This window comes from Hymenobacter segetis, assembly GCF_038448715.1.
Taxonomy (GTDB): Bacteria; Bacteroidota; Bacteroidia; order Cytophagales; family Hymenobacteraceae; genus Hymenobacter; species Hymenobacter segetis.
In genome coordinates, this window is record NZ_JBCEVZ010000016.1 from 1 (window position 1) to 93,103 (window position 93,103).

At 60.7% G+C, this 93,103-nt stretch carries 69 protein-coding genes; 34 read left to right on the forward strand and 35 right to left on the reverse strand.

Annotation, left to right across the window (positions count from 1 at the left end):
* The 4 genes from AAFH49_RS08645 to priA all read left to right on the forward strand — a co-directional run.
* The coding region (locus AAFH49_RS08645) for a 50S ribosomal L9 C-terminal domain-containing protein (protein ID WP_342297349.1) at positions 1–220 on the forward strand (220 nt) is incomplete at its 5' end.
* 171 nt (positions 221–391) lie between these two features.
* Positions 392–3,118, forward strand: a complete 2,727-nt coding sequence (locus tag AAFH49_RS08650) for a GSCFA domain-containing protein (RefSeq protein ID WP_342297350.1) — start codon at positions 392–394, stop codon at positions 3,116–3,118.
* Positions 3,119–3,226: 108 nt separating this feature from the next.
* Positions 3,227–5,323 carry a thioredoxin domain-containing protein gene (locus AAFH49_RS08655; RefSeq protein WP_342297352.1) on the forward strand — a complete coding sequence of 699 codons (2,097 nt, stop codon included), beginning with the start codon at positions 3,227–3,229 and terminating at the stop codon, positions 5,321–5,323.
* Between the two features lie 66 nt (positions 5,324–5,389).
* The gene (gene priA, locus AAFH49_RS08660; protein ID WP_342297354.1) at positions 5,390–7,933 is read left to right on the forward strand and encodes a replication restart helicase PriA; all 2,544 of its coding nucleotides are present in this window, start codon (positions 5,390–5,392) and stop codon (positions 7,931–7,933) included.
* Positions 7,934–8,011: 78 nt separating this feature from the next.
* Here the strand turns inward: priA and AAFH49_RS08665 are convergent, their stop codons facing one another.
* Complete coding sequence (locus AAFH49_RS08665; RefSeq protein WP_342297356.1) at positions 8,012–8,593, reverse strand: hypothetical protein; 582 nt, start codon at positions 8,591–8,593, stop codon at positions 8,012–8,014.
* A 216-nt stretch (positions 8,594–8,809) separates the two neighbouring features.
* Between AAFH49_RS08665 and AAFH49_RS08670 the strand changes: the two genes are divergently transcribed.
* From AAFH49_RS08670 to AAFH49_RS08680, 3 genes are all read left to right on the forward strand, one after another.
* On the forward strand, positions 8,810–9,610 hold the full coding sequence (locus tag AAFH49_RS08670; RefSeq protein WP_342297358.1) for a class I SAM-dependent methyltransferase: 801 nt from the start codon (positions 8,810–8,812) through the stop codon (positions 9,608–9,610).
* A gap of 103 nt (positions 9,611–9,713) precedes the next feature.
* On the forward strand, positions 9,714–10,964 hold the full coding sequence (locus AAFH49_RS08675) for an S-adenosylmethionine:tRNA ribosyltransferase-isomerase (RefSeq protein ID WP_342297360.1): 1,251 nt from the start codon (positions 9,714–9,716) through the stop codon (positions 10,962–10,964).
* Positions 10,965–11,080: 116 nt separating this feature from the next.
* Positions 11,081–11,389, forward strand: coding sequence for a hypothetical protein (locus AAFH49_RS08680; RefSeq protein WP_342297362.1), 309 nt, complete (start codon positions 11,081–11,083; stop codon positions 11,387–11,389).
* 94 nt (positions 11,390–11,483) lie between these two features.
* Here the strand turns inward: AAFH49_RS08680 and AAFH49_RS08685 are convergent, their stop codons facing one another.
* Positions 11,484–11,720, reverse strand: a complete 237-nt coding sequence (locus tag AAFH49_RS08685) for a hypothetical protein (protein WP_342297364.1) — start codon at positions 11,718–11,720, stop codon at positions 11,484–11,486.
* Positions 11,721–11,857: 137 nt separating this feature from the next.
* Between AAFH49_RS08685 and AAFH49_RS08690 the strand changes: the two genes are divergently transcribed.
* From AAFH49_RS08690 to AAFH49_RS08700, 3 genes are all read left to right on the forward strand, one after another.
* Positions 11,858–12,322 carry a hypothetical protein gene (locus AAFH49_RS08690; RefSeq protein WP_342297366.1) on the forward strand — a complete coding sequence of 155 codons (465 nt, stop codon included), beginning with the start codon at positions 11,858–11,860 and terminating at the stop codon, positions 12,320–12,322.
* Positions 12,323–12,408: 86 nt separating this feature from the next.
* Positions 12,409–13,320: a prohibitin family protein gene (locus tag AAFH49_RS08695; protein WP_342297368.1), complete on the forward strand. Its 912-nt coding sequence runs from the start codon at positions 12,409–12,411 to the stop codon at positions 13,318–13,320.
* 150 nt (positions 13,321–13,470) lie between these two features.
* On the forward strand, positions 13,471–14,637 hold the full coding sequence (locus tag AAFH49_RS08700) for a ribonuclease D (protein ID WP_342297369.1): 1,167 nt from the start codon (positions 13,471–13,473) through the stop codon (positions 14,635–14,637).
* A gap of 148 nt (positions 14,638–14,785) precedes the next feature.
* Here AAFH49_RS08700 and aceA read toward each other — a convergent pair whose 3' ends face one another.
* Positions 14,786–16,069 (reverse strand): isocitrate lyase, encoded by a 1,284-nt coding sequence (gene aceA / locus AAFH49_RS08705; RefSeq protein WP_342297371.1) that lies wholly within the window; start codon positions 16,067–16,069, stop codon positions 14,786–14,788.
* 120 nt (positions 16,070–16,189) lie between these two features.
* Positions 16,190–17,815 carry a malate synthase A gene (aceB, locus tag AAFH49_RS08710; protein ID WP_342297373.1) on the reverse strand — a complete coding sequence of 542 codons (1,626 nt, stop codon included), beginning with the start codon at positions 17,813–17,815 and terminating at the stop codon, positions 16,190–16,192.
* A gap of 280 nt (positions 17,816–18,095) precedes the next feature.
* On the opposite strand from aceB, the gene AAFH49_RS08715 reads away from it, so the two are divergent.
* The 4 genes from AAFH49_RS08715 (at position 18,096) to AAFH49_RS08730 (ending at position 23,770) form a co-directional block, all read left to right on the forward strand.
* Positions 18,096–19,601, forward strand: a complete 1,506-nt coding sequence (locus AAFH49_RS08715) for a helix-turn-helix domain-containing protein (RefSeq protein WP_342297375.1) — start codon at positions 18,096–18,098, stop codon at positions 19,599–19,601.
* On the forward strand, positions 19,601–20,635 hold the full coding sequence (gene mltG, locus AAFH49_RS08720) for an endolytic transglycosylase MltG (protein WP_342297377.1): 1,035 nt from the start codon (positions 19,601–19,603) through the stop codon (positions 20,633–20,635). Before AAFH49_RS08715 ends, mltG begins: the two co-directional genes overlap by 1 nt.
* A 414-nt stretch (positions 20,636–21,049) precedes the next feature.
* Positions 21,050–22,282, forward strand: coding sequence for an OmpP1/FadL family transporter (locus AAFH49_RS08725; RefSeq protein ID WP_342297379.1), 1,233 nt, complete (start codon positions 21,050–21,052; stop codon positions 22,280–22,282).
* 48 nt (positions 22,283–22,330) lie between these two features.
* On the forward strand, positions 22,331–23,770 hold the full coding sequence (locus AAFH49_RS08730) for a hypothetical protein (RefSeq protein ID WP_342297381.1): 1,440 nt from the start codon (positions 22,331–22,333) through the stop codon (positions 23,768–23,770).
* Between the two features lie 107 nt (positions 23,771–23,877).
* Here the strand turns inward: AAFH49_RS08730 and AAFH49_RS08735 are convergent, their stop codons facing one another.
* Positions 23,878–25,398, reverse strand: a complete 1,521-nt coding sequence (locus tag AAFH49_RS08735) for a hypothetical protein (protein ID WP_342297384.1) — start codon at positions 25,396–25,398, stop codon at positions 23,878–23,880.
* Positions 25,399–25,487: 89 nt separating this feature from the next.
* Between AAFH49_RS08735 and dtd the strand changes: the two genes are divergently transcribed.
* Together dtd and AAFH49_RS08745 are read left to right on the forward strand one after the other, a co-directional pair.
* The gene (gene dtd, locus AAFH49_RS08740) at positions 25,488–25,934 is read left to right on the forward strand and encodes a D-aminoacyl-tRNA deacylase (RefSeq protein ID WP_342297385.1); all 447 of its coding nucleotides are present in this window, start codon (positions 25,488–25,490) and stop codon (positions 25,932–25,934) included.
* 25 nt (positions 25,935–25,959) lie between these two features.
* Positions 25,960–26,286, forward strand: a complete 327-nt coding sequence (locus tag AAFH49_RS08745; RefSeq protein WP_342297388.1) for a nucleotide pyrophosphohydrolase — start codon at positions 25,960–25,962, stop codon at positions 26,284–26,286.
* A gap of 118 nt (positions 26,287–26,404) precedes the next feature.
* On the opposite strand, the gene AAFH49_RS08750 is transcribed toward AAFH49_RS08745, so the two are convergent.
* The 9 genes from AAFH49_RS08750 to AAFH49_RS08790 all read right to left on the reverse strand — a co-directional run bounded on the left by AAFH49_RS08750 (position 26,405) and on the right by AAFH49_RS08790 (position 35,612).
* Entirely contained in the window at positions 26,405–27,124 is a 720-nt protein-coding gene (locus AAFH49_RS08750) for a 2-phosphosulfolactate phosphatase (protein ID WP_342297390.1), read from the reverse strand.
* 19 nt (positions 27,125–27,143) lie between these two features.
* The gene (gene gcvT, locus AAFH49_RS08755) at positions 27,144–28,247 is read right to left on the reverse strand and encodes a glycine cleavage system aminomethyltransferase GcvT (protein ID WP_342297391.1); all 1,104 of its coding nucleotides are present in this window, start codon (positions 28,245–28,247) and stop codon (positions 27,144–27,146) included.
* A 177-nt stretch (positions 28,248–28,424) separates the two neighbouring features.
* Positions 28,425–29,489, reverse strand: a complete 1,065-nt coding sequence (locus AAFH49_RS08760; protein WP_342297393.1) for a branched-chain amino acid aminotransferase — start codon at positions 29,487–29,489, stop codon at positions 28,425–28,427.
* Positions 29,490–29,673: 184 nt separating this feature from the next.
* Complete coding sequence (locus AAFH49_RS08765; protein WP_342297395.1) at positions 29,674–30,222, reverse strand: cob(I)yrinic acid a,c-diamide adenosyltransferase; 549 nt, start codon at positions 30,220–30,222, stop codon at positions 29,674–29,676.
* A gap of 40 nt (positions 30,223–30,262) precedes the next feature.
* Positions 30,263–30,982: an ABC transporter ATP-binding protein gene (locus AAFH49_RS08770; protein WP_342297397.1), complete on the reverse strand. Its 720-nt coding sequence runs from the start codon at positions 30,980–30,982 to the stop codon at positions 30,263–30,265.
* 13 nt (positions 30,983–30,995) lie between these two features.
* Positions 30,996–33,785, reverse strand: coding sequence for a tetratricopeptide repeat protein (locus AAFH49_RS08775; RefSeq protein ID WP_342297399.1), 2,790 nt, complete (start codon positions 33,783–33,785; stop codon positions 30,996–30,998).
* 3 nt (positions 33,786–33,788) lie between these two features.
* Positions 33,789–34,076 carry an Asp-tRNA(Asn)/Glu-tRNA(Gln) amidotransferase subunit GatC gene (gatC, locus tag AAFH49_RS08780; protein ID WP_168671800.1) on the reverse strand — a complete coding sequence of 96 codons (288 nt, stop codon included), beginning with the start codon at positions 34,074–34,076 and terminating at the stop codon, positions 33,789–33,791.
* A gap of 26 nt (positions 34,077–34,102) precedes the next feature.
* Complete coding sequence (locus AAFH49_RS08785; protein ID WP_342297402.1) at positions 34,103–34,930, reverse strand: lysophospholipid acyltransferase family protein; 828 nt, start codon at positions 34,928–34,930, stop codon at positions 34,103–34,105.
* A 103-nt stretch (positions 34,931–35,033) separates the two neighbouring features.
* Complete coding sequence (locus tag AAFH49_RS08790) at positions 35,034–35,612, reverse strand: NUDIX domain-containing protein (RefSeq protein WP_342297404.1); 579 nt, start codon at positions 35,610–35,612, stop codon at positions 35,034–35,036.
* Between the two features lie 452 nt (positions 35,613–36,064).
* Here AAFH49_RS08790 and AAFH49_RS08795 point away from each other — a divergent pair, with 452 nt between their 5' ends.
* Together AAFH49_RS08795 and AAFH49_RS08800 are read left to right on the forward strand one after the other, a co-directional pair.
* On the forward strand, positions 36,065–36,313 hold the full coding sequence (locus AAFH49_RS08795; protein ID WP_342297406.1) for a hypothetical protein: 249 nt from the start codon (positions 36,065–36,067) through the stop codon (positions 36,311–36,313).
* Positions 36,314–36,395: 82 nt separating this feature from the next.
* On the forward strand, positions 36,396–36,971 hold the full coding sequence (locus AAFH49_RS08800) for a ribonuclease HII (protein ID WP_342297407.1): 576 nt from the start codon (positions 36,396–36,398) through the stop codon (positions 36,969–36,971).
* Between the two features lie 23 nt (positions 36,972–36,994).
* Here AAFH49_RS08800 and AAFH49_RS08805 read toward each other — a convergent pair whose 3' ends face one another.
* Genes AAFH49_RS08805 through AAFH49_RS08815 form a run of 3 tightly spaced genes read right to left on the reverse strand, consistent with a single transcriptional unit; the run spans position 36,995 to position 39,460 of the window.
* Positions 36,995–37,438 (reverse strand): response regulator, encoded by a 444-nt coding sequence (locus AAFH49_RS08805; RefSeq protein ID WP_342297408.1) that lies wholly within the window; start codon positions 37,436–37,438, stop codon positions 36,995–36,997.
* A gap of 55 nt (positions 37,439–37,493) precedes the next feature.
* Positions 37,494–39,053 (reverse strand): sensor histidine kinase, encoded by a 1,560-nt coding sequence (locus tag AAFH49_RS08810; RefSeq protein ID WP_342297410.1) that lies wholly within the window; start codon positions 39,051–39,053, stop codon positions 37,494–37,496.
* A gap of 29 nt (positions 39,054–39,082) precedes the next feature.
* Positions 39,083–39,460 (reverse strand): CZB domain-containing protein, encoded by a 378-nt coding sequence (locus tag AAFH49_RS08815; RefSeq protein WP_342297411.1) that lies wholly within the window; start codon positions 39,458–39,460, stop codon positions 39,083–39,085.
* A 230-nt stretch (positions 39,461–39,690) separates the two neighbouring features.
* Between AAFH49_RS08815 and prfB the strand changes: the two genes are divergently transcribed.
* Positions 39,691–40,768, forward strand: a protein-coding gene (gene prfB / locus AAFH49_RS08820) for a peptide chain release factor 2 (protein ID WP_342297413.1) whose coding sequence is annotated in 2 segments (ribosomal slippage) — positions 39,691–39,750 and positions 39,752–40,768 — 1,077 coding nt in all. Because the reading frame shifts where the segments join, the coding sequence is not laid out codon by codon here.
* Between the two features lie 103 nt (positions 40,769–40,871).
* Here prfB and AAFH49_RS08825 read toward each other — a convergent pair.
* The 4 genes from AAFH49_RS08825 to AAFH49_RS08840 form a co-directional block, all read right to left on the reverse strand.
* A complete protein-coding gene (locus tag AAFH49_RS08825) occupies positions 40,872–42,308 on the reverse strand; it encodes a SusD/RagB family nutrient-binding outer membrane lipoprotein (RefSeq protein ID WP_342297415.1) in 1,437 nt (478 codons plus the stop codon).
* A gap of 27 nt (positions 42,309–42,335) precedes the next feature.
* Positions 42,336–45,650, reverse strand: a complete 3,315-nt coding sequence (locus AAFH49_RS08830; protein ID WP_342297418.1) for a SusC/RagA family TonB-linked outer membrane protein — start codon at positions 45,648–45,650, stop codon at positions 42,336–42,338.
* A 395-nt stretch (positions 45,651–46,045) separates the two neighbouring features.
* Positions 46,046–47,656, reverse strand: a complete 1,611-nt coding sequence (locus AAFH49_RS08835; protein ID WP_342297420.1) for a SusD/RagB family nutrient-binding outer membrane lipoprotein — start codon at positions 47,654–47,656, stop codon at positions 46,046–46,048.
* A 12-nt stretch (positions 47,657–47,668) separates the two neighbouring features.
* Entirely contained in the window at positions 47,669–50,959 is a 3,291-nt protein-coding gene (locus AAFH49_RS08840) for a SusC/RagA family TonB-linked outer membrane protein (protein WP_342297421.1), read from the reverse strand.
* Between the two features lie 390 nt (positions 50,960–51,349).
* Here AAFH49_RS08840 and AAFH49_RS08845 point away from each other — a divergent pair, with 390 nt between their 5' ends.
* The 5 genes from AAFH49_RS08845 to AAFH49_RS08865 all read left to right on the forward strand — a co-directional run bounded on the left by AAFH49_RS08845 (position 51,350) and on the right by AAFH49_RS08865 (position 62,015).
* Positions 51,350–54,589 carry a SusC/RagA family TonB-linked outer membrane protein gene (locus AAFH49_RS08845; protein ID WP_342297423.1) on the forward strand — a complete coding sequence of 1,080 codons (3,240 nt, stop codon included), beginning with the start codon at positions 51,350–51,352 and terminating at the stop codon, positions 54,587–54,589.
* A 26-nt stretch (positions 54,590–54,615) separates the two neighbouring features.
* A complete protein-coding gene (locus AAFH49_RS08850; RefSeq protein ID WP_342297425.1) occupies positions 54,616–56,256 on the forward strand; it encodes a SusD/RagB family nutrient-binding outer membrane lipoprotein in 1,641 nt (546 codons plus the stop codon).
* Positions 56,257–56,293: 37 nt separating this feature from the next.
* Positions 56,294–56,914 (forward strand): hypothetical protein, encoded by a 621-nt coding sequence (locus AAFH49_RS08855; RefSeq protein ID WP_342297426.1) that lies wholly within the window; start codon positions 56,294–56,296, stop codon positions 56,912–56,914.
* Positions 56,915–57,362: 448 nt separating this feature from the next.
* Positions 57,363–60,563 (forward strand): SusC/RagA family TonB-linked outer membrane protein, encoded by a 3,201-nt coding sequence (locus tag AAFH49_RS08860; protein WP_342297428.1) that lies wholly within the window; start codon positions 57,363–57,365, stop codon positions 60,561–60,563.
* 21 nt (positions 60,564–60,584) lie between these two features.
* The gene (locus AAFH49_RS08865; RefSeq protein WP_342297429.1) at positions 60,585–62,015 is read left to right on the forward strand and encodes a RagB/SusD family nutrient uptake outer membrane protein; all 1,431 of its coding nucleotides are present in this window, start codon (positions 60,585–60,587) and stop codon (positions 62,013–62,015) included.
* Between the two features lie 65 nt (positions 62,016–62,080).
* Here the strand turns inward: AAFH49_RS08865 and hslU are convergent, their stop codons facing one another.
* The 3 genes from hslU to lon form a co-directional block, all read right to left on the reverse strand.
* Positions 62,081–63,487: an ATP-dependent protease ATPase subunit HslU gene (gene hslU, locus AAFH49_RS08870; protein WP_342297430.1), complete on the reverse strand. Its 1,407-nt coding sequence runs from the start codon at positions 63,485–63,487 to the stop codon at positions 62,081–62,083.
* A 156-nt stretch (positions 63,488–63,643) separates the two neighbouring features.
* On the reverse strand, positions 63,644–64,705 hold the full coding sequence (gene porQ, locus AAFH49_RS08875) for a type IX secretion system protein PorQ (RefSeq protein WP_342297431.1): 1,062 nt from the start codon (positions 64,703–64,705) through the stop codon (positions 63,644–63,646).
* 281 nt (positions 64,706–64,986) lie between these two features.
* The gene (lon, locus tag AAFH49_RS08880) at positions 64,987–67,494 is read right to left on the reverse strand and encodes an endopeptidase La (RefSeq protein ID WP_425293326.1); all 2,508 of its coding nucleotides are present in this window, start codon (positions 67,492–67,494) and stop codon (positions 64,987–64,989) included.
* Positions 67,495–67,706: 212 nt separating this feature from the next.
* Here lon and AAFH49_RS08885 point away from each other — a divergent pair, with 212 nt between their 5' ends.
* Complete coding sequence (locus tag AAFH49_RS08885; protein ID WP_342297433.1) at positions 67,707–69,863, forward strand: OmpA family protein; 2,157 nt, start codon at positions 67,707–67,709, stop codon at positions 69,861–69,863.
* A 52-nt stretch (positions 69,864–69,915) separates the two neighbouring features.
* On the opposite strand, the gene AAFH49_RS08890 is transcribed toward AAFH49_RS08885, so the two are convergent.
* Genes AAFH49_RS08890 through AAFH49_RS08900 form a run of 3 tightly spaced genes read right to left on the reverse strand, consistent with a single transcriptional unit; the run spans position 69,916 to position 72,434 of the window.
* Positions 69,916–70,356, reverse strand: coding sequence for a 3-oxoacyl-ACP synthase (locus AAFH49_RS08890; RefSeq protein WP_342297435.1), 441 nt, complete (start codon positions 70,354–70,356; stop codon positions 69,916–69,918).
* On the reverse strand, positions 70,356–70,931 hold the full coding sequence (locus AAFH49_RS08895) for a hypothetical protein (protein WP_342297436.1): 576 nt from the start codon (positions 70,929–70,931) through the stop codon (positions 70,356–70,358). The genes AAFH49_RS08890 and AAFH49_RS08895 overlap by 1 nt, the downstream gene beginning before the upstream one ends.
* Positions 70,932–70,940: 9 nt before the next feature.
* Positions 70,941–72,434, reverse strand: a complete 1,494-nt coding sequence (locus AAFH49_RS08900; RefSeq protein WP_342297438.1) for a GH3 family acyl-acid amido synthetase — start codon at positions 72,432–72,434, stop codon at positions 70,941–70,943.
* A gap of 171 nt (positions 72,435–72,605) precedes the next feature.
* Between AAFH49_RS08900 and AAFH49_RS08905 the strand changes: the two genes are divergently transcribed.
* A complete protein-coding gene (locus AAFH49_RS08905) occupies positions 72,606–73,040 on the forward strand; it encodes an OsmC family peroxiredoxin (RefSeq protein ID WP_342297439.1) in 435 nt (144 codons plus the stop codon).
* Between the two features lie 197 nt (positions 73,041–73,237).
* Entirely contained in the window at positions 73,238–73,732 is a 495-nt protein-coding gene (locus AAFH49_RS08910) for a hypothetical protein (protein ID WP_342297441.1), read from the forward strand.
* Between the two features lie 83 nt (positions 73,733–73,815).
* Here AAFH49_RS08910 and dnaA read toward each other — a convergent pair whose 3' ends face one another.
* The 3 genes from dnaA to AAFH49_RS08925 all read right to left on the reverse strand — a co-directional run bounded on the left by dnaA (position 73,816) and on the right by AAFH49_RS08925 (position 77,338).
* Positions 73,816–75,375, reverse strand: coding sequence for a chromosomal replication initiator protein DnaA (gene dnaA / locus AAFH49_RS08915; RefSeq protein ID WP_342297443.1), 1,560 nt, complete (start codon positions 75,373–75,375; stop codon positions 73,816–73,818).
* A gap of 152 nt (positions 75,376–75,527) precedes the next feature.
* Entirely contained in the window at positions 75,528–76,466 is a 939-nt protein-coding gene (locus AAFH49_RS08920; RefSeq protein ID WP_342297444.1) for a bifunctional metallophosphatase/5'-nucleotidase, read from the reverse strand.
* 104 nt (positions 76,467–76,570) lie between these two features.
* Positions 76,571–77,338, reverse strand: coding sequence for a 5'-nucleotidase C-terminal domain-containing protein (locus AAFH49_RS08925; RefSeq protein WP_342297445.1), 768 nt, complete (start codon positions 77,336–77,338; stop codon positions 76,571–76,573).
* A 201-nt stretch (positions 77,339–77,539) separates the two neighbouring features.
* On the opposite strand from AAFH49_RS08925, the gene AAFH49_RS08930 reads away from it, so the two are divergent.
* From AAFH49_RS08930 to AAFH49_RS08945, 4 genes are all read left to right on the forward strand, one after another.
* On the forward strand, positions 77,540–79,324 hold the full coding sequence (locus AAFH49_RS08930; RefSeq protein WP_342297447.1) for a methylmalonyl-CoA mutase family protein: 1,785 nt from the start codon (positions 77,540–77,542) through the stop codon (positions 79,322–79,324).
* 95 nt (positions 79,325–79,419) lie between these two features.
* Positions 79,420–81,630, forward strand: a complete 2,211-nt coding sequence (gene scpA / locus AAFH49_RS08935; protein ID WP_342297449.1) for a methylmalonyl-CoA mutase — start codon at positions 79,420–79,422, stop codon at positions 81,628–81,630.
* A gap of 114 nt (positions 81,631–81,744) precedes the next feature.
* The gene (locus AAFH49_RS08940) at positions 81,745–83,160 is read left to right on the forward strand and encodes a Fic family protein (RefSeq protein WP_342297450.1); all 1,416 of its coding nucleotides are present in this window, start codon (positions 81,745–81,747) and stop codon (positions 83,158–83,160) included.
* Between the two features lie 286 nt (positions 83,161–83,446).
* A complete protein-coding gene (locus AAFH49_RS08945) occupies positions 83,447–84,421 on the forward strand; it encodes a hypothetical protein (RefSeq protein ID WP_342297452.1) in 975 nt (324 codons plus the stop codon).
* Positions 84,422–84,498: 77 nt separating this feature from the next.
* Here AAFH49_RS08945 and AAFH49_RS08950 read toward each other — a convergent pair whose 3' ends face one another.
* Positions 84,499–86,196, reverse strand: a complete 1,698-nt coding sequence (locus AAFH49_RS08950; RefSeq protein WP_342297453.1) for a hypothetical protein — start codon at positions 86,194–86,196, stop codon at positions 84,499–84,501.
* 309 nt (positions 86,197–86,505) lie between these two features.
* Between AAFH49_RS08950 and AAFH49_RS08955 the strand changes: the two genes are divergently transcribed.
* Together AAFH49_RS08955 and AAFH49_RS08960 are read left to right on the forward strand one after the other, a co-directional pair.
* Positions 86,506–88,101, forward strand: a complete 1,596-nt coding sequence (locus AAFH49_RS08955; protein ID WP_342297455.1) for a T9SS type A sorting domain-containing protein — start codon at positions 86,506–86,508, stop codon at positions 88,099–88,101.
* A gap of 76 nt (positions 88,102–88,177) precedes the next feature.
* Positions 88,178–88,540, forward strand: a complete 363-nt coding sequence (locus AAFH49_RS08960) for a DUF1304 domain-containing protein (protein ID WP_198067815.1) — start codon at positions 88,178–88,180, stop codon at positions 88,538–88,540.
* 14 nt (positions 88,541–88,554) lie between these two features.
* Here the strand turns inward: AAFH49_RS08960 and AAFH49_RS08965 are convergent, their stop codons facing one another.
* The 3 genes from AAFH49_RS08965 to AAFH49_RS08975 all read right to left on the reverse strand — a co-directional run bounded on the left by AAFH49_RS08965 (position 88,555) and on the right by AAFH49_RS08975 (position 91,184).
* Positions 88,555–89,277, reverse strand: coding sequence for a TonB family protein (locus AAFH49_RS08965; RefSeq protein ID WP_342297456.1), 723 nt, complete (start codon positions 89,275–89,277; stop codon positions 88,555–88,557).
* Between the two features lie 533 nt (positions 89,278–89,810).
* Positions 89,811–90,314 carry an ankyrin repeat domain-containing protein gene (locus AAFH49_RS08970; RefSeq protein WP_342297458.1) on the reverse strand — a complete coding sequence of 168 codons (504 nt, stop codon included), beginning with the start codon at positions 90,312–90,314 and terminating at the stop codon, positions 89,811–89,813.
* A 120-nt stretch (positions 90,315–90,434) separates the two neighbouring features.
* Positions 90,435–91,184 carry a J domain-containing protein gene (locus tag AAFH49_RS08975; RefSeq protein WP_342297459.1) on the reverse strand — a complete coding sequence of 250 codons (750 nt, stop codon included), beginning with the start codon at positions 91,182–91,184 and terminating at the stop codon, positions 90,435–90,437.
* A gap of 162 nt (positions 91,185–91,346) precedes the next feature.
* On the opposite strand from AAFH49_RS08975, the gene AAFH49_RS08980 reads away from it, so the two are divergent.
* Complete coding sequence (locus AAFH49_RS08980) at positions 91,347–92,249, forward strand: urease accessory protein UreD (protein WP_342297461.1); 903 nt, start codon at positions 91,347–91,349, stop codon at positions 92,247–92,249.
* On the opposite strand, the gene ureG is transcribed toward AAFH49_RS08980, so the two are convergent.
* Positions 92,246–92,998: an urease accessory protein UreG gene (gene ureG, locus AAFH49_RS08985; RefSeq protein WP_342297463.1), complete on the reverse strand. Its 753-nt coding sequence runs from the start codon at positions 92,996–92,998 to the stop codon at positions 92,246–92,248. The two genes, AAFH49_RS08980 and ureG, sit on opposite strands and share 4 nt — an antisense overlap.
* Positions 92,999–93,103: the final 105 nt, after the last annotated feature.

Consider the following 93,103-nt stretch of genomic DNA (forward strand, 5'->3'; position numbering starts at 1 on the left):
GGTGCTGGACATCCCCGCTAAGGTGGGTGAGAGCGGCAAAATCTTCGGTCGCGTAACCACCCTGCAATTGGCCGACGCGCTGAAAGCCAAGGGTGTGGACATCGACCGCAAGCGTTTGTCGTTCGACCAGGAGCCTGCTTCGGCTGGCGACTACACCGCTACGGCTAACCTGCACAAGGAAGTGAAGCACACGATTAACTTCCGCGTAGTAGCCGAGTAGTCTCGGTTTCTATTGCTAGTTTGAAAAAGCCCTGCCTGCTGGCGGGGCTTTTTTTATTCCGGTTCTCGGGCCATAGCCCGGTTACGGGCTATTTTTGCTTTAATGTTTAGAACTGAATTGACAATTGCCCCGGCCACTGGCCAGCTGGCGCGCACGGCGCGGGTGCTCACCATGGGCTCGTGCTTCGCCGACAGCATTGGCTCGCGGCTGGTGGCCAACAAGGTAGAGGCGCGGGTGAACCCGTTTGGCACGGTGTTTCAGCCGTTGGCGCTGGTTCGGCTGCTGCGTGCTGCCGCTGGCGAAGACATGGACTGGCAGCGGCACCTTGTGCAGGCCCGCGGGCGCTGGCAGAGCTACGACCTGCACGGCAGCGTCGGGGCCGATTCGCCGGTGGAACTGCTCCAGTACATCCAGGAAGTGGTGCGGCAAACGGGCGAGTTTCTGCGCAATACGGACGTGGTGATGCTAACGCTGGGCACGGCCTGGGCCTACCGCCTGCGCGAAACCGGTGAGCTGGTGAACAATTGCCACAAGCAACCGAGCGACTTGTTCGTGCGCGAATTGCTGACGCCGGATGAAATCATTAATGCGCTGGCGGAAACGCATGCTTACCTGCGTCGCATCAACCCTGATTTGCGCTTTGTGCTGACGGTGAGCCCGGTGCGGCATTTGAAGGATACCTTGCAGCTGAATGCGGTGAGCAAGTCGGTGCTGCGGCTGGCTACGCACATTGTGAGCGACTTGCTACCGGGCGTGGCGTATTTTCCGGCTTACGAGCTGCTGGTGGATGATTTGCGTGACTACCGCTTTTATGCGTCGGATATGCTGCATCCGTCGGAAGTGGCGGAGGATTATATCTGGGAGAAATTTGCCCGGGCGTATTTCGATGCTGATTTTGGGCGTTTCCGCAAGGAATGGGCGGCAGTGCGGCAGTCGCTGGGCCACCGGCCTCTGCACGAGGGTGCGCCTGAGCATCGACAATTCCTGGAAAGCACCCGCGAAAAGCTTGAGCAGCTGAGTTTGCGTAAGGTGGATGTGGCTGATGAATTGCGCACGGTGCGGGCGCGTATTGCGGCGCTGCCGGAGCCAATTCAACTTCCGCTAGTGGCCGAAGAATTGGAGGACGATGAAGAACGGATTGACATTGGCGAAGGCGCTGAAGTTTCGGCAGTGATGCGTGTTGCACAGGTTAATGCGGCGGTATCAGTTGAGCAACCAAGCAGCAGCGCTGATACCAGCCGGCAGCCACGCTTGTCGCCCGAAGAGTTCCGGGCGCAGCGCTCAGGCCGTTCGGGACGGCCTGAGCGCGGGCGGCGCGATGGCCGGGGCAAAGGTCAGGTGGCTGCTCCTACCGAAACGGAGGCATTTCAGGCTGCAAGTTTTGGAGAAGCAGATGAATTTGCGCAGCAACCATTTATAGATGATGATGCTTCACAAACTGAGCTAATTCCTGTTGCCGCTGCTCCCGAAGCAACTATTGGCGCACCAGTTTCGGCGCAGGACGCAGAGGCTGCGGAACAAGAGCAAGGTCGTAAGAAAAAGCGCCGTTCACGGGGCGGAGCCAAGCGTACAGCGCGCAAGCACGCGTTGCGCCTCGCCGCCGAATTGGGCATGGATGAAAGCCAGTTGCCGGCATCGGAAGCAGCTTTGGAAGTAGCGGCTAGCGCATTGCCTGCTGAACAGGGTGGCCGTCCGGAAACGCAGAAATCCAGCGTTATCACCAAATCGCAGCCGGTGAAGCGGGTTGGGCGGCGCAACGAGCCGGGCCGGGTGCCGCGCGTGGAGCTGTTTGCAGCTCCGGCAGCTACCGAAGGCTCTGCTCCAGAAGTATCAATGGTTGATGCGGAAGCATTTGCCCCCGGTGATTTTGAAGCAGTAGTCGCATTGTCGGATTCGGGGACAATCAGTGCCGAATTTGATTCCAACATTGCGGCCACCCCTTCCCGCAGTAGCCGCAATCGGAAAAAGAAAAAGGCCAAGAAACTAGCTGCTAATATTGATGAAGCCGGTACTGCAATCCCAGAAAATCCAGTAACTGATGCGCATCAAACCCTGCCGATAGCCAGCGCAGAGCAGCTTTCTGGGCCATCAGAACCAGTTGATGAGAACCGACGCGGAAATACACGCCGGCCACAGGAACCGGTGGCGGCGCTTCCGGTAGGCGGGCAAGCTACAGCTGTCGTTTCGACGACAGTAGTAGCTAATGCGGTGGATGCCGCCGTAGCAAATCCAGTTCCAGTCAAACAAGGTGGACGTAAGCGACGGGCCGCAGTTGGTGGCCGGGCGGTGAAGCCGGACATCGATACGCCGGTAATTCCAGTGGTTGACACTTCGGTTGTTCGTACGCAAGTGGCTGCCGGGCGCATGATGGGCACATCGGCCACGCTGGTGGCTCCTACTTCCGAGCCGAAAGCGGCCGTTACCAAAGCAGTGACGGCGAAGATTGCCGTTGTTAATAAAGCCGCTCCGAAAGCTAAAACGGCTAAAGCGCCTGTAATACCGGCAGTTCCATCACCAAGCGCACCAGTGGTGACGGAAACCTCGCCTGCTGACACGCCCCCAACGCCGAAGCGCAAGGTAGCAGCGAAAAGGAAGGCCGTAGCTGCTCCGGCCCTGCCTGAAGCTCAGGTTCCGGTTGCTACTACGGAAACAACCCCGGCAGCTGTGATGAAGCCGGCACCGACTAAAAAGGCCGCTAAAGCTGTTCAAAAGCCTGCGGCCCCGGTTGCAGAGACGCAAGTAACGGCAACAGCTAAGGCGGCTCCCAAGAAAGCTGCTCCGAAAGCGGCAGCCCCGAAGCCAGCAGTCCCGAAAAAACCGGTAGCTAAATCTGATAAACCAGCGAAAGCGGCCACTAAGCCAGCGGCCAAACCTAAAACGCCGAAAAAGTCAGCTTAGCTTTTAGCTAAAGCCTGCTGAAATTCGGCGAGTTGCGTTATTTATTTCCCAAGCCCGGCCTTTTTCGCCGGGTTTGGTGTTTCAGCACCTCCCCTACTCTGCTTCCCCATGGCCCACGCTGCTTCGCACACCAACCGCCTCGCTCAAGAAACTAGCCCTTACCTACAACAGCACGCCCAAAACCCCGTGGACTGGTACCCGTGGGGACCGGAGGCGCTGAACCGCGCTAAGGCTGAGCAAAAGCCTATTCTGGTGAGCATTGGATATGCGGCCTGCCACTGGTGCCACGTGATGGAGCGGGAATCGTTTGAGAACGAGGCGGTGGCGGCGGTAATGAACGCGCACTTTGTGTGCATCAAAGTTGACCGCGAGGAGCGGCCCGATGTGGACCAGATTTACATGGATGCGCTGCACGCCATGGGCTTGCAGGGTGGCTGGCCGCTGAACGTGTTTCTGACGGCTGACGCCAAGCCTTTTTACGGTGGCACTTATTTCCCGCAGGGCAACTGGACCAAGTTGCTGACCAATATAGGCCAGGCCTATGCTGGTGAGCACCGCGCCGAGTTGGAGCAGTCGGCTGAGCGCTTTATGGAGGTGATTGGCAAGAGCGAGCTGGCCAAGTACGGTAGGCACAACCGCAATGCGGCCCAGGAAGCCGATTACGCGGCGCTGGAAGCCATTGGTGTTGCGCCGGAAACCGGCCCGGCCGGCGTTTCCGATGATGAATTCAAGCTACTGGTGTACAATCTGAGCACGAATTTCGACCGCGAGCGCGGTGGCATGAACCGCGCCCCGAAGTTCCCGATGCCTAGCATCTGGCGGTTTTTGCTGCGGGCACACGCTATCAGTGGCAGCCGGGCAGTCCTGGACCAAGCCGTGCTGACCTTGCGCGAAATGGCCTGGGGCGGCATCTATGACCAGGTGCACGGTGGTTTCGCCCGCTACTCGGTGGATGGCGAGTGGCTGGCTCCGCACTTCGAGAAAATGCTTTATGATAATGGGCAGCTGGTGAGCCTTTACAGTGAGGCCTTTCAGCTGACTCAGGACGAGCTTTTCCGAGAAACGGTGTATGATACCATCGAGTTTATCCGGCTGGAACTGACGAATGATGAGGGCGGGTTTTACTCTTCGCTCGATGCGGACAGCGAGGGCGAGGAAGGCAAATTTTACGTCTTCACCAAAGAGGAATTGCGCACAATTCTGGGCGACGAGGAGCCGCTGTTTTCCGACTACTACAACTGCACGGCCGTGGGCAACTGGGAGCACGGCCGCAACATCCTGCACCGCCGCGAAACCGATGAAGCCTTTGCCGCCGCCCACCAGCTGGCCCCCGGTGTGCTGCCGGAAATTGTGACGGGCTGGAAGCAGAAAATCATGGCCGTACGCGCCACCCGCGTGCGCCCCGGCCTCGACGACAAAGTCCTCACCGGCTGGAATGCACTCATGCTGCAAGGCCTCACGGATGCCTACCGGGCCTTCGGCGAGCCCGAGTTCCTAGTGATGGCCGAGCACAACGCCCGCTTCATTGAAGCCAACCTGCGCGACGGCATGGGCCTATTTCGGACTTGCAAAAACGGCCGCGCCAGCATCAGCGGCTTCTTGGAAGACTATGCGCTGGTTATTCAGGCTTATATCAGTCTCTACGAAGTGACCTTTGCCGAGAAGTGGTTACGCGAGGCCGAAGTGCTGACAGAGTACGTGCTGGCCAATTTCTTCGACCCGACCGAAACGCTGTTTTTCTACACCGATAGCCGCGCTGAGCCACTAATCGCCCGTAAAAAAGAGCTGTTTGATAACGTCATTCCGGCCTCAAACTCCATCATGGCGCATAACCTGCGCCGCCTGGGCCGCCACCTCGAAAAGGCCCAATACTCCAATCTTGCGGCTGATATGCTGGCCCAGATACGCCACCTCGTGGTGAAGGAGCCCCAGCACCTCACTAACTGGGCCTCGCTCTACGCCGCGCTGCTCCGGCCGGGGGCCGAAATTGCCATTCAAGGCCCGGCGACGGAGGAATTCCGCGAAGAACTTAGCCGACATTTTTTGTTTGATACCGTGCTGACCGGCACCGATGCCACTTCAGAACTGCCGCTACTGAAGCTGCTGCCCACGCCAACGGACGGCCGCACCGCGCTGCATGTATGCCGCGATTACGCCTGCCAGGCCCCGGTGTATAACGTGACGGACGCGCTGGCAGCGCTGTAACGGCGGCGCGATGGTTCGCGTCACTGCCCTGCTATCTTTACTATCCGCCCCTACGCTATACCTGTTTTGAGTCTCACGCTTGATTTTATTGCTCCCGTGGCAGCGCCCGCAGCCGACCGGGTGACGCTGTTTGCTGACGTTATTCTGCCGCTGCCGCTGCCCCGGCTCTACACCTACCGGGTGCCGTATGAGCTGAACGACAACGTGGTAGTTGGCGGGCGCGTCATCGTGCAGTTTGGGGCCAAAAAGACGCTCAGCTGCATTGTGGCGGCCGTGCACGAGACTGCGCCCAAGGATTATCAGGCCAAGTACATTCTCGAATTTATTGACGACGCGCCGGTAGTCACGCAGGCACAGCTCAAGCTGTTTCGCTGGATGGCCGACTACTACATGTGCACCATCGGCGAGGTGATAAACGCCGCGCTGCCCTCGGCGCTGAAGCTCAGCTCGGAGTCACGCATTCAGCTGCACCCGGGCTTTTCGCGGGAGGAAAACGAGTACCCGCTTTCCACTCAGGAAGAACTGATTGTGGACGCGCTGGGCGTGGTGGAAGATGGCAAAGCTCTGACCTTTACCGAAGTCGGCGACCTGCTCGGCATCACGTCCTTCCACAAAGTCATCAAGTCATTGATGCACAAGGACGTCATCTTCCTTTTCGAGCACACGGCCGACAAGTACGCGCCCAAGGTGGTGAAGAAGGTGCGGCTGGCACATCATTTCGTGGCTGAAGCCTCGCTGGAGCAGCTGTTCGAAACCCTCGCCACCAAGCCCAAGCAGCTCGATGTGCTGCTGAAGTACCTCCAGCGCGTACCCGTGCACCAGAACGAGCACGCCAACCAAAACGGCATCGAGAAACCTTACCTCACCAGCAGCCCGCATCTCTCGGCCTCGGCGGTGAATACGCTCATTAAGAACGGCGTACTTGAGCAGTTCGATGTAATTGTGAGCCGCTTCCCGCTCGAAAACGAAGGGGCCATTCACCTGAATTTTGCCCTCACCGAGGCCCAGACGGCAGCGCGGGATGAAATCATGGCGCACTTCGGCGAGAAGGAAATTGTGTTGCTACACGGCGTGACGGGCGCGGGCAAAACCGAGATTTACATCGACCTCATCCGCAAGGCCATGGAGGGCGGCGGGCAGGTGCTGTACCTGCTGCCCGAAATTGCCCTCACCGCCCAGATTGTGACGCGCCTCATGCGTGTGTTTGGCTCGCGACTGGGGGTTTATCATTCTAAATTCTCCGACAACGAGCGGGTGGAAGTGTGGAATGGCGTGCTCTCGGGCCGTTTCCAGGTGGTGGTGGGCGTGCGCTCGGCGGTGTTTTTGCCGTTTGATAATTTGTCGCTGATAATTGTCGACGAGGAGCACGAATCGAGCTACAAGCAGTACGACCCCGCCCCACGCTACAACGCCCGCGAAGTGGCTTTAATGATGGCCAATTTCCAGGGGGCCAAAACCCTGCTGGGTTCGGCCACGCCGGCCGTGGAAACCTACTACCAAGCCAAACAGGGGCGCTACGGGCTGGTGAGCCTCACCAAACGCTTTGGCGAAGCCGGGATGCCGGATATTGTGTTGGTAGACACCCGCAAAGCTCGTGAGCAGAAAACCATGCATAACCACTTCACCGCCGATTTACTGGGTGAAGTGGAGCGCACCCTGGGCCGCCAAGAGCAGGTGATTCTGTTCCAGAACCGGCGCGGCTACGCGCCCGTGGTGGCCTGCCAGGACTGCGGCTGGATACCGAAATGCACCAACTGCGCCGTGAGCCTAAGCTACCACAAGCACAGCCACGAGCTGCGCTGCCACTACTGCGGCTACCACGACAGCATGGTGACCAAGTGCCCCGCCTGCGGCTCCCGCGCCGTGAAAACCCAAGGTTTCGGCACCGAGAAGATTGAGGACGACCTGAAAATCATGCTCCCGCAGGCCAACATCCAGCGGATGGATTTGGACACTACCCGCGCCAAAAACAGCTACCAGCAAATCATCGGCGACTTTGAAAAGCAGACCACCAACGTGCTGGTAGGCACCCAGATGGTGACCAAAGGCCTGGACTTTGCCAATGTGAGCCTCGTGGGCATCATCAACGCCGACAGCATTATTCACTATCCCGATTTTCGAGCGCACGAGCGGGCCTACCAGATGTTTGTGCAGGTGAGCGGCCGGGCCGGGCGCAAGGGCAAAAAGGGCAAGGTCATCATCCAGACCTCGGACCCTACGCAGGTGATTTTCGACAAGGTCATTCGCAATGATTACATCGAGTTTTACAACTACGAAATCGTGCAGCGGCACGAGCACGGCTACCCGCCCTTCATGCGCGTCATCAAAATGACAGTGAAGCACATCGACCAGAACGTGGGCGAAGCCGCCGCCATCCTGCTGACGCAGGAGCTGGTGGACCGCCTAGGCCGCGCCGCCGTGCTGGGGCCGGAAGCGCCCTACATCTTCCGCATTCGCAATTTCTATTTGCAGGAAATCACCATCAAGCTCGACCGTGCCCACACCGTACTCAAGCAGGCCAAGCAGATGATTTGCGAAGCCATGGACATTGTGAAGGACCAGAAGGAATTCAAGCAGGTTCGCCTCGTGGCCGATGTCGACCCGATGTAACAGCCAGACCAGGTAACAACAAAAAAGGCCCGCTCAATATTGAGCGGGCCTTTTTTATGGCCAGAAATCGGGCCGAAATTACATCTGGTCGAGCAACCAGAGGATAATGAAAATCAAGCCGATGATGGCGATGATGGTACCAATCAGACCATTCAGCAGACCCACGAGCAAGCCCACGAGCAGCAGGATAATACCGATGCGCAGGTTGCCGCTGATGGCAGCTGTGTTGGAGGTCGAGGCCGTGTTATCGTGCTGGCGAACCGAACCCGATTTCTGCATCAGCTTATCCATTTTGCGGGTCACTTTGCTCAGGGCCATGCGCTGCACCAAGTTCAGCTTGGGCGCGGGAGCGGTGGCAATCGCAGTCGGAGCCTCAATAGCTACGGCGGACGTTGCTACGCGGGCAGTGGTTTTGGCGGCTGGAGTAGCGGCAACTGCTGGAGCTTCCACCACTACAGGGGCAGTAGCTACAACAGGCTCGGCGGCGGGCGCAACGGCCGTTGCGGGCGTGGCAGCGGGCACGGGCGTGGCTACGCGGGTAACGCCGTAGGAGCTACCCTTGGGCAACATGGCATACTCGGAGCGGCTGCAGCTGCCCAGCGACAGGGCACAGGCGGCGAGCGCAATGAGTTTGGCGAAGGGAGGAAAAAAATTCTTCATAAGGGTGCGGGGTAAGAGAAAACTTGAATGCCCATTCTACGGCGAAAATTGCAAATAGGCGATTCTTTGGAATCACTTTATTTGTTCCACCGATTTTTAAGAATGGTTTTTAGCGCGGTTCCTGCTACGGTTCAGCTCGTTTCAAGCCAGGCACCGGCTGAACGCAGCGCAACAAATTGCTGTTGAACAGCCCGTATGTGCTTACTTGCAAACCGTATGAAATACTGTTTTTCGACCTGGCAACGGGCTTTGGGCGTAGTGGGAATAGGGACGGGAGCCGGAGTTCTGGTGATGAGCTGCACGCAGCTACCCGCCGAAACCCGCCCCTCGATGAGTAACGAGCGGCGCATGCAGGCCATGATGGTGGCCGATACCAGCGGCTACGAAACCGCCTCGCCCCGCGACCCCAACGGCATTGGCACATACTACCTGGGCCGCCAGATTGCCCACGTAATGGGCCACGAAGGCGCGAGCTGGCTGGAGCGCAAAGGCCGCCGCCAGGAAGAAGGCACCGACCTTTTGCTGAAGGAGCTGAAGCTGAAACCCACCGACGTGGTGGCCGACATCGGTGCCGGCACGGGCTTTTTCTCGTTTCAGCTCGCCAAGAAAGTACCCAAAGGACAGGTGCTGGCCGTTGATATTCAGCCCGAAATGATTGCAGCGCTCCAGGAAAACAAGCGCCGGCAGAAGGTGACCAACGTGCGCCCGGTGCTGGGCACCACCACCAACCCCAGCCTGCCCGCCGACAGCGTGGACCTGGTGCTCATCGTGGATGCTTACCACGAGTTCGACCACCCGCGCGAGATGGGCCGCGCCATCCGGCGGGCCTTGCGCCCCGGCACCGGCCGGCTGGCGCTGGTCGAGTACCGCGCCGAAGACCCCAGCGTGCCCATCAAGCGTATTCACAAGATGAGCATCAGCCAGGCTCGCAAGGAAATGGCGGCCGTAGGCATGGTCCTGGCCGATTCCATCGAGACGCTGCCGCAGCAGCACCTGCTGCTCTTTAAGAAGCCATAATGGCACCAGTACCCCGAAATGTTATTTCGGGCCGCCAGAACATCAATCGTTCAACGGCCCGAAATGAAATCTCAGGATACCCGTTCTGTCCGACCTTTGCGGGATGAATCCCGACCCGCGCCAGCTCTCCATCCACGATTTCACCTACCCACTGCCCGCCGAGCGCATTGCGCCGGAGCCTCTCCCCGACCGCGCCGCCAGCAAGCTCTTGGTGAGCCGCCACGGCCAGCTCACCGATAAAAACTTCCGCGACCTGCCCGGCGAGTTGCCGGCCGGCGCACTGCTCGTTTTCAACGACACCCGCGTGGTGCGGGCCCGGCTGCTGGCCCGCCGCCCCACCGGGGGCCAGGTCGAGCTGTTTTGCCTGGAGCCCGTGGCCCCGCACCGCAGCCTGGAGCTGGCCCTGCAGCAAACCGGCCACTGTACCTGGCGCTGCCTGGTGGGCAACGGCCGCCGCTGGAAAGAAGGCCCGGTGATGCTGGATTTCACGTCCACTGATGGCCGGCCCGCCACACTATACGCCGAGCGCCAGTTGCAGGAAGCCGGCACTGCCCTCATCGATTTCCGCTGGGAGCCGGCCGAGTTGCCGTTTGCCGAGGTGCTGCGGGCCGCCGGCCACCTGCCCCTGCCGCCTTACATCGACCGCCCCGATACGGCCACCGACGCCGTGCGCTACCAGACGGTATACGCCGCGGCTGAAGGTGCCGTGGCCGCCCCCACCGCCGGCCTGCATTTCACCCCCGAAATCCTGACTGAATTACAGGAAAAGGGCTTTTCGACGGGCCACGTTACGCTGCACGTGGGCGCGGGCACCTTCCAGCCCGTGAAGGCCGACCGCATGGCCGACCACCCCATGCACACCGAGCCCATTCTGGTCACGGCCGGACTGCTGCGCCAATTGCTGGCCCACCGCCCCCAGCCGGTGATAGCAGTGGGCACCACCAGCCTGCGCACCCTAGAAACGCTGTATTGGCTGGGCGTGGGCCTGCTGCACTCCGCAGAAGCAGCATCTGAGCCCATCGCCCCCAAATTGCTGGTATCGCAATGGCAGCCCTACGAAATGGCCGAGATGGCCGCCCGCATCAGCCCCGAAATGGCCCTGACGGCCCTGCTCCAGTACCTCGAAGCCACAGGCACCGATACCCTGCAAGCCAGTACGCGCCTGCTAATTGCGCCGGGTTACCAGTTTCGGTTGGTTGGTGGCCTTATCACCAATTTTCATCAGCCCGAAAGCACCTTGCTCCTACTGGTAGCGGCCCTGCTGGGGCCGGACTGGCGCGCAGTATATGAGCACGCGCTAAGCCATGATTACCGCTTCCTGAGCTACGGCGACAGCTCCCTGCTGCTACCGTAAAGCGGTTGGAATCCCTATTTTCAGCCGCGGCCCAACTGCGGCACACTCCTTGCACCAACCTTTGCCCGTAGGGAGCGTACAAAGCTCTCATAACCCTTTTTCTTTCTCCTGACCCCATGAAAAAAGTAACCCTGTTGCTCGCATTTTCCGCTTTTGCTACTGCTGCTTTTGCGCAAACCACTCCTACCACGGAAGTTAAAGTGCGCGACAATGGCACCACCAAAGTGGTAACCAAAACCGGCAAGACCAACGTTGGCCAAGCCCTCGAAAACACGAAAGATGCCGCCGGCAACGTGGCCCATAAAACGGGCAGCGCTGTGAAGCGTGGCGCTAAGAAAACCGGCCATGCCGTGAAGCATGGTGCCAACAAAGTGAGCGCCAAAACCAAAGAAGGCGCTGAGAAAATGGAGGCCAAAACCGAATAGTCCTTTCCAAGAGCTGTTCCTTTCCGCTTTCCAGCAAGAAGAAACCCCGGCCCAGGCCGGGGTTTTTTTCTTGCCTGATTGCGAAGGAAAGCTTCTACTCCGCGCTGGGTTTTTCCCGCACTTCATGGAGCACTTTTTCTACCACGCCGCGCCCAAACAGGCTGAGGCCCGAATTGAGCACGACCAGGGCCGCCGTGCCGGCCAACAGCCACTTGGAAGCAGGCTGGCGCTGGTCTTTCAGGCTGCCGGCCCAATGCACCATACTAGCGCCCGCGCCGATGGTAGCCAACCCCAGCGGGGCAAAAATCAGCCATTTGGATTTATGCGTCATCGAAAAAAAGGATGGAGTGTAATGCTGGGCCACGCGCGTCGATTCAGCTTCTGGGCTTCCATCCGCACGTACCTTTCGGCTTTCTGCTTACGCACCGTGCCGGGCCGTGTTTCGGCTACGGATTCCGCCTTCGCTTTATGACACCTTACGAACAACTGCTGCACCTCGCCTTCACCGCGCCCAACGACGTGAAGTATTACCTCACCCCCAATGCCTTGCAGGCCTACGACCTGCTGCGCAAGGCTCCGCCCGCGCAATTGCCCTTCCGCTTCGAGCAGGTGCGCCTGGGCCTGGCCATGGGACTGCTCAAGCTGGTTTCGGAACTGGGCGACCACGACGAAAGCCGGCAGGTGCTCGATGTGCTGCACCGCGCCCTGAACGAGGCCCGCTCGCCGGAGGACATCGACCGCATCATCGGCCGCGAGGCGCGCCTGTTCGACCGCCTCTACGAAAACCTGTACGTGAATGAAGAAGGCGAAGAACTGCTCAACCTCTTCGGCCGCACACTGGATGCTGATGCGCCCGAGTTGCTGGAAGAAGTGGCGCAGGAAGGCGCGGACCTGGCCCGCACCTTGGATTTCAGCGCTGACGAGGACGAGTAGAACGTCATGCCATGTCGTCTGTCATGCTGAGCGCCGTCGAAGCATGACGCGCTAATGTGATTCAATTACCATAAAATCCCCTCCCCATGTTTCTCAGCATTCTCGGTTTTATCATTCTGGTGCTGGGGCTGAATGCCTCCCGCTTCTCGGAGCGACTGGAGCGCCTGCGCGGCGGCCTCGTTTTCCTCGGCGGCGCGTTTCTGATTCTGGGGCTGGCCCTGAGCACCATCGTGCAGGTGGGCGTGGGGCAGGTGGGCGTGCAAACGCTGTTTGGGCAGGTGCAACCGCGCGTGCTGCAACCCGGCCTGAGCGTGGTGAACCCGCTGGTGGACGTGACTCGCTTCGACACCCGCACGCAGAACTACACCATGTCGGCGCAGCACGGCGAGGGCGCGCAGTCGGGCGACGACGCCATCCGGGTGCTCTCGGCCGATGGGCTGGAGGTCGTGATTGACCTCACCGTGCTTTACCACGTGGTGCCGGCGCAGGCCCCGCATATTCTGGCCACCATCGGCGAGGATTATCAGGATAAAATCGTGCGCTCCATTTCGCGCACCCGAATTCGGGATAATGCCGTTTATTACGATGCCGTAGCGCTTTATTCCACGCGCCGCGAGGAATTTCAGGCCCGCATTCTGGCCGCCATCGAGAAGGATTTTCGGACCAATGGCCTGCAGCTCGACCAGCTCCTCATCCGCAACATCCAGCTGCCCGAGTCGGTGAAGCGCAGCATCGAGAGCAAGATTTCGGCCGAGCAGGACGCGCAGAAAATGCAGTTTGTGCTGCAAAAGGAAAAGCAGGAAGCCGAGCGCAAGCGCGTAGAGGCCCAGGGCATTGCCGACTACCAGCGCATCGTGAACACCGAACTGAGTGACAAGCTATTGCAGTACGAAACCATCAAGGCCAACCAGGCCATTGCCACTTCACCTAATGCCAAGGTCATCATCATGGGTGGCGGGCGCGGCGCGGTGCCGCAATTGCTGATTGGCGATAAATAGTTGACAGGAGTGGCGAGGAGTGCATTTTGAACGATGATTTTGCCACAATTGGGGCATAATCCTGCTTGGCGTGCCATGCGTACCTACCTTTACCGCGCTATCGGCAGCTTTGCATATCGCCAGCGCCGCTGACTCTTTCTTCGCTTCTCAATGCCCACCATTCATTACCTCACCACGGCCGAACCCATTGCCGCTGCCGCCGCGCACTTTGCCACCTTGCCGCGCATCGGCATCGACCTGGAGTTTGATGACATGCGTCACCGTTACGGCCGCCACCTGGCACTTATTCAGGTATTTGACGGCGTTGAAGTATACCTGATTGACCCCCTGCCCCTGCCCGACATGGCTGCCGACCTGGAACCGCTGTTCGCGGTGCTCCGCGACCCGGCCGTGGCCAAGGTGTTCCACTCCTGCAAGTCGGATATCCTGCTGCTCGACGAGGTGTTCAGCGTCAATTGCCGCAACATCGTGGACACCAGTGTCCAGTTTACTTTATTGGCCGCCGAGGACAATAATATTTCGCTGGGCCGCCTCATTCAGGCCGAGTTGGGCTTTGAAGTCGACAAAGGCGAGCAGAAATCCAACTGGCTGAAGCGCCCCCTCACCGAAGCCCAAAAGGAATACGCCGCCAACGACGTGCTCTACCTCTTTGAGCTGACTGACCGCCTCAGTGCCCGCCTCCTGGAGCTGGGCCGCGCCGACTGGGCCACCCAGGAAAACCTAGCCCTCGAAGCCGTGCGCTACGGCCGCGACGACCCGCGCCCGTGGTCGCGCAACGCCGCCAAATACAAGATTACCGCGCAGGAAATGCCCATTTTCCGGGAGCTGTACATGTTGCGCGATGCCGTGGCCCGGCAGCTCGACCGCCCGCCCTACCACGTCCTCAGCAACGACCGGCTGGCCGAGCTGGCCCGCAACCCGCTCGAAACTGCCCTGCAGCTGCGCGGGGCCAACGGCCTACACCCCGAGCTGAAACGCTCGCCCTATGCCGAGCAGCTCCTCGCCATCGGCACCACCGATTTGGAGCCGGACGCCCCCATTCCGGCCGAGCAGCGCAAGTTTCCGTTCCGCCGTCGCCTGAGTGGCCCCGCCGCCGCCCGCGCCGATGCCCGCGAAGCCTTGCTCATGGCCCTCAAAGGCCACCTCGCCACCGACCACGGCAGCACCATGGCCAACATGGTACTCAGCAACCGCCTCATCGCCGACATCATCGAGCTGGGTACCGAAGCCGCCCTGCGCCCCTGGCAGCAGCAGTTGCTGAAAGATTCGGCCGAGAAGCACGGCGAGGATTACGCCTCGATTGAGCAGCCTTTTTAGCTTTTTTTGATGAGATAAAAAAGAACGTCATGCTGAGCGAAGTCGAAGCATCTCTGCCGCAGAAGTAATTAATTTACTCTCACGGTAGAGATGCTTCGACTTCGCTCAGCATGACGTTCTGGCTTTTTCGCCAGCCTCCGCTAATTCGCTAAAACTGCGCCTCCTCGGTGCTGCCCACCAGAGCGGCGGTGCTGGTCTGGTTGCTGGTCACCACATTCTGCACGGCATCAAAATAGCCGGTGCCCACGAAGGACTGGTGCTTCACGGCCTGATAGCCGTCCTTTGCCAGGGCAAATTCCCGCTCCTGCAACTCCGAATAGCCGGCCATGCCGCGCTGGCGGTAGGCCTGAGCCAGCTCGAACATGCTGGTATTGAGGGCATGGAAGCCAGCCAGCGTGATAAACTGGAATTTGTAGCCCAGCGCGGCCAGCTCTTCGCGGAAGGTTTCCATCTGCTCCACGCTCAGCTTTGAGGCCCAGTTGAAGGACGGCGAGCAGTTGTAGGCCAGCAGCTTGCCGGGGTATTTGGCATGAATGGCTTCGGCAAATTTGCGGGCATCGCCCAAGTCGGGTTGCGAGGTTTCCATCCAAATCAAGTCGGCATAAGGCGCGTAGGCCAGGCCGCGGGCAATGCCGGCCTCCACGCCGCAGCGGATGCGGTAGAAGCCTTCGTTGGTGCGCTCGGCTTCCTGGAGGATGAACGGCTGGTCGCGCGGGTCCACGTCGGCCGTGAGCAGGTCGGCCGCGTCGGCATCGGTGCGGGCCACAATCAGGGTGGGTACGCCCAGCACATCGGCGGCCAGGCGGGCGGCCACCAGCTTATTGACGGCCTCCTGCGTGGGCACCAGCACCTTGCCGCCCAAGTGACCGCACTTTTTGGCCGATGACAGCTGGTCTTCAAAATGTACGCCGGCGGCCCCGGCCTCAATCATCATCTTCATCAACTCAAACGCATTCAGGTTGCCACCAAAACCGGCCTCCGCATCGGCCACGATGGGCGCGAGGTAGTGCACATCATTCCGCCCGTCGAGGTGCTGAATCTGGTCGGCCCGCAGCAAGGCATTGTTGATGCGCCGCACCACGGCCGGCACGCTGTCCACGGGGTACAGGCTTTGGTCGGGGTACATGTGGCCAGCGCCGTTGGCATCGGCCGCCACCTGCCAGCCGCTGAGGTAGATGGCCAGCAGCCCGGCCTGCACCTCCTGCACGGCCTGGTTGCCGGTGAGCGCGCCCAGCCCGGCCACGTACTCGCGGGTTTGCAGCAACTCCCAGAGCCGCTCGGCGCCCTGACGGGCCAGCGAGTATTCGATGTGCACGGAGCCTTGGAGCTTCACCACGTCCTCGGGCGAGTACGGGCGCTGAATACCAATCCAGCGGGGATTGTGGGCCCAGTCGAGGGCAATTTCGGCGGCGCGTTGGGGTTGCGTTTTCATGGGAGTTGGGGTTGGGGTTTTAGGTTGGGGTACTGATTTGCAGGATGGAAATGGGCAAGGCGTGGCCCGGCTGCCCGGTAAGCGGCTTTTTTGGAACTCAGGAAATGGGGTATTGGGAGCTTACGCCAGCTGCTCGTAGGCCGGCACGGTCAGGAATTCGATGAACTGCTCGCTCATCACCAGCTTATCAAAAAGCCGGGCCGCGGCCAGGAAATGGCCTTTCTCATAAGCCTCTTCCCCTACCAGCGCTTTGATTTTTTCCAGCTGGCCGGGCACCAGTGAGCGGTACAGTTCGGTGGTCACAGGGCGGCCATCGGCCAAAACGGTGCCCGGCGTGTGCAGCCATTGCCATACCTGCGCCCGGCTGATTTCGGCCGTGGCGGCATCCTCCATCAGGTTGTAAATCGGCACGCAACCGTTGCCGCCCAGCCAGGAGGCCAGGTACTGAATGGCCACGTCGATGTTCAGCTTCAGACCATCTTCAGTGATATTACCGTGCGGCGCTTTCACCAAATCGGCGGCGGTCACGTGCACGTCCGGGCGCTTGTTTTCGATTTGGTTGGGGCCGGGCATGAGGCGGTTGAAGACTTCGAGCGCCACCGGCACCAGGCCAGGGTGGGCTACCCAGGTACCGTCGTGGCCGTTGGTGGCTTCTCGGATTTTATCCTGGCGCACCTTTTCCAGGGCCGCGTCGTTGGCGGCGGGGTCATTTTTGATGGGAATCTGGGCGGCCATGCCGCCAATGGCGTGCACGCCCCGGCGGTGGCAGGTTTGCACCACCAGCGCCGAGTAGGCGGCCATGAAGGGCACGGTCATCGTCACCTCGGCGCGGTTGGGCAGGCGGAATTCGGGATTCAGGCCCAGCCGCTTGATGTAGCTGAAAATGTAGTCCCAGCGCCCGCAGTTCAGGCCCGCGCTGTGCTCGCGCAACTCGTACAGGATTTCATTCAGCTCGAAAGCAGCCGGCAGCGTTTCAATCAAAACCGTGGCTTTAATAACACACTTGGGCTGTTTCAACGACCATTGAGCGAAGCCGAAAACGTCGTTCCACAGCCGGGCTTCGAGGTGGCTTTCGAGCTTGGGCAGGTAGAAGTAGGGCGCGGTGCCCCGGGCGCACAGCTCATGCGCATTGTGGAAATAGTAGAGGCCGAAATCGAGCAGCGCGGCGCTGATGGGCTCACCATCGACCAGAATATGCTTCTCAACCAGATGCCAGCCCCGCGGGCGCACCATCAGCACGGCAGTTTTCTCGTTCAGCTTATACTCTTTGGTGGGCGTGCTGAGCGAGATGGTGCGGCGCACGGCATCGCGCAGGTTAATCTGGCCCTGAATGACGTTGTCCCAGGTCGGCGAGTTGGAGTCCTCTAAATCGGCCATGAACACGCTAGCCCCGGAGTTCAGCGCGTTGATAATCATCTTCCGCTCCACCGGGCCGGTGATTTCCACGCGGCGGTCGAGCAGGTCCTGCGGCAGCGGGGCTACGGTCCACTCCTGCTCGCGCAGGCGTTGGGTTTCGGGCAGGAAATCGGGCAGGATGCCGGCGGCGAAATCGGCCTGGCGCTCGGCGCGGCGGGCCAGTAGGGCCTGGCGGGTATGGTCGAAACGGCGATGCAGCTCGGCCACGAAGGCCAGAGCCGAGGGCGTGAGGATTTCGGCGAAGGCCGGCGAATAGGTACCAAGAACCTTCACCCGCTCGGGGGTGAGGTAGGTGGGCGGCGGGGCGGGGGCAACGTTGGTGAAAGTCATGGCTTGGTCAGTTAATGGTGGGCAATGAGTAGCAGGGGCTGGTTTTCAGTTGAGTTGCGCCGGTTGCCGGTGGTTCGGGGTAAGACTTTGGGCCGGGCTTGACACAAACATACATTGCGAATTTTATTTTATTAGCGAATATTCGCTAATAAAATAAAATTCGCTTTACCCACGCATTTAGCTGGGCTGCCGTAGCTTCGTCAAAACGATGTCTGCGGCAAATGGCGGCGGTTTTTGCAATAGCACTACCAAGGCACAATGCCAAAATATTATTTCCTCTATGCTCAATCACGGTCAGGTCGTTCGCCTCATTTTTGGTCTGAAGCTGCGCGAGCTGCGGCAGGAGCGCAGCCTGAGCCCAGCCGAGCTGGCGCGGGTCTGCGACGTGTCGGTGAGCTATTTGAACGAGATTGAGAAGGGCAAGAAGTACCCCAAGGCCGATAAGATTCTGAGCCTGAGCAAGGCCCTGGACGTGCGCTACGACCAGCTCACCTCGCTGGAGCTGCCGCGCCGGCTGGAGCCCATTGGCGAACTGCTGAACTCGAAGCTGCTGAAGGAATTTCCGCTGGAGATGTACGGGCTGGAGCCGGCCCGCATCATCGAGCTGATTGCCAACGCGCCGGCCCGGATGAATGCTTTCATCAGCACGATTTTTGAGATTGCGCGCAACTACGAGATGCGCCAGGAGCACCTGTTTCTGGCCGCGCTGCGCTCGTTTCAGGAGATGCACGACAACTACTTCGAAGACCTGGAGCAGGACGTGCGCGCCTTCGTGGGCAGCCACCAGCTGAGCACCGCCGCGCCGTTTGACCTTAGCCAGCTGGAGCGTGTGCTGACCGGGGAATACGGCTACACGCTGGACCGTGAGACGCTGGGCCGGCACGCCGTGGCCACCCAGGCGCGGCTACGGAGCGTGTTTCAGCCCAAAACCAAGCGCCTGCTGCTGCGGCCGGGGCTGAGCCGGGGCCAGCAAGCCTTCGTGCTGGGGCGCGAGGTGGCCTTCAATTATCTGAAGCTGACGGAGCGGCCCTACGTGAGCAGCAGCTTGCAGGTGCGGTCCTTTGATGAGGTGCTGAACAACTTCAAGGCCTCCTACTTTGCCGGGGCGCTGCTGATGGAGGAGGAAAGCCTGCTGCGCGACGTGAAGAAGTTTTTCGGGGCTAAGAAGTGGCAGCCGGAGCTGCTGCTGAACCTGATGACGCAGTATGACGTGAGCCCCGAGATGTTTATGCAGCGCCTTACCACGCTGCTGCCGCGCCATTTTGGGCTGCAAAGCCTGTTCTTCCTGCGCTTCGACCAGGCCGATTCGCTCGCGCCCTATGAGCTGACCAAGGAACTGCACTTGGCCCGCCTGCACAACCCCCACGGCAACGAGCTGAACGAGCACTACTGCCGCCGCTGGGTGAGTTTGCGCCTGCTGAACGAGGCCCGCGCCCTGCCCGTGCCCGACACCGCCGCCGCCCCCGTGACCGTGGCCGGGGCGCAAAAATCCCGCTACTTCGGTACCGACGACGAGTACCTCTGCTTCACGCTGGCCCGCGCCGGCACGCCTACCCAGGTGGCGCTGAGCGTGACCATCGGCCTGCGCTGCGACGATAATTTGAAGCAACACGTCCGTTTCCTGGCCGACCCGGCCCTGCCCTTCCGCATCGTGAACGAAACCTGCGAGCGGTGTCCTATTGAGGATTGCGAGTCGCGCGCAGCGGCCCCGACGGAGATTGTGCGGCTGGCCGAGCGGGCAGCGTTTGAGGCGGCCGTGGCGGAACTTGTCGAAGGAAAAGTCTGATGCGGCGCGGCTATTTAATCGGTGGGATTTTACTGTTGTTGCTGCTCGTGGCGGGCTACGTGGGGTGGCGCGTGGCCTACCGGCCCAACGTCACGGCCTTTCCCGAAGGCCCGGCCTACCTCTATATCCGCACCGGCACGGGCTACGCGGCGGTGCTTGATTCGCTTCAAAAACACGAGCTGCTTATCGAACCCGCCACCTTCCGCTGGATGGCCGAGCACCACGACTACCCACCCCACGTGAAGCCCGGCCGCTACCGGCTCGACCCCGGCATGGGCAACATCGACCTGCTGAAAATGCTGCTATTCGGCCACCAGGACACGGTTAAATTTGAGCTGAAGCCCTTTCATTACATTGAACAGCTGCCGCGCAAGGTGTGCGGCCGGCTCGAAACCGACTCTTTCAAGCTGGAGCTTTTGCTGGGCGATAACGAGGGCCTGCAACGCCGCTACCACCTCGATACCTGCACCATTCGCACGATGTTTATCCCCGGGCAGTACCGGCTGCTGTGGAACACCAGTGCCCCGGTTTTCCTGGATACCATGGCCGCACGCTACCGCCGGTTCTGGACAGCGGAGCGCCAAGCCCGGGCCGATTCGCTGAAAATGACCCGCGTGCAGGTGAGCGTATTGGCCAGCATTGTGCAGCGCGAAACGGCCCAGCCGACGGACAAGCCCCTCATCGCCGCCGTCTACCTCAACCGCCTGCGCAACGGCCAGCCCCTGCAAGCCGACCCCACCCTGCTCTGGCCCCTGCACGGCCTGGGCACCCGCAAGCGCGTGCTGAACGTGGACAAAAAAGTGGATTCGCCCTACAACACCTACCGCCACAAGGGCCTGCCGCCCGGCCCCATCACCACGCCCCTGCCCGGCTCGCTGCTGGCCGTGCTGAAACCGGTCCACAACAACAACCTGTTCTTCTGCGCCCGCCCCGATGGCAGCGGCTTCTCCGACTTCGCCGAAACCTACGCCCAGCACAAGCTGAATGCCCGCCGCTACCAGCACCGGCTGGATAGTTTGGGGGTGAAGCGCTGAAAAATGTTTTTGGCGGGTCAATTTTGCACTTTACCAGAACAAAATTCTCTCTTAAGCACACTGGTCGAGCCCGGAGTGCTTGCGAGAGCTCTCTAAAGGGGTCCGGCCGAGTCGGGAGGGCTTGCGAGAGGTCTCGCAAGGGGTCCGGCCGAGTCAGGAGGGCTTTAGAGAGCTCTCTAAAGGGGGCCGGCCGGGACCGGAATGCTTGGGAGAGCTCTCTAAAGCCCTCCCGCTTGTACTTGGGTGCTTGGGAGAGCTCTCCCAAGGCCACCACTGGGTACTGGAGCATCGGTGGTGTCAATTCATTTCTTAACCTGGGCCCCGGGCCGGGGGCTGGCCTGCTACCCGGCGGCTGTGTACATTTGTTTCCCAATTTTCCGCAAAACCGCCCGTATGCGCCAACCTCTTCTTTTCTTGATTCCTGTCTTCTGTGGTTTAACGGCTTCCTCGGCCCTGGCTAGCGGCTACGACGGCGGCCCGCAGGGTGCCCGCGTGCTGGGCCTGGGCGGCGCCAGCACCGCCTACATCAACAGCATTGCCGGCCTGAGCACCAACCCCGGCCTGCTGGGCCAGTGGGCCGATTCGCTCACCCGCATCAGCATCGGCGGCATCGGCCAGGTGCGGCGCGGCTCCTTTGTGGGCCAGGATACCTACCAGCGCACCGACCAGGACCTGGTGGTGCAGCCCGGCGGCTATCTCTATGCCACCCACGCCCTCAACAAGCGCGTGGCCCTGGGCCTGGCCATCACCACGCCCTACGGCTACCACACCAAGTGGCCCAGCACGTGGGAAGGCCGCTCCGTGATTCAGGAAAGCCAGCTCAATACCTACTTCGTGCAGCCCACGCTGGGCTTCCGGCTCAACGACAACTTCAGCGCCGGCGTGGGCTTCGTGTATGCCTTTGGCAAGTACAGCCAGCACCGCGCCCTGGGCCAGTACGACGACCCGAACGCCCAAACCGGGCTCAGCGCCAGCGGCTCGGGCTATGGCGTGACGGCCGGCCTGTACGGCCGCAGCGGCGATAACCTGGCCTTCGGCATCAGCTACCGCAGCCCCGTGAAGCTGAAAATGAACAACGGCAGCCTCACCGCCACCGGCGTGCCCGCCCGCGACGCCAGCCTGGTGCCATCCGCCCTGGACTTTGGCACCCAGATTACCACGCCCAGCGTGCTGGCCGTGGGCATCAGCGACCGCATCACCAAAAAGCTGCTGCTCACCTTCGATTTCTCGCTGAGCGGCTGGAGCGTGGTCGACTCGCTGAAGCTGAACGTGGCCGCCACGGCCACCGCCCCCGCCCGCACCCAGAGCAGCATCCGCCGCTACGAAGACGCCCTGAGCTTCCGCGTGGGCACCGAGTATCAGGTGAACCCCAAGCTGACCGTGCTCGGCGGCTTTCACTACGACGAGACGCCCATCCGCGACGAGTACATCAACCCCGAGTTCATCGATGCCAACCGCGTGGGCGTATCGGCCGGCCTGTGCTACCAGCTCAGCAGCCGCCTGAGCCTGGAAGGCGCGTATTCCTACGACTACGGCCAGCTGCGCACCGCCCGCGTCAACCCCACCAACGCGAAGGTATCCAACGTAGCCGGCACCTACCGCCTGGCCGTCAACACGGCCTCGGTGGGCATTTCGGTGGCCTTCTAGGGCCGCCGCGCCTCCCCTCATTCTGCATTTTCGATTCCGATTTCCGCGATGAAGCATTTTTCCGTTACGCTTGCCGGCCGCACTGGCTTAGCCGCCGCTGCTGCCCTGCTGCTCAATGCCTGCGCCCCGGGCCAGGATATCCCCACCCCCACTACCGGCATCGACCTGAGCCACTACCTGGCCGTGGGCGACTCCTACACGGCCGGCCTGAGCGCGGGCGGCCTCACCCGCACCAGCCAGGAATATTCGTTTCCGAACCTGCTGGCCCAGCAGTTTGCGCTGGCTTCGGGCGGGGGCAGCTTCGGGCAGCCGCTGCTCGAAGCCGGCACCGGCACGGGCTATCTCAACCTGGTCGATTTCACGGACACCGGCGTGCCCCGGGCGCGCCGGGTAGCCGGCAGCGCCGTGCGCCGCTTCGTGGCTGACCGCAACGCCTGCGGCGGCCCCGATACCGTGCGCCTGTACACGCGCAGCACCACGGCCGGCACCCTGCCCCAGAACCTGGGTGTGCCGGGCCTCAAGCTCAGCCAGATTGAGGTGGCCGGCCTCGGCAACGAAGTCAATGCCACCCCCGGCGGCGCGTTCAACCCCTACTTTGAGCGCCTGCTGCCCGCGTCCGACAACCGCACCTACCTGGCCGCCGTGACCACGGCCGCCACTTCGGCCACCTTCTTCACCTTTTTCCAGGGCCTGGATGAGGTGATGCCCTACATCCGCAGCGGCGGCACCTGCGGCACGCTCCCCTTCAACCTCTCCACGTTGATGACCAACAACGCCAAGAAAATGCTTGACGTGTTGACGGCCAACGGGCACAAGGGCATCATCTTCCGGCTTCCCGACATCACGAGCCTGCCGTTGCTGCGCCAAGGCAAGGGCAATCTTGTGCAAGCCCGCCTGCAAGCCTACTACCACGACAAGGCCCTGATTTATATCGAAGACCCGTTCCTGCCCGGCAACGCGCAGCCCATCTCCGACGGCGACTATATTCTGGCCACGGCCCTGCCGCGCGTGGGCCAGCTCACCCCGGTGCAGGTGGGTGCCAACACGCTGATGCTGCCCTACGGCCGCGACGAGCGCAACCCCATTCGCAACGCTGATGTGCTGGACAAGGCTTCCGAGCTGAACACGCTTTCGGGCTTCATTACCGAGTACAACAGCGGCAAGACCTCGCCCAGCGGGGCCGTCATCACGCCCGGCCTCGAAGGCCTGGCCAAGGCCTACAAACTGCCCATCATCGACCCGGCCCAGGGCCTGAACACGCTCGATACGGGTGCACTGTTCACCAAAGTGAGCAATTCCGTGTCCCTCAGCGGCGTGGTCTACTCGGCCGAGCCGGTGCGGGGCAATTTCTTCTCCCTGGATTATTTCACCCTCACGCCCCGGGGCAATGCCCTGCTGGCCAACACCTGCATCACGGCCATCAACACGGCCTACCGCGCCAACATCCCAGCCATCGACGTGAACAAGCTGCCCGCTACGGCGCAGTAGTTCCGGCCCAGCCGGCTTTGTGCCGATATTACCCCGAGGCCGCTGGCCGCTGCTCCCGATGGTTCGCCATCGAAGGGCCGCGACCAGCGGCTTTGTTTTTGTTGAGGTTATTGCAGCCGGTACAGCCGCAGGGGCAGTGTGTCGGCCTGCGCGGCCCGGCAGGCGGCCAGGGTTTCGGCGTAGCCCAGCCCCGTGTACTCGGAATGTTCCAGAAACAGCAGCGGCCGGTGCAGCGCCGGCTCGGGCCAGGCCGCCACCGGCCGCTGCGCCGCCAGCGAATCGAACCGGGCCACGCCCGCCACGTGCCGGTAGCCATCGAGCAGCACGTACTGTACGCCCTGGCGGCGCAGGGCCGGCAGTTGCCGCTCGTCGGTGATTACGGTTAGGATTTGCTGGTTGTCCAGATACGGGGTCAGGTTAATGCTCACGGTGCTGGCGATGCGCGTGGCCCCGTGCTGCCGCAGCCACGCCGCCACCTGCGGGTAGTGCGTGGGCAGCGGCGCATACAGCTCCCGCTGGATGCGGAACAAATTCTGGCCCACTGCGGCCAGTAGCACTCCGGCCAGCGCCCAGCCGGGCAGCACGCGCCGGCCGCTCAGCACGGCCAGCGCCGCCAGCGGCAGGTAGGCAAACAGCAGCCCCCGGGGCGCTTTCACCACCAATGACATGCCGCCCAGCAGCAGCGCGGCCCACACCAGCAGGTAGGGCAATACCGTCCACCGCCGGGTGGCGGCCCACCCGCCGGCCCGCCACTGGCGCAGCACCAGCCACGCCGCCAGCCCCAGCCCCAGCAGCAGCAGCGGCGACTCGAAGCTGCCCAGATAACGCAGGTAGTAGGTGCTATCGAGGCTCATGGTGGCCTGCCGGCCCGCCAGGTTGGCGGTTTTGGGGAAGGCCACGCGCACGTAGAAGGCCAGCCAGCGGTACCACGGCAGCCCCACCAGCCACCCCAGCGCCCCGAACAGCACGTAAGGCGCGGCCAGAATGCCCAGCACCCGCCGCCAGGTGCGCGGCTGCCGCCACAGGCCATCGGCCTGCCACCACTCCAGCACCACGAGGATGGGAATGGCGAACAGAAACTTATAGTCCACGCTCAGGGCCAGCGCCAGCCACAGCGCCACGCGCGGCAAGGCGGCCGGGCCGGGCTGCTGCAAGCGCGCCAGATGGCTACGCAGCAGCCCCGCAAACAGCACGAGGTTGAGCGAGCTCATGGTGAAATCGCGCCCCGAAAACGTGAGCAGCAGTGAGGTGCCGCCCAGCAGCGCCAGCCCCGCCGTTTCGGGGCCGCTGAGGCGGGCTTGGCGGCCCACCCAAGCCACGAAAAATCCCAGTCCGGCCACGCCCAGCAACGCATTGATGGTTTGCAGCACCACAAACCGGTGCGCAATCAAGGCCACCGGCAGGTAGAAAACACTAAACCCTGGGCTGCCGTGGTGAAACAGCTGGGAGAAATCGCCGTGCGCCATGTCCTGGGTTATCTGCCAGTCGTGCACCGAGTCGGAGTCGGGCGCGCCGACCTCGGCCAGCCGCCACAGCCGGCTGATGGCCACGAGCAGCAGCGCCCCCAGCAGCCACCAGCGGCGGCTAGCAGAGAAGCGGGCGTTATTTGCAGGGTCAGATGGAAGCATGGGCATTGGCGCAGACGGCCGCGAAGGTCGGCACGCCCGCCGCAACATTCAGCGCAACCTCCGGCTTTACCCGTTTCACTCAAAAAAATATGCGTCTCGTTATTCAGCGCGTCAGCCAGGCCTCGGTCACCGTCGAGGGTCAGGTTACGGGCCAGATTGGCCCGGGCCTGCTGGTGCTGGCTGGCTTCGCCCCTACCGATAATCAAACCTCCCTCGCCTGGATGTGCCGCAAGCTGGTGCAGCTGCGCATTTTTGGCGACGAAAACGGCCAGATGAACCGTAGCGTACAGGATATCGGCGGGCAGGTTTTGGTGGTGAGCCAGTTCACGCTGCTGGCCGATGCCCGCAAGGGCAACCGCCCCAGCTACATCGGGGCCGCCCCGCCCGCCGTGGCAGAGCCGCTCTACGAGCAGTTTGTGGCCATGGTGGCCGCCGAGCTAAACCAGCCCGTGCCCACCGGCATCTTCGGAGCCGATATGAAAGTCAGCCTGCTTAATGACGGCCCGGTAACCATCGTGCTAGATTCCCCGGCTTAAATCCCACCTAATTTACGTTATTAATATGACCCTCGAAGAAGCCCAGAAAACCGTCGATACCTGGATTACAACTACTGGCGTCCGCTATTTCAATGAACTGACCAACATGGCTATCCTCACGGAGGAAGTGGGCGAAGTGGCCCGCCTCATTTCCCGACAATACGGCGAGCAGTCGTTCAAGGAATCGGACAAAGGCCGAGAGATGGGTGATGAATTGGCCGATGTACTGTTCGTCGTCATCTGCCTGGCCAATCAAACCGGCGTCAACCTCACCGAGGCCATGACCCGCAACCTGGCCAAGAAAACCCAGCGTGACAGCCAGCGGCATCAGGATAATGAGAAGCTGAAGTAGCTGTGCGCCTTGTCATCCTGAGCGCAGCGAAGGACCTTGTCACGTCTGAACAATTTGCTGTAAAACAGCCGATGCAGACGTGATAAGGTCCTTCGCTGCGCTCAGGATGACAAATTCCTTACCCCGATACCAGCCGGTCCTCCCGCCACACCGGCAGCACAGCATCATAAGAATCAATCCGCAAGCAGAACTCAAAATCCTTGCTGGCTTCCAGCGAATTGAGCCGCCGAACGTGGGCCGATTGCAGTAAGTACGCCGACAAATCACCCTTGCCCTGCTCCCATAAATTCAGGGCCGCCAGCGTGGCATCGGAACCGCGCACGTCAAAATCTGCGCTCAGCCGTTCGGCCAGCGCGCCACCAAACACAGTGTCTTCGAGGCAGAACTGACCTTTCCAGCCGGCGCACACCACCAGCACATCGCGCTGCTGGCGGCGGGCAAAATCAGCCACGGCCGCTAGGTTCAGAAAGCTACCGATTATTACTGATTCCGCTGCCAGCGAACGGCGCAGTGCCGCTGTGCCGTTAGTCGTGCTGATGGTGAGGGCGCGGCCGCGCACCGGCCGCGCCGCATCGAGAAAGCCAAAGGGCGAATTGCCCAAATCGAAGCCGGGAGCGGCCAGGCCGTCGCGCTCGGCGGCGGTCAGGCAGCCGTGCTCCTGCCCGTAAGCCGTGCATTCATCCAGCGAAGCCACCGGGAAAACGTGGGTTACGCCCTCCCCCAATGCAGTGACGATGGTGCTGGAAGCCCGCAGAATATCCACGATAACGGCCACCTTGCCGCGCAAATCATACAAAGGCAGCAGCTCGGGCGAAAAACAAATATCAAGTTTGGGCATGGTACTCGTGCCAGGCGGCTTACTCTTCCGTGCCTTTCGTGAGTGGCAGTTTGCTCACCGTGGCGGGCAGGTTTTTGCCGCGAATCTGCACGAAAATCTGGGTGCCGGGGGCAGCAAATTCGGTCTTCACGTAGCCTAGGCCAATGCCTTTGCTGAGCGAGGGCGACTGCGTGCCGCTGGTCACGTCACCGATTTTCTCACCGTTGGCATCTACCAGTTCGTAGTGGCCGCGCGGGATGCCGGGGCCGTCCATCACGAAGCCCACCAGCTTTTTGGTCACGCCGGCTTCCTTCTGCTTTTTGAGGTTTTCGGAATTGGTGAACTCCTTGGTGAACTTGGTAATCCAGCCCAAGCCGGCTTCGAGGGGCGAGGTCGTATCATCGATGTCGTTGCCGTAGAGGCAGTAGCCCATTTCGAGGCGCAGGGTGTCGCGGGCACCCAGGCCGATGGGCTTGATGCCATAAGGCTGGCCGGCGAGCATGATTTTATCCCAGACCATCGCCGCGCTTTCGTTCGGAATATAAAGCTCGAAGCCGCCCGCGCCGGTGTAGCCGGTGGCCGAGATAATCACGTCGGGGGCACCGGCGAAAGTGCCTTGCACGAAGGAGTAGTACGGGATGCTGCTCAAATCCACATCGGTCAGCGACTGCAAAGCGGCTTGTGCTTTCGGGCCCTGCACGGCAAACAGGCTGGTGCGGTCCGAAATATCCTCCATTTCCACGCCCTGCGTATTGTGGTGCTGAATCCAGTTCCAGTCTTTTTCGATATTGGAGGCATTGACTACCAGCAGGTAATCCTCATCGGCCAGCTTGTACACCAGCAGGTCGTCCACGATACCGCCGTCGTGGTTGGGCAGGCAGGAGTACTGGGCTTTGCCATCGGTGAGCTTGCTAGCGTCGTTGCTGGTCACGCGCTGAATGAGGTCAAGGGCCTGGGGGCCGCGCAGGCGGAACTCGCCCATGTGCGACACGTCGAAGATGCCCACGGCGCGACGCACGGTGTGGTGCTCGTCGAGGTCGGAGGAGTAGCGCACCGGCATGTCGTAGCCGGCGAAGGGCACCATTTTGGCACCCAGCTCGCGGTGCTTGCTATCGAGGGTAACGGTTTTCAGGGAAACGGTCATAGAGGAGTGACTGAGTAGCGGAGTGGCTGAGTGAGTGGGAATGCGTTTGGAGCTGCAAAGGTGGGGCAAAAAAGAAAAGCCGCTTCATTGTGAAGCGGCTTTTCCTGTAGCGTGGACTCTGCGAGTCCGCGCATCGGCGGTTTATTCGGGCGCGGACTCGCAGAGTCCACGCTACAATTACACAGCCACCATCCAATTATGCACGTCGGCACCCTCGCCGGTGCGGATGGCGTCCAAGGCTGCGCCTACGCGCTTCGAGAAAGCGTTAGGGCCCACTTCGGGCAGCTCGTAGTCGTGGCCTTCGTAGCCAATAACGGAGATGGGCGCGATGGTCGCGGCCGTGCCGGCCCCGAAGGCTTCTTCCAGCTTGCCGGCAGCTAGAGCTTCCATGATTTCGCGGCTGCTCACTTTGCGCTCTTCCACGGGCAGGCCCATGTCGTGAGCCAGCTCCAGCACGCTGCGGCGTGTGATGCCGTCGAGGATGCTGGTGCTGAGGGCGGGCGTTACTACGCGGCCGTCAATCACAAAAATGGCGTTCATCGTGCCCGATTCTTCCACGTAGCGGTGCTCCGAGGCATCGGTCCAGATGAGCTGGTTGTAGCCTTCCTGCTGGGCCAGTTTGGTGGGGTACATGGCCGCGCCGTAGTTGCCGGCGTTCTTGGCGTAGCCCGCGCCACCTTCGGCCGAGCGCACGTACTTCTGCTCGAAGCGCACGCGCAGCGGCTTGTTGTAGTACAGGCCTACGGGGCAGGTGAAAATCACGAAGCGGTACGCCTCCGACGGCCGCACGCCGATGAAGCCATCGGTGGCAAACATGAAGGGACGGATGTAGAGCGAGCTGCCGGCAAACGTGGGCACCCAGCCCGCATCGAGCTTGATGAGCTCGCGCAGGCCCTGCATAAACAGCTCTTCCGGGATGGTGGGCATGCACATGCGCTCGGCCGAGGCATTGAGACGCGCCCAGTTATCGAGGGGGCGAAACAGGGCCACGCCACCATCATTCTGGTGGTAGGCCTTCATGCCTTCAAAAATGGCCTGGCCGTAGTGCAGAGCCGAATTGGCAGGGCTCACCGAGAGGTCGCCGTAGGGCAAAATCTGGGCGTCCTGCCACTCGCCGTCGCGGTAATCCACCACGAACATATGGTCAGCGAAAACTTTGCCGAATTCGAGGTGCTCGAAGTCCTGCGTGGCCAGCCGCGAAGCCGTGGTTGGCTGCGTGTGAATCGGAAGAGTGTCTATCATAAAAAGGCAATTAGGCGGTACGCGTGGGTGGGATTTTCCGAGTACGGAATTGGAGAGGGTGAGGGTAATTAAAAAGCAAAGGTCGGCAGTTGCCCGGAATCAGTCAGCTCACCGGCTTTGTCGAAGACTGGAGTGGGGTTAGCCGGGCTTCTTTCTGCATGACGCTCAAAGGGGTTGTTTCAGTTCACAGCCGGGCTTGCCAGGTCACTTCTTCCACGCCCAGCTCGTGGGCCATGGCCCGGCTCAGCACAAACAGGAAATCGGACAGGCGGTTCAGATACACCACCACCAATTCAGCCACAAAAGCGTCTTCGGCCAGGTGAATGACGAGGCGCTCGGCGCGGCGGCACACGCAACGGGCTACGTGGGCGTGGCTTACGGCCGGATGCCCGCCGGGCAGAATAAAGGCACGCAGCTCGGGCAAATCGAGGTTGAGACGGTCCATTTCGTCTTCCAGCAGCGTCACATCAGCGGCGTGCAGGTCGGGTAGCTTCATTTTCGACTTCTCGGGGTCGGCCGCCAGGGCCGAGCCGATGGTGAACAGCCGGTCTTGGATTTCCTTCAACAGCGGTCGGCGGCCGGCATTCACCTCCTGGTCGCGCACCAGTCCGATGTGGGAGTTTAGCTCATCTACCGTGCCGTAGCACTCGATGCGCAGGCTGCTCTTGGGTACGCGGGTGCCGCCGATGAGGGACGTGAGGCCTTTGTCGCCGGTTTTGGTGTAGATTTTCATTTGGCTTGAAAACGGTTTATAACGGTAATACCGACCGTTTTTAGTGGCCGACGACGGCGTGCTTCATCACGTCATGGTTGATTTCATCCGTTTCCACCAGCCCGTCGCGCAGGCGCACAATGCGGTGAGCATAGCGGGCGATATCCTCTTCGTGCGTCACCATGATGATGGTATTGCCTTTAGAATACAGCGCCTCAAACAGGTCCATGATTTCGTGGCTGGTTTTTGAGTCGAGAGCACCGGTGGGTTCATCGGCCAGCAGCACGCTGGGGTTGTTGACGAGGGCGCGGGCAATGGCCACGCGCTGGCGCTGGCCGCCGCTCAGTTCGTTGGGACGGTGCGAAGCGCGGTCGGCCAGGCCTACCGAGCGCAGGCTTTCCATGGCGCGCTCCGTGCGGTCGCGCTTGCTCAGGCCGGCGTAGATGAGCGGCAGGGCCACGTTATCCAAGGCCGAGGCGCGGGGCAGCAGGTTGAAACTCTGGAAAACGAAGCCGATTTCTTTGTTGCGCACTTCGGCCAGCTGGTTGTCGCTCATACGGCTCACGTCCTGCCCGTTGAGGATGTACTGGCCCTTGCTGGGTGTATCGAGGCAGCCCACGATGTTCATCAGCGTCGACTTGCCCGAACCCGACGGCCCCATAAACGCCACGTACTCGCCGCGCGGAATCTTGATGCTCACCGAGCGCAGCGCGTGGATTTCCTCCGTGCCCATCACGTAGGTTTTGGCGATGTCCGTGGTTTCAATAACGTTCGGATTCATGGAGCAAAGGGGCTTATTGCAGAGGTGAGGGAGCGGGCGCTTGGGAGAAGGACGCCCCGGCCGCCGCGCGGGCTGCCTGATGGGCGGCGTACTCCGTTGCTAAAGTAGCATAAGTATCGGGCGGCAGCTGACTGCGCAGCTGGGCCAGAGCATCGGCGGCGTACTCGGTCAGGCCGGCATCGGCGGCAGCCAGCACGTAGGCCCTCAACAGCGGCAGCGACTCCGGGTTTTCGTCAAGCCCGGTACGCAACGCCGAGTAGGCCGCCGTGTAGTCATGTCGGCGCGTGTAGAAGTTAGCGGCAGCGAGGATGGCCGGGGCATTAAAAGGAGCTTCGCGCACGATGCGCTGGTAGCTTTTGGCGGCGGCAGTTGCGTTGCGCTGCTGCTCAGCACGCCGGGCCTCGGCCAGCCAGGCCATACCCACGCGGCCGGTCGTATCGGCAGCCGGCATCGGGCGGCCAGCCGCCAGCAACTGCTGTGCCTGCCTCCCCTGCCGCTGCTGGACCGAATCGGGTGAAGCCAGGAGCCGCGCCGTGGCCACCCGCACCGAGTCGGTATTGCCGCTCAGGGCTAAGGCATATATCCGCATTTCGGCGGACTGGGGAGCTCCGTGCGACGAGGCAAAAGCCAGTTGGTCAGCGGCAGTAGCATATTGGCCCTGCTGGAGCTGCCACAGCGCCAGCAGCTGCTGGAAATAGCCCGAGGTAGCCGTATTGCCCGCCGCCAGTGGCAGGAGCAGCTGCCGCGCCACCAGCTCCTGCCCCAGCGCGTGCCGCGCCAGCGCCTGCAGAAACAGGAGCTGCTCGTAGTAGTCGGCGTTGGCCGACTGCGTGGCCAGGCGGTTGAGTTGAGAGAGTAAGGCAGGCGTGAGTTGGGCTTTGCGCCGGGCCACGTCCCACAGCACCGCGTGGTAGAGCTGGGCAAAGCTGGCATCGTCCAGCACCTGCACATTGACGGCCGGGGCGGTAGGTGAGGGCTCCATTGGTGTAGCGGTACGGAGCTGGAGCAGCGCGAAGTTGCTCATCAGGGCCGGCTCAGTGGTTTTCAGATTCAGTTGGGCGCCGCGTTTGCGAGCTTCGGCCAGTAGGTTTTGGCTGAGTAAAAAGGCCAGCTGATTGGTGCGACTGGCATAGCTGCCGGGGGCCAACTGCTCGGCTTTGTCGAGGTAGAAGGCGACGGAATCGGTTATCGTGGTGCGGGTGAATAGCTGGGCCAAATCGCCGGCCAGTGCCGCGCTGCGCGGGTGTGATTTCAGGCCGCCGCGCAGGATGTCGAGGCCTTCGAACAGGTCATCCGGGTCGTTATAAAGCGTGGCCAGGCGCAGCGAAACCTTCTCATCCGGTCCGCGCAGCAGGGCACGGCGCAGGGAGATTATTTCATTACGACGCTGCTGACGGAAGCGGAAAATCGCCGCCCGGCCAAATTCGGCGTGGCGGTTGGCGCGGTACAGCACGTCGCCGCTTTCGGCGTAGTAGCGCTCGGCCAGGCCGGCGAGGCTGAGGTCGTCGGGAGCAGCTTCGCTTTGCTGGCGCGTAAGGTCGCCGAGGTTATTGTACTGGCCGGCCATCACCTGGTTGGGCAATGGGAAATCCTGGCGCGACTGCACCAGCACCAAGCCCCCTATCGACAAAATATAGACCGAATAAAAAGGCAGTCGGCGCGGCTCAAACACCACCCGATAAACCCGCAGCCGCTGCCGGATGAGCGGCGCAAAATTCACCAGCACATACAGCAGAAACGGCGCGCCCAGCAACAGCAGCGCCAGCCCCGTGAAGCTGCGGGCCGCCACCAACAGCGGCGTATTGGCCGTGGCAAAGGCATAGCCCAGCGCTCCGGCCGCGCCCAGCACCACCAGCGGGTAGAGCTGCGCCATTCCTGGGGCATACGGCACCCAGGCTGCGTAGCTGGGTGCCCGCAAGCGCAGGCCCAGCCAGCTAGCCACCACGGCCGGCAGCAGCAGCACCAGCGGGTCAAGGTTCAGCCCCGGCAGCAATTGCAGCGCGTCATCATTCCAAACGTAAAGCGCGAGTACGCCCAGATAGAGCAGGCTGGCCGCCACAAACGGCAGCAAGCCAAACCGTCCGCCCGGCTGCTCCGCCTGCGTATTAAACCACATCAAAGCCCGGATATTCTCAATGCCCACCCACAACACCAGCAGCACCACCAGCACCGCGCCGCCCGGCGTGGCATAAGCCGCCAGCTGCAACACAGTATCCACAACGGGTAACTGGCTTTGGGCAAGTAGCAACGCGCTCAGCCCAGCCACCACGCAACCCATCACCACGGCCCGCCGCCGGAGCGGCCAGCCCTCGGCAAAAGCGTGCAAGGCGAAGCCAATGCCGCCCACCAGCCCCAGCATCAGGTACAGGAAATACCGCTCACTGGTATTGAAAATGCCCAGCGACTCGGTATTGAGCGACAGCAGCAGGAAGATAATGGGCACCATGCCCGCCACAAAAGCCGTGCGCGCCAGCGTACTCACCACCGCCACCCAGCCCGCCAGCACCACCGCCAGCAGCACCAGAAACACGCCCGCCGCCACGGGCTGCGTAAACGGCCCCGCCACGTCGTGCGTCAGCGTCACGATGAAGCCGCTGGCCTGCACCGGCAGGTGTACCGGGCCGGCCGCTACGCTGTCCAGCGTCAGCGGCGTGGCTTGCAGGTGCGCCACTTCGCGCACGGGCAGGGTGCTGTTTTCGCCCGTGAAATAATAAAAGATGGTCAGGCCCACGGCCAGCGCGGCCAGCCAGACCAGCCAGCCGGGCCGCGCGACGGCGCGACGGCTTATAGATTGCGGCGTCACCAACTATTCCAGCACTTTGGGCACCCGGAAGTAGTCCGAATCCTTGCGGGGCGCATTGCGCAGGCCATCCTGATGGCTCACGGTGTTGCGGGCTTCATCGTCGCGCAGCACGTTTATTTCCTGCGACAGGTGCACCAGCGGCTCCACGCCCGTCGTGTCGAGGCCTTCGAGCTGGGCCACAAAATCGAGGATGTTATTCAGGTCGCCGAGCATTTGCTGCTCGCGGGTTTCGTCAAATTCGAGGCGGGCCAGGTGGGCCAGGCCGCGCAGGGTACCAAGGTCGGTGCTCATGCTAATTATGAGTTTTGAATTATGAATTATGAGTTGGTGGGCTGCCGTGGTTCCGGCGAAGCGGAAACGGCAGCCGGGGCGCGCCAGGTGCTGCGGCCGGGCTTCACGGCACCTTCGGGCAGGAAATCGGCGGCCAGCTGGGCATATACCCGCGCCTTCAGCTCGGGTATATCGGCCAGGGTGAGGCCGGCAGTGGGAATGGGTGGATGAAAAACGATTTTGAGCCGGTGGTAGCGCACGCGCAGGTCCTTCTCCACGTCGGGCATAAACATATGGTTCAGCGGCATCCCTACCGGCACAATGGGCACCCCAGCTTCGATGGCCATCTGAAACGCGCCATCCAGAAACGGCAGCAGTTCCTTACCCGGCGTGGGCGAAATGCGGCCTTCGGCAAAAATGGCAATACTGTTGCCAGCGGCAAGGGTGCGCCGGGCCGCCACCATGGCCCGGCCCCGGCTCACGGCACTGGCCCGGTCCACGGTAATATAGACGTTGCCAAACAGTGGGCCCCACACCGGCACGCGGGCCAGCGAGGCCTTGCCCATCATGTTCAGAAAGCCCGGGATGTACTTAAACAGCATCATGATGTCGATGTACGAGCCGTGATTGGCCACGTACACGCAGGGCTGTGGGTTGGGGCCTTTGCTCTCGCGCACCACTTCCACCGGCACGCCCCACATCGTAATAGAGAGCCACGACCAGAAGCGGTTCAGCGCGTGCACCACCCCGCCCCCCGTGGGCCGCCGGCTGAAATACCATTGAAAAGGGTAAATCAGCACGAATGGAATAATGAACCACACCACCGCCCAAGTGGTGTAAAGGCGCTGGCCGAGGTAACGAAGCATATGGCGCATGGCAGCAAAGTTAGGCTAGTTGGCCGTTGTGCGTTGCGCAAAGCCATTGGGCCAGGCCGCGCCAGCCCCCAGGCAGTGGCAAAAGTCTTCTGCTGAAGCGCTACTACGTGCGGGCGGCCAGCACTTTCTCCGCCTTCAGCAGGCCGGCTACGCTGATGCCGTCCGTAATCCGGTCGTCCATCACCATCCGAACGGCTTCGGCCAGCGGCAGCTTCCACAAGCGTAGGTCTTCGGTTTCCTCGGGCTCCAATTCGCCTTGGGTCAGGTCTTCGGCCAGGTACACGAAGCCTTCCTCATCCGTCACCGAATTGGAGGTGTGCAGGCGGGCAATGCGCGTCCAGCGGGCCGCCGTGAGGCCGGTTTCTTCCTTCAACTCACGCTGAGCCGATTCCAGAATGTCCAGCTCTACCAGGCCGCCGCCCATCGGAATTTCCCAGCTGTACTCATTCAGCGGGTAGCGGTACTGGCCCACCAGCCAGGTATTGCCCTCGGCATCGACGGGCACAATACCCAGCGCCTTGTTCTTCATCGTCACCACGCCGTAGATGCCCCGGCCGCCGCCGGGGTTCTGCACCTGGTCTTCGCGCACCGAAATCCACGGGTTATGGTATTTGATTTCGCTGCTGAGCGTGTGCCAAGGGTTGTGGGTTTCGTCCACGTCGGGGCGGGCTGCGGATTGCATGGCTATTTGCGAGAAATTGATGGAGTAGGGAATGCAAAACTACGCTTACCGCTGCTTTACCCGAGTTACCGTTCGGCGATGTTTACCCGTCATCCGCCGTGAAAAACATGCCGTTGGCCGCTTAAATGTCCAGATTAATCTAGTAGCACTTGCGTTGCCCCCTTTTGATTTCGTAGCTTTGACCCATAAGTACCCCCGCACGGGCTGGAAATGTGGAAAGGAAGGACCTCTCGTGCGGCGGCGCTCTGGCTGAAAAGGTGGGGTAGACACCTCCAAAGCCGGACCCGCCACTTTAAGGTCGTCACCCTCGGGTGGCGACCTTTTTTTGTGCCCTGACCGTGCCCAAATGCGTTTCTGGTGGGCAGTTGAGCTTCCGTCGGGCTTAACCCTGACGGGCGGGCCGCCGTACCACCATCATCTGGCTGCATACATCCCGGCCGGCACCTTCCCCTATGGCTAAGCCCAATTCCAACTCCAAGCAAAACCCCACTCCGGAAGAACACGACCCGCTTTTCAACCTGAAGCACGCGCAGGCCGAAGCCGACCTAGCCCAGAACACGCAGGGCCTCGGCCCCGTCACCAACGAATACATCTCGACCGACGAAGACACGGAAATCGATGAAGGCCCCCGCGACAGCCAAGGCCAGCGCCGGGGCGAAACCACGCCTACGGACCTGGGCAGCGCCGCCGGCAGCCACTAGTCAGCCGCAACCACCACAAAGGGAGCGGGGGAAGAAAGTAACTTTGCACAAAAGTTATTCTCTTCCCCCGTTCCCTTTTCTTTTGCTAATAGCTACTTACACCGGCCACGCCCTCGAAGCGGGCCTCGATGAAGCCGGACGCGGCTGCCTGGCCGGCCCGGTTTTCGCGGCCGCCGTTATTCTGCCGCCCGACTTTGCCCCGCAATTCCTCAACGATTCCAAGCAACTCAGCGCCAAACGGCGCGACGCCCTGCGGCCCATCATCTGTGCCGAAGCTGTGGCGTGGGCCGTGGGTCAGGCCTCGGTAGAGGAGATTACCAGCATCAATATTGCGCAGGCCAGCTACCTGGCCATGCACCGGGCAGTGGCGGCACTCAATATTGAACCCGCGCATCTTTTAGTAGATGGCAACCGCTTTACGCCAATGGCGGGTTTTGCGCACACCTGCATTATTGGCGGCGATGGCCTTTACCGCAACATTGCCGCCGCTTCCATCCTAGCCAAAACCTTTCGGGACGAGCATATGATGGCCCTGGCCGAAGAATTCCCGGAGTATGGCTGGCAGCAGAATGCGGGCTACCCGACGGCCAGTCATCGGGCGGCCATTCGGGCGCACGGCACTAGCCCGCACCACCGAATGGGGTTTCGGCTGCTGTAATAGCCTCCACTCTAAATACGGAGCTAGTCCTTGAGCTTGAGCAGGTCCAGAAACAGGCTGAATCCGTCCACGCTGGTTCCCCCCTCGCCAAATGTATCGAAACTAAGGGGCTTGATAATGTAGCCACTCACGGCCAGCTCCTGCGCTTTCAGGCGGTCCGACTCGAGGTCGGAGGTCGTCATAATGAAGACGTTCAGATTCACGAATTCGGGGTCGGAGCGCAGCACTTCCAGCAGTTCCAGGCCATTCATGCGCGGCATGTTGATGTCGAGCATCACCAGGCTGGGCTTGGCTATTTTGGGTTCATCGCCCTCGCCGCGCAGCATACGGAGGGCATCACGGCCATTGCGGGCGTGGATGAGGGGCACGTTGATGTTTTGGCGGCGCAGCTCGCGCTGCACGTTCATCACGTCCATCTGGTCGTCTTCCACGAGCAGGATGCTGGGCGTGGGATGGTCGGCGGACATAGGCTTGGCAATTGGCAACAGCGGGAAAATGCCCGCAAACAGCAGTTCGAAGCTGCTATGAAGTAGCGGTTGATACGGTAGAAATGACTGGCGTGGCTACCGTAGCAGCCACATTTTTGGTTTTAGGCGGGTGCTTGGGCCAGGTGAAAATGAACTTAGCGCCCTGACCTTCGGCCGATTTGACGCTGATGCGCCCCCCTTGCCGCTCCACAATTTTTTTCACGATGGCCAGCCCCACGCCGGTGCTTTCGAAGGTATCACGTTCCGTCAGGGTCTGAAAGATGACAAAAATACGGTCGTGGTATTCCGGGTCAATACCCGGTCCGTCATCGGCCACCGAAAACGAGTAGAACTCGCCGGCATCGTCGCAGCCGATGTGCACGGTGCCCGTCGCGGGGTGGTCGTGGTACTTCACCGCATTGCTGATGAGGTTGGTGAAGACCTGCTGGAGCTGCACGGCATTGGTGGTGAGCGTGGGCAGAAAGAAAGGAAGCTCGACCTTAAAGCCAGTGGGCAGATGCAAGCTGTCGATGATTTCGCGCAGCAAGGTGCGCACGAATACTGTTTCGTTTGCCTGCGTGGTCCGGCCCACGCGCGCCAGGTCCAGAATACCGCTGATGAGCTTCTCCATGCGATGCACCCGCTGGCGCATCATGCCCAGAAACTCGCGGATATGCGGCGGCAGCGCGTCCTTGCCCATGTCCTCCTCAATCCAGCGCGAAGCACTTTCAATGCCGCGCAGCGGGGCCTTCAAATCGTGCGATACGACGTAGGCAAACTGGTCGAGCTCCTGATTGCGGCTTTCGAGCTGGTTGATGTTGGCTCCCACGGTGCGGGCCATCACGTTCAGGGCGGCCGTGAGCTCGCTCACTTCGTCCTGTTCATTGTCGACAATCTGGGTGTCGTAGTCGCCGTCGGCCATGCGCCGGGCCAGGTTCAGCATACCGCGCAGCCGCCGGGCAAACGTCCGCACGATGTACAGCGCCCACAGCAGCCCCAGCACCAGCGCCATAATAGCCAGCCCGACCGACAGCCATTCGGCCCGGGTAATGCTGTCGTTCAGGCGTTGGCGCATGGCCTTGCGCGAGGCCGCTTCCGTCAGCTCAAATTTATTGAGCCGAAACCGGATATTGTCCATCAGCTGCTTGCCCGTGAGGGTTTCGGCTAGGCGGTGGTGCGGCATGTCGTCCAGGCCGCGCTGCAATGGGTTGCGGCGGCGGGCCTCACGCTTTTCAGCAATCAGCAAATGGCTGTATCCCAGCCACTGCTGAAAAAGCCGCTGGGTCTGGTCAATCAACTGCACCTGCTCGGGGCTTTCTTCAGCCAGCGTGCGCAGCTGCGCAAACCGGCCAATCAGGTCGCGCTCCCCCGCATAGTAGGTGTCCAGCGTCAGCTCATTGCCGATGAGGACGTAGCCCCGAAATCCGGTTTCCATGTCCACGATATTGCGCAGCATGCTCACGGCCTCGTTCGAAACGTGCTGAGACGCTTCTACCTGCCGGGAGTTGCGTAGCACCTGGCCCGCCAGCTTGTATGAGAACAGGACAATCACCGAAAACAGCGCCAGCAAAAGCACAAATCCGGCAAACAGCTTCGTGGTAAGGGTTATTTTCATGCACTGGTGCGCGGGCGCATCACTTCGGGTCAGGAGGCCCTGGTACGGAGCTTGGCTTCCATGGTTTGGAGCAGGCCCATCATTTCATCGGCGATGACCTGCAGCGGGGCGTAGCCTGCCCCCGCCTCTTCTACGTTGCCGGCGAGGTAGAGGTCCATCAGCCGGTTGGCTTCTTTGTGAATCAGCACATGCTGTTGGTCAAACTGCCGAGCTTCGGGCAGGTGCGCGTACACGCCGGTTCCGCGCATGCGGGTGGCTATCCACAGGCCCAGGCCACATTGCTCGGGGTCCCGCAGCGGGCCTTCGCTGCCCCCATTGCCAAAGAGAAAGGAGCGCAGCTTGCTCTTAAAATGTACGTGCTTGATGCGGGCAGAATCAAAATCCTGTTTCAGGTCTTCCGTGGTCATGGACAAATTTATACCGGTAGGCAAGCGTATGGTGCAAACCACCTGTCGCAAAACCGGGAGCTGCCCCTGTAAGATGGGGATATAAGGCCGAGCAGCTCGGCTGGTTCCATAGGTACGCCGCAGGGCCGGGGTCGGTTGCCGCTTTGGAATTCGGTACTTTCGCGGTTCACTTATTCTCCTGGGTGAGCCTTCGGCGCTGCCACCGGCCACCTTTCACCATTTCCCCCACCATGACCCAAGACCAGATTAAGGACTTGAAGGGCCGCGCCGAGGCCCTGAGGAGGTATCTTTGACTACGATGCCCGCAAAGAACAATTAGCCGCTTACGAGGCTAAAACCACGGCCCCCGGCTTCTGGGACGACTCCAAAGCCGCCGAAGCCACGCTCCGCGAAATCAAGCCCATCAAAACCTGGACCGACGATTTTGAGGCCGTGCAGCAAGCACTGGCTGACACCGAAGTGCTCTACGACTTCTATAAAGAAGGCGACGTGACCGAGGCCGAAATACAGGCCGACTACGACACCACTCTCAAGAAACTGGAAGCGCTGGAGTTTAAGCGCATGCTTTCGGACGAGGAAGACCAGTTGTCGGCCATCATCGATATCAACCCCGGGGCCGGTGGCACCGAAAGCCAGGACTGGGCCGAAATGCTCATGCGCATGTACATCATGTGGGCCGAAAGCCACGGCTTTGGCGTGAAGCAAATCAGCTATCAGCCTGGCGAAGGCGCAGGCATTAAGTCGGCTTCCCTCGAAATCGACGGCGACTTCGCCTATGGCTACCTGAAGAGTGAAATCGGCGTGCACCGTCTTGTGCGGATGTCGCCGTTCGACAGCAGCGGGCGGCGGCACACGTCATTCGCGTCCGTGTTTGCCTACCCGGTGATTGATGACACTATCAACATCGAAATCAACCCCGCCGACATCTCCTGGGACACGTTCCGGGCCGGCGGCGCGGGCGGCCAGAACGTGAACAAGGTGGAAACCGCCGTGCGCCTCACCCACGCGCCGTCCGGCATCATCATCGCCGTGCAGATTGAGCGTAGCCAGCTCATGAACAAGGAGCATGCCCTACGCATGCTCAAATCGCGCCTCTACCAGATTGAGATGGACAAGCGCCATGCTGAGCGCGACAAGGTGGAAGCCACCAAGAAGCGCATCGACTTCGGCTCCCAGATTCGCAACTACGTGCTTCACCCCTACAAGCTCATCAAAGACCTCCGTACCGGCATCGAGCGCACCGACGTGCAGAACGTCCTCGATGGGGATTTGGACGAGTTCATCAAGGGCTTTCTGATGCAGAGCTAGGTAAGATAACGCAGCTACTTTCTTCTTAGCCGCTCCATCTCAACAGTTCACAAAAAAAGGGCTACCCGAATCGGGTAGCCCTTTTTTGTGAACTGCGGACTTACTAGAACTTGTCCCAGAAAATCTTCGTCGTTACCTGGTCGCCACCAATTGCAGCAGATGCTGCAGAGTAGTTGGCACCGTTCAGGTTCTGCTCAACTATGGGGTAGGTGAAACGGAGGGGCAGTGCGCTCAAAGCACCCGTTGGTGCAGTCAGCGTAGGCGAATCGAGGCGACGGTACTCTCTCCACGAATCAACCGGCTGGCCGTACAGGGCAATCCACTTCTGCACACCAATTTTCTGCTTGTAAGTACCCGTAGCAGTAGCGTATGCCACGGTAGGCTGTGCCAGGTACGTAGCGGCCTCGGCCGTGGTACCACCCCACTCCAGAATAGAAGCGGTTACAGCATTTTCGTAGTGCGCAGCAGCGGTGCCACCAACGGCAGTATAGCCACGCTCAACGGCTTCGGCCAGCAGGAACTCAACCTCGCTGTACGACAGTAGTACACCGGGCATAGTTGGGTCTTCCAACTTAACACCGGGGGCCGAGTAACTAGCGTAGCTGTTGTTGGTGCCATACACCCCACCACGGTACGTACCGTTGGCAGCCAGCTTGAAGTAATCGTTGCGACGCGGGTCGTTTAGGGTGTTCAACCGGTTAATGAACGTATTGGCACCCACGAAGTCATAACGGCCGCTCTGAATCAGGTCTTCCCAAACCGGGTTGGTGTTAGGGGCGGTCGACAGGAAGTTCACCTGCGCATTTTCGCTATTGCTTGTAAACACACCGGCAGCAGCCTGACCAGCCATCTGGCTGGCTTTGGTGCTATTTGCGTCAGCAAGTGTCAGGGCAAAACGAAGCTTCAACGAGTTGGCAAACATTTTCCAGGCATCCATATCGCCTTTGTAGAGCAGGTCGCCTTTTTCAAAGGCACCACTCCCAGCAGTATTGTCCATTTGAGCAATGGCTGCATCAAGGCGGACAATCAGGTCATTGTAGATAGTAGCCGCATCATCGTAAGATGGTTGGGCATTGGTAATGTCCAGGGCCTTGGAATAAGGCACATTGCCAAAAGTGTTCACGAGGGTCGACCAGGTGTACACCTCCAACACTTCCACGATGGCATTTTGGTTGGCCCGAACACCCGATGAGATGAGCTGGTCAGCCGCGATAATCTTTCTCGATTCGCGCAGGTCAGCCAGTACATCGCGGTACAGTGCGGTCCAGAAAGTACCGGGAATGGGACGCGTGGTGATGTTGTAGATGCTCTCGTCGAAGTAGGTCGTTTGGGCCCAGTACTGAACGAACAAGCGGAAAGGGTTCAGGTTGACGTTTGTGCTGGCCACCGTGCGGGCAAGGCTACGCTCAGCATTCGACACCAGGGTTACACTGAGAACTTTGGTAGCGCTTTTAGGGTCGACGTTATAAGTGTCAAGGCTATCCACGCAGGACGTCGCTAAAAACAGCGCCGTTGAGCAAAATAGAAGAGTCTTTTTCATTCGGGTAGTTAATTGAAAGCTATGGGATTAGAACCGGAAGCGCAGGTTAGCACCCATGCTACGCACTGCGGGGAAGGACCCTGAAGAGTAGCCTTGGCCCAAGTTGCCGGAGCTCAAAGCATCTTCCGGGTCAGCGTCAGGCAGGTTCTTGTGGATAATCCACAGGTTGCGACCAATCAGCGAAATATCAATGCCTTTCACACCACCCATCTTCGAAATCAGCGTGTTTGGGAGCGAATACGTCAGCGAAACCTCACGCAGTTTCACGAAGCTGGCATCGTACACGAAAGTCGAGTTAGGATTACGCAAGTAGCCATACAGACCGTATTCGGTGTTGGGGCTGCGAACCGTGTTCTTTTGGCCCGAAACATCCTGACCGCCAATGGTGGTTCCGTTGGCATACACACCCGGCAGAATTACGCCACCGCTGGTAGCGGCATAGGTACCGTCCGAATTGCGGGTAATGGGTGTGCGGCTCGGGTTGCCCAGTTCGTTGTTGGTAGCAGTCTCGGGCTGCAGGCCGGTAGCCAGGCCGTAGTAGCGGTCGAGCGAGAATACATCACCACCCTTACGGATGTCAACCAAGAAATACAGCGACAGGCCTTTGTAGCTCACCGTGTTCGAAACACCACCTTTCCAATCGGGGTTAGGGTTGCCGATTACGTTGTTGGCACCGGTCTGAGCATAATAAGCAGCCGTGGGCAGGCCCGTGGAAGCGCTCTTGGTTACGTTCAGGATGCGGTCGCCGCTGGCGCTATAGCGGTAGTCCGAGCCACGCAGCATGCCGAAAGGCTGGCCTACCGTAGCATTAGAAGTTACACCACCCTGGTACGAAGCCAGTACGATGTTGTCGAGGCCTTCAGCCAGCGAAATAACCTGGTTCTGGTTCTTGTACCAGTTCAGGTTCACCGTCCAGGTCACGTTCTCGTTCTTAATCGGGGTCAAGTAACCACCGATTTCAACACCACGGTTGCGAATTTCGCCGGAGTTTACGTAGCGCTGGCTGTAGCCGGTAGCAGTCGAAAGGTTCAGCGGGATAATCTGGTTGATGGTGTTCTGCTGATAAACCGTAGCATTCACACCGAGGCGGCTGTTGAGGAAAGCCAGTTCAACACCAGCTTCAATGCTCTTGGTGCGCTCGGGCACCAGCTTATCGCTGTTTTTAATGTTCGGCAGGCTGAAGAGGGCCGTCGAGCCGAAGGCAGTGGGCTTGGAGTAGTAATCGTATACGACCTGTGACGGCGCATCCGAGCCTACTTCAGCGTAGTTAACCAAGGCTTTGCCATAGGACAGCCACGGGGCCGACTCTTTGGTCAGTTCCGAGAAAGCAAAGCTGAGTGCTGCCGAAGGGTAATAGAAAACGTTGTTGGCGGAGGGCAAGGTAGTCGACTTATCCCGACGCAGGGTCAGGTCCAGGAATACCATGTCGCGGAAGCCAAACGTGCCGCTACCGAAGATGCCGTCAACACCGATTTTGGTCTCGCTCTCAATTGGGGGAGTCAGCGGGTCAACCGAGTTAGAAAGCGAGTACAGGCCGGGTACCGACAGGCCATTGTTGGTGAAAGCACGAATGCTGCTAACTGCATTGCGACGCATGTTAGCGCCCACCAAACCTTTGAAAGTCAAATTACTGGCGATGTTAGCCGAGAAGTTGCCAATCAGGTCAAAGTTGGCTTCACGCGAAGTGCGGTTGAAGCGGCTGTATTCCGAAACCCCTACGCTGCCTACGGCAAGACGCTCTTCCTGCACTTCGCTGTAGGTATCCAGCGTCACGCGGCCCAGTACGTTGAACCAGTTGGTGAACTTGTAGGTAGCAGCTACGTTGCCGAAATAGCGGTCACGCGAATCGGTTTCGTAGTTCTGCTCGCGCACCCAGTAAGGGTTGTTCCAGTAGATGGGCGACAGGTTGTCCGGGTCAGCGTAGTTCCAGGTAGCATGGTAGCCACGGCCGATGTTGCGCTCATAGGCAGCCTTCTGGTCCTTGATGTCCACGTTGGTCTGCCACCACTGACGCATGTTGGTGATGATGTTGCCATCGCCGTAGCCCGTGCCGTAGCGGCCCTGGCCCTTCACGTTCGTGTAGTTGATGGAAGCACTGGTGGTGAGGCGGGGCGTCAGGTTCAGCGAACCGGCGAAGTTGATGATGTTCTTGGCGATTTTGCTGTTCGGCATTACTCCACGGTCATCAACGCGGTTGTAGCCCAATTTGAAATAGCCGTTGTCATTGCCACCATCAATGGTGACACTGTTGTTCAGCGTGCTAGCCGTTTCGAAGAAGGTTGCGGCGCCATTGGCGGCATTTACCCACGGCGTGGCTTTGCGGTAGTTAGGGGAAGTTGGGTCGAAAGAGTCCCACTGATAAACGAGCAGGCTCGGGTTGAAGGCACCACCGTACGAAGCATCCTCCGACAAGGGAGCTACCAGCTCTTCTTTGCCGTTGCCCTGAACGTCGCGGAGCAGGAAGTAGCCCGTGGGGTCTTCGTAGTAACGGCCGTAGCCAGCACCGTAACGGTCCTGGTACTTAATGAAGGTGCTCTTGTCGATGCGGCCGAGCGTAGCGCCGGCGTTTATCGTTACCCCGAGGCCACGACGGCCTTTTTTGGTGGTAATCAGAATTACACCGTTGGCAGCCCGCGAACCGTAGAGGGCGGTGGCCGCAGCGCCTTTCAGCACCGTGGTCGAGGCAATATCATCGGGGTTGATGTCAGCAGCCGCGTTACCGTAGTCGTAGCCACCGCCACCGGTAGCCTGCGTAGCAGTGTTCGTATTGGCGTTGCTAATCGGCACACCATCCACTACGAACAGCGCTTGGTTGTTACCAAACAACGACTTCGTGCCGCGGATAACCACGTTCGAAGAGCTGCCCAGACCGTTGTTCTGCTGGATGTTCAGACCGGCAACTTTACCTGCCAGGCCATTGACGGCGTTGGGGTTACGGGCTACCGTAATGTTGTTGCCTTCAATCTGCGTTGCAGAGAAAGGCAACGAGTTGCGGGTACGCTCCACGCCAAGGGCGGTCACCACTACTTCACCGAGCTGTTTGGTATCAGCAGCCAGCGAAACGTTGAACGTAGTGTTGGCACCGATGGGCTGCTCAATGCTGGCGAAACCAACGGAGCTGATGCTGAGGGCCGTAGCGTTAGCGGGCACACTCAGCGAGAAAGAACCATCGGCATTGGTTGATGCACCGATGGTGGTCCCTTTTACCAGAACCGTTGCACCGGGCAAACCTTGCCCATTGGAACGGTCCGTCACGCGACCCGAGATAGTTCGGTCTTGTGCATTTACCTGCTGCAACAGGCAAGTCATCAGTAAGACGACCATGAAAAAGAAGTGTTTCATGTAGTAATGAAAATGGTGAGTGAATTGAAAAAAAGTGGCAGAAATGAAGGAAAAAAGAACTTAACGATACCAATCTAATGGCAAGGTATTACAAGTTTTTTTGTTACGCCAATGCTAAGCAATTCATTTCACCTACATCTATTAATAATTTATATATTTTACTTTTTTAATATAAAAGTCGTCCAATTCGCTGCATTGTCTCTGACTAAACATCGCATTAGATTGTTAAAAACATTGTTTTTCATTGCCTTAAGTGATTCTCCAAAGAATTCAAGAACTAGTTGGCAATGATTTCATAAAAGGACGAAACTTGAAGTAAATTTCATTAAAGGCACTTAAACAGCAAGGGCTGCCCCATGGGGCAGCCCTTGCTGTTTAAGTGCCTTTAATGAAATTTAGTCCACCACATCCCAGAAGATTTTCGTGTATTGGTCCACATTTGGCGGGATGTTGGCCGCGTTGGTGCTCACTTCGCTCAGCGGGTACAGGAGGCGGGTGGGCAGCCTGTCGGGGCGGGGCGAAGCGGATTCCAGCGAAGGCTGGAATTTGGGCTGGGCGGTGCGGCGGTAGTCATCCCAGGCTTCGGTGCTGGCAACGGAATTCATGGCCAAGTACTTCTGGTAGATGATGACCGACTGTTTGCCCAAGGCTCCTGAGGATGGGGCCAGGTCGTAGTTCACGAGGGGGTTGGTGGCATTGGCGGCAATGTAGGTCGTGTATTCGGCCACGCCGGTGGTTGAGCTGGCCAAGGGGTTGACGCTGCCCGTGGCCGGCCGATAGAAATACACGAAGGAAGCCTTAATGCCATCGAGGAAATCGGCTTTGGCGGCAGCGTCGCCGCCCGTGAACAAGCCCCGGGTTTCGGCTTCGGCTTTGGCAAATAAGTGTTCGGCCAGCAGCATTAGCGGCGTTGGGGCATTGAAGCCTTTCAGAATCCCGCCGTTGAGTAGGAAGCGCGAAGCCACCACGTTGCCGTTGAAGGAGGGCGGGCCACTTTCGCCGGCATCGGTGCCGACGTAAGCATCGGTCGTCACACCGTTTACCGTCCGGCTGCCTAAGGCGTAGAGCTGGGAAACGCGTGGGTCGTTGTTGCTGACGTATTGGGCGATGATGTAGTTGGTCGGAATCTGGTAGCTCCGTTCCGTGGTGTTCGAGCCCGAGGGCGTGAGCCCGTACCGGTTGTAGAGCGGGTTTTGCTGGTTGGTGCTTTGGGCGTAGCCGGGCTGCACCACTACATCGGCATCAATGAAGCCATCGGGTGCGGCTTGTAGCCGGGTCATTTCGGTGCGCACGTAGCCATCCAGGGCCGGCACCTGCGACTGGCGGAGTAGCACGCGCAGTTTGAGACTGTTGGCAAACTGCTTCCACTTGGTCATGTTGCCACCGAATACAACGTCCTCCGCCCCTACTACCCGCGAGCCGCTGGCGGCCGTGGCCTTGTTGATGTCATCGATGGCCCCATCGAGCTGCACGATGAAATCTTTGTAGATGGCATCGGCTTTGTCGTAAGCGGGGGTGACGTTGCCGGCGGCCTGCAAGGCCTGCTTGTATGGAATGTCGCCGTACTCGTCCACCAGCAGCTGGAAGTTATACACCTTCATGATGCGGGCAATGGCGGCGTGGAACGGGTAGCCCTGCGCGGTGCCCTGCTGCTGGATGAGGTTGTAGTCGTTCAGGTTGTCGTAAGTGAAGCTGAACAGGTTACCGTAGTACGAAGACGAGTAGTTGTACGTGCGCTCTTCCCCGAAGCCACTCACCACGCCGGACTTGCCCCAATAGTCGGCGGCAAAGCTGGCGTAGCTGTTGTAGTTCTGGTTGTTGGGCGCAACGGCCCCCTGGCCGCCGGTGTAGTTGGCGGCGGTGATGGCCAGCGCCTGCGCCAGAATGGCATCGGGCTTCACGACCGTGGGAGCGTTGGGGTTTTCGTTGATGTCGATGAAGGTTGAGCAACCCCCAACGGCCAGTGCAAACGCCCCTGCTGCGAGTATCTTAAGTGCTGGTTTCATAAACATGAGCGGTTAGAAAGAGGCCGAAAGTGTGGCACCGTAAAACTTGGTGGGCGGCGTTTGGAGAATGTTGTTGATGCCCACGGCATTGCTCGTCGAGGTGAAGGAGCTGAATTCGGGGTCGGTGTAGATGTTCTCCTTGGGCACCCAGGTGTAGATGTTGCGGCCGTACACATTCAGCGAAAGCCCCTTCACAAAGCCGATTTTCGTGAGCATGGCCGCCGGCAGGGCGTACCCAAGCGAAACCTCCCGGATTTTGAAGAATTTGCCGGAGGTGACGTAGTTCTCGGCCACCGTCCGGTTCCAGGTTGAGTTCTGGGCCCAGAACTCGGCCCCGCCGGGCGTCAGGCCCGAGGTGTTGGGCACGTAGGTCACGCCGCCATCGTTCGAAATGGCCGAATTTGGATACACGAAATCCTGCCGGCCGTACTTAACGCTACGCGCGCCGCTGCCCGTGAAGTCGAGGTCCTCACCAATGGTATTGTACACCACGTAGCCGGTGCGCAGCTCGCCCTGGCCGGCCAGCGTGAAGCCCTTGTAGGCGATGCTGGCGTTCATGCCATACTTATATTTAGGCTGAGTGTTGCCAAAGGTTTGGTTGTCGGAAGCCTTCAGCGGGAAGTAGTAAGTAGTAGGGTCGGTCTTGTCGTAGGCATTTTTCGTGGTGCCCATCTTGACGAGGCCGTCGGCGGTGCGCTGGTAGTGCGAGCCTTGCAGCACCGGGAATGGCTGCCCCGGAATGGCGTAGAGCTGGGCATTGCCGCCGGTGGAAAGCGCCAGCTGTGTGAGACCACCCGGCAGCGAAATCACTTCGTTGTTATTATAGTTGAAGTTGCCGCCGACGGTCACGGTCAGGCCATCCTGGATGCGGACTGGTGTGATATTCAGGTCGGCTTCCAGGCCACGGTTCTGCACCTCGCCCGCGTTCAGCAGCAAGGCATTGTAGCCCGAAGCCGACGATATGCTGGTATTGACGGTTTGGCCGGTACTGCGCTGGGTGTAGTACGTGACGGCCCCCGCCACCCGGCGCTTCAGGAAACTGAGCTCAATGCCCGCTTCGATGGAGCGCGTAGTTTCCGGCAGCAGGCTGGCGTTTACCAAGCCATTATCAGCGGTGAAAGAGGCTGATGACCCGAAGGGGTAGCCCACGCCCAGGGAGTAGGTCGAGTTTAGCCGGTAAGCCCCGCCGGTCTGAAACACGCCGAAATTCACCCCGGCCGGCAGGCTGGCCGGGAGCACGGGCGCGTTGCCCAGGTTCACTTGGCTCACTTTGGTAATGCCGCCCCGGATTTTGCCGTAGTCCAAGAACGACACTTCCTTGAGCGCCGGGATGGCGTTGGTGAAGATGAACGACACATCGGCCCCCGGGTAGAAGAAGCTGCGGTTGGAGGCGCTGAGAATGGACGTATTATCGTAGCGGCCCGAGCCGTGCAGGTACAGGAAATCCCGGTAGCCCAGCGTCAGGTCGGCGTAGAAGGCATACAGGCGCGTGCGGGCCGAGCCATTGAAGCCGTTCAGGTTGCCGATGCGGTTCTGGAGGTTGAACAAGTCAGGCGTAGCCAGCGCCGTCGAGGCCACGTAGTTGAAGCGGCTGTCAAGCTGCTGCACATTATTCCCCAGAATGGCCTGCACCGAAATATCCCCGAAGGTCTTGTCCACGCTCGCAAACAGGTCCGAATTGAGCCGGGTGAGGACGCTGCCCACGTCCTGTACGAAGCCCGGGTCGCCGGTACCGCTTTTGTTGGTGTTGCCGGCACGCACGTAGGGACTGTAATCGAACCGGTTTTGCGTGTAGAGGGCCGTCTGGTTGATATTAGTCGTGCCCAGGCGGTACTGTATCCGCAGCCAGTCAAGCAGCTTGTACGACAGGTCGATGTTGCCCTGCACCGTGTTGCGCTTGTCTTTCAGACGGTTGTTATCGAGAATATAGTAGGGATTGAAATAGAAGGCGTTGGCGTAGCCGTTTGGATTGGCAAACTCGTTGTTGCGCCAGTCGCTGTAGGAAGTGAGCGGCGAAAGCACCGTCGTGTTGAAGACGTTCCAGTACACCGTATTATTCCGGTCGAGGTTGGAAGTCGCATCCACCACTTGCTGCGAGTACGACACATTGAATCCCACCGAGAGCCGGCCAATCTCATGCGAGGCATTGAGGCGGAAAGTATTGCGGTCGAACTTATCCTTCGGAATAATGCCGTTGTTGTGAACGTTCTGGTAGGAGGCAAAAAACTTGCTCTTCTCCGTACCCGCCGAAAACGTGACGCCGTTCTGCATCTGGTAGCCGTTGTTGAAGAACTTCCGCTTCTCGTTGGGGCGGGCTTCGTAGGTTATCATTTGCAGGTCGCCATTAGCCAGCTTTTCGCCAAAGGGCCGGAGGGAGCCATCGAAACGCGGGCCAAACTGCTGGTTCTCGTAGCCGGTGTAGGCGTATATTTCCTGGCTGTCTACGCTGTTGTCGGGGCTGAAGTCCGGCCGTGATTTGGTGCCCGGCCGGGGTCCGTTCCAAGAGTTGGCCCCCGGCCCGAACTCGCTCTGAAACTTGGGCAGAAACGCCAGCGACTCAAACTGCGAGGTTTGCGACAGCGTTACCTGGGGGGCGCCCCCCCCCTGCTTGGTTGTTACAATCAATGCCCCGTTCGAAGCCTGCGACCCGTAGAGGGCCGCCGCGTTGGCTCCCTTCAGCACCGATATCGAGGCGATGTCGTCGGGGTTGAGGGCCGTCAGCACATCGTTCGGCGATATCACCCCGTCGATTACGATGAGGGCTTCGTTGTTGCCCGTGAGCGAGCGCGACCCGCGCAACGTCACCCGCACGCTGGGGTTAATGCCCGCGTTCAGCGTCTGAATCTGCAAGCCCGACACCTTGCCGGCCAGCCCGTTGGTCACGTTCGTTACCCGGGCCTGGTTAATCTCCTTCGTGTCGAGCGTGGCCGTGGCGTAACCCACCTGGCCCGACTGCCGCTGGATGCCCAGCGCCCCGGTCACCACCACCTCACCCAGCTGCTTGGTATCGGAGGCCAGGGCCACGTTGAACGCCGAGTTGGTGCCAATGGGCTGCTCCACCGTGGTATATCCGATGGAACTAATGCTCAGGGTGGTGGCCGTAGGTGGCACACTGAGCGAGAACGAGCCATCGGCGTTGGTGGACGCGCCGATGGTGGTTCCTTTCACCAGGACCGTTACACCCGGCAATCCTTGCCCGGTAGTACGGTCCGTCACACGCCCCGAGATGACCCGGTCTTGCGCTACTGCCTGCTGCAACAGGCAGGTCATCACGAAGATGACCATGAAGTAAAAGCGTTTCATGTAAGGTTGGGAAATAGTGAATGGATGGTTAAAGAGTGGAGAAAAGGCCGCTTACGCCTAATGACTCAACCGTCTGCGGTAGAGCCAGCTATAGCATCAATAATTACAAATACATATTAAATATACATATTTAATATTTTATATATTAAAACACGAAAAATATGCTCCCGAAAACATTTGTGCGGGCGTGTGCAATGCGCAGGCATCGCGCATCAATTCGACGATTGCAACAGGCCGCGGCTTGGCTTCGGCGCAGTTAAAGAGCTGTTAAAGGGAAATATCGCGGCCCTACTGTGGGGAAATTTTCGGCAAATGCCGTACTTTCACCTTTTAAACTGCCACCCCCATACTGTTTTTCCCCTTTTTTCACACACCCACTTTTACAACTCGATGAAGAGAACCTTACTATTAAGCCTGCTCTTGCTGCTGACCCTGGCCGGGCGGAGCTGGGCGCAAACGCGGCAGGTAGCGGGCCGCGTGCTCGACAAAAGCAATAACGAAGGCCTGCCCGGGGTGAGCGTTATCGTGAAAGGCACCACCACGGGCACCGCCACCGATGCCGATGGCAAATTTGAGCTGAATGTCCCGGGCTCGGCGTCAACGCTGCAATTCAAGTACCTGGGCTACATCACTACTGAGCAGCCCATTGGCACCGGTGGGCCGGTGAATGTCTCGATGGCACTCGACAACAAGCAGTTGGACGAGGTTACGGTAACGGCCCTGGGCATCTCGCGCGAGAAGCGGGCGCTGGGCTTTGCCGTGTCCGAAGTGAAGGCGGAGCAGGTAGTGCAGAAGTCGGAGCCCGACATTTTGCGCACGCTCACCGGCAAAGTGCCGGGCGTGAACATCATCAGCTCCAGCGGGGTACCGGGCTCGTCGTCCCGTATCACCATCCGGGGCAACACGTCGCTGCTGGGCAGCAACGAGCCGCTCTTCATCGTGGACGGTGTGCCTTACGACAACTCCCAGACGGATTCGGAGAACTCGCTGGTGCACGGTGCCGGCTACTCCAGCCGGACTTCCGATGTAGACCCCAACAACATTGCCACCATCAACGTGCTGAAAGGTGCGGCTGCCGCCGCGCTCTACGGGTCGCGGGCAGCCGGTGGGGTTATCGTTATCACCACCAAAACCGGTGGTGGTGGCCAGCGCGGTGCCAAAGGCGTGCAGCTGGGCTACACCACGGGCTACTCGATTGAGAAAATCGCGGCCCTGCCCGTGTACCAGAACAGCTACGGCGCAGGTGCCAACTTCGTGCAGACGAACGTGAACGGCTCGTGGGGCCCGCAGTTTGGCAGCTCTTTCGCGCCAGCTACTATTACTCATCCGCAGGCAGGTCTCGCCGATTTTCCCAACATTCCGGCGGGCACCCAGATTCCTTACCAGGCTTACCCCAACAACGTAAAGGACTTCTTCAAAACGGGCCACGTGTTTGAGAACTCGGTTTCGCTGAGCGGCAACAGCGACAACGCTTCGTTCACCACCATTATATCGCGGGCCGACCAGCAGGGCATCATCCCCTACTCGTCGTTCGTGCGCAACAACGTGAGTGCGGGCGGCTCGGGCCACTTCAAGAAGTTCACGGTGAGCGGCAACGTGGCCTACACCAACAGTGAGCAGCACGGCCCGCAACTGGGGGCCAACAACGCCGTCGGCAACAACTCGGCGTTTTCGCGCATCCTGTTCCTGACGCGCAGCCTCGACCTGCAGGGCCTGCCCTACATCAACCCCGTGACCAAGGCCTCGCAATTTGCCTGGCTGACGACGCAGGCCGACAACCCCATCTGGTCGGTAGAGAACAACAGCTACGTGTCGCGCGTCGACCGCGTGGTGGGCAGCGTGGGCCTGGCTTACGCCATCAAAGACTGGCTGACCGTGACCTACACCGGTGGCGTAAACACCTACACCGACTTCCGCCGCACCACCGTGCGACCGGGTTCGGTGGGCTACTCGGGCCTGGGCAACGTGTTGGAAGACAGCTTCCAGAACACTGAGCTGGAGCAGACTCTGCTCGTAAACGTGAACAAGAACCTGACCGAGGACATCAGCCTGACGGCCAGCTTTGGCCAGAACGTGAACCAGCGCAAGTTTGAGGGCCTGTCGTACGCCGGCGGTCCCATCATCGTGTTTGGCATCGATAACATCGAGAACACCGAGCAGAAGAGCACCAACGGCTACGCCTACAGCAAGCGCCGCCTCATGGGCCTGCTGGGCAACGTGACGGTGGGCTACAAAAACTGGGCGTTCCTGACCGCGACCGGCCGCAACGACTGGTCGTCGACGCTGAACAAGAACGGCGTATTCGGCCAGAGCGGCCGCTCGTTCTTCTACCCCAGCGTGAGTGGCTCGGTGGTGCTGAACGAGGCCCTGCAGTTCAACACCTCGTGGCTGGACCTGTTTAAGGTGCGCGCTGCTTACGGCCGCGTGGGCCGCGATGCCTCGCCCTACCAGTCGGGTGCTCCGCTCTACACCATCAACCCGACCTACGGCAACAATACCGGCAACAGCTCATTTCCCTTCAATGGCGTGCCGGGCCTGGCCCTGAGCAACGTTATCAACAACCCTGCCCTGACGCCGGAGTTCACCACGGAACTGGAAGTGGGAACGGAAATCACCCTTTTCCGCAACCGGGTTTCGCTGAATGCCACGTATTACGACAAGCGCACCACCAACCAGATTTTGCCGCAGTACATCGCCGCCTCCACCGGCTACAGCGCCCGGGTAACCAACTTCGGGGAAGTATCCAACAAAGGTGAGGAAATTGCTTTGACGGTAGTGCCGGTTGATAACCGCGGCTTCCGTTGGAGCAGCACGTTCAACTTTACGCACAACAAGAACATTGTGGAAAGCCTGGGGAGCGGCAGCGACAAAGTGACCCAGATTCCTTTTGGCACCAACTTTAACGGGGGGCCTTACTCGGTGCACATTGCCGGCCAGCCCTATGGCGTCATCTTCGGCTCGGTGGCTGCCCGCGACGATAAAGGCAACTACCTGATTGACCCCAACACGGGCCGCATGATTCAGGGCACCAGCCGGATTATCGGCAACCCGAACCCGCAGTTCATCATGGGCTTCATCAACCAGTTCACCTACAAGGGCATCACCCTGAACACGCTGATTGACTTCCGCAAGGGCGGCGACTTGTACTCTACCACCTTGCAGCAGGAGCTGGGCCGCGGCGTAACCAAAGACACCGAAGACCGCAACCGCCTGGTGATTATCAAAGGGGTGCAGGGCAGCCCGGTGACGAAGCAACCCCTCCACGATGCCAGCGGCAGCACCATTCCGAACACCACGGCCATCACCATGAACGACTTCTATTTCGGCTCGGGCTCGGCGGCAATCGGTGCTTTCGATGAGCAGTCGATTTATGATGCCACCACGGTGCGCCTGCGCGAAATCACCCTGGGCTACGACCTGCCCAAATCGCTGCTGGAAAAAACGCCCTTCGGCATCGTCAACTTCTCCGTATCGGGCCGCAACCTGTACTGGTACTCGCCCAACATTCCGAAGTATTCCAACTTCGACCCCGAAACCAGCACCTTCGGTGCCAGCAACCAGCAAGGCTTCGAATACACGAACGCGCCCACCACGCGCCGCTACGGCGTGAACATGCGGGTGACCTTCTAATCCACGACTTTTGGTTTCTTACCTATATGAAATTTCATAAATTACCCGGCACCCTCGCCTTGCTGAGCGTGCTGGCAGCCGCTCCGGGCTGCAAAGACTTCTACGACGTGAACGTGAGCCCCCTGGCTCCGACCAAAGCCGAACTGTTTTCGCTGCTCCCCGTGACGCAGGTGGCCATGGCCACCAGCCTGGGCGACAGCCCGTCGGGCATGAGCCAGTACACGATGGCCCTGATGCAGCAGCTGGCCAACAGCCGCAACATCGGCACTTTCAACCAGAACGGCGATGCTTTCTCCAACGAATGGTCGTCGCTGTACACTGATATGCTCATCAACAACCAGCAAATCATTACGCAGGGCACCACCGAGCAAAGCTGGACCTACGTGGGCATTGCCCAGATTCAGCGGGCCTTCGTGTTCAGCCAGATGGTGGACCTGTGGGGCAGTATCCCCTATTCGCAGGCCTTGCAGGGCGGCACCATTGCCACGCCCCGCTTCGACAGCGATGCGGCCATTTACAACGGCGGGGACGGCATTCAAAGCCTGTTTTCGCTCATTGACGAGGGCATTGGTAATCTGGCTAAGCCGGCCCCCAATACGGGCCTGGCGAGAGCGGACCTCATTTATGGTGGCAACAAAGTCAGTTGGACCCACTTCGGAAACAGCCTCAAGCTGAAGCTGTACAACCAAATCCGGAAAACCCGGAACGTGACCGCCGATGTTACTCCTTTGCTAGCCAACGGCAGTAACCTGATTCAACAGTTCAACGAGGACTTCGAGCTGAACTACGGCACAACCATCACGCCCGATAACCGCAACCTGGGCTTTATTGCCGATTACGCTACCCCTGGCCGCGAAAACCGCATCAATCCCAACTTCTATCTTGCCATGAGCGGTAACGCCGACCCACGGGTGCCGTATTACTTCTTCAACCAAGCATCCACCACCAACTCGTTTTCGGCCCTAACGCAGGATTATGCCCTAGGCAATTTCGTATCGGTGCGTTTTGGCAGCAATGGTCCCTACGCCAGCTCCTCCAACAGCACGATTATTACCCTACCCGGCCTTTACCCCGTGGGCGGACGCTATGATGATGGCAAGGGCGGAGTTGCCAGCGCCTCGTCCAGCATTCCGGGCACGGTAACGGGCAAAGGCGTTGTAGCCCAGCGACTACATACCTATTTCAGCCGCAAATTCACCGAAGCCGAACTGCAATTGACTGTGCTCAACGACAATGCCGCTGCTACCACCGCACTAAGATTAGCGATAAAGGCCTCCTTCGACAAGGTCGACTACGTTGCCGGCAAAGACGGTAGCCCCCTGATGGACCCGGCTCAGGTCGCGGCCTATATCAACACGGCCCTGGCATTGTTCAACCGGCCCGGTGCTACCCTCGATGACAAGCTGGAGGTGCTGATGTACGAGAAATACGTGGCCAGCTTTGGCTACGGCGTCGACATGTACACCGATTTCCGGCGTACCGGCCACCCGCGTATCAAAGTACCCGGCAATGCGGACCCCGCCCGGGGGGTCTTCGACGACAACGACCCCGTTACGGTATCGACCGGCGCATTCCCGCGCCGCCTGAACTACCCGCTGAACGACCTGCTGGTGAACCCCAATGGCCCGCAGACGCAGGATTCGAGTCCCCTTTTCTGGGATAAGTAACCTTGGTCGTTTCCCCCACCCCAACATCCGCCATTTCATGAAAAAGTTATTATTTAGCTTATTGCCCCTGGCCCTGTTAGCCGGGACCAGCAGCTGCCGCGACCAGGCCCGCATTCCGGAGCCGGTAGTGGACAGTGTTCCGCTTATTTTGCCGGAAATCAACCCCAAGAAATCTTATTTTGATGTGACTGCCAGCCGACTGTCCATCAATTCAGCCACGGCGAGCAACATCGCACGCCCGGTTTTCGAATTCGTGGTTAACCCCTCCAAAGGCCAGGCCGAGATTCAAACGGTTGAGCTTTACAAGAGCTACCTGCGGGGCTCGCGGCTGGGCCCGCGGGTGAAAGTGCGGGACCTCACGAGCTTCCCCGTTACCATCACCATGGACAGCCAAGAGGCCATTGCCGACTTGTACCCCAGCAGCCCCATCACCGGGCAGACCGCTCCGCTTCCCATCAAGGCAACCACCGCCTCGGCCATCAACCGGATTGAGCTGCCTACCATCGCGCAAAGTGCCATTGTCTTCACCTTCGAGTACGTGATGAAGGATGGGCGGCGCATCGTACTCACCCCTTTGTCTACCACCGAGGGCACGGTAGGCGCGCCCACCGGTACCATGGTCAATGCGCCGTACGCGGCCGTTGCCCTGTTTAAATAACGGTTGCGGGCCGCAGTATCCGTATCAAAAACCAATCAAAAGACTACCAACAACTTCTGAATGGATATTATATGGTCGGATTAAGCCCTGCTCTTGATAGCGCACTGTAAAATCACAGTTACCGTTTTAAGCGAAAAAGCGTGCCCGGAATTATATAATTCCGGGCACGCTTTTTCGCTTAAAACGGTAACACAAACATCTGGTTATCCGGAAACTACTCTATCAAACCCACCTGCACAATAGCATCACCTATAAGTAAAATGCAACAACCCACCAATCATTAATTTACTTGACAACCTGAATTATCTTCCGATTCTAGCCTAAAAGCCAGGCAAATTTTATCCCCTAATGTTGACCTTATGGCAACTGTATGGGAACAATGGCCTATTTTTGATAGTCTCAACCGTTCCCCCATTTTTTACCTTTTTTCAATTTCAACCTTTAGTCCATGAAAAAAATCTTACTCATGAGCATGCTGCTCATGTTTACACTTCTTCACGGAGCGATGGCGCAAACGCGCACCGTTTCTGGGAAGGTAACCGACCAAGCATCAGGCAACGGCCTGCCAGGCGTTACGGTGCTCCTTAAAGGCACCACCAACGGGGTATCTACCAATGCCGATGGGGCGTATAGCCTCACCGTGCCGGAGAATGGTGGCACACTGGTATTCAGCTCTGTTGGGATGGTATCGCAGGAGCGTGCCATTGGCAGCAACTCGCAGATAACGGTGGCGTTGGCCACGGATAACAAGCAGCTCAACGAAATTGTGGTGACCGGCTACGGCGGCTCGCAGGATGTGAAAGACATCACGGGCTCAGTGGCGCAGGTAAAGGAGGAGAAGCTGTTGCTTCAGCCTGTAACCAGCGTCGACCAGTCCCTGCAGGGCCGCATGGCCGGCGTAATCGTGAACACTACCAGCGGTACGCTGGGCGACCAGGCTGCTATCCGTATCCGGGGTGCTAACTCCATCAGCGGCAGCTCGCAGCCACTGGTTGTGCTCGATGGTGTTCCGCTCAATACTACCGACCAGGGCAACGTTCTCAGCACCCGCTACAACCCGCTGGCCGACATCAACCCCAACGATATTGCTTCGATTGATGTATTGAAGGATGCCTCGGCCGCGGCCATTTATGGCTCGCGTGCTTCGAACGGTGTATTGGTGATTACCACCAAGCGTGGCAAATCGGGCCAAAACCGGGTTGCTATCAACTCGTTTTATGGTTTCCAGCAGGCTATCAAGAAGCCGAAACTGCTGAACGGTGCTGAGTTCATGGATATCAGCAACGAGAAAGCGCTGAACAGCCGGAACGGCAGCACCAACGGCGTTATCAACACGGCAGTCCCCGCAGTTATCGCACGTCCGATTGACGTGAACGGCGACGGTGTGAACGATGAAACGGACTGGATTAAGGAGATTTTCCAGAACGGCACACAGCAAAACTACCAGGCGGCCCTTTCGGGTGGCAACGAGTTTGCTTCTTACTACGGTTCGGGCGACTGGAACGACCAGAAAGGCATCATCCTGAAAAACCGCCTGCGTCGTGGCTCGGCTCGTTTGAACGTAGACCTGACCCCGAAAAAATGGTTGAAATCCGGCGTTAGCCTCAGCTATGCCAAAACCTACAACCAGGGCATCAACGGTGAAACGGCGTTGGCCGGTGCTACCGTATCGGGCTACACCGCACCGCCAAACGTGCCGGCCTACAACCCGGACGGTTCTTATTACCTGAACTCCCTGGGCAACCTGGGCAATGGTAACAACAACATCCCCAACCCAACTTTCGCCCCCAACGCTTACTACCACATCCCGGCTACCTTGTCGTTGAACAAAAACGACAACACGTCGCAGCGTATCATCGGCAACGGCTACCTGACCGTTGAGCCCATCAAAGGCCTGCAGCTCACCACCAAGTACGGCATTGACTACAATACCAACTTTGAGGAGCAGTACAGCAGCGGTATCCTGGGTGGCCTGGGCCGTAGCGCCATTGGCCCCGGCCAATTGGGCCTGGTACAGGACTACAACACCGACCGTACCCAGTTCAACTGGCAGAACTACGCCAACTACGACCGCACCTTTGCTGAGAAGCATACCATTGGGGTAACGGGCGGCGTAGAATACCAGGAAACCCGCACCCGTCGTATCTACACGGTAGCCGGTGGTTTCTCCGACGACAAGTTCCAGTCCATCATCGACAACGTATTCACGTCGGTAGCATCGGGCGGTGGCCAGTTGTTCAACGTTGGCTTCCAGTCCTACTTTGGCCGTCTGAACTACAACTTCGGCAGCAAGTACTACGCTTCGTTCTCGCTGCGCTCGGATGCTTCTTCGATATTCGGTGTTGACAAGCAGCGTGGCTTGTTCCCCGGCGGCTCCATCGGCTGGCGTATCTCGGAGGAAAGCTTCCTGAAGAATTTCTCCGTTCTGAATGACTTGAAACTGCGTGCCAGCTACGGCCTGGTGGGTAACTCCAACGGTCTTAGCTCCTACGCTGCCCGTACCCTGGTGGGCGGTGGCCTGTATGCTGACCTGAACGGTTTCACACCAACTCAGATTGGCAACTCGCAGCTGCAGTGGGAGAAGTCGAAAAAACTGGACATCGGTTTTGACGCTAGCCTGGTTAAAAACCGCATCGGCATAACCTTCGACTTCTTTAACAACGACATCAGCGACCTGCTGCTGCTGGCTCCTACCCTGCGCACGACGGGTGTTCCGAACTCTACCATCAGCCGCAACATTGGCTCGATGTACAACCGCGGCATTGAGCTGACGCTGAACACGACCAACGTGAAGCTGGATAACGGCTTTACCTGGACTTCCTCGCTCAACGGCTCCATCATCAAGAACCGGGTAACGGCGCTTTCGACCCCCAACGACATTATTCAGGCCAACCAGCGCGCCAGCCTCGGCAGCAGCCTGGGCATCTACTACCTCCCCGAGTGGGCTGGTGTGAACCCGGCCAACGGCAATGCCCAGTTTTACGACAAAGACGGCAACATCAAACAATACGATGCTGCTTACGCAGTGCCCAACGCTACTGGCACGGCCTTCACGGCGGGCCGGTGGTTGAACGCCGCTGGCGAGCCAACGACGGCCATTGGTGCTGCTGACTTCAAATACCAGAGCAAAAGCGGTTATCCTACCTTCTTCGGCGGGTTTGACAACACGTTCTCCTTCAAAGGTGTTGACCTCGGTATCTTTCTGCAGTACAGCGGTGGCAACTACATCTACAACGGTTACCGCGCTGCCCTGCTGAGCACGAGCTTCCAGAACAACATCGTCGACATCAAGGACCGTTGGACGACTCCCGGCCAGAGCACGGACATCCAGAAACTGGTACTGCGCGACGTAGTATCGGGCCAGGCTTCCACGCGCTGGTTGGAGAAAGGCGACTTCCTGCGCCTGCGCCAGGTAAGCCTTGGCTACAATCTGCCGGACGGCTTTGTTAAGCGCCTTGGTTTGAACAACGCGCGGATTTATACCCTGGTACAGAACGTGTACACGTTCACCAAATACAAAGGCCTTGACCCGGAAGTTAACTCCAACGTCAACGCTGCCAACACCGGTGCCAACATTGCATTTGGTGTGGATGGCCGTTCGGTTCCCCCCACGCGGAGCTTCACCTTCGGTCTTAACTTGGGCATTTAATCTTGTTTTCTTATCGTAATTATGTTTCATAACTCCACTTTGCGGCGCCTCACGCTTTGCGGCCTGCTGCTCACGGCGGCCACTAGCTGCGACGTTCTGACCCAGGACGTGCCCACGGCCCTGACCAAGGAAGATGCTTTTGCCAACGCGACGAAGATTCAGCAAACGGCGATTGGTATGTACGACCAATTGCAAAATGCCGAATTCCTCGGGGGCCGCGCGCTGATTTACAGCGATATCCGCAGCGATGACACCAACCCGGCGTCTTTCTTCGGCAACATCGGCACGCTCAACCCCCTGGCGGGCGATGGCACGGTGCTCCTCGCCTGGACCGGCGGCTACCGCAGCCTGTACGGTGCCAATTTCTTCCTGCAGGAAATAGCTAAGAATTCGGGCAAAGTACCAGCTGCGCTGGAAGCCAACTACATCGGCGAAGCCAAATTCATCCGGGCTCTTATCTATTTCCACTTGGTGAACCTGTGGGCTCAGCCCTACAACTTCACGCCCGATGCCTCGCACCCTGGCGTGGTGTTGCAGCTCACCGCTCCCGACGCTGGCACTGCCTTCGACGACAGCCAGAGCAAGCCGCGCGCTACGGTGAAGCAAGTGTACACGCAGATGGAAACCGATTTGACGGATGCCATCGCGGCCTTGCCCGAAACGTACGCTACCGATTTTGAAAAGACCGGCCGCGCCACCAAGGATGCGGCTCGTACGCTGCTTTCGCGCATCTACCTCTACGAAGGACGCTACGCCGATGCCGCCGCCATGGCGGGCACGGTAATCAGCGGCGGTCGTCACAGCCTCGGTGCCTCGCCGGCAGTGCCATTCACGGCTGCTACGTTCAACAACCCGGAATCCATTTTCTCCGTGGCCATGAACGTAAATGACAACCCCAATACGAACAACGCATTGGGCCAGCATTACCTGAAGCGTGCCGACATCAGCGTAAACCCTTACGCTTTGATTCCGCTCAGCCAGTTCCCGTTGGCCGACCGTCGTCGGACGCTGTTGCTGTTGCCGACGGCCGTGCCTGCGTCGACTACGTCGCCGCTCATTTTCACGCAGAAATACAAAGAGGCCTCTGCTGACTATGTTCCCATCGCCCGCTACGCCGAAACCCTGCTCAACCGCGCAGAAGGCCTGGCTCAGACGGCTACCGGCGTGAGCCCCGAAGCCATCACATTGCTCAACCAAGTGCGTGACCGTTCGAAGCCTGCAACCTCGGCTTCGTACACCGTGGCTGACTTCGCGGACAAAAATGCCCTCATTGAGGCTATTTTGTTGGAGCGTCGCCTGGAGCTGGCGTTCGAAGGCCACCGTTACTACGACCTGATGCGCTACAAGCGTAACTCTAGCCGTGTGAACTACGGTGCTGACCGTGCGATTCTGCCGATTCCTCTGGTAGACATCCAGCAGAACTCCAGACTGGTACAGAACCCTGGTTACTAACCGGTCTTGTATAGCAAAAAAAAGCCCTGGCCAATATGGCCAGGGCTTTTTTTTGCGCTTGCTCCTCACAAAATGTATTGGCTCAGGTCGCGGTTTTTCACCATGCTATTCAGCCGCTCATCTACCAGGCCGGCGGTGATGAGGATGCGGGCATTGGCCCCAATCTTATCCGGCACGTCGTAGAGAATGTCGTTGAGCAGGCGGCTCATTACGGTGTGCAGGCGGCGGGCCCCAATATTCTCCACCTCAGCGTTGACCTCGAAGGCAATTTCGGCCACGCGCTCCAGCGCAGCGTCTTCGAAGGTTAGTTCTACTTCCTCGGCTTTCAGCAGGGCCTCGTATTGCTTGGTGAGGGCGTTTTTGGGGTCTTTGAGAATGCGGAAGAAGTCTTCCTTGGTCAGGCTTTGCAGCTCGACGCGGATAGGGAAGCGGCCTTGCAGCTCGGGGATGAGGTCGCTGGGCTTGGAGACGTGGAAGGCTCCGGCGGCGATGAACAGGATGTGGTCGGTGTTGACGATGCCGTACTTGGTGTTCACAGCCGAGCCTTCCACGATGGGCAGCAGGTCGCGCTGCACGCCCTGGCGGCTCACGTCGGGGCCACCGCCGCCGCTTTTGCCGCCGCTGCTGGCCACTTTGTCAATCTCATCGATGAAGATGATGCCGGCGTTTTCGCACTGGCGCACGGCTTCGTCCTTCACCTCGTCCAGGTCGATGAGCTTGGCGGCTTCTTCGTCGAGGAGGAGCTTGCGGGCTTCGGCCACGGTCACTTTGCGCTTGCGGGTTTTCTTGGGCATCATGTTGCCCAGCATATCCTGCAGGCCCGAGAGGGTGCCTTCGTCCATGCCGGGAGGCGCGCCCATCACCCCGATGCTGGGGCCGGGCTGCGCCACCTGGATTTCGATTTTGCGGTCTTCGAGCTCGCCGTTTTTAATTTTCTGGCGGAACCGCTCGCGGGTGCGCTCGTTGAGCTCGGCATCGGAATGGGGTACGTCATCCCCTCCCCCACTGCCGAAGCCGAGGCCGGTTTTAGCCCCAGTGGGCTGCGAGATGGCGGGAATGAGGGCGTCAAGAATCAACTCTTCCACGGCGTCGGCGGCCTGGGCTTTTACGGCTTCCTGGCGGCGGGCTTTCACGCGGTTGAAGGACTGCTCGGCGAGGTCGCGCACCATGCTTTCCACGTCGCGGCCTACGTAGCCTACTTCGGTGAATTTGCTGGCTTCGACTTTTACAAAAGGCGCATCGGCGAGGTGGGCCAGGCGACGGGCAATTTCGGTTTTGCCCACGCCGGTGGCCCCAATCATGAGGATGTTGTTGGGCACGATTTCGGCCTGCATATCCAGCGGGGCGTGGAGGCGGCGCCAGCGGTTGCGTAGTGCAATGGCCACGTGGCGCTTGGCCTCGTGCTGGCCGATGATGTACTTATCGAGTTCGGCCACGATTTGGGCCGGGGTCAGGAAATCTTGGTTGAGCATGGGCAGTGTACGGAAACGAGGTAATGAAAGAACGTCATGCAGAGCGCAGCGAAGCAGCTTGCCCGCAATAAGTAATCCAATCGGTGGGTTTACTTACGGCGGGCAAGCTGCTTCGCTGCGCTCTGCATGACGTTCTGGGAAAGCAAAAACTTACGCTTACTCCTTCTTCTTAAACAGTGAATTCAAATTGCGCGAAATGGTGAAATACTCGCTGGAGCCCGCCGCCTGCAAGGTGGCGTGAGTGTAGTCAATCTGAAACGTGCTAATCTTCAGCATCACGCCAAACGACAAGCCGGCGCTGCCGCTGGTGTTGTCGAGGCGCAGCTCGCGGCGCTGCAAGTGGTTATAGGCGGCCCGCAGCTGGAAGCCCTTGCCGAGGATAAGGGCGGCGCTGGCGGTGAAGTGCCGGGCCAGGTTGTCGCCGAAACTCTTGGTGGCCTTCTTCTCATTGCCGCTGGCATCGAGCTGGCCACGGGCGTTGGGGTCGAGGTACTGAATGTCCCACTGCTGCAGGTGGTGGGCCGTGAGCGAGAAGCGCAACGGCATGTGCTCGGGCTTCACAGTGGCCCCGATTTGCACGTCGAGCGGCAGCGGGCCGCGCTCGGTACCGGGGTAGGGCGAGAACTGATAGCCGGCATTTTTCACGGCCAGGCCCGCCGTGAAGTCGGCCGTGGGGTGCTTGTACACCACGCCGGCATCGGCCACGCCGGCCAGCGAGCGGCTGCCCGCAATGCTGGACACGGCCAGCTTGGTGGTGGCCCCAAACGTGAATTTGCCCTTGGTGTAGGAATCCGTCAGGCCCACGGTGTACTCATTCACGCTGAACGTGCCCAGGCTGTTGCCGGCCGGGTCGTAGCTCTCGAAGCTGCCGTAGTTGAGGTAGGTGACGCCCACGCCGAAGCGCCCGGCCTTCTCGGTATTGAAGACGTAGGCGGCGGTGCTCTGCTTGATATCGGCCAGGTAAGCCACGTAGCTCAGGGCCAAGCGGCCGTCCATGTCGGCATTGAGCAGGGCCGGGTTGCCGTAGAGCATGGTGGGGTCGTCGTTGCGGTCCGAGACGCTCATCCCTCCCAGAGCCGCCAGATGGGCGCTGGGCGGCAGGTCCAGAAACGGAAACACGGTGCGCCCGCCCAGCTGCTGGGCCGCCGCCGGCCGCAGCCCCATCACCCCCAACAAAAGGCCAAAACCGGCCACCCGGACAGCGGAAAAATGCTTCATATTGCTAAGATAAGGGGCACCCGCGCCCCCGTTGGCAGCCTAACGCTCCACCGGCCCGAATAAGTACCCCGGTAGCACATTTTACCCCTTCGGAAGGTCCAATAGGTGCTTCGGAAGAGGGTATATGTGCTTCCGAAGCACCAACACCACCTTCCGAAGCACCTATTGGACCTTCGGAAGCACATATAGGTCTTTCCGAAGCACCAATACCTCCTTCGGAAGGACATATATGTCAAAATTTTGACCTTTCCAGCCTCCTGATGCGGTTTTCGGCCCGGCTGCTACTGCACCTCCACGCTGGGGCCGGGGGCGGGCACGGGCTCGTCGCGCACGGGCAGCTTCTGGGGGTGCGGCACCAGCTCATCGAGCAAGGCCACGCGCAGCACGTCGTCCACGCGGTCGGCGTAGTGGATGGTGAGGCCTTTGAGGTAGTCTTCCTGAATTTCCTCAATGTCCTTGCGGTTTTTGGGGCAGAGGATGATGTCCTTCATGCCGGCGCGGCGGGCGGCCAGCAGCTTCTCCTTGATGCCGCCCACGGGCAGCACCTTGCCGCGCAGGGTGATTTCGCCGGTCATGGCCAGGTGAGCGCGCACCCGGCGCTGGGTGAAGGCCGAAGCCATGCTGGTGAAGATGGCAATGCCCGCGCTGGGGCCGTCCTTGGGCACCGCGCCTTCGGGGAAGTGAATGTGCAGGTCGTACTGCTCGAATAAGCGGTAATCGATGCCAATCTCATCGGCCCGCGAGCGCAGGTAGGAAAGCGCCGTAATGGCCGATTCCTTCATTACATCGCCGAGCTGGCCCGAGAGCGTGAGCTTGCCCCGGCCCCGGCTCAGCAGGCTTTCCACGAAGAGAATGTCGCCGCCCACCGAGGTCCAGGCCAAGCCGGTTACCACGCCGGCGGTGTCGTTGTCCTGGTACTGGTCGCGGTCGAAAATAGCCGCGCCGAGGATTTTGCGGATTTCGGCCGGCTCCATCGTGGCGGGCAGGGGCTCTTTGCCGGCCTTGCGGCGGGCCAGGTTGCGCGTCACGGCGGCCAGCTTGCGCTCCAGGCCGCGCACGCCCGATTCCCGGGTGTAGTCGTCGGCCACGCGGTGCAGGGCGGCATCGGTAATTTTCACTTCGTTCTCGCCCAGGCCGTGCTCTTTGAGCTGCTTGGGCCAGAGGTGCTTGCGGGCAATCTGCACCTTCTCCTCCTGCGTGTAGCCGGTGAGGTCGATGATTTCCATGCGGTCGCGCAAGGCGGGCTGGATGGTATCGAGCGAGTTTGCCGTGGCGATGAACAGGACCTTCGAGAGGTCGTATTCTACTTCCAGGTAGTTATCGGTGAAGGTGGCGTTTTGCTCCGGGTCCAGCACTTCCAGCAACGCCGACGACGGGTCGCCGCGAAAATCACTGCTCACCTTGTCAATCTCATCGAGAATGATGACCGGGTTCGAGGCCCCGGCCTTCTTAATCTGGGCGATGATGCGGCCGGGCATGGCCCCCACGTAGGTTTTGCGATGCCCACGAATTTCGGCTTCGTCGCGCACGCCGCCGAGGCTCATGCGCACGTATTTGCGGCCCAGAGCGGTGGCAATGCTGCGTCCCAGGCTGGTTTTGCCCACGCCGGGAGGCCCGTAGAGGCACAGAATGGGCGCTTTCAAATCCTGCTTCAGCTTGAGCACGGCCAGGTATTCGAGGATGCGCTCCTTCACTTTTTCGAGGCCGAAGTGGTCGGCGTCGAGGATTTTCTTGGTTTGCTTGAGGTTGAACTTGTCCTTGGTGTACTCGCCCCAGGGCAGGTCGAGCATGAACTCGACGTAGTTCATGTTCACCGAATAATCGGGGGCCATGGGATTGGTGCGGGTCAGCTTCTCCATCTCCTTTTTGAAGTGGAGCGCCACGGCCTCGGGCCATTTCTTGGTTTCGGCGCGGGCTTTCAGGCGGTGCACGTCTTCCTCGGAGCCGTCCTGGCCCAGCTCGTCCTGCAGGGTTTTGAGCTGCTGGCGCAGGAAATACTCGCGCTGCTGGGCATCGATGCCGGTGTGGGTTTTCGAGCGAATGTCCTGCTTAATTTCCAGCAGCTCGGCCTGGCTGAGCAGGGCTTCGAGGAGCAGGCGGGCTTGCTGCTCGGGGTCGGCCAATTCCAGCAGGCGCTGCTTGGCGGGCAGGTCGAGCTGCACGTTGCTGGACAGGAAGTGCGTGAGGAAGGCCGGCGACTGAATGCCGTCGAGCATGGCCCGGGCTTCCATCGGAATCTCGGGGGTGAGTTCCAATACCTTGGTTGCGGCCTCGCGCAGGGCCTGCAAAAGGCCGAATTCGCCGGGGATTTCGGGGTTCAGCGATACTTCGGGGAAGTAGCTGACGCGGGCCACCAGCGGCGTGAAGCTCAGCTGCTCCTCCACCTTGAAGCGCACCTGGCCTTGCAGGATGATGGTAATCTGGCCATCGGGCTGCTCCAGCAGCTTGAGAATGCGGGCCAGGGTGCCCACGGAGTGCAGCTCTTCGGCGGTGGGCTCGTCGGCATCGGGGTTAAGCTGGGCTACTACGCCGAGGAGCTTGTCATCGGCGTAGGCTTTGCGCACCAGCTTCACGCTTTTTTTGCGCGTCACGGTCACGGGCAGCACCACGCCGGGGAACAGCACGGTGTTGCGCACCGGCAGAATGGGCAGCGTGGACGGGGCGTCGTCGCCGTGGAGGAGGTGTTCGGGGTCGGCGGCCATAATGGCGATGGCTTCGGGTTGGGAGTTAGCGTCGCTAAGCGTGCGAACCGGAGCCGCAGCGGAAGTATAAAAGGAGGCCAGATTCATGAAAGGGGATAAAGCAGAAGCAACGGCCGCAGGTGCCAGATTGGCAGTTTTGGGCCTTTTGATTGGGAAGATACAAGGTACGCTTTCCCGACGCGTTTGGCCTTCAAGGGCCGTGCCAGCAGGCCAAAACCGCCAAAGCGGCGCACCAGCCCCGGCGGCGGGCACCAAATATGGCTAATTCCCTAAATTGTTGGCAACTTGCGCAATATTTCATGTCGAAAACTCTACCCATGTCGGCTTTATTGCGTCGAAGCTGGTTGCTTTTGTTGCTGAGCGTGGCCACCGGGCTGCTGGCCGCGCCTACCGCGCAGGCCCAGCGCCGGCCCGCCAAACGGATTCCCGCCGCCGCCTCCCCTTCCGCCGATACCACCAGCGGCGGGGCATCGGCCGCGCCCAAAAAGGCAGTTGGCGCGCCGGCCAAAGCCAAGCCGGCCATCGCGCCCGGGACCTACCGCGTGCGCGGCCTCAACAGCCGCGTGAGCCGCAAGCTACACCTGCGGCCGGATGGTACGCCCGACTTCATTTTCATCAACAAATACCCGTTTTTTGAGGATAAGAAGGCGCTGAAGGCCATTAACAAGGCCGAAAAACGGCGGCAGTATCACCAGACGCGCCTGCTGCTGGAAGACTATGTGGCCAAGTTCGGGCCGGTCAACTTTGAGAAGAACACCAACATGCTCTGGCGGCTGGGCCAACTGCTGGAGCGCGACAGCCAGACCGTGAAAGCCAAGGCGTACTACCGCCTGGCCCTGAAGCACAGCCGCGCTGATACCAAGCGCGTGCAGCTTTACTACGACTCACTGGAGCAGAAAAACACCGACCTGTACGTGCCCCTGAAAACGTACTACGACCTAGTGGAGTACCGCAAGAATCTCAACACCTTCCACCCGCCCAAGGGCGTGTACACGAGCATGGGCGACGCCATCAACAGCAAGGCCCCAGACTACGGGCCGGCGCTGGCGGGCAATGATTCGCTGATAATTTTCAGCAGCAAGCGTAAGCGGCGCGGGCTGACCGGCGTGGTGGACGAGGACCTCTACACCTCGCACCGCGAGGGCGTGAGCTGGTCCGATGCCGAGCCGCTGCCCAAGCCCATCAACTCGCCCAACAACGAGGGCTCGGCCTGCCTGAGCAAGGACGGGAAGACGATTTATTTTGCCCGCTGCGAGTGCGCCACCTGCCACGGCAACTGCGACCTCTACACCGCCACGCGCGGCAAAGACGGCAAATGGAGCGCGCCCAGAAGCCTGGGGCCGATGGTGAATTCATTGGGCTGGGACTCGCAGCCGACGCTGTCGCAGGGCGAGGACACGCTGTATTTCGCGTCGGACCGGCTGGGCGGGTTTGGGCTGTCGGACATTTATTATACCCGCAAGCTAAAAAACGGGCAGTGGAGCCCGGCCGAGAACGTGGGGCCGGTGGTGAACACCCGCGAGAACGAGGTGAGCCCGTTTTATCACCCGCTCTACCATGTGCTGTATTTCAGCTCGCGGGGGCAATTGCTGAATTTCGGCGACTTCGACATTTACAAAACCTACCGCGTAGGCGGGCGCTGGCAGGAGCCCAAGAACATCGGCCCGCTGGTGAACGGCAAGGGGTCGGAGTATTACTTCACCATTGATAGGGAGAGTAAAAACCTGTACTATGCCCGTTCGGAGGCGCAGGAGATTAATAATCTGGACCTGTATTCCTTCCCTTTGCCGATGGAGGCGCAGCCGCTGGCCACCACCCGGGTGGAGGGCACGCTGCTGGATTCGGTGAACAGCAAGCCGCTGAAGGGCATTGTGAGCATTATTGATACCGATAATGGCGTGGAGGTGGCCAGCAAGTTTATCCGGCCCGATGGCACGTTTGACTTTGAGCTGATTGAGGGCTCGCACTACGCGATGCTGATTCAGAGCAACGATTTTTTCTCGGTGGAAAAGCAGTTTGCGCTGAAGGGCGACACGGTGATGACGCTGCTCACGAACAGCATCGACTACAAGCTGCCGCTGATTTTCAAGAACCTGGAGTTTGAGGCGGGTAAGGCCAACGTGCTGCCCAGCATGCACGCCACGCTGGACCGCATTGCGCTGTTTTTGGTGGACCATCCCACGTTCCGGCTCAGCATTTCGGGCCACACCGACACCAGCGGCGACCCCGATGTGAACGAGAAGCTCTCGCAGGACCGGGCCGAGGAAATCCGGCGCTACATCGAGCGCAAGGGCAAGCTGGCTCCTAATCGCATCGAGAGTTTCGGCTACGGCTCCAGCCACCCGCTCAAGGACGAGGTGACCGAGGCCGATGCCAAGGTAAACCGCCGCGTGGAGTTCAAGCTGGTGAAGCCCGATGGCGACAAGCCGGCCGACGGCGGCGGGGCCTGGAAGTAGGAGCGGCTTCTTCGAGCACTATGAAAACGGGCTCAAAAACAGGTTTCAGCCGCTACTCGACAGCTAATACCCGCACCGTTTTACCATTGAAGGCGGCCTCCTGGCCGGCCCGCAACCCTTTCAGCGCCACGGCGACCGGCGCGGCGGGTGATATGGCGAATACATCCGTCCCATCCAGCTTGCCGGCGCTGATGCTGATGTAGAACCGGCCCAGGCTGGTATGCACGAGGGCCCCGGGGCGCACGGTGTCGCAGGGGGCATCGGGGCTGAGGCGGGCGAGCTCGGCTTGCAGCTGCTGGGCCTGCTGCATGTGAGCGGCGTTGCGGTCGCGCTCGGCGTTGGCCATTTCGCGGCCGGTTTCATACTTGTCGCCAGCGCTGCTCTTGGTTTCGGAGGAGGAGGATTCCTGGGCGGCCTGCATGGCGGTGCGGGCGGCGGCAATGCGCTGCTCGATGAAGGCGTGGCAAAGGGCGTGGAGGGCGGGTTTGGTCATTAATTCGGCTTAATCAATACCCAGGACACTTTGGCGCTGGGAGTAGCTATTTCGGATGGCTCAATTGAATCTCGGTCTTTACCCATTGGGCCCCGTTGGAAGATGTATTCCAAGCCGATGTGCTCTTCTGTGCCAGCCGATGCGATTTGCATATTCTCCACAAATTCGTGCGGAGCTACCCGCACTGCTGGCACGGCAGCTTTCAATTGGCCCGATGTAGAGCCAACGTGAATGCCTGCTGCGGTTTTATAGGTTGGATGCAATACGATAAAGCCACTGACTTTCTTGGTTTGCTCACTCAGAAAGTAGATGAATAGTTTCTGCCCCGCACTGCTTACTGTAATGGCATCGGGCTTGCCGTTGCTGCCATCGAAGCCGTATTTGGCGAGGTAGGTTGGGGTGAAGGAAAAGCCCTGATAGGTCTCTTTTAGCTTCGCAATGGGCATCCCAATCCGCGCCTTGCCCACGGAGGTTTCGGTAATAGTCGGCACATCAGGAAAGGCGGCGGGCGGCGCTTGACTGATGCTGCCGGAGAGTAGCAGCCAGCAGCTGAAGAGGCTAAGAAACTTGCGCATGGGGCTAAGTTAAACGGATAATAATCCCTCCGCCACCTTCCTATCATTCCCCAGGCGCGGCACCTTGTTCTGGCCGCCCAGCCGGCCCAGGCTTTTCATGTAGCGCTGGAAGGCCCCGGTGGGTAGCAACGTGAGCTGTAGCGGCACGAGGATGTTGCCCCGACGCAGGTCGTCGTAGTAAGTGTTGCGGCGGCGAAGGGCCGTATCCAGCGCGGCGGCGAAGGCGGCGGGGTCGTGCGGCTCACGCCCAAACTCCACCAGCCACTCGTGGCGCGAGGGCGTGGCGGGGTCGTCGCTCACGAGCGGGGCCACGGTGAATTCGGTGACTTCGACCTCGGGGGTTTGGGCCATCACTTCGCGCAGGGCCTGCTCCACCTCCTCCCCTATCACGTGCTCGCCGAAGGCCGAGAGGAAGTGCTTGATGCGGCCCGTGACTACCACGCGGTGCGGGCGCAGGCTCACGAAGCGCACCGTGTCGCCGAGGGAGTAGCCCCACAGGCCGGCGTTGGAGGTGAGGACCACGGCGTAGTTGCGGTCCAGCTCCACGTCGGCGATGGTGAGGCGGGGTGCGTCGGGCTCGAAGAACCGCTCAGCGGGGATGAATTCGTAGAAGATGCCGCTGTTCAGCAGCAGCAGCAGGCCGGGGTTGCCGGGCTCGTCCTGGAAGGCCAGGAAGCCCTCGGAGGCGGGGAACAGCTCGATGCTGTCCACCGGCCGGCCGATGCTTTCGAAGAGCTTGGCGCGGTAGGGCTCGAAATTGACGCCGCCGTAGACGAACAGGTTGAAATCGGGAAACAGGTCCTTGATGGGCCGGCCGGTGCGGGCCGTGAGGCGGTCGAAATACATCTGCACCCAAGGCGGAATGCCGGATATCAGGGTCATCCGCTGGCCTAGCGTTTCGTCCACGATGCGCTCCAGCTTGGTTTCCCAGTCCTCGATGATGTTGGTGGCGTAGCTGGGCAGCTGGTTGCGGCGCAGGTACGCCGGCACGTGGTGGTTGGCAATGCCCGAGAGCCGGCCCGTGCGGATGCCGTGGTGCATTTCCAGCTCCGGCGAACCCGACAGGAATATCAGCTTGCCATCGAGAAACCGGCTGCGGCCGGTGCGGTAGATGTAGTACAAAAGCGCATCCCGGGCCCCCTCGATGTGGTTGGGGATGCTGTCCTTCGTAATCGGGATGTACTTGGTGCCGGAAGTGGTGCCGCTAGTTTTGGCCAGATACAGCGGCCGGCCGGGCCAGAGCACGTTGGCCTCGCCGGCCTGCGTGCGGTCGAAGTAAGGTTTTAGGGCCTCGTAGTCGCGCACGGACACCTGCCGGGCCAAATCGGCGGGCGTGCGGATGCTGCCTAGGTCGTGGGCGCGGCCAAAGGCAGTGCCGGCCGCCGTGGCGGTGAGTTTCGCCAGCAGCTCGCGCTGGGTGGTTTCGGGGCGGTGCTGCCAGCGCGCGTAGCGGCGGGCAATGTAGCGGGCCAGGGGCTGGCTCAGGGTGGCTTTCAATCCCATAAATCCGAAGTAAAAGGCCGTTGGAAGGGCTGCGAAGGTACGTTGGCCGAGGCCGGCCGGGGCGGCGTGGGCAACCTGCGTAGCTTGCCGCCGTTAGGGCTTGGGGCGGGCCGTTACGGCGGCAAGCTAAAGCGTAACTCACCACTTCACCATTTCCCAACTTACCACATCATGGCAGACCATGCAGGCAAAGCCGTCTGGAACGGCGACATCAAAGGCAGCGGCACCCTCACCACCGACAGCGGCCTCCTCAACGCGCCCTACTCGGTAGGCAGCCGCTTCGAAGGCAAGCCCGGCACCAATCCCGAAGAGCTCATCGGCGCGGCCCACGCTGGCTGCTACACCATGTACCTCACCAGCGTGCTCACCAAGCACGGCCACTCGGTCGAGAGCATCACCACGACCAGCACCGTGACGATGAACCCCAACAACGGCCACCCCGTCATCGAGCACATCCACCTCACCACCGAGGGCCACGTCACCGGCGGTAATATCACCGCCGACGACTTCCAGAAGCACGCCGAAGATGCCAAGGCCAACTGCCCGGTATCGAAAGTGCTGGCCGCCGTGCCCAAAATGACGCTGGAAGCGAAGTTTGTAGGCTAGGTTTCGCTGGTCGAACAATGAAATAAGAACGTCATGCTGAGCGTAGCCGAAGCATCTCTACCGCAGTAGTAATCAAGTTTACTATTGCGGGCAAGATGCTTCGCTATGCTCTGCATGACGTTCTTGCTTTTGCTGACTCTCGTTCTTTTCGGTCCCTGACAACCGACAACTAGCGACTAGCAACTAAATTTGTCCCTATGCCCACTGGTACCACTCGCATCCGCCTCCGCCCCGCCAACAACTCCCGCGTCCCGTTCTGGGGCCAACTCGCCATCGGCCTGTTCTGGCTTGCCTATGTACTGTTTGGGATATTAAGCAACACCGGCGCGACGGACTACCACTTCCTGCACTGGGTGTTCCTGGTTTTCACGTTCGTATACCTCGGCTACGTGCTGGTGAACAATGCCCCCATTTTTGGCACCCAGAGCTACCTCGAATTCACCCCCGGCTACATCGTGCACAAAAACGGCCTGTTCCGCCCCAAGCAGGTATTCGCCGCCGAGAACATCACCGCCCTGGAGCTTAAGCCCGCAGTATTGCGCGTGCGCCAGAAGGACGGCGAAATCTACGCCCTCAATCTGCGCGAGGTGAAAGGCAAAATGCGCAAAACGCGCTTCCGCGAGCAGGTGCGGGCCTTCGCCACCAAACACAACCTGCCCTTGCAGGAAGTTAGCCCGACGGCAGCCGCCTAAACAACATCCTTCAGCAACGCGAAGGGGCTCCAGATACTAATCTGGAGCCCCTTTGCTATTGATGCTGGTTTGACCGAGAGGCCCTACTTCTTGGCAAACTTCTTCCGCAACTCGTCCACTTGGTCGCGGAATTTCTTATCTGAATCCACCAAGTCCGACACGGTTTGCACGGAGTGCATCACGGTGGTATGGTCGCGGCCACCGAAGTGAAAGCCGATGGTTTTCAGCGTGTGCGCGGTGTGGTGCTTGGCGAAGTACATGGCAACCTGGCGGGCTGTCACCACTTCCTTTTTGCGGGTTTTATCCTTCAGCAAATCGACGGAGATGCTGAAATACGCGGCCACGGTCTTCTGGATGAAGTCGAGGTTGACCTCGGCCTCCACCTCCTCGATGATGTGGCGCAACGCCTGCTTCACCATTTCCAGGTCGATATCGCGCCGCGACAAGCTGCTCTGGGCTACCAGCGAGGCGATGACACCTTCCAACTCGCGCACGTTGGTGTGCACCGAATTGGCGAGGTAATCTACCACATGGTCCGGCGGAATATCGATGCCGTCCTGCTCCATCTTATTGCGGATGATGGCAACGCGCGTCTCGAAATCCGGACTTTGCACGTCGGCCGTCAGGCCCCACTTGAAGCGGTTCAGCAGGCGGTCCTCCAGACCCAGCAGGTCCTTGGGGGGTCGGTCGGAGGTCATCACAATCTGCTTGCCCGACTGGTGCAGGTGATTGAAGATGTGAAAGAACATCTCCTGCGTCTTGCCCTTATTGGCCAGAAACTGCACGTCGTCCAGAATCAGCGCATCAACCTGCAGATAGAAGTTCGCGAAGTCCTGCACCTGCGCACGCTGCACGCTGTCGATGAACTGATTGGTGAATTTCTCGGCCGATACATACAGCACGAACCGCTCGGGCGCGGTGGCCTTGATGTGGTTGCCGATGGCCTGCACGAGGTGGGTTTTGCCCAAGCCCACGCCGCCGTAAACCATTAACGGGTTGAAGCTGGTGGTACCGGGCTTGTTGGCCACGGCAAGGCCGGCCGAGCGGGCCAGGCGGTTGCAGTCGCCCTCGATGTAGTTGTCGAAGGTATAAGAGCCGTTGAGCTGCGACGGGACGAGGTTGCCGTCCATCGGCCGGGCCTGGTCGAAGGGGTTGCGGGGCGGGGCCATCGTATCGGCCCCGCCGCCGTTGGCGAAGTTGTTGCCGCGCGGCGTGGTGCGCACCGCGCCGGAGTTCACGTAGCGGGCCGAGGCGGCACGGGCGCTGCCGGCCAGCGGGTTGCCGGCGGTCGTGCCGGGCATGGGCTGGGGGGCGTCGCGCGGGTCGGGGGCGGCCTGCTTGCGGGTGGGCGGCAGGTGCAGGGCGCGGGGCGGCGTCTGGTCGTTGCCCTGGTCCACGACTACGCTGTATTCGAGGCGGCCTTCGGAGCCCAGCTGCTGGTAGAGGGCGCGGCGCAGCTCGTCCACGTAGTGCTCCTCCAGCCAGTCGTAGAAATAGGCGCTCGGCACCTGAATGGTGAGCACGTTGCCCTTCAGTTCGACCGGTACAATGGGCTGGAACCAGGTTCTAAAGCTCTGCTCCCCGATTTCCGCCGAGATGCTGCGCAAGCAGCCAGCCCAAACCGTGCGAAAATCCTTGAGCATTTGAACGTTTGAAAGGAAACCGGCAACAAACCGGGAGCAAAAAGAAGACCGAAATCAGCCGCCCAAAGCGGGCGTTATTTTTTAGAGGGGGACAAAATTGTGGAAAACTTCGCACTTAAAAAAGCCGAAATGGGCTTGTTTATGTCGTGCTTTTAGCAGGCCGCCCGAACCGGCACTACGGCAGCGCTTGCCAGCCCGGCGCGCTTATTTTTTGTTGAAAATTCATAATCCAACCGGCCCAGGTTGATGCCCGACCAGCCCACCTGATTGATGAGCGTGGAGTGGCCGTCGGGGCTGGCGATGGGCTCGGGCGCGTCCATGAACGTGTGGGTGTGCCCGCCCAGTATGAGGTCGATACCGGAAACCTGCGCGGCCAGCTTGCGGTCATCGAGCTTGGCCTCGGCGTACTTATAGCCGAGGTGCGAGAGGCAAATGACGAGGTCGCACTTTTCGGGGCCGCGCAGCTGGGCTACCATTTCTTTGGCCTTGGCCACGGGGTCGAGGTAGATAGTCTGACCGAAGTTTTTATCGGCCACCAAGCCACTCAATTCGATGCCAATGCCGAATACGCCCACCCGGATGCCCTGCTTGTCGAACACCTTGTAGGGCGCGAAACGGCCGGCCAATGGGGTCTTCGAGAAGTCGTAGTTGGCGATGAGGAAGGGGAAAGTGGCGTGGGGCAGCTGGCGCTGGAGGCCGTCGAGGCCGTTGTCGAAGTCGTGGTTGCCGAGGGTGCTGGCGTCGTAGCCCATCTGGCTCATGAGCTTGTACTCAAGCTCGCCACCGAAGAAGTTGAAGTAGGGCGTGCCCTGGAAGATGTCGCCCGAGTCGAGCAGCAGCACATTGGGCTCTTTGCTGCGAATGTCTTTGATGAGCGCCGCGCGGCGGGCCATACCGCCCAGCCCGGCCCACTGCCCGCCATTGTCGGGAAAGGGCTCGATGCGGGAGTGCATGTCGTTGGTGTGCAGGATGGTGAGTTTGAGCGGAGCCTTGGCGGTAGCGGCGGCTTCGGCCGAGTTGGCCAGGCCGCCCAGCACGGTGAGGCCGGCGGTGCCGAGGAGGGAGTTGCGGAGGAATTCGCGACGCTTCATGATTTAGAATTATGAATTAAAAATTATGAGTTATGAATTAAATTTTTGAAGCACAAACCATTGACTTTGATGGCTCGCAATTCATAATTTCTAATTCATAATTCTTAATTAGCCTTTACCCGGCCTTCGACGCGGGCCGTGATGGGCTGGCCGGCTTTGGTGAGGGCGCGGATGTGGTCGGCGATGGCGGTGCGGAGCAGCACGTTGGTGTGGCGCGGCGTGAGGGTTTTGAAGAACGAGAGGTTGTCGCCGCCAGTCGCCAAATAGTCGGAAATGGCAATGGTGTAGGTGCGGTTTTCGTTCACATCGAAAGGCTTGCCGCCGATGCGAATGTCCTTGGGCATGCCATCGAAAGTGACACTATAAGTAGCGCCGGACACCGCCATCTTGATGTGCGCGGCGTAGTCGAACAGCTGCTGCACCACCGGGCCGGGGGCATCAAGCACGACCAGCTCGTTCTCAAACGGCATCAACTCAAACACCGAGCCCAGCGTGACGGGACCGGCCGCGAAGCCGGCGCGCAGGCCGCCATTGGTCATCACACCCAAGTCCATGGGGGCTTTCAGCTCGGCGCTGGCGCGCTCGCGCTGCAGGTCGGCCACGAAGTTGGAGAGCGGGTTTTCGCCGGGGGCTTTGGTGAGCGGGGCCGGGGCGGTGCCCAGCACCTCGGTCATCTGAGCCGTTACCTTGTCGTGGTAGGGCGCAATGAGGGCGGCAATGGCGGGGTCTTCGGTCTGGGTTTTGCCCACTACCTGGCTCGTGGTGGGCGCGAAATGGGCAGTGGGTGCGAAGGCGGCGCGCTGGCAGCCGGTGGCTAGCGTCAGGGCCAGCAATAGCGGCGTGAAGGTGACCCGCAATGAATGGTGCAACATGAAATATGGAGGAAGCGGACGATACCCGATGGACACCGGGCGAAGTTGATGCAAAGTTACGATGTTAACCCGGCAGGCCGCCGCTCACAGCCGCGTCACCATGGCCGCTTCGGCCCCGGCGCGGTATCTTTCGGCCTGTTTTAACTGAGGTTCGTAGTTGCGGGAACCGCCGCACGCTATCCGTTGAAGCACTTGCTACCTATGTCCGACACCCTCACGGCCGCGCCCGTCTCCTTCGCCGAATTCCCGGCCGTTACCACTGCCGAGTGGCAGGCCCGCCTCACCCGCGAGCTCAAAGGCCAGGACCCGGCCACGCTGCGCTGGCCCCTGCCCGACGGCTTTAGCCTGGAGCCCTTTTACCACCGCGAAGCCCTCACAGCGCTGGGCGGCCCGCCCGCGCCCCTGCCCCACCCCATCGCGCCCTGGCTGAACGTGCCCGCCCTTGCCATACCGGCCGGCACTGACGGCCGCGCCCAGATTGACCAAGCGGCCAATGCCCTCGCCAATGGAGCCGACGGCATCCATTTCATCATTCACGACATCCCGGCGCTGGCCGTGCACTACCTGGCCGAGCAGCTGCCGCTGGCCCGCACCTTCGTGGGCTACACCGTGCTGGCCGCCCCCGATGAGCTCCTGGCTCAGCTGGTAGAAGCCGCGCCCGGCACGGCCCTGCGTGGTTTCCTGCGCTTTGCCCCCGGCCCCGTGCCCGAGGGGGCCGAGCTGGCCGACTACCGCGCCGCCCTGCGCCGCTGCGTGCGCCTGACCACGGGTATGCCCGATTTCCGCGCGCTGGCCGTGAACGGGGCCTTTTTTGGCAACCGGGGCGCTACTGCCACCCAGCAGATTGCCTTCAGCCTGAACACCGCCGCCGCCCTGCTGGCCGACCTGCCCGATGCCGAAACCACGGCCGCCGAAGTAGCCGCCACGCTGCACCTGCACGTGGCCATCATGCCCGGCTACTTCCTCGAAATTGCCAAGCTGCGCGCCCTGCGCCGCCTGTGGGCCACGCTGCTGCACAGCTTCGGCCTGCCGGCTGAGCTGAATGCCCACCTGCGCATCCACGCCATGACGGCCACCTGGACGCAGACCACCCTCGACGCGCACAATAACCTGCTGCGCCACACCACCGAGGGCATGAGCGCCGTGCTGGGCGGGGCCGATTCCTTATCCGTGGCCCCGTTCGACTGCCTGTTTGCCGAGGCCAACGAGTTTTCGGGCCGGCTGGCGCGCAACCTCTCAGTGCTGCTGCGCGAAGAGGCCGGCCTGGGCCGGGTGCAGGACCCCGCCGCCGGCTCTTATTATATTGAAACCCTCACCGACCAGCTGGCCCAGGAGGCCTGGGCCCTGTTTCAGCGCACCGAGGCGGCGGGCGGACTGCCGGCCGTGCGCGGCCAGCTCATCGAAGAAATCAAGGCGGTGGCCACGGAAACCTTCCGGCGCATTGCCAGCGGCCAGCAGGTGATTGTGGGCACCAACCGCTTCCAGAACAAGAACGAGCAGTTCCACTTTCACCCCAAGAAGCTCCTGCGCTCCGCCGATTTCGACGTGACGCGGGCCGCTTACCCCACCGAAGTGCTGCGCCTGGCCACGGCCATGCACTTCGAGCGCCGCGACCGCAAGAGCAAGCGCGCCGCCGTGGTGCTGCTGGGAGCCAACACCAACCAGGTTATCCTGGAAACGTTTCTGCAAACCCTGCAGGACCACGAGCGGCCCGAGCTGGCGGCCAGCCACCCCGCCGGCACGCTCTCGCTGCTCTATTCTTCGGCCGAGGAAGCGACCCTGATGTACGCCACCATCGAGCAGTTCCAGAAATTTGCCCGCTTCATCTACCAGATTCCGACCGAGAAGCAGCACTTCGTCCCGCCGGCGTTGCTCAGCTCTGACCTGGCTACCATGCACGAGGCCGTGCGCGTGTTCGGCTTCCAGGAAATGAAGGTGCAGGGCTATACCACGGAGGAAGTGCTGGCCCGACTGCAAGGGCGGTAGTCTTTCAATTATAAATTTTGAATTATGAATTATGAATGGCTAATCGGCTGCGGCCCACCATTCATAATTCATAATTTATAATTCAGAATTCCCTCATGAAGCCCGACTTCTCTTCGATTCCCTACGACGCCGCCCCGGCCCCCGCCGCTCCCGCTGCGCCCGAAACCGCTGCCACGCTCACGCCCGAGGGCATTGCCATCAAGCCCGTGTACGGCCCCGAGGATGTGGCCCACCTCGACCACCTGGGCTTTGGCGCGGGGCAGGCGCCTTACCTGCGCGGCCCTTATGCCAGCATGTACACCCAGAATCCGTGGACTATCCGGCAGTACGCCGGCTTTTCCACGGCCGAGGAATCGAATGCTTTTTATCGCCGCAACCTGGCCGGCGGGCAGAAAGGCCTGAGCGTGGCCTTCGACCTGGCCACCCACCGGGGCTACGACTCGGACCACCCCCGCGTGCAGGGCGACGTGGGCAAGGCCGGCGTGGCCATCGACTCGGTGGAGGACATGAAAATCCTCTTCGACCAGATTCCGCTCGGCGAAATGTCGGTATCCATGACCATGAACGGGGCGGTGCTGCCCGTGCTGGCCTTCTATATTGTGGCGGCCGAGGAGCAGGGCGTGCCGCCCGAAAAGCTGCAAGGCACCATTCAGAACGACATTCTGAAGGAGTTCATGGTGCGCAACACCTACATCTACCCGCCCGCGCCGAGCATGCGCATCATCGCCGACATCTTCAGCTACACGGCGGCCAAGATGCCCAAGTTCAACTCCATTTCCATCTCGGGCTACCACATGCAGGAAGCCGGCGCGACGGCCGATTTGGAGCTGGCCTACACCCTGGCCGACGGCCTGGAATACGTGCGCGCCGGCCTCGCGGCGGGCATGAAGATTGACGAATTCGCCCCGCGCCTGAGCTTCTTCTGGGCCATCGGCATGAACCACTTCATGGAGATTGCCAAGCTGCGCGCCGGCCGCCTGCTCTGGGCCAAGCTCATCAACCAGTTCAACCCCACCAACCCCAAAAGCCTGGCCCTGCGCACGCACTGCCAGACCTCGGGCTACTCCCTCACCGAGCAGGACCCCTACAATAACGTGGCCCGCACCGCCATCGAGGCCCTCGCGGCCGTGCTCGGCGGCACCCAGAGCCTGCACACCAACGCCCTCGACGAGGCCATTGCCCTGCCCACCGATTTCTCGGCCCGTATCGCGCGCAACACCCAGCTCTACCTCCAGCACGAAACCGACGTGACCAAAGTGGTGGACCCCTGGGGCGGCAGCTACTACGTCGAAACCCTCACCCACGAGCTGGCCGACCGCGCCTGGGCCCTCATCCAGGAAGTGGAAGGGCTGGGCGGCATGGCCAAGGCCATCGAAACCGGCCTGCCCAAGCTGCGCATCGAGGAAGCCGCCGCCCGCAAGCAGGCCCGCATCGACTCGGGCAAGGAAATCATCGTGGGCGTGAACAAGTACCAGACCACCGAGAAAACGGAGGTCGAAGTGCTCGACATCGACAACGACGCCGTGCGCGAAAGCCAGATTGCCCGCCTCAAAACCATCCGCGCCACCCGCGATAATGTGGCCGTGAAGGTGGCCCTGGCCGCCCTCACCGAAGCCGCCGGCGTACGCCTTGAGGAGTTAGGAGTGAAGAGTGAAGAGTTAAGAGTTGATTCAGCCGATGCTTCTGCCCCAACTCTTAACTCTCAACTCTCAACTCATAACTTATTGGCGCTAGCCATAGAAGCCGCCCGCGCCCGCGCCACCCTCGGCGAAATCTCCGATGCCCTCGAAGCCCAGTTTGGCCGCCACCAGGCCACCACGCGCACCGTGGCCGGCGTGTATTCGCAGGAGATGAGCCACAACGCCGCCTTCGAGCAGGCCCGCGCGGCGGCCGAAGCCTTCGCCGCCCGCGAAGGCCGCCGCCCCCGCATGCTGGTGGCCAAAATGGGCCAGGACGGCCACGACCGCGGCGCCAAAATCATCGCCACCAGCTTCGCCGATGTCGGCTTCGACGTCGACATTGCCCCCCTCTTCCAAACCCCCGCCGAAGTAGCCCGCCAGGCCGCCGACAACGACGTGCACGTCGTGGGCGTGAGCAGCCTCGCCGCCGGCCACAAAACCCTGCTCCCCCAGCTGCTGGCGGAGCTGCGGCAGCTCGGCCGCGAAGACATCCTGGTCATCGCCGGCGGCGTCATCCCCGCCCAGGACTACCAGTTCCTCTACGATGCCGGCGTGGCCGGCGTGTACGGCCCCGGCACGGTCATCGCCACCGCCGCGCTAGAGATTCTGGCGAAGCTGGGGGAGTAGTTGCCCCAGCGCGGTTGGCTGGCGTCAATCCATCTTAGTTAAAAGGCCCGCTCCCAACAGCGGGCCTTTTTTGTTCGCCATAATTTCTGAGCTTGCAGGCTAATCCCCTTTCTTATGAATCTCTTTACCACGCTCGACCGCCTCAAAGCCGACCTCGATGCCCTGCGCCCCCTCGCGCCCGAACAGGAGCAGCGGGTGCTGCAAAAGTTTCGGCTCGACTGGAATTATAACTCCAACGCCATTGAGGGCAACTCCCTCACGCTGGGCGAAACCCGCTCGCTACTCCTGCACGGCCTCACGGCCGAAGGCAAGCCCCTGCGCGACCACCTCGACATCAAAGGCCACAACGAAGCCATCCTCGGCCTCGAAGAAGTGGTGCACGACGACCGGCCCCTCACCGAGCAGTTCATCCGCGAAATGCACCAGGTACTGCTCGGCGAGGAGCACTACAAGCCCGCCCACACGGCCAGCGGCCAGCCCACCCGCCAGCGCATCGTGCCCGGCCAGTACAAGTCCAGCACCAACAACGTGGTCACCGCCACCGGCGAAACCTTCTATTTCGCCAGCCCCGAGGAGACGCCCGCCCGCATGCACGACCTCCTCACCTGGTACCGCCAGGAGACGGAAGCGCCCACGCTACACCCCGTCGCGCTAGCCGCCGAGTTTCATCACCGCTTCGTCAGCATCCACCCCTTCGATGACGGCAACGGCCGCATGTCGCGCCTGCTCATGAACCTCATCCTCATGCGGCACGGCTACCCCATCACCGTCATCAAAGCCGACGAGCCCACCCGCAACCGCTACCTAGCCGCCCTCTCCGCCGCCGATGCCGGCGACCCCGAACCTTTCCTCCGTTTCATCATTGAAAACGTGGAAGCCTCCCTGCAACTCATGATTCGCGCCGCGAAGGGCGAATCCATCGAAGAACCAAGTGACTTGGATAAGAAGCTTGCGCTGCTGAAGAAGCAGGTGTTAACTAATGAGGATACAATCGAAAAATCTTGGAATATGGACCTCCAAGTATCTTTTTTCGATGCACTTATTGATAGATTGATTAGTGACCTCACGACCCAAACAAGCCGCTTTGACGCTTTTTTTCTGGAGAAGTTTTTCTCAGGAGGGGTGTTCTATGTAGGTGCTAAATTGCCAGTAATTAAGGAATTCTCTATGATATCTAATGTAAAAGAGACTATCAAGAGGGGTCTAAATAAATCAGCTGTTTTAGCCGATACAGTAACCTTTAGTATAGCATGGACTGGTTTTCGTCAACGTCGTAAGTCGTTTGACTTACGTTTACTAATTGATTTCCTTTTTGCAGAACACGAGTTTGGAATAGCTGTAAGTATAGATGAGTTATTAGATGGAAAGCCTGCTTATTCTGACCATGACAAAGCACTAGTCTTTTTTGATTCTATTTACTTAAATGATTATGCTTCGATAGATTATTACGACCTCAACTACCAGTTCGCCAACAAAGTCTACGACTTCATCGCTGCCAAAGTAGCCGAAGCCGACTCCTCCCCCAGCTAACCCCAGGCCCGCCCCACCCGGCGGGCCTTTTGCGTGCCCGCGCCGCCTTCCGGGCTGCCCCTGGGCCTTGCCGGGCCTCCCCGGTGCCTTGGCGGGCCTCCCCTGCGTCTTTACGCCCTCCCCCGGTGGGTTTACGCCATTCCCCGGTGGGTTTACGTGGGCGTAAGGGCGCGGGGGAAGGGCGTAAACCCACTAGGGAAGGACGTAAACCGATGGGGCAAGGGCGTCGAGGCGTGGGGGAATGCCTACATTGGGTGCTCAACTTTACCCATTCATTGTCAACCCCATGAAAAAAGCTACCACTGTGCTGCGGCACTATTCGTCCTCGGCGGCGGCCATGCGCCAGGACATGCGCACCATGCAGGCGCATTACCTCAGCCACCAGGCCGCTTTCCAGGCCTTCAATCCGGAGTTTGATGCGGCATTTGGAACCGATTGGCTGGCCGCGATTGACCTGGCCGATACCACCCCCGACAACACCGTGCGGGTGGGTGAGCTGATGGAGGACACTGCCGAAGTGGCCAGCGCCATGGCCCAAGCCCAAGGGGCCCTGCAAAGTCTGTTTTACTTCGTGGGCCGCGCCTATCCACACAACGTCGGGCGCATGGCCACCTACGGCCGCAGCAATTACGAAACCGCCCGCAACAGCCACGACAAGATGCGGACGCTGCTCCAAACCGCTTTTGCCTCGGCCACCCGCGACAAAACCGACCTCGCCGCCAAGGGCTACACCGCCGCCCAGCTGGCCACGCTGGGCACCCTCGTCACGGAGCTGGCCGATACCAACACCACCCAGGAGGTGAAAAAAGGCACCAACCAGGAGGGCACCGACCACTACCTCACCACCCAAAACCTGGCCTACGGCTTCGGCCAGGAGGCGAGCGCGGCGGCCAAGGTGCTCTTCGCCGCCGATGCGGCCACGCTGAAGCTGTTTCGGCTGAGCGGGCCGGCCGCGCCCGCCGGCCCCGAAACCCACGAGCTGACCGTGGCCGCCGGGGCGCTGGGCAGCGTCCTGTTCAGCACGCCGCTGCTGGCCACCACCCGGCTGCACCTGCGCTTGGCCGTGCCCCAGCCCGCGCAGGTGGCGCTGGTGGGCCGCGTGCTGGCGGCCGGCAACAGCCTCCGCGCCCACGCCACCCTCACCACCAGCGGCAGCGAGCTGGACACCACGGCCGAGGCCCTGGGGCCGGACGGCCAGTGGCTGGAGGTGTTCAACGACAGCGATACGCCGGTGCGCGTCGAAATCGCGGTGCTGCACTAAGCCGCATTGCTTTTCATCCATCAAAAAAAGGCCCGGATGCTATATCCGGGCCTTTTTTTGATGAAACAAAACCGTGCCTAGCGCACCAGCAGCGGGGCCGTGGCGGGCTGGCCATTGCCCAGGGTAGCGCGCAGCTGGTAGAGGCCGGGGGCCAGCCCGGCCAACGACACCGGGCAGTCGCCGGCCGTGGCGGGCAGCGCCTGCTGGCGCACGGTGCGGCCCAGGGCATCGAGCACAGCGAGCTGGCCGCCGCCCACCGGCAGCCGCAGCGTGACCGAGCCGCTGGCCGGGTTGGGGTAGGCGGCCAGGGCCAGGCCGGCCGCAGCCGGGCGGGCGGCCGTGAGGATGCCGCCGGCCGTGAGCTTGGCCATCAGCACATCGGCTAAGCCCGTGGAAGCGGCGGTGGGCAGCGCCCCAAACGCGACCGTGCCCCCGACATCGCCCACGAGGTAGGCATTGCCGGCCGCATCGGTCCCGATGCTGGTGGCCTGGCACCCATCGGCACCGGGGGTAGTGGTGGCACCCACGCCCTGGCTGGCCCACACGGCATTGCCCTGGCCGTCGTAGCGCACCACAAACAGCTGCGGGTTGAGGGCGTAGAGGGTGGTGGCCCCGAAGACGGCCGTGCCCCGCAGGCGGCCGACGAGGTAGCAGCCGCCGCGCCCGTCGTAGGCCACGCCGAAGGCCAGGCTGGGGCCGGAATTGGTGCCCGCGCCGTTGGCCGCGCCGGTGGGGTTGATGCGCCGTTCCCACAGCGGTGCGCCCTGAGGCGTGAAGCGGGTCAGGAACAGGGTGCTGCCCAAGGGGCCGCCAATCCCGCCCCCGGTCGCCACGTATTCGCTGGTGGCACTCACCACGGCCGAGCCGCTGGCGTCCACGGTTACGGCTTCGGCGAATTCGTCGGAGGCCCCGCCCACCGACGCGGCCCAGACGGGGGTGCCGGTGGCATCGAGCTTGCACAGGAAAATGTCCAGGGTGCCATAGAGGCTGGTCACGGTGGCAGTCCCGAACTGCCGGGTGCCGCTGAACGAACCCACGAGGTAGGCATTGCCGGCGGCATCCAGGGCCAAGCCCCGGGTGGTGTCGCCCCCGCCGCCGGTACCCACGATGCGACTTTGCAGGATGCCGCCCGCCGGCGAAAACTTATAGTAGAACACGCCCGTGCCCGCCACGGCCGGCCCGCCAAACGCCACGGCCGTGCTGGCGTTGCCGGCCACGGCCACGTTGCCGCTGGCATCGGTGGCCAGGCTGCCGACAGAGGTGCCGGCCCCGCCCTGGCGCACCCACTGCGGCTGGCCCTGGGCATCGAACTTGGCCAGGTAGGAGTCCTCGAAGGCGCTGGTGAGGGTGGTGCCGCCCACCGTAACGGTGTTCCTGAAGGAGCCCGCGAGGTAGGCATTGCCGGCCCCGTCCACCGCCACGCGGCCGTCGAGGGTATTAGGGTATCCGCCGCCCTCTACCGGGCGCGCCCAGAGCACGGTGCCCGTGGCGCTGTATTTGGCCAGAAAGTAGTGCGCCGCCCCGGAGCCGGCCGTGAGCACGGTGGTGCCCAGGGTGAGGGTGCCGGTGTAGTTGCCGGCCACGTAGCAGCTGCCATCGGCCGCCACGGCCAGGTGGCGCCCGCTGCCGAAGCTGCCCGTGGGCGAGGTGCTGCGCTGAACGCGGGCCCAGGCGGGGTCGGTTTGGGCCCGGGCGGTGGGAGCGGCCAGCAAGCCGGCGGCAGCCAGCACGGTGAGGCAGGGCAGCGCGCATGGGAACAAGGTAAAAAGGGACATAAGCGGAATGGGGAAAGGGATGAAAGGAAACCAGCAAAGCCGCCGGTCAGGGGCGACCTTATTTCGAATATACTCCCGCCGGGCCAGCAAGTTGCGGCCCCGGCAACTGCCGGGTTTACTTTAAAATCAAATATATTATTTATATGATTCTATAAAATTCTTATCTAAGTTTAAGGTAGAATCGTGTCGCCCGGCCCTTGAGGTGCCGCTGGGCCGTTGGCTATGCTGCTGAAGGATGCCCTGGAGCAAGGCGGGTCGGTTTAATCAATCCTTCTCATTTCCCCACAATTCCCACACTCCCTTACCGCTATGAAACACTTCCTCCTCTCCGTATTGCTATTGATTGGCCTGGGTGCCTGGGCCCAGCCCACCGCCTGGACCTACGCCCTGCCCGCCACCGCCGGCGTGGCCGCCGTGGCCGCCGATGCCGACGGCAATACCTACGTCACGGGCAGCTTCGTGGGCGGCACCGCGCAGCTGGGCGGCACCACCATCAGCAGCAGCCTGCCCGGCCGCTGCCTCTACATTGCCAAGCTCAACCCCCAGGGCCAGGTGCTGCGCGTGACCAAGCTGGAAGGGGCCGAAGAAGGCAGCAACACCACCGACATTGTAGTGGATAAGGACGGCAATACCTACATCAGCGGCCGGCTGCACGGCACCATCACCTACGCCGGCGGCCAAACGGTGGGCGTCATCGCCGAGAATTTCGGCTACTCCGTGATGCTGGTGAAGTGCGGGGCCAACGGCCGCGTGCGCTGGGTGAAACAGGCCAGCGGCAACCAGGGCGGGGCCTACGGCTCCAGCCACGGCACGGGCGTGGCCGTGGACCGGGCCGGCAACAGCTACATCAGCGGCGACGTCACGGGCGGCAACGTTACCGCCGATGCCATTGTCATCGGGTCGCGCCGCCGCGATGGCTTTTTGGCGAGCTACGACCGCAACGGGCAGATACGCTGGGCCAAGGCCCCGTTCAGTCTCAAAGGGGCTTTGGGCTCGAGCTTTGCGCTGGGCGTGGCCGTGGACAATGCCGGCCACTGCTACCTCAGCGGCCACACGGCTGGCGGCTGGCACCTGGATAACGTGTCGCTGCCCATTGGCCCCGATTCCGACTATTTAGCACTGTTCGACTCGGGCACCGGGCAGGTGCAGTGGGGCAAGTACGTGCCCAGCAACAACTGGGGCGGGGCCCTGGCCATCGATAAGCAGGGCGACGCCTGCATCGGCGGCGATTTTATGGGCACGGCTGACTTCGGCAACGGCGTCACCCTCACCAGCACCGCCCCCACCGGCTACGTGGCCCGCTACGATGCCACCGGCGATGTGGACTGGGCCACGGCCGTGAATACCTCGGTAAAAGGCATAATTGTCGACCAGCAGTCGCGCAAGGTATTCGTGACGGGCAGCGCCGGTACGCAGGCCTACCTGACCCGCCTCAATGCCAATGGCCGCGTGCAGCAGCAGGAATTGGTGGACGGCCCCGGCACCAGCGGCGGCACCAGCATTGCCATCGATGACCAGAACAACGTGTACACCGCCGGCTCCTTTACCGGCAGCTGCCACTTCGATGCAATAACCCTGAACAATACCACCACGCAAGGCTATGTGGCCCGCTATGGCAGCCGCCTGCGTGGCCACGGCCGGGACGACAACGACTTTCGCGCCCCGGCCCTAAACCTCTTCCCCAACCCCGCCCAAAACCAGCTCACCCTGCGCCTCGATAACCAGGCCCCGGCCGGCCAGGCCACGCTGTACGACCACCTGGGCACCCCGGTAGCCACCCGTTCCATCCAGGCGGCCGCGGCCGATATCCACTTCGATACCTCGGCCCTGCCCGATGGCCTCTACGTGCTGCGGGTGGCCACGCAGGGCAAAACCACCTCCCAGCCGGTGGTGGTGCAGCATTAGCGCGGGCAGCGCTTACCTTGTGCGCTCCGGCCGGCTGATGCAGCGGGCCGGGGCGTCACTTTTTTCCCGCGTTGCTATGCACCTGCTCAGCCAACTGCTCATCGGCCTGGTGGCCCTCATTCACGCCTACATTCTGTGGCTGGAAATGTTTGCCTGGACCACCCGTGGCCCCAAAACCTTCCGTTCCCTGCGCCCCGAGCTGTTTGCGCCCACCAAAGTGCTGGCCGCCAACCAGGGCCTCTACAACGGTTTTCTGGCCGCCGGCCTCGTCTGGGCGCTGCTGATAACGGACCCGGCCTGGCACCGCAACGTGGGCGCGTTCTTCCTGGGTTGCGTGGCCGTGGCCGGCATCTACGGCGGATTCACGGCCGGCAAGCGGATTATTTTGGTGCAAACCGTGCCCGCCCTGCTGGCCCTGGCGGCCCTGCAAATGGCCTGATTCTGGCGCTTGCCTTAGTCGCGCGAGCGGAAGGCAAACGGCACCGACATGGTGCGGGCCACGCGCACGGGCTTGCCACCCACAAGGCCGGGTGTCCACCAGGGCATGAGGCGAATCACGCGCAGGGCTTCTTCGTCGAAGCCATGGCCGCAGCCCTTGGCCACTTCCGCATCGACGATGCGGCCCTGCTGGTCCACTACAAAGCTCACGTACACCATGCCCGACAGGCCTTGCTTGAGGGCTTCTTCGGGGTAATGGGCCGTTTGGCGCACGAAAGCGTAGTAGGCCGACTCACCGCCCGGAAAGGACGGCAGCACCTCTGAGAACTTCAGTACGGTGGATGCGTTGGCGGCTTCCGCTTCGGGGGCCGGGGCTACGGGCACCGGGCCGGTGGGCGCGGCCACGGCTTTGGTGAGCGACTGCATTTTCACGGTCAGGGAGTTGCCGGCCGCCACCGCCAGCGTCTGGTCGCGGTAGCCCTGGCATTTGAACAGCAGCACGGATTTGGTGCTGGTGAGGGCCAGCAGGAAATCGCCGGCGGCGTTGGTGCTGGTGGCCTGGGGAGTGCCCTGCACCGCCACGAATACGCCCGGCAGCGGCACTCCTACCTCGTTGGTAACGCGGCCCGCCACGGCCGGGGCCGCCGAAGCGGTGGCCGGGCCTGCGGTGGATTTCGAAGCCGGTGATGGGCCGGCAACCAATAATTGCGCAACGACAAGCAGAGTAGAGAGCAGCATAAGCGGTGGGATTTTGGTGAAGAGAATGAGTGTTTGCAAAGCAGGGGCACGGGAAAGTTCATTGCCTGACCAGACCACAATCGTTTTCAGTAGAAAACGGCGAATGGACGGTTGAAACAGGCTAAAAACCTGTTTCCATCAATTGATTTTTTCCGGGCACAAGGCAAATAATTCGCAGAAGGCAAACGTTTGCCCTTCTTACTTTCTTTATAAAGAAGGAGCTGTCAGCGAAAGGGATTCGTTCGTTAACTGCGTTTATTTCAAAGCAAATTAACAATAAAATGCCCACAAATCAAATCAATAGCCTTTTGTACAGGACTCACGTTTTCGAAAAATATTCATAATCCCTGATTAAACCGAGCCGCATTTACAAATGAACTATTCCAAGTAAAATTTATCGCGAAGCCAATTTCACAAAAACATGGCGTGACAAGGGCAGTGTGCACAAAAAAGCCCTGCCACCACGCCGGCAGACGTGGTGGGCAGGGCCGGAGCGGCAGATGCCGCCTTGTTTTCAGGAAATTACGTTGAGGCTATTGCGCCGGCTGGGGCTCACCGCCCAACAGGGCCCAGGCTTGCGCGTTGCCCTGCTGGCCGGCGAGGTGCAGGGCGGTGAGGCCCCGGGCATCGGCAATGGTGCGGTCGGCTCCGGCATCAAGCAGGAGTTGCACCAGCTCGTTGCGGCCAAACATGGTGGCGAACATGAGGGCCGTGCCGCCGCTGGCGTTTTGAATATTGAGGCCAGCCCCGTGGGCAATGAGCTGTCGGGCAATGCCGGGGTAGCCCTTGAAGCTCACGCCCATCAGGGCAGTGTTGCCGCCGAGGTCCTGGGCGTTGGGGTTGGCCCCGGCATCGAGCAGGAAGGTGGTGGCATCGGGGTGGTTGTCGTAGGCTGCCAGCACGAGGGGGGTGAAACCCTTGGGGTTGGCCGTGTCGACAGCGAGGCCGGTGGCCAGCAGGTCGCGCAGGGCGGGCACATCGCCACGCCGGGCGGCATCAAACAGGAGGTCTTCGGAAGGGGCAGCGGTGGAATCCATGAATGGCAGGAATCTGGTAAGAAATACGGAACGGGCGTGGCCGGGCGGACACCCCGGCAGCGCTTACGGATTGCGCGGGCATTTGATATGCGGCACGGGACTGACGGCGGGTTTCCGGCCTCAAAAACAAAGCAGCACCACGAGCGCGAGCACGGTCAGCAATGCGCCCACGGCGGCGGTGTTCACGTAGGTTTCGGGGGAGTGACCGGGCCAGGTGCCCACGGCCGCTACGGCCGCCAGCAGCAGCGGCAGCAGAAAAAAGGCCCCGTAGATGGTGCCGCCGTAGGGCCGAAAAGGGGCCGGGCCGTCGGGCGAGGCGGGCGCGCTGATGCGCTGCACAATGCCCAGAATGGGCGTTTGCCACACGGTGATGGCCTGGCCGGTGCGCACGCGGTGGCCGATGGCGCTGGGCAGCCGGAAGCTGGTGTGCGCCGTGTGCACGCGGTAGGCCACCTCGGGGGCGGAAAGCGCGGACGGCACCGATACCGGGAAGCGGCTCTGGACGGTTTCGTGGGCGTATTGGCGCAGCGGCAGGGTCCAGTCGAGGCCCAGCAGCAGGCAGCAGGCCAGCAGCGCCACGTTGAGGCTGCGGGCAATGCGGGCGTAGTGGTGCCAGCGCGCCTCGGCGGCGGCGTAGTGGGCTGGCAGCGCGGCTTCGGCGGGCTCCTGGGCCAGCAGCACATCGTAGGCCAATCGGCGGCGCGGGTGGCTGATGATGCCGTAGCCGGCCTCTACCTCGGCGAGGCGGGATTTCATGGCGGGGTCGGCGGCCAGGCGCTTGAGGCGGGTGCGCTGGGCCAGGTAGGCCTGCACGATTTCCGACGCAGTGGCCGTGGAGTCGACGCCCAACAGGCGGTAATAATTCTGCATATCGAAAGCGCGGCGAAGCCCTAAAATACAGAGTGCCGGGCTATTTCAAAACGCAACTCTGCCACGGGCTATTGTTTGGGCAACACCAAACCCCGCGCTAGGCCGTGGCAACAGCAGCCACGATGCGGAATTGGCGGCCGGCCGGCCGTACTTCGCATTCTTATGACGACTGATTCGGCCACTGCCCTTGCACTGCATCCACCCGCCCAGGCCGCCGCGCCCGCCTGGAGCGTGCTCGACGTAGCCGAGGTGCGCGGCCGCTCGCGGCTGGTGGCCTGCAAAAACATTCAGCCGCTGAAGCTGCTGCAACCGGCCTCGCCCAGCCGCGCCGCCCACGTGGTGCTGAGCAGCTACGGCGGCGGCCTGGTAGCGGGCGACGTCATCCGGCTGCGCATCACGGGGCGGGCCGATTCGCGGCTCATCATCAGCACGCAGGCCAGCACGAAGGTTTTTCGGTCCATCGATGGGGCCGTGGCCGAGCAGCACACCGTGGGCGAGCTGGGCGAAAATGCCCTAGCCGTGGTATTCCCCGACCCCGTGGTATTGCAGGCCGAAAGCCGCTACCGGCAGGTGCAGGCGTGGCAGTTGCAGCCCACTTCCCTCCTGCTGCTGGTCGATTGGTTTCACTCCGGCCGGATGGACCAAGGCGAGCGGTTTGCCTTCACATCCTTACACTCGGAATTGCGCGTACGGGTGGCCGGCCGGCTGGTACTGCTGGACAGGTTTGGGTTTGAGCCCGCGGAAAATATTGCCACCTCACCGGCCAATTTCGCGGGGTATCAAACCTTCTTCTCAGTGTTTCTGGTGGGTAGTCCCGGCGATGCCAAGTTTCAGAAACTGTCTGAGATGCTGGCGCGGCAAAAGATGCCTGGTGGCACGGGGCCGCATTTCAATATCAATAGCCAAGAATGCGCGATTTCGGTGGCGCGGGCGCGGGAGAATGTGTGGGTGCTGCGAGCCGCCGCGCACAGCCGCATGGCCTTGCAGCCGCTGTGCGATGAGATTCTGGCGGCGCTGGCCGATGGGGAATTGCTGGGCTATAACCCGCTGGCGCGGAAGTATTAGCGCCGGTCTTCGCGCACGGCGGCCAGGGCGCGGGCTTTGGCGGCTTTGATGTGGGCAATGATTTCATCCAACCCGTAGCCGTCGGTGGCGCGGGCGAAGAGGAATGGGCCTTCGCCGCGCATCTTCTTCGAGTCGCGCTCCATCACACCAAGGTCGGCTTTGATAAGGTCTTTGAGGTCGATTTTGTTGATAATGAGCAGGTCGGACTGCGTGATGCCGGGGCCGCCCTTGCGCGGGATTTTGTCGCCACCCGACACGTCGATGACGTAGATGGAATAGTCCACCAGCTCGCGGCTGAAGTGGGCGGCCAGGTTGTCACCGCCGCTTTCCACGAAAAGGTAATCGAGCCCGTAGTCGAAGCGCTGCATGAGGCCTTCGAGCGCGTCCATGTTCAGGGAAATATCCTCCCGAATGGCGGCGTGCGGGCAGCCGCCGGTTTCGACGCCTACAATGCGGCTCTCATCCAAAGCGCTGTGGCGGATGAGAAATTCGGCGTCTTCGCGGGTAAAAATATCGTTGGTGACCACGCCCAGTTCGAACTCGTGGCGCAGGCGCTCGCACAGGGCTTTGAGCAGCGCCGTCTTGCCCGTGCCCACCGGCCCGCCGATGCCCACCGTGAAGGCGCGCTTGCGGAAGTTGCGGTAGCTGGGCAGCCGCCGCGTTTCGCGCTCATTGAAGTCGCCGGGGGATTCGTAGGCTTCGTGCTGGTGGCCGTGGAGGAGAAGGGCAAGTTTTTCGACAAAAGCCATTTGGAGAAAGTTAATTGTAGGGGCGGGGCTTGCCCCCGCCCGTCGTTGGACGGAATCGTTGAACAAGTGCGAACGTCCGGGCGGGGGCAAGCCCCGCCCCTACTC

What these genes read in the sequence shown, in the direction of transcription:
- hslU (WP_342297430.1), bottom strand. Translation starts at nt 63,487, where the DNA reads ATGCTCAACCAAGATTTCCTGACCCCGGCCCAAATCGTGGCCGAACTC.
- AAFH49_RS08945 (WP_342297452.1), top strand. Translation starts at nt 83,447, where the DNA reads ATGAAAAAAGCTACCACTGTGCTGCGGCACTATTCGTCCTCGGCGGCG.
- aceA (WP_342297371.1), bottom strand. Translation starts at nt 16,069, where the DNA reads ATGAAAACGCAACCCCAACGCGCCGCCGAAATTGCCCTCGACTGGGCC.
- dnaA (WP_342297443.1), bottom strand. Translation starts at nt 75,375, where the DNA reads ATGCTCAAGGATTTTCGCACGGTTTGGGCTGGCTGCTTGCGCAGCATC.
- AAFH49_RS08890 (WP_342297435.1), bottom strand. Translation starts at nt 70,356, where the DNA reads ATGACCAAACCCGCCCTCCACGCCCTTTGCCACGCCTTCATCGAGCAG.
- AAFH49_RS08860 (WP_342297428.1), top strand. Translation starts at nt 57,363, where the DNA reads ATGAAAAAAATCTTACTCATGAGCATGCTGCTCATGTTTACACTTCTT.
- AAFH49_RS08920 (WP_342297444.1), bottom strand. Translation starts at nt 76,466, where the DNA reads ATGAAGCGTCGCGAATTCCTCCGCAACTCCCTCCTCGGCACCGCCGGC.
- scpA (WP_342297449.1), top strand. Translation starts at nt 79,420, where the DNA reads ATGAAGCCCGACTTCTCTTCGATTCCCTACGACGCCGCCCCGGCCCCC.
- AAFH49_RS08760 (WP_342297393.1), bottom strand. Translation starts at nt 29,489, where the DNA reads ATGATAGACACTCTTCCGATTCACACGCAGCCAACCACGGCTTCGCGG.
- AAFH49_RS08805 (WP_342297408.1), bottom strand. Translation starts at nt 37,438, where the DNA reads ATGTCCGCCGACCATCCCACGCCCAGCATCCTGCTCGTGGAAGACGAC.
- porQ (WP_342297431.1), bottom strand. Translation starts at nt 64,705, where the DNA reads ATGAAGCATTTTTCCGCTGTCCGGGTGGCCGGTTTTGGCCTTTTGTTG.
- AAFH49_RS08650 (WP_342297350.1), top strand. Translation starts at nt 392, where the DNA reads ATGGGCTCGTGCTTCGCCGACAGCATTGGCTCGCGGCTGGTGGCCAAC.
- AAFH49_RS08795 (WP_342297406.1), top strand. Translation starts at nt 36,065, where the DNA reads ATGGCTAAGCCCAATTCCAACTCCAAGCAAAACCCCACTCCGGAAGAA.
- lon (WP_425293326.1), bottom strand. Translation starts at nt 67,494, where the DNA reads ATGAATCTGGCCTCCTTTTATACTTCCGCTGCGGCTCCGGTTCGCACG.
- AAFH49_RS08885 (WP_342297433.1), top strand. Translation starts at nt 67,707, where the DNA reads ATGTCGAAAACTCTACCCATGTCGGCTTTATTGCGTCGAAGCTGGTTG.
- AAFH49_RS08675 (WP_342297360.1), top strand. Translation starts at nt 9,714, where the DNA reads ATGAATCCCGACCCGCGCCAGCTCTCCATCCACGATTTCACCTACCCA.
- AAFH49_RS08745 (WP_342297388.1), top strand. Translation starts at nt 25,960, where the DNA reads ATGACCCTCGAAGAAGCCCAGAAAACCGTCGATACCTGGATTACAACT.
- AAFH49_RS08865 (WP_342297429.1), top strand. Translation starts at nt 60,585, where the DNA reads ATGTTTCATAACTCCACTTTGCGGCGCCTCACGCTTTGCGGCCTGCTG.
- AAFH49_RS08655 (WP_342297352.1), top strand. Translation starts at nt 3,227, where the DNA reads ATGGCCCACGCTGCTTCGCACACCAACCGCCTCGCTCAAGAAACTAGC.
- AAFH49_RS08960 (WP_198067815.1), top strand. Translation starts at nt 88,178, where the DNA reads ATGCACCTGCTCAGCCAACTGCTCATCGGCCTGGTGGCCCTCATTCAC.
- AAFH49_RS08770 (WP_342297397.1), bottom strand. Translation starts at nt 30,982, where the DNA reads ATGAATCCGAACGTTATTGAAACCACGGACATCGCCAAAACCTACGTG.
- AAFH49_RS08750 (WP_342297390.1), bottom strand. Translation starts at nt 27,124, where the DNA reads ATGCCCAAACTTGATATTTGTTTTTCGCCCGAGCTGCTGCCTTTGTAT.
- AAFH49_RS08830 (WP_342297418.1), bottom strand. Translation starts at nt 45,650, where the DNA reads ATGAAACACTTCTTTTTCATGGTCGTCTTACTGATGACTTGCCTGTTG.
- AAFH49_RS08905 (WP_342297439.1), top strand. Translation starts at nt 72,606, where the DNA reads ATGGCAGACCATGCAGGCAAAGCCGTCTGGAACGGCGACATCAAAGGC.
- AAFH49_RS08845 (WP_342297423.1), top strand. Translation starts at nt 51,350, where the DNA reads ATGAAGAGAACCTTACTATTAAGCCTGCTCTTGCTGCTGACCCTGGCC.
- AAFH49_RS08895 (WP_342297436.1), bottom strand. Translation starts at nt 70,931, where the DNA reads ATGCGCAAGTTTCTTAGCCTCTTCAGCTGCTGGCTGCTACTCTCCGGC.
- AAFH49_RS08900 (WP_342297438.1), bottom strand. Translation starts at nt 72,434, where the DNA reads ATGGGATTGAAAGCCACCCTGAGCCAGCCCCTGGCCCGCTACATTGCC.
- AAFH49_RS08810 (WP_342297410.1), bottom strand. Translation starts at nt 39,053, where the DNA reads ATGAAAATAACCCTTACCACGAAGCTGTTTGCCGGATTTGTGCTTTTG.
- AAFH49_RS08955 (WP_342297455.1), top strand. Translation starts at nt 86,506, where the DNA reads ATGAAACACTTCCTCCTCTCCGTATTGCTATTGATTGGCCTGGGTGCC.
- AAFH49_RS08975 (WP_342297459.1), bottom strand. Translation starts at nt 91,184, where the DNA reads ATGCAGAATTATTACCGCCTGTTGGGCGTCGACTCCACGGCCACTGCG.
- AAFH49_RS08855 (WP_342297426.1), top strand. Translation starts at nt 56,294, where the DNA reads ATGAAAAAGTTATTATTTAGCTTATTGCCCCTGGCCCTGTTAGCCGGG.
- gatC (WP_168671800.1), bottom strand. Translation starts at nt 34,076, where the DNA reads ATGAGCACCGACCTTGGTACCCTGCGCGGCCTGGCCCACCTGGCCCGC.
- ureG (WP_342297463.1), bottom strand. Translation starts at nt 92,998, where the DNA reads ATGGCTTTTGTCGAAAAACTTGCCCTTCTCCTCCACGGCCACCAGCAC.
- AAFH49_RS08730 (WP_342297381.1), top strand. Translation starts at nt 22,331, where the DNA reads ATGAAGCATTTTTCCGTTACGCTTGCCGGCCGCACTGGCTTAGCCGCC.
- AAFH49_RS08690 (WP_342297366.1), top strand. Translation starts at nt 11,858, where the DNA reads ATGACACCTTACGAACAACTGCTGCACCTCGCCTTCACCGCGCCCAAC.
- AAFH49_RS08700 (WP_342297369.1), top strand. Translation starts at nt 13,471, where the DNA reads ATGCCCACCATTCATTACCTCACCACGGCCGAACCCATTGCCGCTGCC.
- AAFH49_RS08910 (WP_342297441.1), top strand. Translation starts at nt 73,238, where the DNA reads ATGCCCACTGGTACCACTCGCATCCGCCTCCGCCCCGCCAACAACTCC.
- AAFH49_RS08925 (WP_342297445.1), bottom strand. Translation starts at nt 77,338, where the DNA reads ATGTTGCACCATTCATTGCGGGTCACCTTCACGCCGCTATTGCTGGCC.
- AAFH49_RS08965 (WP_342297456.1), bottom strand. Translation starts at nt 89,277, where the DNA reads ATGCTGCTCTCTACTCTGCTTGTCGTTGCGCAATTATTGGTTGCCGGC.
- AAFH49_RS08735 (WP_342297384.1), bottom strand. Translation starts at nt 25,398, where the DNA reads ATGCTTCCATCTGACCCTGCAAATAACGCCCGCTTCTCTGCTAGCCGC.
- mltG (WP_342297377.1), top strand. Translation starts at nt 19,601, where the DNA reads ATGCGGCGCGGCTATTTAATCGGTGGGATTTTACTGTTGTTGCTGCTC.
- AAFH49_RS08835 (WP_342297420.1), bottom strand. Translation starts at nt 47,656, where the DNA reads ATGAAACCAGCACTTAAGATACTCGCAGCAGGGGCGTTTGCACTGGCC.
- AAFH49_RS08695 (WP_342297368.1), top strand. Translation starts at nt 12,409, where the DNA reads ATGTTTCTCAGCATTCTCGGTTTTATCATTCTGGTGCTGGGGCTGAAT.
- AAFH49_RS08715 (WP_342297375.1), top strand. Translation starts at nt 18,096, where the DNA reads ATGCTCAATCACGGTCAGGTCGTTCGCCTCATTTTTGGTCTGAAGCTG.
- AAFH49_RS08930 (WP_342297447.1), top strand. Translation starts at nt 77,540, where the DNA reads ATGTCCGACACCCTCACGGCCGCGCCCGTCTCCTTCGCCGAATTCCCG.
- AAFH49_RS08790 (WP_342297404.1), bottom strand. Translation starts at nt 35,612, where the DNA reads ATGCAATCCGCAGCCCGCCCCGACGTGGACGAAACCCACAACCCTTGG.
- AAFH49_RS08970 (WP_342297458.1), bottom strand. Translation starts at nt 90,314, where the DNA reads ATGGATTCCACCGCTGCCCCTTCCGAAGACCTCCTGTTTGATGCCGCC.
- AAFH49_RS08665 (WP_342297356.1), bottom strand. Translation starts at nt 8,593, where the DNA reads ATGAAGAATTTTTTTCCTCCCTTCGCCAAACTCATTGCGCTCGCCGCC.
- AAFH49_RS08685 (WP_342297364.1), bottom strand. Translation starts at nt 11,720, where the DNA reads ATGACGCATAAATCCAAATGGCTGATTTTTGCCCCGCTGGGGTTGGCT.
- AAFH49_RS08680 (WP_342297362.1), top strand. Translation starts at nt 11,081, where the DNA reads ATGAAAAAAGTAACCCTGTTGCTCGCATTTTCCGCTTTTGCTACTGCT.
- AAFH49_RS08950 (WP_342297453.1), bottom strand. Translation starts at nt 86,196, where the DNA reads ATGTCCCTTTTTACCTTGTTCCCATGCGCGCTGCCCTGCCTCACCGTG.
- AAFH49_RS08815 (WP_342297411.1), bottom strand. Translation starts at nt 39,460, where the DNA reads ATGACCACGGAAGACCTGAAACAGGATTTTGATTCTGCCCGCATCAAG.
- AAFH49_RS08785 (WP_342297402.1), bottom strand. Translation starts at nt 34,930, where the DNA reads ATGCGCCATATGCTTCGTTACCTCGGCCAGCGCCTTTACACCACTTGG.
- gcvT (WP_342297391.1), bottom strand. Translation starts at nt 28,247, where the DNA reads ATGACCGTTTCCCTGAAAACCGTTACCCTCGATAGCAAGCACCGCGAG.
- AAFH49_RS08765 (WP_342297395.1), bottom strand. Translation starts at nt 30,222, where the DNA reads ATGAAAATCTACACCAAAACCGGCGACAAAGGCCTCACGTCCCTCATC.
- dtd (WP_342297385.1), top strand. Translation starts at nt 25,488, where the DNA reads ATGCGTCTCGTTATTCAGCGCGTCAGCCAGGCCTCGGTCACCGTCGAG.
- AAFH49_RS08940 (WP_342297450.1), top strand. Translation starts at nt 81,745, where the DNA reads ATGAATCTCTTTACCACGCTCGACCGCCTCAAAGCCGACCTCGATGCC.
- AAFH49_RS08840 (WP_342297421.1), bottom strand. Translation starts at nt 50,959, where the DNA reads ATGAAACGCTTTTACTTCATGGTCATCTTCGTGATGACCTGCCTGTTG.
- aceB (WP_342297373.1), bottom strand. Translation starts at nt 17,815, where the DNA reads ATGACTTTCACCAACGTTGCCCCCGCCCCGCCGCCCACCTACCTCACC.
- AAFH49_RS08825 (WP_342297415.1), bottom strand. Translation starts at nt 42,308, where the DNA reads ATGAAAAAGACTCTTCTATTTTGCTCAACGGCGCTGTTTTTAGCGACG.
- AAFH49_RS08670 (WP_342297358.1), top strand. Translation starts at nt 8,810, where the DNA reads ATGAAATACTGTTTTTCGACCTGGCAACGGGCTTTGGGCGTAGTGGGA.
- AAFH49_RS08980 (WP_342297461.1), top strand. Translation starts at nt 91,347, where the DNA reads ATGACGACTGATTCGGCCACTGCCCTTGCACTGCATCCACCCGCCCAG.
- AAFH49_RS08850 (WP_342297425.1), top strand. Translation starts at nt 54,616, where the DNA reads ATGAAATTTCATAAATTACCCGGCACCCTCGCCTTGCTGAGCGTGCTG.